This window comes from Streptomyces albus subsp. albus, from assembly GCF_000725885.1.
Lineage (GTDB): Bacteria > Actinomycetota > Actinomycetes > Streptomycetales > Streptomycetaceae > Streptomyces > Streptomyces albus.
In genome coordinates this window covers 1-115,343 of the sequence record NZ_JODR01000016.1, presented here as the reverse complement: position 1 = coordinate 115,343, position 115,343 = coordinate 1, and the positions used below count along the sequence as shown (strand labels likewise).

Sequence of the window (115,343 nt, the reverse complement as noted above, 5' to 3'; positions counted from 1 at the left end):
GCGTTGCTTCATACCCAGCGAGTAGGTGCGCGCCTTCCGCCCGGCCGCCGCCGACAGGCCCACGCGCTCCAGGGCCCGGCCGACCCGTGCGCCGCGGGTGCCCGGGTCCGCGGTCGGGTCGGCCGCGTCGTAGCGCAGCAGGTTGTCGCGGCCGGAGAGGAAGCCGTAGAGGGCGGGCCCCTCGATGAGGGCGCCGATGCGGGGCAGCACCTGCCGTACCGAGCCGGGCATGGGTGCGCCCAGCACGTGCGCGGTGCCGCCGGTGGGTTCGATGAGGCCGAGCAGCATGCGGATGGTCGTCGTCTTGCCCGAGCCGTTGGGCCCGAGGAAGCCGAAGACGCTGCCGCGGGGCACGGTCAGGTCGAGGGCGTCGACGGCGAGCTGGCCGCCGCGGTAGCGCTTGGTGAGACCCCGGGTGGAGATCACCGCGCTGTCGTCGTCGCGTGCGGCGGTCGGCTCGCTCATGTGCCCCTCTCGCTACGAAGCTCCTCGTCCGGCCGGCGGACCGGCGCGGCTGTCTTTCGCCGGCCCCGGGGACCGGCGCGGCTGTCCTTCCCCGCCCCGCAGACCGGCGCGGCTGTCCTTCCCCGCCCCGCAGACCGGCGCGGCTGTCCTTCCCCGGCCCGGGGCCGGCGCGGCTGTCCGCCCCGGACGGCGGACCGGAAACGCCGTTCCCGTCCGGCGCGGCCTCCGTCGGCCGGCGGCCGGGTGCCGCCCGTCGCGACGGCTGCTCGTTCCGCCGCCGCGACGGGCGTCCGCCTCCCGGTTACCTGCGTGCGTCCCGGTCGGCGGCCTTGACCAGACCGTCCTTCGTGACGGCGCCGACGTAGACCTCGCCGTCGTCGGTGATCAGCGCGTTCACCAGGCGGGTGGTGAAGACGCGGCCGGTGCCGAAGTCGCCCTCGGCCTTGTCGGTGAAGCGGTCCAGCAGCTGCCCGGCCTCGCCGCCGGTCTTCCCGTCGCCGAGACCGCCCTGCATACCGGTGTCGAACTTGGCGACCTTGTTCCAGTCCCCGGCGGACTTGTTGACGACCTCCAGCCCGGACAGGTCCGGCAGCCCGGCCGGGCTCCGGTGCGCCCGGGCCTCGCCCGCCTGCGGCTTCCCCTCGGTGACCTTGGTGCCCTTCGGCGGGGTGAAGTCGAAGCCTCCGGCGTCCGGCCTGCCGAAGTCGATCTTCGTGTAGGCGACGTCGACGACGGGCTTGCCGCCCTGCTTCGGCTCCAGGGTGAACCGCAGCGGAACGCCCTTGTCCGCGTCCACCGCTATGCGGATCGCCCCGACGGTGGTGTCCGGCGCGTCCTTGGGCCGCAGTACGAGCTGGTAGGCGTCCCGCCCGGCGATCTTCGCGGTGCCGTCCACGCTGACGGAGGCCGACTTGCCGACCGCGTCGAGGGCCCGCTTCGCGGCCTCCTGCGGGGTCGGTGCGGCCGGCGCCCTGCCCTCGCCGCCGCTCTTCTTCCCGTGGCCGCGCGCCCCCTCGGGTGCGGTGCTGTGCCAGGCGGCGTCCGCGGCGCTGTCGTACGCCCACAGGTCGCGGCCGTTGTGGATGACGCTGTACTCGGCGGCGTCCTCCAGCACGGAGACCCGCTGCTTGTCGGGGCCGTCCGCGGCGAACCGGAGGGTGTGCTCGCCGGAGGCCAGCTCGGCCAGCTTGTTCGCGGGCGAGGCGTCCGGTGCGGCCGAGGAGCCGTCCTCGCCCTGGGCCCCGGGGCCGTGCACGCCGCCGCCGGAGCCGCCGGGCAGAGACGGCAGGCCCAGGTCGGTGCTGATCCGCACGGTGCCGGACAGGTGGTCCACGTCTGCCTTGGCCATCTTGGTGACCAGCTCCTCGGCGCTGATCTTCGGCAGGTCCGGATCACCCGAGCTGGCGAGTGCGGGTACCAGGCCGACGGTCGCCGCGGCGACTCCGGCGACGGCGACCGGTACGCCGTACCGCACCGCTTTGCGCCGGGAGTTGTTCGGTCGGATCTGTGCCATGTGTCTGTCCTACCTCCGTGCTCGGCGGCGGCTGGAAAGGTCGCACTCGTCCACCCCTCGCCGCCATTCTCACCCGAATCGGTGCCGGGGTGGTGCTCCCATGGCAACAAATCCGTCGCTTCACCGCGTCAGCCGCCGGGGCAATTCGCGCTACTCCCCCGGGATGACGGCCCTCCGCCTTTCGGTTGGCGTCCGGGTGTGTCATCTGTGGCAGGAGCGGCCCCAGTTCGGGCCGCGACCCGGTGGACGTCCCGGGGCGCGGGGCCGCGGGGCGGCCCGCCGGCAGGGGCTCAGCCCGCCCGGTCCACGACCGCCGTGCACAGCGCGGAGAGGGCTTCCTTGGCCGCGTTGTCGGGGAGCGGCGCCAGCATCTCGCGGGCCTCGTCGGCGTACCGGACGGTGGCGCGGCGGGCCTGTTCGAGTGCGGGGTGGACACGCAGCCGGGCGAGCGCGTCGGCGAGCCGGGCGTCGTCGGTGAGGTCGCCGTCGAGCAGTGCGCACAGTTCCCGGTCCTCGCGGGTGGCGTCCGGTTCGGCGGCGCGGGCGCGCAGGTAGAGCACCGGCAGGGTGGCGATGCCCTCGCGCAGGTCGGTGCCGGGGGTCTTGCCCGACTCGTGTTCGTCGCTGGCGATGTCGAGGACGTCGTCGGCGAGCTGGAAGGCGACCCCGATGCGTTCGCCGTACTGGGTGAGTACCGAGACGGTCCGCTCGTCGGCGCCGGACATCATGGCGCCGTACCGGCCGGCGACGGCGATGAGGGAGCCCGTCTTGCCCGCGATCACTTCGAGGTAGTGGTCGATGGCGTCGTTGCCCTCGCTGGGGCCGGCCGTCTCCATGATCTGGCCGGTGACCAGCCGCTCGAACGCCTGCGCCTGGATGCGGACGGCCTCCGGGCCGAGGTCGGCCAGTATGTGGGAGGCCCGGGAGAAGAGGAAGTCACCGGTGAGGACGGCGACCGAGTTGCCCCAGTTGGCGTTGGCGCTGGGCACCCCGCGCCGGACGTCGGCCTCGTCCATGACGTCGTCGTGGTAGAGCGTCGCGAGGTGGGTCAGCTCCACGACCACCGCCGAGGGCACGATGCCCGGCGCGTGCGGGTCGCCGAACTGCGCCCCCAGCATGACCAGCAGCGGCCGGAACCTCTTCCCCCCGGCGCGCACCAGGTGCTGTGCCGCCTCCGTTATGAAGGGCACGTCGCTCTTGGTGGCCTCGATGAGGCCCTCCTCGACGGCCGCCAACCCGGCCAGGACATCGGCTTCGAGAGCCTGGTCCCGCACGCTCAGCCCGAAGGGCCCGACGACGGTCACGAGGGGTACTCCTGTCTGCGTACGTGGAACGAACGGGTACGGGTTGTCCGGCACCGGCGGCGGCACCGGCGGGTGCGGTTCGGTCCTTCTTCTCGGCTCTCCTGTCGGACGGCGTACCCGCGCTCGGGCCGCCCTCTCCTGGCAGCGTAACCGGTCACATAACGATCACGGTCGGCGCCCGCCCAGCAGAACGCTCTTGGCGCGCCATGAGGGGATTTACGGGATATGTTGCACGTCACCCGCAGAGTGAGGTTTGCGAAGAAGCATTCGGGACAGCAGCAGCACTCGAATCGCCGAACGTGTCAGGAGCCACACCGTGCCCCCCAGATCCCGCCCCCACCCCGCACCGGACGGAAGGGACCGAGGCGCAAACCCTACGCGGTCCGCCGGACCGCAGGAGACCGGCCCGGAAGGGGGCCGCGACCTGCTGGGACAGCCGCGCGGCCTGCTGACGCTCTCCGGGCTGGAGGTGTGGGAGCGGTTCTCCTTCCTGGGGATGCAGGCCATCCTGGTGCTGTTCTTCTCGGCCACCACCGCCGACGGCGGCCTGGACATGGAGCCGGGGGCCGCGGCCTCCGTCGCGGCCGGCTACAGCACGCTCGTCTACCTGCTCTCGGTGGCGGGCGGCTGGATCGCCGACCGGATGCTCGGCTCGTACCGTTCGGTGCTCTACGGCGGGTTCCTCATCGCCTGCGGCCACTACGCGATGGCCGTACCGGTGCCGGCCTTCACCTGGATCGGGCTCGGCCTCATCAGCGCCGGCACCGGCATGCTGAAGCCGAACGTGGCCGCCATGGTCGGCAAGCTGTACTCGGCCACCGACGAGCGCCGGGACGCCGGTTTCTCGCTGTACTACATGAGCATCAACGTCGGCGCCTTCCTCGGCCCCATCATCACCGGGCTGCTGGGTGAGGACATCGACTGGCACTGGGGCTTCTCCGCGGCGGCCGTGGGCATGACACTGGGCATCATCCAGTACATCGCCGGGCGCCGGAACCTGGCCGGGCGCAAGGAGGGCGCGGAGTTCCCGCTGCCGCCCGCCGCCATGCGGCGCGCCGTATGGCTGATCGTGGGCGGCGTACTGGCGGTCGCCGCCGTCTGTGTCGCCCTCTCACTGGCCGGCGCGCTGACCCTGTCCGGTTTCGTGGACGCGCTGACGTACGTGTCGATGGCCGCGCCCATCGTCTACTTCACCGTGCTGTGGCGCAGCCCCCGGGTGACCCGCGAGGAACGCGGCAGGCTGCGGCCCTTCCTGGTGCTGTGGCTGGCCTCCGTGGCGTTCAACTTCGTGCTCTTCCAGTCGTACACCGTGCTGGTGCTGCTGACCGACCAGCACGTCAACACCAGTGTGTTCGGCTACCACGTGCCCTCCAGCTGGATCAGCTCCGCGCTGGGCGCCGTCTCCGTGCTGTCGGCGCCGTTCATCGCCGGCGCCTGGCAGCGGATGGGCCCGCGACAGCCGCACGCCTCGAACAAGCTGGCGCTGGGAGTGCTGCTGGGCGGCCTCGGGTTCCTGGTGCTGGTGCCCACGCTGCTGGGCACCTCGGGCACCGGCTGGGAGATCTCCCTGGTGTGGATCGTGCTGGCGGTGCTCTTCATCGGTGTCGGCGACGTGCTGCTGGAGTCGACGGGGCTCTCGGCGACGAGCAAGCTGGCGCCGGCCGCGTTCAGCAGCCAGGCGCTTGCCCTGTGGTTCCTCTCGCTGGCCCTGGCCACCGGTATCCAGGCGCAGACGGTGAAGTTCTACGGGCAGATCTCCGACAGCCTCTACTTCACGCTCAACGGAGCCGTGGCCGTCGTCGTCGCCCTGGCCGTCTTCGCCGTGGCGCCCTGGCTGCGCCGCACCATGCACCCGGTCCACTGACGGTTCCGCCCGGCCGACCCCGGTTACCGGGATCTTTCGGCACATGTTCGAGGATTTACGTTTATGAACATCCGCACCCCCGACCAGTTCCCCCATCGCGTCGTCCGCGAAGACGTGTGGATCCCCATGCCGAGCGGCGAACGGCTCTACGCGCGCATGTGGCGGCCCGTCACCGACGAGCCGGTACCCGTCCTCCTGGAATACCTGCCCTACCGGCTGAGCGACTGGACCGCCCCCCGCGACGCCCAGCGCCACCCCTGGTACGCGGGCCACGGCTACGCCTCCGTCCGCGTCGACGTCCGCGGCCACGGCAACTCCGAGGGCATGCCCGGGGACGAGTACGACGAGCAGGAACTGGCCGACGGCGAGGCCGTCATCGCCTGGCTGGCCGCACAGCCGTGGTCCAACGGCAAGGTCGGCATGTTCGGCATCTCCTGGGGCGGCTTCAACAGCCTCCAGCTCGCCGCGCGTGCCCCCGAAGCGCTCAAGGCCATCGTCACCGTCTGCTCCACCGACGACCGCTACGACAACGACGTCCACTACATGGGCGGCTCCGTCCTCGCCGTGGACATGCACGCCTGGGCCTCGACCATGCTCGCCTTCGTCTCCCGGCCGCCGGACCCGGCACAGGTCGGCGACGCCTGGCGGGACATGTGGCTGCGCCGCATGGAGAAGGTCGAGCCGTTCATCCACACCTGGCTGGACCACCAGACGCGCGACGCCTACTGGCGGCACGGCAGCGCCTGCGAGGACTACCCGTCGATCAAGGCCGCCGTCCTGGCGGTCGGCGGCTGGCACGACCCCTACCGCGACACCGTGCTGCGGCTGGTCGAGAACCTGCCCGAGGCCGGCGACGCCCCGGTGCGCGGTCTGATCGGCCCCTGGTCCCACCAGTACCCGGACCGCGGACTGCCGCCCGGGCCGGCCATCGGGTTCCTCCAGGAGACGCTGCGCTGGTGGGACCACTGGCTCAAGGACCAGGACACCGGCGTCATGGACGAACCGCTGCTGCGCTCCTGGATCAGCGAGTCGCACCCGCCCGCCACGGTCTACGACCGGTTGCCCGGCCGCTGGGTGGGCGACACGGCCTGGCCCTCCCCCGCCGTCACCATGACCTCCTACGAACTGCCCGGCAGCGGCCCGTTCCTGGTGCGCTCCCCGCAGCACACCGGGGTGGACGCCGGCCGCTTCTTCCCGTTCGGCAACGACGCCGACCTGCCGCCCGACCAGCGCGAGGAGGACGGCCGGTCGGTCTGCTTCGACTCCGCCGTACTGGACGGACGCGTCGAGGTGCTGGGGAGGCCGCGCGTGCGGCTGCGCGTCACCTCGCGGGTGCCGCGCGGACAGATCATCGCCCGCGTGTGCGACGTGGCGCCCGACGGCTCCTCCACCCTGGTGACCCGCGGCGTCCTCAACCTGACCGCCCGGCACGGTCGCGACAAGGTCGTCCCCTGGGAGCCGGGCGCCACCGAGGACGTGACCTTCGAACTCAACGGGATCGGACACGCGTTCCCCGCCGGGCACCGCATCCGGCTCGCGCTCTCCTCCGCGTACTGGCCCTGGATCTGGCCCCAGGCCGACAGCGCCGCCGGCTGGGAACTCGACCCCGCCGCCAGCGCGCTGGAGCTGCCCGTCCGCGACCCGGCGGCCGACGAGGGCGCCCCCGCCATCCGGTTCGCCGAGCCCGAACAGGCCGAACCGCTCGGCGTCCGCTACCCCGAAGCCGGCGATGCGCGCCCCGAACGCCTCCTGGTACGGGACGTGGCCGCCGGCGAATGGCGGCTGGAGGTCGACCCCCGCTACGGCGGCACCCGCGTCTACCCCGACGGCCTCGAATTCACCGAGAACGCCCTGGAGACCTACACCGTCAAGGAGGACGACCCGCTCAGCGCACGGGCCGTCTCCCGCTGGGAGGTCGGACTGCGGCGCCCCGAGACGGGCTGGAGCACCCGCGTCGAGACCCGCTCCGAACTCGGCGCCGACCGCGACGACTTCATCGCGCACAACGAAGTCGTCTGCTGGGAAGGCGAGACGGAGATCTTCCGGCGCAGCTGGGAGCGCCGCATCCCGCGCACGGCCGGATGATCCCGTGAGGGTCTGGGCCGAAGAGACCACTTCTCATAACGTGACCCGCATGAGTGACACTCTCTTCGGCCCGGACAACCTCCCGTACGGCCTCTTCAGCACCCCGGACCGGCCCGGCCACCGCCGGCTCGGCGTCCGGTACGGCGATGACGTGCTCGACCTGGGCGCCGCCGCCGACGCCTTCGGCTCGGCGCACGCGGAGGTGCTGCGCGCCCCCTCGCTCAACCCCCTGCTGGCCGCCGGCCGCCCGGTCTGGCAGGCCGTGCGGTCCCAGGTGCGCTCCTGGCTGACCGAGGAAGCGCACCGCGAGACCGCGGCCCGCCACCTGCTGCCGCTCAGCGGCGTACAGCTCCATCTGCCCTTCGAGGTCGCCGACTACGTCGACTTCTACGCCAGCGAGCACCACGCCACGAACGTCGGCCGCATCTTCCGCCCCGACAGCGACGCGCTCACGCCCAACTGGAAGCACCTGCCGATCGGTTACCACGGCCGCGCCGGCACCGTCGTCGTCTCCGGCACCCCCGTCGTCCGCCCCCAGGGGCAGCGCAAGCCCCCGCAGGAGACGGCGCCCGTCTTCGGACCCTCGCAGCGGCTCGACATCGAGGCGGAGGTCGGCTTCGTCGTCGGCACCCCCAGCCAGCAGGGCCGCCCGGTGGCGCTGGCGGACTTCCGCGAGCACGTCTTCGGCGTGACGCTGGTCAACGACTGGTCGGCGCGGGACATCCAGGCGTGGGAGTACGTGCCGCTCGGGCCCTTCCTGGGCAAGTCCTTCGCCACCTCCGTCTCGCCGTGGATCACCCCCCTGGACGCCCTGGACGCCGCCCGCGTCGCGCCGCCCAGCCGCGACTTCCCCCTGCTGCCGTACCTGGACGACGCGGCCGACGGCATCGAACCCGGCGGCTACGACCTGCGGATCACGGTCGAACTGAACGGGCACGTGATCGCCGAGCCGCCGTTCTCGGGGATGTACTGGACGGCGGCCCAGCAACTCGCCCACCTCACCGTCAACGGCGCCTCGCTGCGCACCGGTGACCTGTACGCGTCCGGCACCGTCAGCGGCCCCGAGAAGGGACAGCGCGGCTGTCTGCTGGAGCTGACCTGGGGCGGGAACGAGCCACTCGAACTCCCCGACGGCGAGCGGACGTTCCTGGAGGACGGCGACGAAGTGACCCTCCGCGCCTGGGCGCCCGGCCCCGACGGCACCCGCATCGGCCTCGGCGAGGTCACCGGCCGCGTCCTGCCGAACGCCTGAGCACCCCTGGGGGCCCGGACCGGGCGAACGTCCGGGCCCCCGGCCCGGGGAACGGCCAGGGTCTGAAACCCTCGGAGCCCGGGCCCGGACGACCCTGCGAGCACCGCAGGGCCCCGGCCCCTGGCGGACGGACGCCCCCTTCCGGCCCGCCCGCCACCGCAGGGCCCCGGCCCCGGGCCGGCGACCGACCACCCCCGGCCGGAGGGCGACCGACCTTCCGAACCCCCGAGCCCGGGCCCGGGCAACCTCGCGAGCACCACAGGGCCCCGGACCCGGGCGAACGTCCGAGCGCCCCGGGCCCGGGTGGTGGGCAAGTGTCCGAGGACCACCCGCCCCCGGGCCGGGCGGACGTCCGTCTCCCCAGCCCCGGGGCCAGCTGTGCACCACCCCGGGCCCCGGACCAAGCAAGCGTCCGAGCTCCCCGGCCCAGGGGGCGGCCGAGCTGCTGAGCGCTCCCTCCAGGCCGCCAAGGTGCGCCGCGCCGCGGCCCCCGCTCTCCCCGTGGCTCGGCGAACCGGGGCCCGAGGGAACGCCTTCAGCCGGCGCGGCCCGCCGGCCCTCCCGGCGGGCCGCGATGCCGTCGGATACGGGTCCTGGGCGGGCGTCGGGGGAGCGCTACCGTTGTCGCCCACAACGGCGAGGGGGAGCGAACGGTGGGACGCGGGGAGACGGCGGTGCGGGTGCTGCGGCGGCTGGGAACCGGCGCCGGAAGTGTCGTACTGCTCGCGGGAGGGCTGGCGGGCGGGCTGTGGGCCGCCTCCGCGGTGCGGACCGTACCGGAGGACACCAGCCCGCCCCCGCCGCCCGCCACCCCGGCCGAACCCGCGCCCGCGGCCGGCAAGCCGCCCGCCGAACCCCTCAGCCCCGCGCAGCGTTCGGCGCGGCGGGAGGCCGACAAGCGGCACATCACCGGCATCCACCAGCGGGGCGGCACGGCCGGCGTGGTGATCTCCACCGATCTTCCGCACACCGCCGGCGCCCAGCAGGTGGCCCGGCGGATCGCGGCCGGCTATCTCGGCGAGGAGTACCAGCGCTGCCGGGGACCGGAGGAGGTCGGCTCCGTATTGGTCGAGGGCCGGGACGGCCGCCCGCTGGGCGGGCCGCCCCAGGGCATCGCCCTCGTCCGAGTCGGACCGTGCCCTGGGCCCTCGGCTCCCTCGGACCCGCGCGTGGGCGTGCCCTCGCCCGTGCTCACGCCGGAGTGGAAGGAACCGTGACCGCCTCCGCCCAGGAGCCGTCCTCGGCGGGTGCCGTCTAAGCGGGCTCCGCGCCGGCAGGCTCCGCGTCCACCGGCTCCGCGCCGGGGTCCTGCTGTGCGCCCTCGGCCAGGGCGGCCAGCAAGCTCTCTCCGTAGGTGGCCAGTTTCTTCTCCCCCACACCGGTGATGCCGCCCAGTTCGCCGAGGGTGGCGGGGCGCCGGACCGCGACCTCGCGGAGCGTCGCGTCGTGGAAGACGACATAGGCCGGAACACCCTGCTCGCGGGCCTGCTGGGCCCGCCATGCCCGCAGTGTCTCGAACAGCGGCCGGGCCTCCTCGGGCAGATCCGCCGGGACGGAGCCCTTCCGCTGCCGGGACCCGCCGGCCGCCTCGGACCGCACGGCCGCCGGACGGGGGTCCTTGCGCATCCGCACCTGCCGCTCGCCGCGCAGCACCGTCGCGCTGGCGTCGGTGAGCACGAGCGTGCCGTGTTCGCCCTCGACCTCCAGCAGCCCCTGGGCGATCAGCTGGCGGACGACGCCGCGCCACTCGGCCTCGCCCAGCTCGGTGCCGATGCCGAAGACGGACAGCGTGTCGTGGTCGAACTGGATGACCTTGGCCGTACGGCGGCCCAGCAGGATGTCCACGATCTGCCCCGCGCCGAACTTCTGGCCCCGCTCCCGCTTGAGCCGCACCACGGTGGAGAGCACCATCTGCGCCGGAACGGTGCCGTCCCACGACTCGGGCGGGGACAGACACGTGTCGCAGTTGCCGCACGAGACCTGGGCCGCACCCTCCTCGGGTGCCTGCCCGAAGTAGGCGAGCAGCTGTCCGCGCCGGCAGCTGACCGTCTCGCAGAGCGAGAGCATGGCGTCCAGATGGCTGCGGGCCCGGCGCTGGAAGGCCGGGTCACCCTCGCCGTTCTCGATCATTTTGCGCTGCTGGACGACGTCCTGGAGCCCGTAGGCGAGCCAGGCGGTGGAGGGCTGGCCGTCCCGTCCGGCGCGTCCGGTCTCCTGGTAGTAGCCCTCGACGGACTTGGGCAGGTCCAGATGGGCCACGAAGCGGACGTCGGGTTTGTCGATGCCCATGCCGAAGGCGATGGTGGCCACCACCACCAGGCCGTCCTCGCGCAGGAACCGCGCCTGGTGGGCGGCGCGGGTGCCCGCGTCGAGGCCCGCGTGGTAGGGCACCGCCTCGATGCCGTTGCGGCACAGGAACTCGGCGGTGCGCTCGACGGCGTTGCGGGACAGGCAGTAGACGATGCCCGCGTCGCCCGGGTGCTCCTCCTTGAGGAAGCGCAGGAGCTGTTTCTTCGGGTCGTTCTTGGGGACGATGCGGTACTGGATGTTGGGCCGGTCGAAGCTGGCGACGAAGTCGCGTGCACCGGACAGCCCCAGCCGCTGGACGATCTCCTGGTGGGTGGCGCGGGTGGCGGTGGCCGTCAGTGCGACCCGCGGCACGTCGGGCCAGCGCTCGCCGAGCATGGAGAGGGACAGGTAGTCGGGCCGGAAATCGTGCCCCCATTGGGCGACGCAGTGGGCCTCGTCGATCGCGAACAGTGAGACCTTGGCGCGGTCCAGCAGGGCCGTCGTCGCCTCCAGGCGCAGCCGCTCGGGCGCCAGGTAGAGCAGGTCGAGTTCGCCCGCCAGGAACTCGGCCTCCACCACACGCCGCTGGTCGAAGTCGAGTGTGGAGTTGATGAACCCGGCGCGGACGCCCAGGGCGCGCAGCGCGTCCACCTGGTCCTGCATGAGGGCGATCAGGGGGGAGACGACCACGCCCGTACCGGGTCTGACCAGTGCCGGGATCTGGTAGCAGAGCGACTTGCCGCCGCCGGTCGGCATCAGCACCACCGCGTCACCGCCGTCGACGACGTGCTCGATGACGGCCTCCTGCTGCCCCCGGAACGCGTCGTAGCCGAAGACTCGGCGCAGCACACGCAGCGCTGCGGTCTCGGGCGTTCCGCCGGTTCCCTCGGCACTCTCCACAAGCATGCCGCCACGATAGGCGGCTGTGGTGACATGTGCGGCGCCCCCTGTGGAAAACCCGCCGCCGGCCTTTCTGCGGGCTCGCCGCCGGCCTGCCCGGGCCCGCCGCCGTACCACCGTGCCGGGCCCTGCCGCCCCCTGCTGAGCTGCTAGGTTGTCGTGACCCTGCGGAAGGCCAGGGAGACGAACGACCGAGGAGGGCACGTGCGCACCTCAGCGCGGATATCGGGGGCGGTGGCCGCGGCGGCGGCCATCGCGCTGCTGGTGGGCGGCTGCGGAAGCGGCGACGACGGCGACGGCAAGAACGCCAAGGACAAGCCGGCGGCCGGCGGCGAGAAGCCCGCCGAGTCCTCCCCCGACAAGGGCGGGAAGGCCGGGGGCGCCGAGGGCAAGGCCGGGCTGCCGGGCGTCTGGTCGACGAAGGCGGACGGCCAGACCCTCACCCTGACGGTGGTGGGCGACGCCGCCTCGCTGCTGCGGAGCACCGAGAAGAAGGTCTGCACGGGCCGGGTGATGACGGCGGGCGCCGACAGTTCGCTGGTGCTCAAGTGCCCGGCCGGCATCGGCGAGGAGCGCGCCACCGGCAAGGTGGCCGAGGTGACGGCTTCCTCGCTGAAGGTCACCTGGAACGGGGGCGAGAGCGACACCTACTCCAAGGTCGCCGAGGCCCCGGCGAAGCTGCCGAAGGACCCCGGCGCGCTGCGCGACCTTCCGGGCCTTTCCGACAAGCTCGACAAGCTGGACAAGTCCGGCGTCCTGGACAAGGGGGCCGGTAAGCCGCACGACACGGTGGAGGACACCGACAAGGGCCGCAAGGTGCGGGAATACCCCGGCAACTGAGGGCGGCCGTTCCGCTCCCGGCCCCGGGGTCCTGCATCCACGCTCACCGTGCTCCGGGACCGTCAGGGGTCACGCGGCGACAGCAGGTGCACCGACTCCTGTTCGCGGGGGTCGGTGCGGGCCACCACCACGGTGACCGGCTCCTCGCCCGTGACCGGCATGTGCGGCATGTTCGCCGGCACGTACACCATGTCACCCGGGTACAGCGTGTCGTGGTTCTCCAGGTCCTCTCCGTGCCAGATCTCGTGCACGCCGTTGACCACGTAGATGGCCGATTCGTGCCCCGCGTGCAGATGCGGTGCTCCTTTGGAGTTCGCGGGGATGTGCAGCACGTGCAGGCACAGCCCCTTGGCCCCCACCGACTCGGCGGACACCCCCTCCGTGAAGATACCGCCCTGTTTTCCTTGATATCCGCCTTCTTGCTTGCGGAGAATCACACAACTCATGCCTTGAGTTCCTACCGTTTCCGCGCGCTCGTTGTCACCGGTGCAACATAAAGCGCCGCCAGACGCGCTCAGTTGAGGTAATCCGGCGGCGCTTCGTACACAGTGTCGTACGGGGGAACGGTGATTGACGAGCGATCAGCGCATCACCGCACGAACACCCCCGCATGACCCGCCAGATCGAGGAAGTACTGCGGCGCCACACCGAGCACCACCGTCACCACCACGCCGACCGCGATGGCCGAGGTCGTCATGACGCTCGGCACCGCGACGCTGGGCCCGTCCGCCTGCGGTTCGCTGAAGAACATCAGCACGATGACCCGCAGGTAGAAGAACGCCGCGATGGCGGAGGCGATCACACCGACGACGACCAGCGCGCCCGCGCCGCCCTCGGCCGCCGCCTTGAACACCGCGAACTTCCCCGCGAACCCGGAGGTCAGGGGGATGCCCGCGAAGGCCAGCAGGAAGATTGCGAACACGGCGGCCAGCAGCGGCGACCGCCTGCCCAGCCCCGCCCACTTCGACAGGTGCGTGGCCTCGCCGCCCGCGTCCCGCACCAGCGTCACCACCGCGAAGGCGCCCAACGTCACGAAGGAGTAGGCGGCCAGGTAGAACAGCACCGAGGAGACGCCGCTCTTCGAGGTGGCGATCACACCGGCGAGCAGGAAGCCCGCATGTGCGATCGAGGAGTAGGCCAGCAGCCGTTTGACGTCCGTCTGGGTGATGGCCACCACTGCGCCGGCCAGCATCGTCAGGATCGCCACGCCCCACATCACCGGGCGCCAGTCCCAGCTGAGTCCCGGCAGCACCACGTACAGCAGCCGCAGCAGCGCGCCGAAAGCCGCCACCTTGGTGGCCGCCGCCATGAAACCGGTCACCGGCGTGGGCGCGCCCTGGTAGACGTCGGGGGTCCACATGTGGAAGGGGACGGCGCCGACCTTGAACAGCAGCCCCATCACCACCAGGGCGCCGCCGATCAGCAGCAGCGCGTCGTTGCCCGCGGTCTGCGCCAGCACCGGGTCGCTGACGGCGTCGGAACCGGAGACGACGCGGGCGATGCCCGAGTAGCCGACCGTCCCGGCGTAGCCGTACAGCAGCGCGGTGCCGAACAGCAGGAACGCCGAGGAGAACGCGCCCAGCAGGAAGTACTTGACCGCCGCCTCCTGGGACAGCAGCCGCCGGCGGCGGGCCAGCGCGCACAGCAGGTACAGCGGGAGGGAGAAGACCTCCAGCGCCACGAAGAGCAGCAGCAGGTCGTTCGCGGCCGGGAAGAGCAGCATGCCGCCGATGGCGAACATCAGCAGCGGGAAGACCTCGGTGGTCGTCCAGCCCGCCTTGACGGCCTGCCGCTCGCCCTCGCCGCCGGGCACCGAGGCCGGCTGCGCGGCGAACGCGTCCACCCGGGACCCTGCCGCGGACGGCTCCAGCCGCCGCTCCGCGAAGGTGACGACGCCGACGATGCCCACCAGCAGCAGCGTGCCCTGGAGGAAGAGCGCGGGCCCGTCCACGGCGAGCGCCCCCATGCCGGCGATCTGCGCACGGGTGGTGCCCGCTCCGGAGGCGGCCAGGCCGATGACGGCGGCGAACGCGGCGGCCAGACCCAGCAGCGAGACGGACAGCTGTGCGCCGTAGCGGGATTTGCGGGGTGCGAACGCCTCGATGAGCACACCGAGCGCCGCGACGCCCAGCACGATCAGCGTCGGCGAGAGCTTCCCGTACTCGATGCTGGGCGCCTGGAGCTTGTCGCCGGCCGCCAGCACCGTCCACAGGCCGCCGACATCGGGGACGCCGCCCGCCGACGCCACATTGGTCACAGTCACTCGTGGTCACCTCCGCCGTGCCCGGCCGGCTTGTAGTCGAACCACCCCGCGGGTTCGGCGACGGGATGCTGCGGCTTGGGGTCCTTCTTCTGTACGTCCGAGAGGGTGTGCTCCACCGCCGGGTTCACGATCTCGGTGAGCGGCCTGGGGAAGACGCCGAGCAGGAGCAGCAGCGCCACCAGCGGCGCCACCACCGCCACCTCGCGCACCTTCAGGTCCGGCATGCCCTCGATCTCCGGCTTGCGCACCGGGCCGGTCATCGTGCGCTGGTAGAGCACCAGCACGTACAGCGCGGCCAGGATGATGCCCGCGGTGGCGATGATCCCGGCGACCGGGTAGCGGCTGAAGGTGCCGACCAGGACGAGGAACTCACTGACGAACGGCGCCAGCCCCGGCAGCGACAGCGTCGCAAGGCCGCCCACCAGGAACGCGCCCGCCAGTACGGGGGCGACCTTCTGCACCCCGCCGTAGTCCGCGATCAGACGCGAGCCGCGGCGCGAGATGAGGAAGCCGGCGACCAGCATCAGCGCGGCCGTGGAGATCCCGTGGAACACCATGTAGAGCGTCGCCCCGCCCTGGCCCTGGCTGGTCATCGCGAAGACACCCAGGATGATGAAGCCGAAGTGCGAGATGGACGCGTAGGCCACCAGCCGTTTGATGTCCCGCTGCCCCACCGCCAGCAGCGCCCCGTACAGGACGCTGACCAGCGCCAGGCCCAGTACCACCGGGGTCGCCCAGTCGCTGGCGTTCGGGAACAGGCCCAGGCAGAAGCGGAGCATCGCGAAGGTGCCCACCTTGTCCACCACGGCCGTGATGAGCACCGCGACCGGCGCGGTCGCCTCCCCCATCGCGTTGGGCAGCCAGGTGTGCAGCGGCCACAGCGGCGCCTTGATGGCGAAGGCGACGAAGAAGCCGCAGAACAGCAGCCGTTCGGTGGTCGCCGACATCGTCAGATCGCCGCTCGCGCGTGCTTTCAGCAGCTCGGGCAGCGAGAAGGTGCCCTCGCCCAGGCTGTCCGCGCTGACCACGTACAGCCCGATCACGGCGGCCAGCATGACCAGCCCGCCGGCCAGGTTGTAGAGCAGGAACTTGACCGCCGCGTACGAGCGCTGCTTGGCGCCCTCCTCCTCACCGGCCGCGTGCGCCCGGTCCCCGAAGCCGCCGATGAGGAAGTACATCGGGATGAGCATGGCCTCGAAGAAGACGTAGAAGAGGAAGACGTCGGTGGCGGCGAAGGAGATCAGCACCATCGCCTCGACGGCGAGGATCAGCGCGAAGAAGCCCTGGGTGGGCCGCCAGCGGCTGTGGGGCCGCTCCCCCTCCACCGCGTCGGCGTCGTGCCAGCCGGCGCCGATGACGAACGGGACCAGCAGCGCGGTGAGCGCCATCAGCGCGGCACCGATACCGTCCACGCCCAGCTCGTAGCGGACCCCGAAGTCGGAGATCCAGGCGTGTGACTCGGTGAGCTGGTAGCGGGCACCGCCGGGGTCGAAACGCAGCAGCACCACGGCGGCCAGCACCAGGGTGGCCAGCGAGACGAGAAGCGCCAGCCACTTGGCGGCGGTGCGCCGGGCCGCCGGGACGGCGGCCGTGGCGATGGCCCCGACGGCGGGCAGCGCCGCCGTGGCCGTCAGCAAAGGAAATGACATGACTCAGACCGCCCTCATCAGCAGGGTCGCGGCGATCAGCACCGCCGCGCCGCCGAACATCGAGACCGCGTAGGAGCGGGCGAACCCGTTCTGGAGCCGCCGCAGCCGCCCGGACAGCCCGCCGAAGGCGGCGGCCGTGCCGTTGACGGCGCCGTCGACCAGTTTGTTGTCGACGTAGACCAGGCTGCGCGTCAGATGTGTACCGCCGCTGACCAGCACCACGTGGTTGAAGTCGTCCTGGAGCAGATCGCGGCGGGCCGCACGGGTGAGCAGACCGCCGCGCGGCGCGAGCGCCGGCACCGGCTTGCGCCCGTACTGGAGGTAGGCCGCCCCCACCCCGAGGAGCAGGGCGACGATGGTGGCCGTCGTCACCGCGGTGGCGGAGACCGGGGAGTGCCCGTGCTCGAACCGGGTGACCGGCTCCAGCCAGTTCACGAAGGAGTCGCCCGCCTTGAAGATGCCACCCGCGAACACCGAGCCGAAGGCCAGCACGATCATGGGGATCGTCATGATCTTCGGGGACTCGTGGGGGTCCGGCACCGCGTGCTCGCCCCGCGTCTCGGCCGCGGGCTCCACATCGGGCTGCGCCGGCGAGGGCGTGGGGGCCCGGCGCCAGCGCTCCTCGCCGAAGAAGGTCATCAGCATCACGCGGGTCATGTAGTACGCGGTGATGGCCGCGCCCAGCAGGGTGACCGCGCCCAGGATCCAGCCCTGGGTGCCGCCCTTGGCGAAGGCGGCCTCGATGATCTGGTCCTTGGAGAAGAACCCGGACAGTCCGGGGAAGCCGATGATGGCGAGGTAGCCGAGGCCGAAGGTGACGAAGGTGACCGGCATGTACTTGCGCAGGCCGCCGTAGCGCCGCATGTCGACCTCGTCGTTCATGCCGTGCATCACCGAGCCGGCGCCGAGGAAGAGACCGGCCTTGAAGAAGCCGTGGGTGACCAGGTGCATGATGGCGAACGCGTAGCCGATCGGCCCGAGCCCGGCCGCCAGCACCATGTAGCCGATCTGCGACATGGTCGAGCCGGCCAGTGCCTTCTTGATGTCGTCCTTGGCGCAACCGACGATCGCACCGAACAGCAGCGTGACGGCGCCGACGGTCACCACCACCAGCTGCGCGTCGGGCGCCCCGTCGAAGATCGCGCCGGAGCGGGTGATCAGATAGACACCCGCCGTCACCATCGTCGCCGCGTGGATGAGCGCCGAGACGGGCGTGGGACCCTCCATGGCGTCCCCGAGCCAGGACTGGAGCGGCACCTGGGCCGACTTGCCGCAGGCGGCCAGCAGCAGCATCAGCCCGATCGCGGTCAGCTTGCCCTCGCTCGCCTCGCCCGCGGAGGAGAGCACCGGGGCGAAGGCGAAGCTGCCGAACGTGGTGAACATCAGGAAGACGGCGATGGCCAGTCCCGCGTCACCGACGCGGTTGACCAGGAACGCCTTCTTGGCCGCGGTGGCCGCGCTGGGCTTGTGCTGCCAGAACCCGATCAGCAGGTAGGAGGCCAGGCCGACGCCCTCCCAGCCGACGTACAGCAGCAGATAGTTGTCGGCGAGGACGAGCAGCAGCATCGCCGCCAGGAAGAGGTTCAGATAGGCGAAGAAGCGCCGCCGCCTGGGGTCGTGCTCCATGTAGCCGACCGAGTAGAGGTGGATGAGCGTGCCCACGCCGGTGATCAGCAGGACGAACGTCATCGACAACTGGTCGAGCTGGAAGGCCACGTCCGCCTGGAAGCCCTCGACCGGCACCCAGGAGAACCACTTCGAGTGCATCGCCCGCGCATCGGCGTCCTCGCCCAGCATGGAGGCGAACAGCACGGCACCGATCACGAACGAGACGGCGGCCAGCAAGGTCGCCAGCCAGTGCCCTCCGCGGTCCAGCCGCCGCCCGCCCACCAGGAGCACGGCGGCGCCGAACAGGGGCACCCCCACGAGCAGTCCGATCATTGACTCCACTGGTTCGTACCCCTTACAGCTTCATCAGGCTGGCGTCGTCGACCGAGGCCGAGTGGCGGGAGCGGTAGAGCATGACGATGATCGCGAGCCCGACCACGACCTCCGCGGCGGCGACGACCATGACGAAGAACGCCATGATCTGTCCGTCGAGGTTGCCGTGCATCCGGGAGAAGGCGACCAGCGTCAGGTTGGCGGCGTTGAGCATCAGCTCGATGCACATGAACACCACGATGGCGTTCCGCCTGATGAGGACCCCCGTGGCGCCGATGGTGAACAGCAGCGCCGCCAGATAGACGTAGTTGACCGGGCTCATTTGGCGGCCTCCTCGCGTGCGGTCCGCCGGTCGGCGCTCTGTTCCACCGGCCGGTCGGCGGGCTCGTCCTGTGCCTGCCGTACGCGTTCGACGGCCCGCTCACCCGGGTCCTTGGGCCCCGCGTGGCCGGGGCGTCCGTGGTACTCGGTGGTGCGCTGTTCGATCGCGGCGAGCTGGGCCATCTGCTCCACGCTGACCTCGCGGATCTGGCCGCGGTTGCGCAGGGTGCGGCTGACGCTCAGCTCGGACGGGGTGCCGTCGGGCAGCAGCGCGGGACGGTCGTTCGCGTTGTGGCGGGCGTAGACACCGGGGGCGGGCAGCGGGGTGAGCTGCTTGCCGCTGCGCACCCGCTCCTCGGCCTGCTCGCGCTGCGACTTGTTCTTCTCGACGCGCTCGCGGTGGGTGAGCAGCGTGGCGCCGACCGCGGCGACGGTCAGCAGCGCGCCGATCACCTCGAAGGCGACCACGTACTTGGTGAACAGCAGCGAGGCCAGTGCCGGGACGTTGCCGGGCGCGTTGGCGGCGCCCAGTCCGTTGAAGTCGCCCACCGTCACCTGGCCGATCCCGGCGATCAGCAGGATGCCGAGTCCCAGTGCGCAGCAGGCGGCCAGCCAGCGCTGTCCCTTCAGCGTCTCCTTGAGGGAGTCGGCCGTGCTGACGCCGACGAGCATCAGCACGAACAGGAACAGCATCATGACCGCGCCGGTGTAGACGACGATCTGGACGACGCCGAGGAAGTAGGCCCCGTTGGCGAGGTAGAACAGCGCCAGGATGATCATGGTGCCGGCCAGGCAGAGGGCGCTGTGCACGGCGCGGCGCAGCAGCACGGTGCCCAGGCCGCCCAGCACGGCGACGGTGCCCAGCACCCAGAACTGGACGGCCTCGCCCGTGGAGGTGGCGGTGGCGGCGAGCGCGGTCATCGGTCGCCCTCCCCACCGGCCGTCACCGTGCCGTGCGTCATGGCACCGCGGCCTGCGGCGGCCCCCGTCTCCGCGTCGGCAGCGGCGGGTTCGCCGGCCCCGTAGGTGGCGGCGGACTCCTGCGGCTCGGCGGTGTCGCGGGGCGTCTGCCGTACGGTGCCCGGCGCCGCCTCGGTGACCAGGCCCCGGTAGTAGTCCTTCTCCGTCATGCCCGGATAGATGGCGTGCGGCGAATCGACCATGCCGTCCTCCAGGCCCGCCAGCAGCTCCTCCTTGGTGTAGATGAGCGATTCGCGGGAGGAGTCGGCCAGTTCGTACTCGTTGGTCATGGTCAGCGCCCGGGTGGGGCACGCCTCGATGCACAGGCCGCACAGGATGCAGCGCAGATAGTTGATCTGGTAGACGCGGCCGTACCGCTCGCCGGGCGAGTAGCGCTCCTCGTCGGTGTTGTCCGCGCCCTCGACGTAGATGGCGTCGGCCGGGCAGGCCCAGGCGCACAGTTCGCAGCCGACGCACTTCTCCAGCCCGTCCGGGTGCCGGTTGAGCTGGTGGCGGCCGTGGAAGCGGGGTGCCGTGGGCTTCTTGTGCTCGGGGTACTGCTCGGTCAGCCGCTTCTTGAACATGTCCTTGAAGGTCACGCCGAAGCCGGCCACGGGGTTCTCAGGCACCGTCAGCCCCCTTGCTCTCGGTGGTTGCGTCGGTAACGGTCGTCGTCCCGCCGGAGTGGACGGTGCCCGCGCCGACCGGCTCCCGCTGCCGGTCGGGCCCGGCCCGCGAGGGCCGCCGCGGCACCGGTGGCAGCGTCTGGCCGGGCAGCGGCGGCACCGGGAAGCCGCCCGCCATCGGATCGAACGGCGCCTGGCCGGCGGGCGTGGACCCGGTTTCCTCCTCGTCCTCGCGCGGCGAACGCCGGAAGAAGTCCACGACGAAGGAGATCAGCAGCAGCACCAGCGCCGTCCCGGCGACCCAGTAGACGACCTCGCTGTAGTCCCAGCCCTCGTTGCGCATCGCCCGGACGGTGGCGACCAGCATCAGCCACACCAGCGCGACGGGGATGAGCACCTTCCAGCCCAGCTTCATGAACTGGTCGTAGCGCACCCGGGGCAGGGTGCCGCGCAGCCAGATGAAGACGAAGATCAGCACGGCCAGCTTGGCGGTGAACCACAGGATCGGCCACCAGCCGTGGTTGGCGCCCTCCCACCAGGTGGAGATCGGCGCCGGGGCCCGCCAGCCGCCCAGGAAGAGGGTGACCGCCAGCGCGGAGACCGTCACCACGTGGATGTACTCGGTCAGCATGAACATCGCGAACTTGATGGAGCTGTACTCCGTCTGGAAGCCCGCGACCAGGTCGCCCTCGGACTCCGGCATGTCGAACGGGGCGCGGTGCGCCTCGCCGACCATCGAGACGAGGTAGATCAGGAAGGAGACCGGCAGCAGATAGGCGAACCAGCCGTCCGCCTGCGCCCCCACGATCGCCGAGGTGGACATCGAACCGGAGTAGAGGAAGACCGCGGCGAAGCTGAGGCCCATCGCGATCTCGTAGCTGATGATCTGCGCCGTGGCCCGCACCCCGCCCAGCAGCGGGTAGGTGGAGCCGGACGACCAGCCCGCCAGCACCACGCCGTAGGAGGCGATGGAGGCGGTGGCCAGGATGTAGAGCACCGCGACGGGCATGTCCGTCAGCTGCATCGCGGTGCGGTGGCCGAAGACCGAGATCTCGTTGCCGGCCGGCCCGAACGGGATGACCGCGATGGCCATGAAGGCGGGGACCGCGCCGATGATCGGGGCCAGCAGATAGACGATCTTGTCGCTGCCCTTGACGACGATGTCTTCCTTGAACATCAGCTTCACGCCGTCGGCCAGCGACTGGAGCATGCCCCAGGGGCCGTGCCGGTTGGGCCCGATGCGCAGCTGCATCCAGCCCACGATCTTCCGCTCGAAGACGATGGAGAGCAGCACGGTCAGCATCAGGAACGCGAAGCAGAAGACCGCCTTCAGCACGACCAGCCAGAACGGGTCGGTGCCGAACATCGACAGATCCTCCGCGGCCAGGACACTCCGCGGGGCCCCGGCGGCCAGGGCGTACGCACTCATGCGGCGCCTCCCTCCTCGTGGTCGGGGTGGTGGGCCGGCCCGGTGTGTGCGGCGGCGCCCGCCGAGGCGGGCGCGATCCGCACGAGATGGCCGGGGACGGCGCCGGTGTCGGCCGCGACGCCGCCGCCGACGCTGTTGAGGGGCAGCCACACCACCCGGTCGGGCATCTCGGTGATCCGCAGCGGCAGCCGCACCTCGCCGCGCGGGCCCGCCACCGCGAGCTGCTCGCCGTCCCGGACACCGATCTCCGCGGCGGTGGCGGCCGACAGCCGGGCCGGGGCGGCGTGCCGGGTACCGGCCAGCGCCTCGTCGCCCTCCTGGAGCCGCCCCCGGTCCAGGAGCATGCGGTGGCCCGCCAGCACGGCCTCGCCCACGCCGGGCTGCGGCACGGAGCGCGGCCCCGGTACGGGCGCGGCCAGCCGTGCGCCGCGCGGGCCGGTGCCGAGCCGGTCCAGTTCGCCACGCGCGGTACGCACGTCGGGCAGGCCCAGGTGGACGTCGAGGGCGTCGGCGAGCATGGTCAGCACCCGTGCGTCGGGCTGCACATGCCGGCGCGTCATCTGGTCGGGCTTGAGCGCGGCCTCGAACATGCGCGCCCGGCCCTCCCAGTTGAGGAAGGTGCCGGCCTTCTCGGCGACGGCGGAGACCGGCAGCACCACATCGGCCAGCTCGGTGACGTCGGTGGGCCGCAGCTCCAGGCTGACGAGGAAGTCCACGTCGGCGAACGCCTGCCGGGCGCGAGCCGGGTCGGGCAGGTCCTCGACGCCGACACCGCCGACCACCAGCGCCGACAGCTCGCCCGTCGCGGCGGCCTCGATGATCTGCGCGGTGTCCCGGCCGCGCTCTGCGGGGAGTTCGGCCACGCCCCACAGCCGGGCCACCTCGGCACGGGCCTCGGAGTCGTGCACCGACCGGGCGCCGGGCAGCAGCCCCGGCAGACAGCCGGCCTCGACGGCGCCGCGCTCACCGGCCCGGCGCGGCACCCACATGAGGGTGGCGCCGGTGGCCACCGCGGTGCGCAGCGCGGCGGTGAGCGCGCCGGGCACGGTGGCCAGCCGCTCGCCGACCAGGATCACCGCGCCGTCACCGCGCAGCGCCTCGGCCGCCTCGGTGCCCCGCTCGTCCAGTCCGACCCCGCCGGCCAGCGCGTCCAGCCACTCCGTCTCGGTGCCGGGCGCGGCCGGCAGCAGGGTGCCGCCGGCCTTCTCCAGACCGCGGGTGGCGTGGGTGGCCAGCGACCAGGTGCGCTGGCCCCGGGTACGCCACGCCTTGCGCAGCCGCAGGAAGACGCCGGGCGCCTCCTCCTCGGCCTCCAGCCCGGCCAGCAGCACGGCGGGCGCCGCCTCCAGCGCGGAGTAGGTGACCCCGGACCCGTCCAGGTCCCGGCCGTGTCCGGCGACGTGGGAGGCGAGGAAGTCGGCCTCCTCGGCGGAGTGCGGCCGGGCGCGGAAGTCGATGTCGTTGGTGCGCAGCGCCACCCGGGCGAACTTGGACCAGGCGTAGGCGTCCTCGACGGTCAGCCGGCCGCCGGTCAGCACGCCGGCCCGCTTCCCGGCCAGTCCGCGGGCGGCGGCTGCCAGCGCCTCCGGCCAGCTCGCGGGCGCCAGCACACCGTCGACGCCGCGCACCAGCGGCGTCTCCAGCCGGTCGGGCCGCTGCGCGTAGCGGAACGCGAAGCGGCCCTTGTCGCACACCCACTCCTCGTTGACCTCCGGGTCGGCGGCGGCCAGGCGGCGCATCACCTTGCCGCGCCGGTGGTCGGTGCGGACGGCGCAGCCGCCGGCGCAGTGCTCGCACACGCCGGGCGAGGAGGTCAGGTCGAAGGGGCGGGAGCGGAAGCGGTAGGCGGCCGAGGTGAGCGCGCCGACCGGGCAGATCTGGATGGTGTTGCCGGAGAAGTACGACTCGAACGGCGCGTCCTCGCCGGTCCCCACCTGCTGGAGGGCGCCCCGCTCGATCAGCTCGATCATCGGGTCGCCCGCGATCTGGTTGGAGAAGCGGGTGCAGCGCGCGCACAGCACGCACCGCTCGCGGTCCAGCAGCACCTGGGTGGAGATGGCGACGGGCTTCTCGTAGGTGCGCTTGCGGCCCTCGAAGCGGGATTCGGCGTCACCGTGGGACATCGCCTGGTTCTGGAGCGGGCACTCACCGCCCTTGTCGCAGACGGGGCAGTCCAGCGGGTGGTTGATGAGCAGCAGCTCCATCACGCCGCGCTGCGCCTTGCCCGCCACGTCGCTGGTCAGCTGAGTCTTGACGACCATGCCGTCGGTGCACTGGATGGTGCAGGAGGCCATCGGCTTGCGCTGGCCCTCCACTTCCACGATGCACTGCCGGCAGGCGCCCGCCGGGTCCAGGAGCGGGTGGTCGCAGAAGCGCGGGATCTCGATGCCGAGCTGCTCGGCGGCGCGGATCACCAACGTGCCCTTGGGAACGGTGATCTGTGCGCCGTCGATGGTCAGCGACACCGTCTCCTCGGGCGGCGGGGCGGCCTCCCCTCCCCCTGTGGAGGCAGGAGTGGTGACGGTCACGCGTTCACCTCCAGGTGAGCGGAGTTGGGGCGGTCGCCCCACGCGGTGGACTTGGCGGGGTCGAACGGACAGCCACGGCCGCCCAGGTGGGCCTCGTACTCCTCGCGGAAGTACTTGAGGGAGGAGAAGATCGGGGACGCGGCGCCGTCGCCGAGGGCGCAGAAGGACTTGCCGTTGATGTTGTCGGCGATGTCGGCGATCTTCTCCAGGTCGGCCGCCTGAGCCTTGCCGGCCTCGATGTCGCGCAGCAGCTGGACGAGCCAGTAGGTGCCCTCGCGGCAGGGGGTGCACTTGCCGCAGGACTCGTGGGCGTAGAACTCGGTCCAGCGGGTGACGGCCCGCACCACGCAGGTGGTCTCGTCGAAGCACTGGAGCGCCTTGGTGCCCAGCATCGAGCCGGCGCTGCCGACGCCCTCGTAGTCGAGGGGGACGTCCAGGTGCTCGTCGGTCAGCAGCGGGGTGGAGGAGCCGCCGGGCGTCCAGAACTTCAGCCGGTGGCCGGGCCGCATGCCGCCGCTCAGGTCGAGGAGCTGGCGCAGGGTGATGCCCAGCGGTGCCTCGTACTGGCCGGGACGGGCGACGTGGCCGCTGAGGGAGTAGAGGGTGAAGCCGGGCGACTTCTCCGACCCCATGGAGCGGAACCAGTCCTTGCCCCGGTCGATGAGGGCGGGAACCGAGGCGATGGACTCGACGTTGTTCACCACAGTGGGGCACGCGTACAGGCCGGCGACGGCCGGGAAGGGGGGACGCAGCCTGGGCTGGCCGCGGCGGCCTTCGAGCGAGTCGAGCAGCGCCGTCTCCTCGCCGCAGATGTAGGCGCCCGCGCCCGCGTGGACGGTCAGCGTCAGGTCCTTGCCGGGGCCGAGCGCACCGGGGCCGAGGTAGCCGGCCTCGTACGCCTCGCGCACCGCCAGGTGGAGCCGGCGCAGCACGGGGACGACCTCTCCGCGCAGATAGATGAAGGCATGGTGGGAGCGGATCGCATGGCAGGCGATGGCGATGCCCTCGATGAGGGAGTGCGGGTTGGCGAACAGCAGCGGGATGTCCTTGCAGGTGCCCGGCTCCGACTCGTCGGCGTTGACGACGAGATAGTGCGGCTTGCCGTCGCCCTGCGGGATGAACTGCCACTTCATCCCGGTGGGGAAGCCGGCGCCGCCGCGTCCGCGCAGACCCGCGTCCTTGACGTAGGCGATCAGGTCGTCGGGATCCATGGCGAGCGCCTTGGTCAGGGCCCGGTAGCCGCCGTTGCGCCGGTAGCCGGCCAGCGTGTAGGAGTCGGGCTCGTCCCAGTGCGCGGACAGGACGGGTGCGAGGAGCTTCTGCGCCTCGGCCACGTCGTGCCCGGGCTGGGAGATGTCGTCCTGGCCGCCGCCGTGTGCTGCCACCGTCATCACTTCCCCTCCTCTTCCGCCGCCGCGCCGCGCGGCGCCACCACACCGGGGCCGCCGTCGCCCTTGGCCAGCCGCAGTCCGGCGAGCGAGGCGGGGCCCGCGCTGCCGGACGCGTCGGCCGCGCCGGGCCGTTCGTCGGGGAAGCCCGCCAGGATGCGCGCGGTCTGTTTGAAGGTGCACAGCGGGGCGCCGCGGGTGGGGGCGACCTCCCGGCCGGCGCGCAGGTCGTCGACGAGGGCGCGGGCCGTCTCGGGGGTCTGGTTGTCGAAGAACTCCCAGTTGACCATCACCACGGGGGCGAAGTCGCAGGCCGCGTTGCACTCGATGTGTTCGAGCGTGACCTTGCCGTCGTCGGTGGTCTCGCCGTCGCCCACGCCCAGATGCTCGCGCAGCGCCGCGTAGATGGCGTCGCCGCCCATGACGGCGCACAGCGTGTTGGTGCACACGCCGACCTGGTAGTCGCCCGAGGGCTTGCGGCGGTACATGGTGTAGAAGGTCGCCACCGCGTTGACCTCGGCCGTGGTCAGGTCCAGCATCTCGGCGCAGAACCGCTGCCCGGTGCGGGTGACGTGGCCGTCCTCGGACTGCACCAGGTGCAGCAGCGGCAGCAGGGCCGAGCGGCTGTCCGGATAGCGGGAGATGATCTCCTTCGCGTCCGTCTCCAGCCGCCGGCGCACCTCGGCCGGGTAGTCGGGCGCGGGCATCTCGGGGATGCCCATTTCGACACTGCTCACCGGTCGACGCCTCCCATCACGGGGTCGATGGACGCGACGGCGACGATGACGTCCGCGACCTGGCCGCCCTCGCACATCGCCGCCATGGACTGGAGATTGGTGAAGGAGGGGTCGCGGAAGTGGACCCGGTAGGGGCGGGTGCCGCCGTCGCTGACGACGTGCACGCCCAGCTCCCCCTTGGGCGACTCCACCGCCGTGTACGCCTCGCCCGGCGGTACCCGGAAGCCCTCGGTCACCAGCTTGAAGTGGTGGATCAGGGCCTCCATGGAGGTGCCCATGATGTTCTTGATGTGGTCCAGCGAGTTGCCGAGCCCGTCGGGGCCGAGGGCGAGCTGCGCGGGCCAGGCGATCTTCTTGTCGGCCACCATGACCGGGCCGGGCTCCAGCCGGTCCACGCACTGCTCGATGATCCGCAGCGACTGGCGCATCTCCTCCAGCCGCAGCAGGAACCGCCCGTAGGAGTCGCAGGTGTCGACGGTGGGCACCTCGAAGTCGTACGTCTCGTAACCGCAGTACGGCTGGGCCTTGCGCAGATCGTGCGGCAGCCCGGCGGAGCGGAGGATGGGGCCGGTGGCGCCCAGGGCCATGCAGCCGGCCAGGTCGAGATAGCCGATGTCCTTGAGCCGGGCCTTGAAGACGGGGCTGCCGGTGCACAGCGCGTCGTACTCCGGCAGGTTCTTGCGCATCTTCTTGATGAACTCGCGCAGCGCGTCGACGGCACCGGGCGGGATGTCCTGGGCGAGGCCGCCGGGACGGATGAAGGCGTGGTTCATCCGCAGGCCGGTGATCAGCTCGTAGAGGTCCAGCACCAGTTCGCGGTCGCGGAAACCGAAGATCATCACCGTGGTGGCGCCCAGTTCCATGCCGCCGGTGGCGATGGCGACCAGGTGCGAGGAGATCCGGTTCAGCTCCATCAGCAGGACGCGGATCACATTGGCCCGCTCGGGCACCTGGTCCTCGATGCCCAGCAGCCGCTCGACGCCCAGGCAGTACGCCGCCTCGTTGAAGAACGGCGTCAGATAGTCCATGCGGGTGACGAACGTGGTGCCCTGGGTCCAGGTGCGGAATTCGAGGTTCTTCTCGATGCCGGTGTGCAGATAGCCGATGCCGGCCCGGGCCTCGGTGACCGTCTCACCGTCGATCTCCAGGATGAGCCGCAGCACGCCGTGGGTGGAGGGGTGCTGCGGCCCCATGTTGACGATGATGCGTTCGTCGTCGCTCTTGGCGGCGTGCGCGGCCAGCTCGTCCCAGTCGCCTCCGGTGACGTCGTAGACGGTGCCCTCGGTGGTTTCCCGGACGCCGGCGGGTGCGTGTGTACTGGTGGACATCAGCTGTAGGACCTCCGCTGGTCGGGAGCGGGAATCTGGGCGCCCTTGTACTCGACGGGGATGCCGCCGAGCGGGTAGTCCTTGCGCTGGGGAAAGCCCTGCCAGTCGTCCGGCATGATGATCCGCGTCAGCGCGGGGTGGCCGTCGAAGACGAGCCCGAAGAAGTCGTAGGTCTCACGCTCGTGCCAGTCGTTGGTCGGGTAGACGTCCACGATCGAGGGCACGTGCGGATCGGCGTCGGGCGCGCTGACCTCCAGCCGGATCAGCCGGTTGTGGGTGATCGACCGCAGGTGGTAGACGGCGTGCAGTTCCCGTCCCTTGTCCTGCGGGTAGTGGACACCGCTCACGCCCGTGCACAGTTCGAAGCGGAGCGCGGGGTCGTCGCGCAGCGTGCGGGCCACCACCGGCAGGTGCTCGCGGACGATGTGGAACGTCAGCTCGCCCCGGTCCACGACCGTCCGCTCGATGGCGTTCTCCGGGACGATGCCCTGCTCCTCCAGCGCCCCTTCGAGCTCGTCGGCGACCTCGTCGAACCAGCCGCCGTACGGGCGGGCACTGGCTCCGGGCATCCGCACGGTGCGGACGAGGCCGCCGTAGCCGGAGGTGTCACCGCCGTTGCGGGCGCCGAACATGCCGCGGCGTACGTCGATGACCTCGCCCCGGTCGCCCTGCCGCGCGGGGACGCCGCTCTCCCGGCCGCCGTGCGGCCCGCTCCCGTTGACGCCGCTTCCGTTGGCGCCGTTCCCGTTGGCGCCGCTCCCGTTGGCCGCACTCATCGCAGCAGCCCCTTCATCTCGATCGTCGGCAGCGCCTTCATCGCGGCCTCCTCCGCCTCGCGGGCCGCTTCCTGCTGGTTGACGCCGAGTTTGGAATTCTTGATCTTCTCGTGCAGCTTGAGAATCGCGTCGAGCAGCATTTCCGGCCGGGGCGGACAGCCCGGCAGGTAAATGTCCACGGGGACGATGTGGTCGACGCCCTGCACGATGGCGTAGTTGTTGAACATGCCGCCCGACGAGGCGCACACCCCCATGGAGATCACCCATTTGGGGTTGGGCATCTGGTCGTAGACCTGCCGCAGCACCGGCGCCATCTTCTGGCTGACCCGGCCCGCCACGATCATCAGGTCGGCCTGGCGGGGCGAGCCGCGGAAGACCTCCATGCCGAACCGGGCGAGGTCGTACCGGCCGGCACCGGTCGTCATCATCTCGATGGCGCAACAGGCGAGCCCGAACGTCGCAGGGAAGACGGAGGACTTCCGCGCCAGGCCGGCCGCCTTCTCCACCGTGGTGAGCAGAAAACCACTCGGCAGTTTCTCTTCAAGTCCCATTGCTTATCCTGCCCCTAGTCCCATTCCAGGCCGCCGCGCCGCCAGTCGTAGGCGTACGCGATACCGATGAGGGCGACGAAGACCAGCATTTCGACGAGCCCGAACATCCCGAGGGAGTCGAAATGGACGGCCCACGGGTAGAGGAAGACGATTTCGATGTCGAAAATGATGAAGAGCATCGCCGTCAGGTAATACTTCACCGGGAAGCGCCCGCCGCCGGCCGGCTGCGGCGTGGGCTCGATGCCGCACTCGTACGCCTCCAGCTTCGCCCGGTTGTAGCGCTTGGGGCCGACGATCGAGGCAAGGACCACGGAGAAGACCGTGAACGCCGCCGCGATGGCTCCCAGTACGAGGATTGGTGTGTAGACGTTCACCGCTCCCGTCTCCTTCCAGGCGTCGACTCTGACTGCCGGCAGACCGCTGGGCCGCTGCGCATCCCCACGAAGATCGCTCCTATGTGAGGCAGTTCACAAGCCCTGTTCGCAGGCATCTTAAGCCCGCCCCTCTGTGATCTGCGACACGGGGTGCGCCAACCGCTTTGTGATCTCTGCCACCTGACGGCCGGTCATCCCGTCAGATGAGCGCCGATCTTCATACGCAAAGCCTCTGAATGATCACCTGTGGTCACAACTGACCGTGCTCAGCCCAGTTAAGAGCGGGTCGCTGTATCAGGCACGGGGCTGCACAGGCAAATTCGCGCTGGACGGTTCCGGGTGATATAGGACGGGGACCCGACTTCGTGCGTTCGTGAAGGGCGGCACAAGCCGCCACGCCCGGCGGAACACCCGCCACGCCTCCGGAACCGGACGGTCCCCCTCCGAGAGCACCCCCGCAGCCGCGTTGCACCCCCCACCCGGACCCCGCCGAAACCGGGCCGCGACCCCGCCGAGTCCGGGCCGTGACCGAAGGAATGGGTGATAGGGGCTCAATGCGCGTTTCGCACGAAGAGTTGAGTTCGAGAATGTGAACTGCGCCACTCGGAATCCCGTCCGCCGCCGACGACTTTGCATTCGGCGTCGCCGAAGTGATATACGCGCCCGAGTGATTCCGGCAATGCGGACAACTACATGGTCACAGCCGCGTAGTTGGGCATTGATCACAACGGAGGGCGGGCTCGCGGGACCGCCGTTGAGGGCTCAACAGGCCGTGTACGCGTCGACTGTGGCGCATCGCACGATTGTTGAGCGAAGCGTTTCGCGCCTGCTAGGCATTCCCTCATGTCCCCGAAAGCTCAGATACCCAGCCACCGGAAGCCGCGCTCCAGCAAGATGAATACGGCGCTGCGTGCGGGCATGACGGGCGGCGTCATGGGCACCATCGCGCTCACCGCGGCAGCGGCGCCGGCCTTCGCGGCCGACAAGAACGCCCCCGCGGAAACCGTGGAGATGCCCACCCTCTCCACGGCCGACTCCAGCGCCCTCGCCGCCGAGTCGCTCCAGGACTCCGCACAGCAGTTCCAGCTCCAGCAGGCCCAGCGCGCCGCCGCCGAGGAGGCCAAGGAGCAGGCCAAGGAGAACAAGGAGAAGGCCAAGGCGAAGGCCGAGGCCGAGCGCAAGGCCGAGGCGGCACGCAAGGCCGCCCTCCGCACCAAGGCCGCCGAGAGCAAGAGCGCCGAGCACGCCTCCCGCTCGACCGAGCGCGCCTCCCTGTCCGCGTCCGCCTCCGCTCCCCAGGGCGGCAACGTGGCCACTCTCCTCAACTTCCTGCGGGCGCAGGTCGGCAAGTCCTACGTCATGGGCGCCACCGGGCCCTCCGCGTACGACTGCTCGGGCCTGACCCAGGCCGCGTTCAAGCAGGTCGGCATCAACCTGCCGCGCACCTCCCAGCCGCAGTCCACTGCGGGCACCCCCGTTTCCCTGGACAACCTCCAGCCCGGCGACATCCTCTACTGGGGCAGCGCCGGCAGCGCCTACCACGTGGCCGTCTACGTAGGCGGCGGCAAGTTCATCGGCGCCCAGAACTCCTCCACGGGCGTCGTGGAGCGCCCCATGAGCTACGACCAGCCCACGGGTGCCGTCCGCGTCCTGTGAGCTTCCCGCTCCACCACGAAGGGGCCCGCCGCGCCGATGCGCGACGGGCCCCTTCGGTTGTTCGGTGAGGGCTCGGGCCCGGAGGGCACCGTGGCCCTTGCGGCCTGGCCGTCGACGGCTCCCACCACTCGGTTGCCCACTACGGCAGTGCCAGCTCCGCGCAGTGGTGACGCTCGGCCGACTGGCGGGCGAACGCCGTCAACGCTTCAGTGCGGAAGCCTGGGTCGTCCTTCTTGACCGGTACCCCGCTCGTGCCTTCCGCGTCGCTGCCCACGACACCGCTGAGAACGTAGAGCGCTCGGGTTTCCGTACCGGGGCACTTGGCGGTGGCCCAGACCCTCCAGCCGTCCTTCTGCACCCCCTGCTTCCCAGCCACGCGCGGCGTGACCTGCTCGCTGTACCCCTCGGCGAAGGGCCCGTAATAGGCGGACAACGAAAACGCCGGCAGTTGCGGATCAGCTTCCGTCGTCAGGACACAGTCCTCCACCGGTGCCGTCCCACTCGCCCGGGCCTCCCAGACGTGTCCCAGGCCCAGTCGCCGCGCCGACGACTCCGTCGGGCGCAAGGCGGCACACGTCCCCCGTGCCTCAGCCAGTGTCACAGGCTTCTTGCGCGGGCTGCCGCCGAGCCCGGCGAACGAGCCGCCTCGCACCTGGTCGCAGCCGAACGAACCAGCAGCCTTCTCGGCCGTCGCGACAGCCACGGCGGCGAACTTCTCACGCTGAGCGGGGGCCGGTGCGGTGACCGCGCCCGGTCCCCCCTCGATACGGGTCTCGACGATCAGGCTCCTGTGGCCCTTGCGGTCGCACCGCAGCCAGAGGGACGCACTCGTGGCCCCCGCTTCTTCCCTCAGTACCCCCGGCCAGGAGCCGAGCGGGGAGAGAGGAGAGTTGTAACCGGACGGATGCGTACGGCCGAGAAACTTCATCGTCCGCTCGTCCCCCGGGCCCCAGCGAAGGCGGAACGTCAGGGTCTTGCCGCCGTTCCTGGTCGTCGCCTCACACGACGCCAGGGCACCGTCCTCCTTTGTGTCCGATGCGCCCACACGCTCGCTGCCGAGCGCGGTACGGATCCGGGAAGGGGCCAGATTCCCCCCACAGGCGCGGTCGAGTTGCCGATGCTCACGCCATGTCTGAATGGTGCCGGTCGCATACAGCACGCCGCCCAGGAGGAGCAGACAACCCACGACACCACCGAGGACGAACCGAGTCCGCCCGCGGCGACCGCCACCCCCTGTGGGTCCCTCTCGCATGCGTGCCCTTACTGTCGGTGAGCGACCTTACAGTGCATTGCCTTGCGTGGCACGCCAGTTCGGTTCTTTCGGCATCTGCTCAGGTGCACGGGGAGCGCGGGGCGTCAGGCTCGGGGGGTCACCTTGGTGAGGCCGTTGATGATGCGGTCCATGGCGTCGCCGCCGGTGGGGTCGGTGAGGTTGGCGAGCATCTTGAGGGTGAAGCGCATCAGGACCGGGTGGGAGAGGCCGCGTTCGGTGGCCAGCTTCATGATCTTGGGATTGCCGATGAGCTTCACGAAGGCGCGGCCCATCGTGTAGTAGCCGCCGTACGTGTCCTTGAGGACCTTCGGGTAGTGCTGGAGAGCCCTCTCGCGCTGGGCGGGGGTCGCCCGCGCGTGCGCCTGCACGATGGTCTCGGCGGCGACGGCGCCGGACTCCATGGCGTAGGCGATGCCCTCCCCGTTGAACGGGTTGACCAGCCCGCCGGCGTCGCCGACCAGCAGCAGCCCGCGGGTGTAGTGCGGCTGCCGGTTGAAGGCCATGGGGAGTGCGGCACCGCGGATCGGGCCGGTCATGTTCTCCGGCACGTACCCCCAGTCGGCGGGCATGGAGGCGCACCATGCCTTGAGGACCTCGCGCCAGTCCAGGTCCTTGAAGGAGGCGGAGGTGTTGAGCACGCCCAGCCCCACGTTGGAGGTGCCGTCGCCCATGCCGAAGATCCAGCCGTAGCCGGGCAGCAGCCGGTCCTGCGGGCCGCGCCGGTCCCACAGCTCCAGCCAGGACTCCAGGTAGTCGTCGTCGTGCCGGGGCGAGGTGAAGTACGTGCGGACGGCCACGCCCATGGGGCGGTCCTCGCGGCGGTGGAGGCCCATCTTGAGGGACAGCCGCGTCGAGTTGCCGTCGGCGGCGACGACCACCGGCGCGTGGAAGGTGACGGGCGTCTTCTCCTCGCCCAGCTTGGCGTGCACCCCGGTGATGCGGCCGGTGCGCGCGTCGACGACCGGCTCGCTCACGTTGCAGCGCTCGTACAGCCGCGCGCCGGCCTTCTCCGCCTGGCGGGCCAGCTGCTCGTCGAAGTCGTCGCGCTTGCGGACCAGTCCGTAGTCGGGGAAGCTCGCCAGCTCCGGCCACTCCAGCTGGAGCCGCTGGCCGCCGCCGATGATGCGCAGGCCCTTGTTGCGCAGCCAGCCGGCCTCCTCGGAGATGTCGATGCCCATGGCGACGAGCTGCTTGACGGCGCGGGGGGTCAGTCCGTCGCCGCACACCTTCTCGCGGGGGAAGGCCGTCTTCTCCAGCAGCAGCACGTCGAGTCCGCTGCGGGCCAGGTGGTAGGCGGTGGCGGAGCCCGCGGGCCCGGCGCCCACGACGATCACGTCGGCGGACCGCTCGGAGGCTGTTGTCGGCTGGGGATCGGCCACGAGGACTCCCGCGTACTGGCTGGGTCGGCTGACCCGCCAAGTCTATGCGGGCCTCCCCGGCCCCTCTCGGACGGTCCCCGCCGATGTCCGCTCCGCTACCGGCCGTCCTCGTCCCAGGTCCGCAGTGCGGTGCTGAACACCTGGTCCGCTGCCGGGTCCCACTCGTCGTAGCGGCACTCGAAGTAGAGGCTGTACTCGGTGCCGTCCTCGGCGACGTACGCCTGGTCGACGGCGTGGATGGTGCGGCCCGACTCGTCGGAGGTGTAGACGAACTCCCAGCGGGCGCCGGGCCGTCCCCGGAAGGTGTTCTCCGTCAGCTCCAGCCGTCGGTAGCCGTCGCGTTTCCGCGCGCCCTTCTCCAGGGTGCGGAAGTTGTCGAGCGAGGACTGGCCCGCGTTCTCGATGACGCCGATGCGCAGGTAGTCGCCGCCGGTCGGGGCGGCGTAGTCGGTCTGGCTGCCCTTCGGCTCCCGCTGCCAGCCCTCCATCACGCCGACGGAGAAGCCCTTGGGGTCGTCGGCCATGGTGAAGCCGTCCGGCAGGTCCGTGCTGAGGGGTGCGGTGGGTGAACCGCCGGGGCCCTCTTCGCCGTCCGCGCCGGCGGAGGGGGCGGGGCGCGGGCCGGCGGGCTCCTGGTCCGAGGGGCGGTCGGTGGCTGGGCCGTCCACGCGTTCCTTCGCCCGTACGGACTCCCCGGCGGCCGGCTTCCCCTTGTCCCGGCCGTCCCGGCCGTCGCCGCCCGCCAGGTACACGGCACCGCCGACCGCGGCGCCGCCGACGAGGAAGGCGGCCAGGACCAGTCCGGCCCACATCAGCCCGCGCCGGCGCTGCGGCGGCGGCACGGGACCGCCACCACCGGGCGTGCCGGGGGCGTCGGGCGTGCCGGGAGTGCTGTCGTGCGGGGTGCCGGGGCCGGCCGTACCGGCGTCCGTCACCGTCGCATCGGGGGCGTCGCCGGTGGGGCCCGCGGCGGGCGGGGGCGGCCCGAAGGCGCCCTGGCCATGGACGCCGGGGACGGTCCCGGGGCCCGCGGAGGGGTGTGCGCCGCCCGGCCCGTGCGGGGGCTGCCCGTACGCGGCGGGCGTGTACCCGGACGGGCCGTACGGTGCCTGACCGTACGCGGCGTGCCCGTACGCCCAGGTGCCGGCTGCGCCGCCCGCGCCCCACGCGGCCGGGCCGAGGCCGCCGGGCCCGCCCTTCCCGAAGGAGGCCCGCAGCAGCGGCACCAGCAGGGCGCCGCCGAAGGACCACAGCAGGGCGAACAGCAGCAGTTCGGCGGCGCCCGCCGCGATCCGGGCACTGGAGGCGAAGCTGTCGGAGGTCGTGACGTCGCCGAGCCCGTCGGAGTAGTCCCCCGGGTAGTCGCCGAGGCCGCCGCCGTCCGGTCCGCCGGACACACCGTGGAAGGCGGCCTCGAAGCCCAGCCCGGCCAGGGCGACCAGCACCAGGACACCCACGGCGAAGAAGGCGGCGGCCAGCAGTTGTTCGGCGCGGGTCGGGCTGCGCCGGGCCACCAGCCAGCCGAGCAGCAGCGCGCAGGCCAGTCCGCCCAGCAGCGTGCCGGTCACGGCCCAGGCACCGGACGCGTCGGCCAGGTCGGAGTAGCCGAGGGATTCGCGCCCGCTGCTCCACTCGCTGACGTTCCACTCGGCGTCCAGCGGTGCGCCCCACGCGAAGGCGAGGCCGAACGCGCCGAGGTTGGGCAGCATGGCCAGCAGCACCCACACGTCGGACGCCTTCACATCATCCCCCGCCAGCAGCACGGCGGTGAACGTGACGAACGAGGCGAGGGTGACCACGGCGACCAGGGCGAGCGCGGCGGTGCGCAGTGCCCCGGCCACAATGCGCGGCCCGTTCCCGGGGCGGGCGGCCAGCCAGGCGTCGGTCTCCGCGCGGGCCAGGACGAGCGCCGCGACGAGGGTGGCGCTCAGGAACGCCCACAGCAGGGTCAGTCCGGGCGCGGAGTCCAACTCCAGTCCCTCGTAGGAGGGTGCGGCGTACAGGCCGAGCACCAGTCCGCCCAGTCCGCACACGAGACCGATCCGCAAGGCGGCCTCGAACCCGGCGGACCGGGTGGCCCGCACGGACCGGCGCCGCTCCGCACGGGCGGCGAGGACCAGCGCGCCGAGCCACACGGCGGTGGCCAGCAGCGGCAGTCCGGAGAACTCCGCCTCGCCCACCACTCGTTCGCCGCCGACGGAGGAGGTGCCGTCGGACGAGACCCCGAATCCGCCGCCGACGCCCTGGAGCAGCGCGGCCAGCGCGACCCGCATCCGGGTGCCCCAGCCGATGTCGAGGTCGTCGATGTCGTCGTTGGACCAGATGCCCAGGGCGCAGGCGGCGACGAACAGCAGCCACAGCGGCCAGACGGCGACCCGCAGTGCGCCGAGCCAGTCGCCCTTGAAGGTGCGGGCGAGGAACAGGCCGACCGGCGTGGGCCGGGCCGGCGGCTGCGCGGGCGGGACGGGGTGCACAGCGGGTGCGGGCCCGTATCCCGGCGCCCCGGGTGGTACGGCGGGTGCGGGTGGTCCCGGAGGGGCGGGCGGGGCCGTCGGCGCGGCCGGTGGCGCCGCGGGGGCCGCAGGCGCCGCCGGGGCTCCGCAGGACATGCAGAACCGTGCTTCAGCGGGAGAAGCGGCCCCGCACTGCGGGCAACGCGACGACGGCGGCGGCGACGACGGCGACATGGCGCTCCGGGGAGGTGGAGGGGACGGAGGAGGAACCCGTGGCGGCCACCCCGTGTGGGGGTGGCGGCACGGACCGTTCACCCATCGTTCCGCCGAACGGGCCCGCAGGGAAGCGCGTTTATGCAAGCGAGACCGACCGCCGGGCGCACCCCGGGCGGCTCGCGCCGGGCCGCCCGGTGCGGCCGGTCGAGGCGGGGCGTCAGTCCTGGGGGCGGAATCCGCGGTGCAGGGCGACGACGCCGCCCGTCAGGTTGCGCCACGCGACGCGCTCCCAGCCCGCGTCCTGGAGGCGGCCGGCCAGCGCGGGCTGGTCGGGCCAGGCACGGATGGACTCGGCGAGGTAGACGTAGGCGTCGGGGCTGCTGCTGACGGCGCGCGCCAGCGGGGGCAGGGCCCGCATCAGATATTCGGTGTAGACGGTGCGGAACGGCGCCCACGTGGGGTGGCTGAACTCGCACACCAGCACGCGCCCGCCCGGCTTGGTGACGCGGCGCAGCTCGGCGAGCGCCGCGTCCACGTCGCTGACGTTGCGCAACCCGAAGGAGATGGTGACCGCGTCGAACACCCCGTCGGCGAACGGCAGCCGGGTGGCGTCACCCGCGGTCAGCGGCATCCACGGGTGCCGCCGCTTGCCCTCGCGCAGCATGCCGAGGGAGAAGTCGCAGGGCACCGTGAAGGCGCCCGCCTCCACGAACGGCAGCGACGAGGTGGCCGTACCCGCCGCCAGGTCCAGCACCCGCTCGCCGGGCCGCGCGGCCACCGCGTCGGCGACGGCGCGGCGCCACAGCCGCGCCTGGCCGAGCGAGAGCACGTCGTTGGTGAGGTCGTACTTGGCCGCCACGTCGTCGAACATGGCGGCGACCTCGTACGGCTTCTTCTCCAGGGATGCGCGGGTCACGTCTCGTCTCTCGTCCGTCCGGCGGGCGCCCGGCCCGCCGTCAGTTGGCGTCGATGAGGGTCAGCTCGGGGTGGGCGGTGCCGCCCTCGATGGCGGTGGAGGACAGGTGCGAGACGACCTTGTCGTCCACCGGGTCGTTCGCCGGGTCGTCGTGCACCACCAGGTGCTCGTAGGTGGTGGCGCGCTGCGCCGGGACACGGCCGGCCTTGCGGATCAGGTCGATCAGCTCCATACGGTTGGAGCGGTGCCGGGCGCCGGCCGAGGAGACGACGTTCTCCTCCAGCATGACCGAGCCCAGGTCGTCGGCGCCGTAGTGCAGCGACAGCTGGCCGACGTCCTTGCCGGTGGTCAGCCACGAGCCCTGGATGTGCGCGACGTTGTCGAGGAAGATCCGCGCGATGGCGATCATCCGCAGGTACTCGAAGATCGTCGCCTGCGTCCGGCCCTTCAGGTGGTTGTTCTCGGGCTGGTACGTGTACGGGATGAAGGCGCGGAAACCGCCGGTGCGGTCCTGCACGTCCCGGATCATCCGCAGGTGCTCGATGCGCTCCGCGTTGGTCTCGCCCGTGCCCATCAGCATCGTGGAGGTCGACTCCACGCCCAGGTTGTGGGCGATCTCCATGATCTCCAGCCAGCGCTCGCCCGACTCCTTCAACGGCGCGATGGCCTTGCGGGGACGCTCCGGCAGCAGTTCGGCGCCCGCGCCCGCGAAGGAGTCCAGCCCGGCGGCGTGGATGCGCTCGATCGCCTCCTTCGGCGTCACCCCGGAGATCCGCGCCATGTGCTCCACCTCGCTGGCGCCCAGCGAGTGGATGACCAGCTGCGGGAACTCCTTCTTGATGGCCGCGAAGTGCTTCTCGTAGTACTCCACGCCGAAGTCCGGGTGGTGGCCGCCCTGGAACATGATCTGGGTGCCGCCCAGCTCCACCGTCTCGGCGCAGCGGCGCAGGATGTCGTCCAGATCGCGGATCCACACCTTGTCGCTCTTGGGCGCGGCGTAGAAGGCGCAGAACTTGCACGCCGTCACGCAGGCGTTGGTGTAGTTGATGTTCCGCTCGATGATGTACGTCGCGATGTGCTCGGTGCCCGCGTAGCGGAGGCGGCGCGCCTTGTCGGCGGCGGCGCCCAGCGCGTGCAGGGGCGCGTAGCGGTAGAGGTCGAGCGCCTCCTCGGGGGTGACACGCCCGCCGGCGGCGGCGCGGTCGAGGGCGGAGAGCAGGTCGGCTTCCGACACGTGCGCTGGCACCGTGGCGTCCCTCCAAAGGTCGCACTTCGACACATCTCGCCGCTTACCACAGCACAGCGGCGCCCGACCAGCGTACGCCAGGGGTTCTCACCCGATTCTGCGGAGTGTCCCCGCCGCGTTCCCACCGCCTTCCACGTGCGACTCGTAGCGCAGCCGCTCGTCCTGCCGCAGCCGGAACTCCTCCTTGGTGCCGCCCGGCGCGCACAGCTCGGAACCGGGCTCGGAGCCGGAGGCGTCCGCCACCAGGCGGGTGCCGGTGGCCGACACCAGCCGCCACCGGGCCGCGCAGGCGGCCCCGCCCAGCTTCGCGGCGCCCTTCGCGACGATCTCGCCCTTGCCGCCCTCGCCGATGGTGACGGTCAGCGTGCCCACCGGGATGCCCCGCTCGGAGTACAGATCGCCGCGCCATTTCCCGACGAACTCCTCGGGCACCCGGCCCCCGGCCCCCGGCGTTCCGCTCGGCCGCCCGTCCCCGGGACGGTCCGGCGCGGACGGGCTCGTGCCCGGCGGCGGTTCGGCCGCGCTGTCCCGGCCGGAACCGCCGATACCGGGTATCAGGTCGAACGCGTACGACGTGCCCAGCAGCGCCGCCACCACGCAGGCGATCGAGAGCACCAGCGTGCAGCTGACCCGCCGACGGCGGCCCTTCCCGGCACCGTCCCCCGCGCCCCGCTCGACGACGATGCCGGCCCGGCCGCGCCCGTACGCCGGATCGGGCGGCCCGAACCCCGCGCCGGGCCCCTCCCCCACGCTCTGCGCGCCGCCGGCCGGTCGCACGGAGGAACCACCGGCAGGGCGTGCGGCCTCGGCCCGGGCCGCGGGACCGAGTGCGGCACCCGGGGGCGGCGGGGGCGGGACGGCGTCCGGGCCGGAGGCGGGAGTGGTGAAGGGGACCGGACCGGAGCCGGACGGCGCCTCCGGCTCCAGCTCCAGCAGTTCGACGGCGCGCCTGCTCACCTGCTCCACCAAGGGCGCCGGCAGCCAGCCGCCGCGCACCAGTCCGGCGACGCCCTCCTCCCCCGCCAGCCCGCCGACCAGCTCGTCCGGCGCGGGCCGCTGCCCGGGGTCCTTGGCCAGAGCGCGGGTGACCAGCTCCCGCAGCCCGTCCGGGAGCCCGTCCAGGCGGGGCTCGCCGTGCACCACGTGGTACAGCAACGCGGCCGAACTGTCGCCCGGGAAGGGGGCCCGCCCGGTCGCCGCGTACGCCAGGACGGCACCCAGCGCGAAGACGTCCGCCGCCCCGGTGACGCGCTCCCCCAGGATCTGTTCGGGCGCCATGTAGCCGGGCGAGCCGACCGAGACCCCCGTCGAGGTGAGGGAGGCGGTGCCCTCCATGGCCCGGGCGATACCGAAGTCGATCAGGCGGGGCCCGTCCAGGGTCAGCAGCACGTTGGACGGCTTCACATCCCGGTGCACCAGGCCCAGCCCGTGCACATGGCGCAGCGCCTCGCCCAGCCCGGCGCCGAGAACCCGGACGGCCGCCTCCGGCAGCGCCCCGTGCCCGGCCACGGCCTGGGTCAGCGAGGGGCCCGCCACATAGCCGGTGGCCACCCACGGCACCGGCCCGTCGGTGTCGGCGTCCAGCACGGGCGCCGTCCAGGCCCCGCCGACGCGGCGGGCCGCCGCCACCTCGCGCCGGAACCTGACGCGGAACTCCTCGTCCACGGCGTGCTGCGGGTGGACGACCTTCACCGCGACGGTCCTGCCGCCGGCCGAACGGGCCAGATACACCCTGCCCATCCCGCCCGCGCCCAGTCTGCGCAGCAGACGGTAGTCGCCCAGCGTCCGCGGGTCCTCCGGCTCCAGCGGCTGCATGCCCGCCCCCCTGTCACATCGCTGCCCGAGCTCCCCTCGCCCGCCCTCGGGCGGCACCAGCCTAGGCAGCGCGGAGGCGTGCGGTCAGGGGCGCAGCATCTCCACCCGCACGTCCGGCGGGAAACCCGTGGTGGCACCGGTACGGCGGGCGAACTCGGCCACACCCTCCAGCTGCCGTTCGCCGAACCGGAAGTCGAGGGTCGTGAAGTACTTCTCCAGCACCTTCGGGTCGAACACCTCGTACCGTGCGGCGTGCTCCGCCACCTGGTCGACCTGCTCCATGGCCAGGTCCCGGGAGTCGAGGAAGGCCCGGTGGGTCTCCCGCACCGTCTGCGGGGAGCGCTCCAGGAAGTCGCGGCGCACCGCCCAGACGGCGAAGACGAACGGCAGGCCGGTCCACTCCTTCCACAGCCGTCCCAGGTCGTGCACCTGGAGGCCCTCCTCCGGCAGCCGGCGCAGATACGCGCGCAGCCCCACGTCGCCGATGACGACGGCGGCGTCGGCCTCCTTCATCATCCGCTCCAGATCGGGCGGGCAGGTGTAGTACTCCGGCTGCACCCCGTAGCGCTCGGACAGCAGCAGCTGGGCGAGCCGTACGGAGGTGCGGGAGGTCGAGCCGAGTGCCACCCTCGCGCCGTCGAGCTGGTCGAGCGGCACCCGGGAGACGATCTCGCACGACATGACGTCACCGTCGCAGCCCACCGCGATGTCGGGGAGCGCGACCAGGTCGTCGGCGTTGCGGAGGAACTCCACGAGGGTGACGGGTCCCATGTCGAGCCGCCCGTCGATGATCATTTCGCTGAGCTTCTCGGGGGTGTCCCGAGTCAGGTCCAGATCCAGCAGGGTGTGCGTGTGGACCAGGCCCCAGTACAGCGGGAGACAGTTGAGGAACTGGATGTGCGCGACGCGGGGGCGGGTGCGCACATCACTCGGTTCGGCCGGTGTAGCAGTCACCCTCCGGAGAGTACGCCCCGGCCTGTTCCCCGCCGTGCCGGGTCCCCGGCGGACGGCAACGTCCCCCACTTGGCGGTGATCTTCAACCCTTCCACCGTCCGCCCCTGCGTGCTAGGCTCAGACCTAAGTTGCAGTTTGGTTTCCCTTGCAGTACAGAGCCTGCGGAGCATGTGACCGCGGGCTCTCGTCGTTTTCAGGCTTCTTAGTGGGTTCTGGGAGCGCAGGGACACCCTTTTAGGCCCAAGGAGGGCTTATGGCTACCGGAACCGTGAAGTGGTTCAACGCCGAAAAGGGCTATGGCTTCATCGCCCAGGACGGCGACGGTCCCGATGTCTTCGTCCACTACTCCGCCATCAACGCCTCCGGCTTCCGCTCCCTCGAGGAGAACCAGCTGGTGTCGTTCGACGTGACCCAGGGTCCCAAGGGGCCGCAGGCGGAGAACGTCACCGCGCAGTAGTCCCTGTCGCACGCAGTACCCAAGGGGCCCCCGCCACCGGCGGGGGCCCCTGCCTTTTGCCCCGGGCCGGGCCCGGGGAGGGGACCCGGTCTGTTTCCGGGGGCCACCGGGGTGCCCCGGTGCGGCCCGGGTACGCGCAGGCGGCCGGGGCGGGGCGCTTCGCCCGGATGCCCGGGCTGCCGTCTCTCCCGGACGTCCGGCTGCTTCCCAGGGCGAGGGGGCGCCCCGGTTCGGGGCACCCAGCCTGTTTCCGAGGCCCTGGGCGCCTCCGCTTGCGCCCAGCTGGCCTCGGGGCCCGGCGCCCTCGGGGCCGGGCACCCTCGGGGCCCGCGCCTCGTGTGCGGGTCGGTCCCGGGGAGGAGGCGGGGGCAGCTTCCGGGAGCCGCCGGGGGCACCGGGTGCCGGGCAGGCCCGTGTTTTCCTCGGGGTGCCCGGGTGCTTCCGGAAGCTGCCGAGCGCCCCCGTGCCGGGCAGGGTCCGTGCTTCCCCTCGGGAGCCCGGCCGCCTCCGGGGAGCCCCGGGCCGTGCCGGGAGGGTGTCCGGAGCCCTTCGGCTACCGGGCGCCAGGCTGCCCATCAGGGCCCTTGGCGGGGTGTTCGGGTGCTGGCCGCCCCGCTCGGACGCCTGGCCGGCCGGGGGCCGGGCCGAGCGGCTGAACGCCTCACCGACTCCGGGGGCCGGCTCTGTCCTGTGTCCGGCCGTGCCCAGGCCGCATGCCTGTGCCGGACCGGCCGGATTGGGCCATGCCCCGGCTCCCCACTGACCTCGGGCCACCAGGCTGCCTGGGGAGCCGTGGTGCCCGGCTGCCCTCGTGGCCGGGCCGCAGCCCGATGTCCGGCCCGGACCGGGCGGGGCGGGACGCCGGCGGGGATCGGGGGGCCGCCTCCCGCACGTCGGGGTGTGAGGGGGTGCCCCGGCGTGCGGGAGGGGGGTCAGCAGCCGCGTTCGTAGCCGGTGATCGCGGCGACCTTCTCCGCCGAGGCGGACGCCTCGTCGAAGTGGCAGTCCAGCCACTCGTCCACGAGGGTGCGGGCCAGCTCCAGGCCGATGACCCGCTGCCCGAAGCAGAGCACCTGGGCGTTGTTGCTGAGCACGGACCGCCGTACGGAGTAGCTGTCGTGCGCGGTCACCGCCCGGATGCCGGGCACCTTGTTGGCGCTGATCGCGACGCCCAGTCCGGTGCCGCACACCAGCAGCGCCCGGTCGGCCTGGCCGTCGGCGACACGGCGGGCCGCCTCCACCGCGACGTGCGGGTAGGCGGTGTGCTCACCGCTGCCGACGCCCACGTCGGTGACCTCGGCGACACGGGCGTCGCCCGCCAGGTCCTTCTTCAGGGCTTCCTTGTAGTCGAGCCCCGCGTCGTCGCAGCCCACGACGATGCGGAACGGGCGGGGCGCGGCCGGGGTGGTGCTCATGGCGGTCTCCTCCAAAGTGGGTGCGGCGGGCATCAGCGGGCGGCCGGGACGGTCTCGGCGACCGCGCCCAGGACCATCGCCAGCGACGTGGCGCCGGGGTCGGGGGTGCCGACGCTGCGTTCGGCCAGCGGCCGGGCGCGGCCGAGCCTGGGGCGCATCGCCGCCGTGGCCTCGGCCGCCTCGCGGGCCTCGGCAGCGGCGGCGGCGCACGCCTCGGCGGGTGCGGTGTCCGCCTCGATCCGTCCGGCGAAGCCCGTCACGAACGGGGCGAGCGCGTCCACCAGCGTCTTGTCGCCGGGCGCGGCCTTGCCCAGCGCGGTGACCGCCTCCAGTGCGGCGCGGGCACCGGCGGCCAGTTCGGCGGGCTCGGGGGCGCGGTCGGCGGGCAGTGCGGAGCCGAACGCGCGCAGCCCGGCGCCCCACAGCGCACCGGAGGTGCCGCCCGCCTCGGCGGCCCACGCGTCACCGGCGGCGCCGAGCAGTGCGGCGGGTGCGGCGCTGTCGGCGTGGGCCTTCTCCGCGGCGGCGAGGGCCGCGTCCACGCCCTTGCACATGCCGCGCCCGTGGTCACCGTCCCCGGCCACCGCGTCGAGCCGGCCGAGAGTCTCCTCCTGTTCGTGCAGCAGGGCGTGCGCCGCGCGGAAGGCCCGTACTGCGGTGGCGGAGGTGGCGGTGGCGGCACCGGTCGCGGTGGCCTGTTCGGCGGCGGGCGCCGCAGACCGGGTGGCCGTGCGGGCGGCGGGCGCCGCCGTGGGGCGGCCGGTGCGGCTGCCGGCGCCGTGCGGGGTGCCGCGCCGGAAGGCGGGGGTGTCGGCGGGGGCGAGCCAGAGCCGTTCGAGTTCGTCGTCCAGCCAGGTGACGGTCAGCGAGCAGCCCGCCATGTCGAGGGAGGTGACCAGTTCGCCGACCTCGGGGCGGACGGGCTCCAGCCCGGCCTCGGCCAGCAGCCGGGCCACTGAAGCCCACAGGACGTACAGCTCCTCGTACTTGGTGGCTCCCAGGCCGTTGAGGAGGACGGCCACCCGGTTGTCGCCGGCGGCCTCGGCGGGGCGTTCGGCCAGCAGGCCCTCCACCAGGGTGCGGGCCAGGTCGTCGGCGGTGGTCACCTCGCTCTCGCTGACGCCGGGTTCGCCGTGGATGCCCAGGCCCAGGCCGAGCTTGCCGTCGGGCACGGTGAACAGCGGCTCGCGCTGGCCGGGGAGGGTGCAGCCGGCGAACGCGACGCCCAGCGAGCGGGTGCGCGCGTTGGTGTGCTCCGCGACGCGCACCACCTCGTCGAGGGAGGCGCCCTCCTCGGCGGCGGCCGAGGCGGTCTTGTAGACGGTGAACCCGCCCGCGATGCCGCGGCGTTCCGCCTCGCGGCCGGCGGGGGCGCTGGCGACGTCGTCGGTGACGGCGAAGCAGCGGGCGGGGATGCCCTCGGCGGTCAGCCGCTGGGCGGCCTGGCCGAAGTTCATGACGTCGCCCGCGTAGTTGCCGAACATGAACAGCACGCCGGCTCCGGTCTCCGCCTCCCGCGCCACGGAGTACGCCTGCGCGGCGGAGGGGGAGGTGAAGACGTTGCCGATGACGGAGCCGTCGGCGAAGCCGTCGCCGACGACGCCGCAGAAGGCCGGGTAGTGGCCGGAGCCGCCGCCGGTGAGCACGGCGACCTTCGCGGTGTCCGGGCGGCCGGCCCGTACGACGCCGCCGTGGACGGCCCGCACGTGCTCGGGGTGGGCGGCGGCGAAGCCGGCCACCATGTCGTCGGTGAAGTGGGAGGGGTCGTTGAATATCCGCGTCATTGTGGCTGCTCCAGCTGTCGTGTCCTGCCCCGGCCCCGTCCCGTCACCGCTCGCGGGGCGCCGGGCCGCCCGGGGCGCGCCCGCCGCGGGTGGGGGGGCGCGCCCTGCGGGGTGGGTGGGGGCTCACCAGGTCTCGCGGGCTCTTTCCAGCGTTTCGAGGTAGCGGCGGTAGCCCTCTTCGTAGAAGGCGACCGCGTCGGTGTCGGCGCGGGCGACGCGGGGTGCGGCGTCCTGCACGTCCGCGGCCCGGCCCAGCGCGTCCCAGGCGACCTTGGCGGCGCCGCGGATGCCGACGGCGTCCTCCCGCACGTGCACGTCGCGGCCCAGCACTCCGGCGAAGATGCGGCCCCATTCGCCGGAGCGGGCCCCGCCTCCGCAGGCGGTGACGTCGCCGTCGACGCCGAGGGTCTCCAGGCAGTGCCGGGCGGAGTAGGCGACCGCCTCGCACAGGGCGCGCACCAGGTCGGCGCGGCCGGTCAGCGGGGACAGCCCGTCGAGCCGGCCGCGGGCGCGGGCGTCCACGAAGGGTGCGCGCTCCCCGCTGGTGGACAGGAAGGGCAGGGCGGTGACGCCGCCGGCGCCGTAGGGGGACTGGGCCAGCAGGGCGTCGAGTTCCTCGATGCGGACGCCGAGCATGCCGAGCAGCCAGTCGAGTCCGGCCGTGCCGATCATGGCGGGCATGACCCGCAGATAGCGGTCGGCGTAGGGGGTGGCGAGCACCATGCCGGCGGGCTCTTCGCGGCTCGCGGGCCCGGGGTCGTCGGAGAGGACCTGGCAGGCCAGGGTGGTGCCGATGATCAGGTGTCCCTGCCCGGCCCGGGTGAGGCCGGAGCCGAAGCCGCAGGCGGGGATGTCGAAGGGGCCGGCGCTCACCGGCAGCCCGGCAGGAAGTCCGAGTTCGGCGGCGACCTTCGGCAGCAGTCCGTACAGGGTGCCGGGCGGGGCGGGGTCGGCCAGCAGGTGACGCCAGCGGCCGAGCCCGCACGCCTCCAGCGCTTCCTCGTCGTAGCTGCGCGAGGCGACGTCGAGGAAGGGCACGGAGGCGTCCGAGGCGTCGACCGTGCGTTCGCCGGTGAAGCGCTGGGCGATGGTGTCCACGCAGTACCCGGCGGTGTGGGCGGCGGCCAGCCGGTCGGGCTCGTGCTCGGCCAGGTGGGCGAGCAGCGGCCCGGCGGCGCCGGGGAACATGCCGGCGCCGGTGCGGCGGTGGACCGCGCGTACCGTGCCGTCCGCCGTCCAGCGGTCCAGTACGGGGGCGGCGCGGCCGTCCATCCACGACAGGGCGCGGCCCACCGGCCTGCCGTCCGCGTCCCGCAGCCACAGTCCGTCGCCCTGTCCGGTGAGGGCGAGTGCTTCGATCGGCTCGTCGCTGCCGAGCAGTGCGGCGTCGGCGACGGCGGCCCGCACGACGGTGACGACCGTGCCGATGACCTCGTCCATGTCCTGCTCGACGCGGTTGCCCGGCAGCGTGTAGAGGGTGCTGCGGGCCTCGTGCGCGGGCGTGGTGCGCCCGTCACGCGCGATGAGCTGGGCCTTGGTGACCGAGGTGCCGACGTCGACGCCGACGATCATGACTGCTGCCCTCCGCGGAAGGCCTCGGGGTTGACGACGAACTCGGGGCGCTCGCCGCGCAGATAGGCGGCGGCCTGCGCCGCGGTGACGGCGGCGGCCCGGTCGGCCGTCTGCCGGGTGGCGCCCGCCAGGTGCGGGGTGGTGATGACGTTGGGCGCCTTGTGCAGCGGCCAGTCGGCGGGCGGCGGCTCGACGTCGTAGACATCCAGGGCCAGCGCGCCCAGGTGGCCGGATTCCAGCATGGCGGGCAGCGGGCCGTAGTCCATGAGTTCGCCGCGTGCGGAGTTGACGAGCACGGCGCCCCGTGGCAGCAGCTTGAGGTTGTCGGCGTTGAGCATGTGCCGGGTCTCGGGGGTGACGCGGGCGTGCAGGCTGACCACCGAGCTGCGGCGCAGCAGGTCGTCCAGTTCCACCAGTTCCACCCCGTCGGCGGCGGCCTTGGCCTTGTCGGCGTAGGGGTCGTGGACCAGGACGCGGGAGCCGAAGGCGCGCAGCACGCGGGCGACGATGCCGCCGATGGCACCGTATCCGACGAGGCCGACGGTGGTGCCGTCGAGCTCGATGCCGGCGTTCTCGATGGCGTAGTAGTCGCCGCGCCAGGTGCCCTTCTTCAGCTCCGCGTCGGAGGCGGGGATGCGGCGCATGGCGGCCAGCATCAGCCCGAGGGCGAACTCGGCCGCGGCGGCGGCGTTACGGCCCGGGGTGAAGGTGACGGGGATGCCGGCCTTCGTGGCGGCCTGGACATCGACGTTGACGGGGCCGCCCCGGGCGACCGCGATCAGCTTGAGGTTCGGGGCCTCGCGGATGACGCGGTCGGTGAAGGGCGCCATCTGGACGAGGGCGATCTCGGCGTCGCCGAGGGCTTCGAGGAGTTCGTCCTCGGTGCCGCTGGCCTCCTTGACGTTGCCGACGGGGCCGAAGGGGGTGTGCGGCCAGGGGGTGGTCTGGGTGCGGAACTCCAGGGCGGTGCCGGGCGCCGCCTCCTTGAGCGCGTCCACGAACAGCTGGGGGGCGATGAAGTGGTCGCCCGAGGCCAGGACCTTGATCGGGTCCGTCATGCCCGGTCACCTTCCTTGTGCTGGGATGCCTTGAGCTGGGAGAGCAGGTAGCGGCGCACGGCGTCGTGGTCGCTCGCGCGGTAGGCGGCGCGTTCCAGGGCGTCGGGGGCCGGCGGGTAGGAGGGGTTGGGGATGGCCACGACGGTCATCCCGGCCGCGGCGGCTGCGCGCAGCCCGTTGCTGGAGTCCTCGACCGCCAGGCAGTCGGGGGCGGGTACGCCGAGCTTGTCGGCAGCCGCCAGATAGACGTCCGGGCTGGGCTTGCCGCGCGGGACCTCGGCGCTGGAGACGGTCGCCTTGAAGTGGTGGTCGACCTCGTGGTGCGTCAGTACGGCGTCGATGACGCGGCGCGGCGCGGACGAGGCGAGGGCGATGGGGCCGAGCGCGGCGGCGTCGACGACCATCTCGCGGGCGCCGGGCAGCAGCTCGATCTCGCCGTCCTCCAATGCCTTGATCATGCCGTCCACGACGGTGCGCTCGGTGTCGGCCGCACTGTCGCCGGCGCCGGCGAAGTCGGTGAGGAAGGCGGCCCACTCGGGGGCGCTCATGCCCTGGCAGCTCTTGGTCTGCTCAGGGCCCCACTGCTTGCCCCGTTCGGCCGCGAACGCGGTCCACAGCCGTTCCCAGAGATGCTCGCTCTCGACGAGCACTCCGTCCATGTCAAACACCACTGCATCGGCCACGGCCGGAACTCCTCACATTCGGCTCCCTGCAAATTAACACTGGTCTTGTTATCTGTCACTTGTGACCTGATACGCGTCTCAGCCGTTCTGTGAGACCCGGGGCGGTCCGGGGCCCCTTCCACCGGTCACTGGGTGCAGGATGGTCCGTATGACCGCCCAGCAAACAGCACGCGCCTCGCGCCAGAAACGTCAACAGCAGATCGTCGACCACGTGCTGGCCAAGGGTGACGCGTCGGTGGCAGAGCTGACCGAACTGACCGGGGTCAGCGTGATGACCGTCCACCGGGACATCGCCGAACTGGCCGACCGCGGCATCCTGCGCAAGTACCACGGCGGCGTGACCGCCCAGCCTTCCACCGTCTTCGAGTCCTCCTCGGACTTCCGGCTGCACGCGCACACCGACGAGAAGGACGCGCTGGCCAGGGCCGCGCTCGACTTCGTGACGCCGGGGATGTCGCTGATGCTGGACGACTCGACCACGGCCCTGGCGCTGGCCAAGCTGCTGCCGCAGGTCGGCCCGCTCACCGTCGTCACCAACTACCGGCTGATCACCGAGGAGCTGCGGGCCGTGGAGGACGTACGGCTCATCGGGATCGGCGGCGAGTACTCGCGCACCCACGACTCGTGGATCGGGCTGTCCGCGCTGGAGATGATCAAGAGCTTCTCGGTGGATCTCACCCTGGTCTCCACCTCGGCCATGACCGGCACCATGACCTACCACCAGGAGCAGGAGATCGTCGCCCTCAAGCGGGCGATGCGCGAGGCCGGCTCGCTCAGCGTGCTGCTGATGGACCACAGCAAGGTCGGCCGCAGCGCGCTGCACCGGCTCGACCCGGTGGGCGCCTTCGACCACGTGGTGCTGACCGGCCCGGTGGACGACGAACTGGTCGAGGGGCTGCGCAAGCAGACCGACGTGCGGGTGGTCACCGCGTAGTCGCGCTGTGACGCTCTAACAAAAATCGCTGTCTTTTTTAACACGGCTCTTGATATTTCTCGCAGCCGGGCTGAGGATCTGCGGTGCACCAACGGTTACCTCAGAGCGGAGGCCCCCTGATGACGGATGCAGCGACGCGTGTGCCCGACAGAGGGCTGCTCGATCGGATAGGGCTGCCGAAACCCCTGGTCCTCGGTTACATCGGCGTACTGCTGTTCATGATCGGCGACGGAGTCGAGAGCGGCTTCATCTCGCCGTACATGGCCGACCACGGCGCGGGCACCGATGTGAAGGCCGGCTACGTCATCACCGTCTACGGCGTCGCCGTGATGCTGGCGTCCTGGTTCTCCGGCGCCCTCTCCCAGGTGTGGGGGCCACGCCGCGTGATGTGGACGGGCCTGGCCATCTGGGCCGTCTTCGACGCGCTCTACCTGCTCTTCGCGCTCGGCACCGAGAACTACCCGCTGATGCTCGTCTTCTACGGCATCCGAGGCTTCGGCTACCCGCTCTTCGCCTTCGGGTTCCTCGTCTGGATCACCGGCAGCGCCCCCAAGGCCCGGCTGGGCACCGCCGTCGGCTGGTTCTACTTCGCCTTCACCGGCGGCCTGCCCACCCTCGGCTCCCTGTGGTCCAGCTTCACCATCCCGCAGATCGGTGAGATGGGCACCCTGTGGACCGCCCTCGGCCTCATCCTGATCGGCGGCGCCGTCGCCCTGGTCGGCGCCAGGAAGCGGGAGGGCGGCGACCGGCTGGCCGAGCCCGGGGTGACCACCGGGGAGTCCCTCTACAACAGCATCTCCATCGTCTGGACCCACCCGCGCGTCCTGGTCGGCTGCCTGGTGCGCGTCATCAACACGGCGCCCGAGTTCGGCATGCTCGTCTACCTGCCGCGGATCTTCTCCGACGACGTCGGCTTCGGCACCGACAAGTGGCTCCAGCTCCTGGCGATCATCTACGGCACCAACATCTTCTTCAACCTGATCTTCGGTGCCGTCTCCGACAAGATCGGCTGGCGGACGACCATCGCCACCTTCGGCGCCCTCGGCTGCGCGATCAGCGTCACGGTGCTCTACTTCGTGCCGACCTGGCTGGGCCCCGACTACTACTGGGTCGCCGTCCTGGCCGGCATGCTCTACGGCGCCACCCTGGCGGGCTTCGTGCCGATCTCCGCGCTGATCCCGAACATGGCGCCCGAGAACAAGGGCGGCGCCATGGCGCTGCTCAACCTGGGAGCGGGCGGGGCCACCTTCGTCGGCCCCGCCATCGCCTCCCTCTTCCTGCCCCTCGTCGGCGCCGGCGGCGTCACCATCGTCTTCCTGGCGCTGTACCTGGTGGCGATGGTGCTGACCTTCTTCCTCAAGATGCCGGAGGAGCAGGGCTCCTCCGGGAAGGCCGCCCCCACCGCGACGGACACCAGCACGGCACCCACCCCCGCCTAGCCGCCGCGGCCGGGCACCGGGGCGGCGGGTCACAGCCGGTAGGCGAAGGACACCGGCACCTCCCGCTGCCCCGGGCGGGCCTCGTACTCCCCCGAACCCGCCAGCCTGGCCAGGGCACCGGTGCCCGAGCCCGGCACCACCTCGACGGTGCAGCGGACGACGCCCTCCTCGTCGAAGGTGCCGCTCTGCCGGACGACGAAGGAGCCCTCGCGCCCGTCCACGGCACCCGTCAGCCGCTCCATGCCGGAGAACACCCCGACCGTCCCGTTCACGTAGGTGAGCGTGTACTCGCAGGAAGTCCCCTTCGCCTCGATGCCCCCGGCGTAGTCGTTCACGACGGACGCCCGCGCCAGGCGGGGCCCGGGCACGGACCCGGAGACCTCCTTCTCCTCCCAGGAGACGCCGGTGAACGTGGCGGTGGTGGTACGCGCGGTCATGGAAACGCCCTTTCGGTGTGCGGTGATCGAACCGGGCACGAGCATCCCGGCGGTACCTGACACCTCCTGTCAGGTACCGCCGACAATTGCGTCATGCGCGCCGACCGGCTCCTCTCCCTCCTCCTGCTGCTCCAGAACCGCGGCCGGATGACCGCCCCGCAACTCGCCGCCGAACTGGGCGTCTCCGTCCGCACCGTCTACCGCGACATCGACGCCCTCGGCGCCTCCGGCGTCCCCGTGTACGCCGACCGTGGCCCCGCCGGCGGCTACCGGCTCATGGCCGGATACCGCACCCGGCTGACCGGACTCACCGGCTCGGAAGCCGACTCCCTCTTCCTGTCCGGACTCCCCGGCCCCGCCCAGGACCTGGGCATCGGCGCCGTCCTGACCACCGCCCAGCTCAAGGTCCGCGCCGCCCTGCCGCCCGCCCTCGCCGAACGCACCCGCCGCGTCCAGGAACGCTTCCACCTGGACGCCACCGGCTGGTTCCGGGAGGCCGACGACGTACCGCACCTGCCGCGCATCGCCGACGCCGTATGGGAGCAACGCACCCTGCTGGTGCGCTACCAGCGGTGGCAGGGCACCGTCCGGCGCGAACTGCGGCCCCTGGGCATCGTCCTCAAAAGCGGCATCTGGTACGCGGTCGCCCAGAGCGAGGAGACCATCCGCACCTACCGCATCTCCCGCTTCCTGGAAGTGACCGACGGGGAGGAGACCTTCACCCGCCCCACCGGCTTCGACCTGCCCGCCTACTGGGCCGCCTCCGCCCGCCGGCTCGAATCGCAGCTCCGCCAGGACGTCGCACACCTCCGCCTCTCCCCGCAGGGCAGACGGCTGCTCCCCGCCAAGTTCGGCGCCCCGGGCATCCGCGCCCTGGAGAGTGCCGGGCCACCGGACGCGGACGGCTGGGTGGAGGTCCGCCTCGACGTCGAGGCCCAGCCGGTTGCCGTCGGCGACCTGCTGAGCCTCGGCGCCGAGGCCGTGGTGCTGGGCCCGCCCTCGCTGCGTGCCGCGATGACGGAAGCCGTCGGCGCGCTCGCCGCCCGCTACCCCGGCTGACCCGCCTCCTCAGCCGGCCGTCCCGGCCCGCACCGCCTCGGCCGGGTCCCAGCCCGGGCGGGGCACGGCCGCCAGCAGCGCCCGGGTGTACGGCTCGCGGGGTGCGGCCAGGACCCGCGCGGTGGGGCCCTGCTCGACGGCGACGCCCCGGCGCATCACCAGCGTCTCGTCCGTGACGTGCCGAACGACGGCCAGATCGTGGCTGACGAACACCAGGGCCACCCCCGTCTCCCGCCGAATCTCGTCCAGGAGCTGGAGGATCTGCGCCTGGACGGACACATCGAGGGCCGCGACCGCCTCGTCCAGCACCAGCACCGCCGGATCGACGGCCAGCGCCCTGGCGATGGCCAGCCGTTGCCGCTGGCCGCCGGACAGGCCCTGCGGTCTCGCCCCGGCCTCGCGGGCGCCGAGACCGACCCGCTCCAGCAGGTGAGCCGCCCTGGCGTCGGCTTCGGCCGCCGGAGTGCCGTGCAGCCGCAGCGCCGTCGTCAGGCACTGGCGCCCCGTCAGCCGCGGGTCCAGGGAGACGTACGGGTCCTGGAAGACCATCTGGATCTCCCGGGCCCGCGCCAGCCGCCGCGCCCTGCCGCGCGGGGGCCGCGCCTCGCGCTCCCGGCCCGCGACCAGCACCCGGCCGGCGTCGGGGCGCACCAGCCCCACCAGGATGCGGGCCACCGTCGTCTTGCCGGAGCCGGACTCCCCCACGACGCCGACCGAGCCGCCGCGCGGCACGCGGAAACCGATGCCGTCCACGGCCGTCAGCCGGCCGCCGCCGGGCAGCGGGTAGCTCTTGCGCAGCCCCTCGACCACGAGCGCCGGCGGCGGGTCCTTCCGCTGTGCTCCGGTGGCGTGCCCGTCGGACACGGGTGCGTGCCCGGCCGTCTCGCGCGGCCCGGCCTGTCTGCTGTCGCCGCTGGTCAACGGTGGCTCCTTCGCGGGGGAACGGACTCGGTGGCCCCGGACTCCAGGAGGCGGGCCTCTGCCAGGCCGTCCTCCGGGATGCGGGTCTTGACCGTGCCGCCCTCCCGAAGGCCGGTCTCCGTCGTGCGGGCCTCGGGGAGGCGGCGGCAGCTTGCCTGGGCTCCGGGTTCGGCCTCCAGCGGCACCGGCCGGGGTGTCCACTCCTCGCACGCCGGCTCGGCCGCGGCGCAGCGCGGCGCGAACGGGCAGCCGCGCAGCGCGTCCGCCAGCGACGGGGGCCGCCCCGGGATGGGGCGGATGCCCGCCGATGTGCCCTCCAGCGAGGGGGAGCACTCCAGCAGGCCCCGGGTGTAGGGGTGGCGGGGGTCGGCGAACAGCCGCTCGGCCGAGCGGTGTTCGACGATGCGGCCCGCGTACATCACCAGCACCCGGTCGCAGTAGGCGGCGGCCAGGTGGAGATCGTGGGTGATGAACAGCAGCCCCGTGTCTCCCTCCGCGCGCAGCCGCCGCAGCAGGTCGAGGATCTCGGCCTGGGTGGTGACGTCCAGGGCGCTGGTCGCCTCGTCCGCGAGCAGCAGCCGGGGATCCAGGGCCAGCGCACCGGCGATGACGACGCGCTGGAGCATGCCGCCCGACAGTTCGTGGGGGCGCTGCCGTACCCGGCGTTCGGGGGCGGACAGGCCCACGGCCGCGAGGAGTTCCACGGCGCGCTCCCGTGCGGCACCGCGGTCGGTGAGCCCGGCCAGGGCGAGCCGTTCGGTGAGGAAGTCCCCCACGCGGCGCACCGGGTTGAGCGCGGCGCGGGGGTCCTGGTGGATCATCGCGACGGTCCTGGCCCGGTGGTGGCGCAGTTCCTCGCCCCGCAGCTCCAGCACCTCCGTGCCGTCCACCCGCACACTGCCGGTGGCCCGCGCTTCGTCGGGCAGCAGGCCGAGGGCGGCCTTGGCAGTGGTGGACTTGCCCGAGCCCGACTCGCCCACGAGCCCCACCACCTCGCCCGGACCGACGCTCAGCGTGACGTCCGCCAGCAGCGGGCGTGCCGCGCCGGGCACCTCCAGGGTGAGGCCGTCGATCTCCAGCAGGGGACGTTCCGTGTACCCGCCCGCCGGGGAGGCCGTCGTCCCGATCGTCTCTGTCATCCCGTCACCTCCTGCTGCCCAGTCGGTCGGCGGCCCAGACGCCGACGATGTTGAACGCCACCACGACGGCGGCGATGGCCGTGCCCGGCACGAGGGCCGGCAGCATCGCGCCCTGCACGACCGCCGCCTGCCCCTCCTGCACCATCAGTCCCCAGTCGGAGCTGGGCGGCTGGGCGCCGAACCCCAGATAGCTGAGGGTGGCCAGGCTCATCAGGGCCTCGCCGAAGAGCACGACGAGGTAGCCGACCACGGAGCGGCCCAGGTTGGGCACCAGATGGCGGGCGCATATCCGCGCTCCGCCCATGCCCTGTACCCGGTAGGCGTCGATGTAGGGCTTCGCGCGCTCCGCGAGGGCGACGCTGCGCGTGTACTTGGCGATGGTGGGGGTGTAGGCCAGCGCGAGCGCCAGCACCGAGGTCGTCATCCCGGCCCCGAACACGGCGATGATCAGCACCACGAACAGCAGCCCGGGGAAGGCGTACATGACGTCGGTGACGCGGGAGACGAGGGTGTCCACCCAGCCGCCCCGCCACGCCGCGAGGGTGCCGAGGGTGACGCCGAGCAGCGCGGCCAGCGCGAGCAGCAACAGCGGCGCGACAAGGCTGGTGCGGGCCCCGTACAGCGCCCGGGACAGCAGGTCCTGCCCGGAGGCGTCGGTGCCCAGCAGATGCTCGCGGCCGGTGCCCACGAGGGAGGCGGCGAGGTCGATGGCGTCCGGTTCGTAGGGGGCCAGCAGTGGGGCCAGTGCCGCCGCGAGCACCACCAGGACGAGGAACCCGCCGGCGACCAGCACCCCGAGGGGGCGCTCGGCGGGCAGCCGCAGCGGTTTGAGGGGCCGGGTCCGCCCGGCGGTCAGTACCGTCATGCCGCGCTCCTCACCGCGCGCACCCGGGGGTCGAGCAGCGGGTGCACGACGTCCACCAGGTTGGTGACCACGATGTATCCGGCGACCATCAGCAGCAGCACCGCCTGTGCGACCGGGAAGTCATGGGTGTTGATGGCGTTGACGAGCAGCGAGCCGATGCCGCTCAGCCCGAAGGCGGTCTCGACGACGACGGTGCCGGCCAGCATGCCCGCGGTGACCAGTCCGCACATCGTCACGATCGGCCCGAGCGCGTTGCGCAGGACGTGGCGGCGGATCACCTCGCGTTCGGGTACCCCGGAGGCGCGGGCCGTCTCCACGTGATCGGCGGCTGCCGCGTCGAGCATGGACTGGCGGGTGACGCGGCTGATGACGGCCAGCGCGCCCAGTGCCATGGACAGTGCGGGCAGCGTCAGATGGTGCACCGTGCCGCCGAAGCCGTTGCCGTCGCCGGTGACGGGGAACCAGCCGAGCCGCACCCCGAAGAGGGAGACCAGGCCGATCGCGGCGACGAAGTGGGGCACGGAGGCCGCCAGGGTGGTGACGCCGACGACAGTGCGGTCGGCCCAGCCGCCGCGGACGGCGGCGAGGATGCCCGCGCCCACACCCAGCACCACGAACAGCACCGTCGCGTACGCGACCAGGCCGAGGGTGGTGGGCAGCCGGGACAGGAGCAGATCGGCCACCTGGTCGGTGTACTTGAACGAGCGGCCCAGGTCGCCGTGGAGGCAGTCCCACAGCCAGCGGCCGTACTGCACCACCAGCGGTTCGTCCAGGTGGTACTGCTCCCGGACGGCGGCCAGCTTCTCGGGCGTCAGCTTGTCGCGTCCGCCCGCGAGGAAGGCGGCCGGGTCTCCGGGGGCCGCGTAGACGGCGGCGAAGATGACGAAGGACGCGGCGAACAGGGTGGCGGCCAGACCGGTCACCTGCCGCAGGAGTCTTCTGAGCATGCGCGCCTCAGTCCTTTCCGCCGCGGGCACCGGTGGCGCCCAGATCGGCCGCCCACGGGTAGTAGAGGTAGGCCATGGAGGCGGGCGGCCCCGTCAGGCCCTTGCGCAGCACCAGTACGGACGGCACCTGCGCGACGGGTATCCACACGGCGGCGTCGGCGAACTCCCGCTGCGCGCCGGCCGTCAGCCGGGCGCGCTCGGCGTCGTCGAGGGTGCGCAGCGCCTTGTGCACGGCGCGGTCGTAGCTCTTGTCGCGGAAGCCGACCCAGTTGTTGGAGCTGGTGGACAGTCCGTTGTCGTAGAAGCCGAGGGGGTCGCTCTTGGAGATGTACCAGTCCCCCACGAGCACGTCGATGTCGGCGCGGGCCTCCTTCGAGCTGTAGAACTCCTCGAACTGGGAGGTGGGCACCGTCTTGATCCGTCCGGTGATGCCGATGCGCTGGAGTGCGGCGCGGACGGCGTTGGCCACGACGGTGCGGCCCTGGCTGGCGTCGGTGCCGATCACCACCGGCCCGTCCGGTTTCCCGGCGGCCTCCTTGACCAGGCGCCGGGCGCGGGCGAGGTCGTCGGCGTCGGGGGAGGCCGGGGCCAGCGCGTCGAGCTTCCGCTGTGCGGCGGCGAAGGTCTTTCTGCCGTACCCCCACGCGCCCGAGCCGACGTTGGCCGCCCAGGGCTCGACCATGCCGCCGTAGCCGGAGCGGGCGATGCCCTTGCGGTCCAGGGACAGGGAGAGGGCCCGGCGCACCTTGGGGTCGGCGAGGCCGCCGCGTTCGGTGGGGATGAGGGTGAGCACGGAGGTGCTGGGCCCGTAGTGCTGGGTCAGGCCCTTCTTTCCGTAGAGGGCCGCGGCGGTGTTGGGCGTCTCGGCGTAGACGCCGTCGGCGGCTCCCGTGGTCAGGGCGTTGACCAGGGCGCTGTCGGAGGCCCAGCGGAACTGGACACGGCGGGTGAGCGGTTTGCGGCCCCAATAGCCGTCGTAGCGCTCCAGGGTGAGCGAATCGCCGGACTTCCAGCGGGCCAGCCGGTAGGGGCCCGAGCAGGCGTCCGGGTGACCGGGGGTGCCGAAGTCCTTGCCCGCCTCGACGACCTGTTCCCGGTGGTAGACCAGGCCCGCGTCGCCGGCCAGCGCCTTGGTGAACAGGGCGTCCGGCTGTTTGAAGGAGACGGTGATCTCGTGGGGGCCGGTGGTGGCCATCTTGGCGACGTTCTCGAACTCGTCACCCTGTTCCATGTCCGGGTCGGCGTGCCGCTTGAGGCTCCACAGCACGTCGTCGGCGGTCATCGGGGAGCCGTCGTGGAAGGTGACGCCCTTGCGCAGCCGCAGCACCAGCGTCCGGTCGTCGGGCCGGGTCTCCTTGGTGACCAGCCAGGGCCGCACGGACATGTCGGGGCGCAGTTGGTAGAGCCGTTCGCAGACGTTGGTGAGCACCACCCGGCCGGCACTTGAGCCCTGGGTGTCCAGGTCGAGGGAGGCGGGTTCGTCCTCCAGCAGCCAGTCGGCCTTCGCCACCGGCCGCCCGGCGGGTGCGGTGGTGGGTTTCAGCGGCAGGTCACCCGCGGAACGGCCCGTTCCCACGGCCTGGTTGACGGGGGCCCCGGCGCACCCGGCGAGCGCCAGCGCGAGCGCGCCGGCCGTCCCCGCGAGCAGGGCACGCCGGGTGCGGGGGCGGGGTGAGGGTCTCGCACGGATGAGCCTGGGATGCATGGCGGTGCTCCTTGCGTGGATACAGGGATCAGGCGGTGGGGGCGGGGCCGGTCAGGGCTGGGGGCGGGGCCGCTCGTCGCCGTGCGGGCCGTCGTAGAGGTTCCAGGGGGCGTGCTGGTACTCGTGGTCGCAGGGGGTGCCGGGCGTGGCGTAGTAGTCGCCGGTGGTCAGGTCGGCCAGGGAGGAGATGAGCGTCGTCCAGTGGGTCAGCTCGGGCTTGCGCGGATCGGGGTGGGTGCACAGGCCCTCGGGGTGGCCGAGGTGGTCGGACATGGCGGCGCGGATCAGCTTGCGGGACTCGGCCGGACCGGTGGAGCCGCGCAGTGCCTTGAGCCCCTGTTCGGCACGCGGCACCCGGACGAGGGAGTCGGGTGACAGCGGCCGGTACCCGGCGGCGGCCAGCGGGGCGGGCACGCCCGCCTGGTAGTGGTTGCCGTGCACGAGGAGGCCGTCGGTGGGATAGAGCCAGCCGTGCCCGGCGGGGGTGGTCTCCAGGTCGATGGCGAAGCCCTCGCGGCACGTCAGCAGGGCGTTGCTGGCGATGTGCGCGCGGGTGCGGCACAGCACGTCGAGGGCGTCGGTGACGGACGGCTGGTCGAGCACCGTGCGGCGCACGACGGTCTGGGGCAGGCCGACGGCGTCGTCGAACCGCCCGCCCAGACCGTTGGCGTTCAGCGCGAGGCCTGCGCTGTTGGCGCCCTGCCGGCCGATCTGTCCGGCCTCGACCTGCATGATCAGCGTGGGCTTGGGGGGCTGGACGATACGCAGGAGCAGCAGGGTGCCGGCCACTCCGGCCCGCCAGTCCCAGTTCTGCCCCGCGTAGACGTGGCCGTCGCCGCTGGCCTCGCCGTACAGCGCGAAGGAGGTGCAGCCGTCGGGTGCCTCCTCCTCGGCGCCCGGACCGGCCGGCGCGGGGGCGGGCGCGGACGGCGGGGCCGAAGTGGACGGGTTGGACGCCGCCATCGACGAGAAGGACTTGTCGTACAGCACCTCGCCGCGGGCGTTGAGCGCGAGCACGTCGAGCAGGTCCACGCCGGCGCCCTCGGCGATGCCCCGCATCTCCTCCGCCAGGCCGGGCGCGAAGCCGCGCACCGGCTCCAGCCAGCGGGCGGCGCGGGTGGTCACCTGTGACCAGGTCAGCCCGGAGGAGGCGCCGAACGCCGCCTCGTAGTAGGCCATGGCGGCGTGCAGGCGGTCCCGCGCGGCCTCGCCGTACTGCCGGCCCCGCTCCCGGGATGTCCCGGAGATCTCGATCACCGGAAGCTCCGCCCGGTCCTGCGACTGCGTGGTGCTGGTGGCCATGTCACTCCTCGCGGCGCCCCAGGTGCTGTAACGTGTGTTTCAGCGAACGGAACTCTTGGAACGCATTGCCCAGGATCGTAATGCGCGTCACACAGAAGTCAATGGGTGTAATGACTGATTCACAGGATGGGGTGGCGGACGACGCCACGGGCGTCGGCCGGCTGCGCGCGAACGTACGGAACAACTGGGACGAACTGTCCGCCTCCGAGCGCGCGGTCGCGCAGTACCTGGCGAGCACCCAGGCCGAGGGGCTGCTGTTCGCCAGCACCCAGGAGCTGGGCTCGGCCACGGGCACCAGCAACGCCACGGTGGTCCGCGCCCTGCAACGCCTCGGCTACACCGGCCTGCCCGCCCTCAAGCGGGAGCTGGCGGCGGACTTCACCAACACGGTGGCGCCCGAGGTGCGCCTCCAGCAGCGGATCGCCCACGTGGGCAAGAACCTGGAGAACATCTGGGAGGACGTCTTCGACGAGGCGCGGGAGCGGGTGGAGCACTGCCGCCGGCTGGGCGACCAGGAGGCGTTCGGGCGGGCGGTCGCCGCACTGGCGCCGGCCGAGGAGGTGTTCACCTACGGTGTGGCCGCCTCCGAGACGGCGGCGCGGCATCTGGCCCTGGCGCTGCGCCGGATCGGCAGGCGCTCCCGCTGTCTGGGGGCGACGGGCTTCGCCTTCGCGGACGAGCTGCTGGCCATCGGGCGGGGCGACGCCGTGGTGGTCTTCCAGCCGGGCCGCCCGCTGGCGGAGTTCACGGTGCTGGTGGAGCGCGCCCGGGCCGTGGGCGCGAAGGTCGTCTTCGTCACCGACGAACTGGGGGACACCTTCGCCGACCGCGTCGAGGCGGTGCTCACCGCTCCCCACACCCCCACCGGCATCACGGCCGAGGCACTGACCGGGCTGGTGGTCGCCGACGCGCTGCTGCTGGCGCTCACCACCTTGGACGAGCGCCGCGCCGTGGAGTCCTCGCACCAGCTCACCGCCCTGCGCGAACAGCTCCTCTCCTCACGCGGGCCAGCGGCGCCGCCACGCGGAGGAAAGGCGCGCAAGAGCTGAGCGCCGGGCCGGGGCCGGTGAGCCCGCATGGGACCGGGGCCGGGGCCGCGAAGCCCCGCACCGGGTCCAGGGCGGGGGCCGCGCACCTCCACCAGACCCAGGGCCGGGGCCGGGGCCCCCACCGGCCCCAGGGCGGGGACGCGCCCCCAGCACCGGACCCAGCACCGGACCCAGCACCGAACCCGGGACCGGGGCCGCAGATTATCCGCCGGGCCCAGGGCCAGGGCCGCGAAGCCCGCACCGGATCCAGACAGGCCGGGGCCACGAAGCCCGCACCGGGGCCAGGGCGGGGGCCGCGCACCCCAAGCGGACCCGGGGCCGGGGGCCGCACACCCCCACCGCACCCAGGGCCAGGGCCGAGCCCGCACCCGACCCAGGGCCGGGGGCCCATGCCCCCGCACCCGGCCCAGGGCCGGGGGCCCATGCCCCCGTACCGGACCCAGGACCGGGGGGCACGCGCCCCCGTACCAGCCCTAGCCGTGCCCTGGCCGCACCCCGGCCGCAACCCCGTTGCGGTACTGACTAACGGATAAGTCAGTTACCGCAACAGCACGAAAGAGCGCTGACATACGCCCGCATACCGGGCGGATTGAGTCAGCAGCATTGCGGTTATCTCAACGCGCTCGTACGGTGGCCGTCATGCGTCAGACAGCGGGCGAGAGGGTCGAGGACAGCGCGGGCGAGGTCGCCGAGCGGGTCCGCAAGGTCGTCGAGGCTTCCGGGTGCACCCAGCGGGAGTTCGCCCGGCGGATCGTGATGGACCCCTCCAAACTGTCGCGCTCGCTCAGCGGCACCCGCCGCTTCACCGTGGCCGAGCTGGCCCGTATCGCGGACGCGGGCGAGGTGGACGCCGGCTGGCTGCTCGGCTCGCGCCCCGCCGCGCGGGCCGCCGGCGCCGGCGCCCGTACGCCGGGCGGCGCCGGCGAGGCCGCGGCCCCCTCCCCCGCCGCCGCGCCCCGGGAGCCCGCGCTGCCGTCGGCGGGGCGCCCGTTGCAGATCGTGCGGGAGACGGTGCGGCTGATCGCGGAGCACGGTTTCCACGCCGTCCGGGTCGCCGACATCGCCGCCGCCTGCGACACCAGCACCGCCGCCATCCACTACCACTTCCCCGGCCGCGCCGAGCTGCTGGAGGCGGCCGTGCGGTGGTGCATGGACGAGGACACGGCCAGCCGTGCGGACCGGATCGCCGAGGCGGGGGCGAAGGACGCCGCGGCCGAACTGCGCGAGCTGCTCGCCCTCCAGACACCGCGCACCGAGCAGCAGCGGCGCCAGTGGCTGGTGTGGCTCGACATGTGGGCCGAGGCGGCGCGGTCCACCGCCATCGGCCGGCTCCACGTCGACTACTACCGCCAGTGGCGCACCACCGTCGCCGACGTCATCCGGCGGGGCATCGCGCAGGGCGTCTTCCGCGAGGTGGACGCGGAGTTCTGCGCGCTGCGGCTGACCGCCCTCATCGACGGGCTGGCCTCCCAGGTGCTGGCCAGCGCCGCCGACGGGGAGGGCGGCACCAGTCCGGACGACATGTACACCGCGCTGCTCGCCTACGTCCGCACCGAACTGCTGGCCGGCGCACCCACCGCGGACTGACCCGCCCGGCGGTACCGCACTCCCCCTGGCCTTCCGACCCGTCCCGGGCCAACTGCCGCCCCCGCCCCGGCCCCTCACGCCTTTTCCCGATCTCTTTCCATCCCTACCGATCCCTGCCGTCCCCACGGAGGTTCTGTCATGCCCGTCAACGAGAACGTGATCATCACCTGCGCCCTCACCGGGGCCGGGGACACCGTCGGGCGCAGCCCGCACGTGCCCGTCACCCCCGAACAGATCGCCGCCTCCGCCGTGGAGGCCGCAGAAGCCGGCGCCGCGGTGGTCCACATCCATGTGCGCGACCCCGAGACCGGCAAGCCCTCGCGTGAGCGGCGGCTCTACCGCGAGGTGGTCGAGCGGATCAAGGAGACCGGCACCGACGTCGTCATCAATCTGACGGCCGGCATGGGCGGCGATCTCGTCCTGGACGCCGACCAGCCGCTGGAGAAGGGCGCCCTGGACGGTACCGACCTGGTGGGCGGCCTCGACCGGCTGCCCCACGTCGAGGATCTGCTGCCGGACATCTGCACGCTGGACTGCGGCTCCCTCAACTTCGGCGACCAGCTGTACATCTCCACCACGGAGATGCTCCGCAAGGGCGCCAAGCGCATCCAGGAGCTGGGCGTGCGGCCCGAACTGGAGATCTTCGACACCGGGCAGCTGTGGTTCGCCAAGCAGTTGCTGGACGAGGGGCTGCTGGACCAGCCGACGCTCTTCCAGCTGTGCATGGGCATCCCGTGGGGTGCCCCGGCCGACCCGGGTGTGCTCCAGTCGATGGTCAACTTCCTGCCGCCCGGCGCCCAGTGGGCGTCCTTCGCGCTGGGCCGTATGCAGATGCCGTGGGTGGCGCAGTCGATGCTGCTCGGCGGCAACGTGCGGGTCGGTCTGGAGGACAACCTGTATCTGTCGCGGGGTGTGAAGGCGACCAACGGCCAGCTCGTGGAGCGCGCCGTGCGGATCGTCGAGTCCCTCGGCGCCTCGGTGGCCTCCCCCGACGAGGCCCGCGCCCGTCTCGGCCTCAAGCCCCGCGCCTGAAGCGGCGCCCCCTCCCGTTCCTTTCGTGCCCCCGTTCCAAGGAGTTCTCCATGAGCACGACACCCCCTCCCGACCCGGCTCGGGTGACCCGTGTGACCTGCGTCGGCGCGGGCGTCATCGGCGGCGGCTGGGTCGCCCATTTCCTGGCGCGCGGCTATGACGTCACCGCCTGGGACCCGGCCCCCGATGCCGCCGGCAAGCTGCGCCGCCTGGTGGACGCGGCCTGGCCGGCCCTGACCCAGCTGGGGCTGGCACCGGGCGCGTCCCGCGACCGGCTCACCGTCGCCGAGACCCTCGAAGAGGCCTGTGCCGACGCCCAGTTCGTGCAGGAGAGCGCGCCGGAGAAGCTGGAGCTGAAGCGGGAACTGCTGGCCCAGCTCGACGCGGCGACCCCGGCCGGTGTCGTCATCGCCTCGTCCACGTCGGGCTACCCGATGACGGACATGCAGACCGAGGCGGCCGACCCGAGCCGGCTGCTGGTGGGGCACCCGTTCAACCCGCCCTATCTGATCCCGCTGGTCGAGGTGGTCGGCGGTGAGCGCACGGACCGTTCGGCCGTCGAGTGGGCCTCGCGGTTCTACGAGGTGGCCGGCAAGTCGGTGATCACGATGGAGCGGGAACTGCCGGGCTTCATCGCCAACCGGCTCCAGGAGGCGCTGTGGCGGGAGGCCCTGCACATGGTCGCCAACGGCGAGGCCACCGTGAAGGAGATCGACGACTCGATCACCGAGGGCCCGGGGCTGCGCTGGGCGTTCATGGGCCCGTGCCTGACGTTCGCGCTCGCGGGCGGCGAAGGCGGCATGGGGCACATGCTCGACCACTTCGGGCCGTCGCTGAAGTCGCCGTGGACACGGCTGGAGGCGCCGGAGCTGGATACGGCGCTGCGGGACGCGATGGTGGCGGGCTGCGAGGAGGCGGCGGCCGGCCGCAGCATCGCCGATCTGGTCGCCGAACGTGACCAGGGCGTCATCGACGTGCTGCGGGCCACGGGCCGGCTGCCGAAGGGGGCCGCGGAGTGACGGACGCGGCGACACAGACGCCGGGGCCGGTGCGGGACCCGGAGCCGGGTACCGGACCGCTGCCGCTCTTCGAGCAGACGGTCCGCCCGGAGTGGATCGACTACAACGGCCACATGAGCGAGGCGTTCTACGTCCTCGTCTTCGGGCACGCGACGGACGAGATGATGAACGCGGTCGGCCTGGGCCCCGCCTACCGTGAGCGGTCCGGCTGCTCCCTCTACACCGTCGAGGCGCATGTGCGGTACCTGGACGAGGTGGCGGAGGGCACCCCGCTCACCGTGCGCACCCGTGTGCTGGGGGTGGACGGCAAGAAGCTCCGCTTCGCGCACGAGATGTCCGCCGAGGACCGTACGGTCGCCACCAGCGAACTGTTCGCGCTGCACGTGGGTGCGGCGGGCAGCACACCGTTCCCGCCCGAGGTCCGAGACCGGCTCGCCGGGCTCGTCGAGGAGCCGCCCGCCTGGGCGGGGCGCGCCATCGCACCGGTGCCCGCCCCGGCCTGAGCAAGGCCCTGCACATCGCCCCGCACACCCCGGAAGGGTGACATGCGGGGCGATGTTGACGTCCCGGAAAGTGGCTTCCACAATGTGCTCCATGGTCGCGCACTCCACATTCCCGCTCGGACGCCACGGCGTCCCGTGGCGGCGTGGGTGCGAGCGATCCGGTCTCTAGCGACGTGTCCCCGGCTCCGCTGACGAGTCACGGCACCACGCACACACGCCACAAGGCGACATGTCGACCGGATCCTTCTGGAGGACCTGTTCCATGAGCATCACCACCCCCGCCACGAGCACGTCCACGCCCGCCGTCCCCGCACTGCGCGAAGCCCGCGTCCCGGAAGGCGGCCTCTACGAGGGCGTGCGGACGCTGAACCCCTTCCCCGAGGGCTGGGAGGAGCGGCCGTACGAGCTGATCGAGGTCGTGCCCCAGACGCGGGTGATCGGCGCCGAGGTACGGGGCGCCGATCTGTCCCGGCCGCTGAGCCCCGCACTGCGCGAGGAGCTGAACCGCGCACTGCTGGAGTGGAAGGTCCTCTTCTTCCGGGGTGCGAACCTGACGCCGGAGCAGCAGGCGGCCTTCGCCCGCCACTGGGGCGAGCTGGAGACCAACCCGCTGCTGGCGCGCGGCTCCAGTGACGAGATCGTCCGGTTCGAGAAGGACGCGCACACCCGTCCCACCTACGAGAACGTCTGGCACACGGACGTCACCTTCCGCGAGCGTCCCGCGATGGGCGCGGTGCTCCAGCTGCGGGAGGTGCCGCCGCTCGGCGGGCACACCATGTGGGCGGACATGGCCGCCGCCTACGACAATCTGCCGCCGCGGGTCCGGGAGCGGATCGACGGCGCGGTGGCCGTGCACGACTTCATCCCCGGGTTCGCCCGCTTCACCCCGGCCGAGCAGCTGGCCGAGCTCCAGGAGGAGTTCCCGCCCGTCGAGCACCCGGTGGTGCGCACGCACCCAGAGACGGGCCGCAAGATGCTGTTCGTGAACACCTCGTTCACCACCCACATCGTGGGCATGGACCGGGCGGAGAGCGACCGTCTGCTGGCGGAGCTGGTGCGCCAGGCGCACGTGCCCGAGTACCAGGTGCGGTTCGCCTGGCAGCCGGGCGACATCGCGTTCTGGGACAACCGCGCCACCCAGCACTACGCCCTCTTCGACTACATGGGCCACCGCCGGGTCGCCGAGCGTGTCGCCATCGTCGGCGACCGCCCGTTCTGATCCGCGCCACCGACCGGACTGCCCGCCCCTTTTCCCCCGGAGGGGCGGGCAGTCCCGTTCATCCGGCCGCCGGCAGGGTCTTGCCGGCACCTCGCGCGCCTCGATCGCCGTATGGGCGCGGGCGGGCTCGGACAGCGGAAAGGTCTGGCCCACGACCGGCCGCAGCCGCCCCGCCGCGGCCTCGAACAGGGCCCGGTCCAGCAGCGGTTCGGCCTCGGCCGCGGAGAACCGGACCTGCTCGATTCCGGCCCGCGTCGCCCGGCGTGCCGCCACGGCGGCCGGTTCCTCACGTCGCCGGGGTGCGCACCTCGTCGCGGATCGCGTCGACCCGCTCCGCCCACGCCTCCAGGTCCACGTCCTCGGGGTCGACCGAGTAGGTGTCGAGGCTGTCGTTGGCCACGTAGGCGGCCGTGCCCGGATCGCTCCAGGCGCACACCGGGATCGTCAGCCTGCGGCCCTGCTGCTTCTTGACCAGCACCTCGCAGGTGAGCGGGTCCTCGGCACCGGCCGGTGTGATGTCCCGGCGCTTGACGGCCACGTCCATGGCCGCGCCCGACTCCATGCCGTTCATCATCTGGTTCTTGGAGAACTCGGGGTTGCCGTAGTCCTCGCCGGTCGCCGAGCCGTACAGCAGACGGGAGGTGTCGGCCGCGTTCGAGTACGAGCCGAGATGGGCCTCCTCCCCCGTCTTGCCCGTGTCGACGGAGTCGCTCAGGTCGTCCCGCAGCCGGTACTTGCCGCCCTCCAGCGTCTTGGGGAACGCCAGCTCGTAGCGGGTCCGGGTCGGCGTCGGGGTCGGCTCGTCGGCGGTGTCGGACGGCTGCGGATCGTCGGCCGGCTGCTGGGACTTCTTCGCCTCGGCCTTGTCGTCGCCGCTGTCATCGCCGCCGACGAACAGCAGGGTGCCGCCGACCGCGAGCGCCACGACGAGGACGGCGCCCAGCACGAGGGCGACCACCTTGTTGCTCTTGTTCGGCGGCGGCGCCGGCGGCCCTCCGTACGGGCCGGGCGCCCCTGGCTGCCCGAACCCCGCGGGACCGTTCGCCGGCGGGCCGAATCCCGCGGGCGGCTGACCATAGCCGGCGGGCGGCTGGCCGTAACCCGCCGGCGGCTGACCGTAACCGGCGGGCGGCTGGCCGAAACCACCCGCGGCGGGCGGACCGAATCCGCCACCGCCCGCGGGCTGCTGCGGCTGGCTGGGCGGCTGTGGCGGCGGCTGCGGGGGTGTCGTCATCCCGTTCCCTCCCGGCGCGAGGGCGGAGCACCCGTCCCCCGGCTCTTGCTTCACCTGGTGCTGAGGGCACGGTACCGCCGTCTGGCCAAAGGCTGGGCGGAGGGTGACGGCTCGGGCCCGCGCTCACCTCGCGTACAGCTGGTCGATCTCCTCCGCGAAGTCCCGCACGATCGCCGCCCGGCGCAGCTTGAACGACGGTGTCAGATGCCCGCGCTCCTCGGTGAAGTCGGTGGGCAGCACCAGGAAGCGGCGGATCGACTCGGCCCGCGACACCTGCGAGTTGGCCTCGTCCACCGCCTGCTGGAGGTTGCGCAGCAGATCCTCGTCCCGCACCACCTCGGCCCGGCTCAGATGCTCCTTCTTGTGCATCCGCTGCCAGTGCGCCAGCCCGTCCGCCTCCAGCGTCACCAGCGCGGCCACGTACGGGCGGTTGTCACCGACCACCACACACTGGCTGACCAGGGGGTGCGCCCGCAGCCAGTCCTCCAGCGGACCCGGGGCCAGGTTCTTGCCGGCGGAGGTGATGATCAGGTCCCTCTTCCGGCCGGTGATGCTCAGATACCCCTCCGAGTCCAGTGCGCCCAGGTCCCCGGTGGGCAACCAGCCGTCCACCACCGGCGCCGGCCGTACCGTCCCACTCCGGGCGTCCCAGTAACCGCTGAAGATGTGCTCGCCCTTGACCAGCACCTCCCCGTCGTCGGCGATCCGCAGCGCTGTGCCCGGCACCGGCCAGCCGACCGTGCCCAGCCGCGGTCTGAGCGGCGGTGTGGCGGTGGTCGCCGCGGTGGTCTCGGTCAGCCCGTACCCCTCGTACACGGTGACCCCCGCCCCCTCGAAGAACGCGGCGAGCCGGTGCCCGAGCGGCGAGCCGCCGCAGACGACGTACCGGCAGCGACCGCCCAGCGCCGCCCGGATACGCCGGTAGACCAGTGCGTCGTACAGTCCGCGCGCGGCACGCAGCCCCAGTCCCGGACCGCCGCCGAAACCGTGCTCGGCCGCCTCCACCGCCTCCCCGTAGCGCTGGGCCACCCGCGCGCCCCGGTCGAAGGACGCCGCCCGGCCGATCCGTTCGGCCGTCGCCCGGCCGGTGTTGTAGATCTTCTCCAGCACGTACGGAATGCCCAGCAGGAACGTCGGGCGGAAGGCGGCCAGATCGGCCAGCAGGTCGTCCGTCCTGACGCTCGGCGCGTGCCCCAGCCGCACCCGGGCCCGCAGACAGCCGATCGCCACCATCCGCCCGAACACGTGGGACAGCGGCAGGAACAGCAGCGTGGACGGCTCCTCGGCCGCCTGGGCACGGAAGACCGGGTGCAGCAGTTCGATCGCGTTGTCCACCTCGGCGAAGAAGTTCCCGTGCGTGAGCGCACAGCCCTTGGGCGGACCCGTCGTCCCCGAGGTGTAGACGAGCGTCGCCACCGAAGCGGGCGACAGCAGCCCGCGGCGCTCGGCCACCAGCGCGTCCGGCAACCGGCGCCCCGCGTCCACCACGTGCCCCACGGCGCCCGCGCTGAACTGCCACAGGTGCTCCAGGTCCGGCAGGTTGCCCCGCTCCGCGCTGAGCAGCCGCGTCTGCTCGACGTCCTCCACGAAGCAGGCGCGGGCCCGCGAGTCCCGCAGGATGTGGCGGGCCTGCGAGGCGGAGGACGTCGGGTACACCGGCACCGTCACCAGACCCGCCGCCCAGGCCGCGAAGTCCGTGAGCGTCCACTCGTACGTCGTACGGGCCATGATGGCGATCCGGTCGCCCGGGTGCAGGCCCAGCGCGATCAGCCCCTTCGCCATGGCCAGGACCTCCGCGGCGAACACGCGGGCCGGCACCTCGCGCCAGCCCCCGTCGGCGGTACGACGGCTGAGGACCGCCGCGTCGGGGGCCTCTTCCGCGTTGGTGAACGGGATGTCCGCGAGGGACCCGTCGGTCACCCTGGGGGCCAGCGGCGGCACCGAGACCTCACGGACCCGGCCCGCCTCCACGGTGATGCGCGGCGGGGTGAAAGTGGGCTGCTCAGCCGGCATGGGTGCGGCTCCTCCTGGACGCTGGGGGCGAGCGCGCCCCCGGGAAACGGGAAGGGCGGGGTCGGGTGTGGCGTGGGGGTGCGGGTGGGACGGGCCGGTACGGGCCATGAACGGTTTCCTGTGCGAGGTCCGGGGCGAGGTCCCGGAGAGATCCGGGACGAGTTCCCGGGCGGCGTCCGGCTGACGGTGCGGCCGGTTGCGGGGGTCCCGGACCGACATCCGGTCACGGCGGCCCGGGGCGCTCGCGGGCCGGAACGGCGACGCGGCGGGGGACCTCGGCGGGAGACCTCGGCAGGGTGCCTCGGCAGGGTCCGCGGCGCAGTTGGACGCGGCGGGCTGCGGGGCCGGCGCGGCGGACTGCGGGGGCCGGTGGGGCTCATCCTCGACCGAACTCCTGACCAGGAAGTAACCTTACTCGTAAGTAAAAGCTACGCGAGCCGGACGAGTTGGGGAATGGCCGATCGCCGCCTTCGTCGGCCCCGCAGCCCGATCCGCCTCCGCCCCCACCGCTCGTGCGTGCGACCTCCCGCACACCGTCACGCACGGCATGTGGACCTTCGCGTGCTGTCCGGCGGAGTACGCCAGGCGAGCGGGGCGCTCACACGGCGGCGGAGTTCACGGTGCCCCCGTCCTGCTCCCGTCCGAGGTCGTCCACGCGAGCGACCCGGCGACCGGCGCCTTCACCGTGCGTGACGTCGGCGGCACAGGAAAACCGCACGTCACCGGGGCGGTCGCCGAGGCCCCGCCGACAGGCGGCTGACACCCGTTCGGCCCAATCGGAGCGGCGGGCGGGTGCCGGGGGTGGTTGCGTTGCTGGAGTAGCGATCCCTCTACGACAGGAGCTGTGGCATGGTCGTCCAGAAACTGCACGAGGCCGGCCTGCGGAGTGAGCACGCCTACTGCGCGGCTGTGGCCTCGATCGGCATCTCTTTCCTGAGCTGGGCCGTCTCCGTCAAGGGCGAGAAGGCCGGCATGGACCGGGCCGACCGGTGGGGCATCTTCGTCGGGGAATGGGCGCCCACGTTCTTCGGCCTGGGGCTGGCACTGGCCCAGTACGAGAACACGGGCAAGAAGTAGCGGGACTCGACGAGGGCGCCGCGGGCTCACCGGCCGGGTCCGGGCACCCACCGGGCGCCCTTGGTCAGGTTCTCCAGTCCCGCCCAGCAGAAGTTCATCAGCGTCGCCGCCGTCTCCTTGGCCGAGGGGGCGGCGTCGCCGTCGGCCGCGGCCCGCGCGTTGGCCCACTCGGCCAGCGACTCGGCGGCGCCGACCAGCGCGTGGGCGAGCCCGGACACCTCCCGTTCGGCCAGTGCGCCGTCGCAGCCGGTGTCCCGGGCCGCCTGGGCGAGGAGGCCGGTCACCAGGGCGGTGATCTCCACGCGCATGGCGGTGACCTCCTGGACGAACGGTTCGCCCTGGGTGCGGGCCCGGTGGAGCACGGCGATGCCGTGCGGGCGGGCCGCGGTGTGCGCGAAGAACGCGGTGAGGCCGTTCCACAACTGCTGGTCGGCGGCGCCGCGTTCCCTGGTGCCCTGCCGTACGGCGGCGACCAGGGCGCGGATCTCCCGCCGCACACAGGCCATGAACAGGTCTTCCTTGGACTTCAGGTAGAGGTAGACCAGGGGCTTGGAGACCCCGGCCGCCTCGGCGATGTCGTCCATGGAAGCGGCCTGGTACCCGTGGCGCGCGAAAGCGGCGACAGCGGCGTCCAGCATCTGCCGCTCCCGCACCTCGCGCGGCATCCGCTTCTGCCCCACGCGTGTCAACCCCTCTTCCCCGTACGCCGGTTGTGTGCCCCGCCTGCCGTGCCGGCGCGGTACGCCCCCGGCCTTCCGCAAGCGTACGCGCCCCCGGCCGGACGGCCGGGGGCGCGGGAGACGTACGGGGGGCCGGGGGTCAGCCGACGGCCGCCGGCTGAGGGGCGTTCGTACGGGACTCACCGGCCGAGCCGGTCGAGTCGGCCTCCTCGATGCTGAAGCTCCGGGCGCGGGAGAACGCCTCCCGGTCCAGGATCTTCTCCTTGGCGGACACCACGACCGGCACCACGACCTGGCCCGCGACGTTCGTCGCCGTACGCATCATGTCGAGGATCGGATCGATGGCCAGCAGCAGGCCGACGCCCTCCAGGGGCAGGCCCAGGGTGGAGAGGGTCAGGGTGAGCATCACCGTCGCGCCGGTCAGACCGGCCGTGGCGGCGGAGCCGATGACCGACACGAAGACGATCAGCAGGTACTCCTTGATGCCCATGTCCACGTGGAAGAACTCGCCCACGAAGATGGCCGCGATGGCCGGGTAGATGGAGGCGCAGCCGTCCATCTTGGTGGTGGAGCCGAACGGCACCGCGAAGGACGCGTACTCCTTGGGCACGCCCAGCCGCTCGGTGACCTTCTGGGTCAGCGGCATGGTGCCGACCGAGGAGCGGGAGACGAACGCCAGCTGGATCGCGGGCCAGGCGCCCTTGAAGAACTGGAGCGGGTTGACCTTGGCGACGGTGCCCAGCAGCAGCGGGTAGATGCCGAAGAGGACCAGGGCGCAGCCGATGTAGATGTCGGCCGTGAAGGTCGCGTAGCTGCCGATCAGATCCCAGCCGTAGTCCTTGATGGCGGTGCCGATCAGACCGATCGTGCCGATCGGGGCCAGCCGGATGATCCACCACAGCGCCTTCTGGAGCAGCGTCAGCACCGAGTCGCCCAGCTTCAGGATGGGTTCGGCCTTCTCGCCCAGCTTCAGCGCGGCGATACCGACGACGACCGCCATGAAGACGATCTGGAGGACCTTCAGTTCGGTGAAGGGCGTGATGATGTCCGTCGGGATGATCCCGGTGAGGAAGTCCAGCCAGGAGCCCTGCGTCTCCGGCTTGGCGGCGTCCTTCGCGGACAGCCCGGTGCCGGAGCCGGGGTGAGTGACCAGGCCGATGACCAGGCCGATCGCCACGGCGATCAGCGAGGTGACCATGAACCACAGCAGGGTGCGGGTGGCGAGCCGCGCCGCGTTGTGGACGTTGCGCAGGTTGGTGATCGAGATCGTGATCGCGAAGAAGACCAGCGGGGCGACGGCCAGCTTCAGCAGCTGGACGAAGATCTCACCGATCTTGGTGAGGGTGGTGCCCAGCCAGGCGACGTCCCAGTTGCGGGCGGCCCAGCCGAGGACCACGCCGAGGACGAGACCGGCCAGGATCTGCACCCAGAACGGGATCTTGGGTATCCGGAAGCCCTTGCTGGGCCCGGTGCCGCCGGACGTGGCTACGGCCGACGCGGACGACGTGGACGGTGAGGACGACGAGGACGACGAAGACGACGAGGACACGGACAGACTCCGGAGACGTGTCGAGGAGAGCGGACTCGGGGAAGAGGCGTCGCGAGCAGGGATCGCAGGCGGGTGCGGTCGTCGCGCCGGAGGGTAGTCCGGCCGCGCTGTCAGCGACAGGTCGCCGACATACAGCGGCACAGGTCGACGTGCAGCCTGGCCACGAGCGCCAGACCGGGCCGTCCCCGGTGCGCGTCGGAAGTGGTGGCTGCATTCGTCATGGCCGTCACGCTAACACTCCGTCTTTGGCTTACCCAAAGCATTCCTTTGGGAGACAGTTACGGAAAAGCTCAACGCCCCGACGGGAGAAGGGCATTCCCGACGGGGCGCTGTTGGCGGTGTGACGAGGGTTACACCGAGGCGGCGGGGCCTCGCTCAGACCGAACCGGTCCTCGGTTCACGGCTCACGGCATGCGGCTGGACGTCGTCCTCCTGGGCCTGGTTGGCGGCCAGCCGCTCCTTGGCCCGGGAGACGCCCTCCGTGATCTGCTCGGACATGGCGTCGCGCTGCTTGCGCAGCAGGACGTAGCTGAGCGGCGCGGAGAGCACCAGCGCGAGGAGCACCAGCCAGACGGGGTTCGACTTGCCGATACCGGAGGGGATCACGCCGAACTGCGCCAGCAGCCCGACGACGACGAGGCAGCCGACGAAGATGCCAAGCCGCATGGTGGTGTAGCGGAGCGTCGCGTGCGACCTGCTGCTGCCCACGGTGTCCTCCATGCTTTCGGGCGTTTCACGGATCAATCCTCACCAGTCAAACACAGGCCGTCGCACGATCTTCGGCGACCCCTCCCCGGGACCTTCGCACACCGCTCACTCCAGCAGCCGCGCCACCACCCGCAGATCCGAGAGGAAACCCTCGTACGCCTCCCGGCGCTCCTTGTCGCCGCCCGCCCGCAGGATCGCCGAGGGATGGATCGTGGGCACCACCCGCTCGGTACGCCCGTGCAGCTCACGCTCCGTGCAGGTGCCCCGCTCCCTGGTGACGCGGAACGACGAACCGAACAGCGCCTTGCCCGCCGTCGCACCCAGCACCACCAGCACCTCCGGCTCGGTCAGTGCCAGCTCCGCCGCCAGCCACGGCCCGCAGGCCGCCCTCTCGCGCAGCGTCGGGGGCTTGTGGATGCGCCGTTTGCCGCGGCCCTCCTCGTGCGCCCACTTGAAGTGCTTGACGGCGTTGGTCACATACGTCTGCGCCGGATCGATGCCCGCCTCCTCCAGCGCCCGGTCCAGCATCCGCCCGGCCGGGCCGACGAACGGTTCGCCCTGCCGGTCCTCCTGGTCGCCGGGCTGCTCCCCCACGAGGAACACCCGCGCGTGCGCGTCACCGCTGCCGAACACCGTCCGGGTGGCATCCCGGTGCAGCGGGCAGCCCCGGCACCCGGCCGCCGATTCCCGCAGCCGGCGCAGTCCCGCGTTGCCGCTCCCCGGTCGGGCGGGCAGGAACGGCGTCGCGTCGTACGCCTCCTCGGGCGCCGCCCCCTCGGCCTGCCCGGACTCCTTCGTCCGCTTGCCGCTGGTGGCCTTCTTCGCTGCCATACGGCTCGCGGTACCCCCTCACACGGGGGTCCTCACCGCACGGGTGGGGCTTACACCCGCATGGGCTGGGGCGACTCGCGCCGGTCGGGGTCCGGGCCCTCGTAGGTGCGCAGCGCGCCGTAGCGGGCGTCCCGCTCGACAGGACGGAAACCGGCGTCCCTGATGAGGTCCACCAGGTCCTCGCGGAAGAGCGCGTCCGCGTCCCGCTCCTCGTCGCCCTCCACGACACGGCCGGCCATCTCGTCCGCGCCGTGCTGGAGCGCCAGCTGCGCCGTCTGCGCGCCGTGCAGCGCCCAGTCGACGGCCACGTGCGGCACGTTGTCCAGCATCAGCCGCGCGACGGCGAACGTCTTGAGGATCTCGGCACCGGTCGCCCCGCGCGGGCCGGGGTGGCGCAGCGGGAGGAGGACGCGGAACCCGCCGGTCTCGTCCTGGAGTTCCCGCAGCCGCAGCAGGTGGTCCACCAGGTCTGCGGGCTCCTCGGTGTGCCCGTAGGGCAGCGTGCACGGCGTGGTGAGGCCCCTGCGGTGCGCCAGCCGCTGCACCCGCGCCCACTCCTCCCACGAGGGCCCGGGGCCGGCGGCGGGACGGGCGGTGAGGGACGCGGGACCGGCGGCGGTCAGCGCGTCCAGCACGGTCTCGGCCGACGTGCCCTGCTCGGCGATGCGGAGGACGTCGGCGACGGTGAACGCGTGCAGCGCCACCGTGTCGGGCACCTGACGGCGCAGCGCGCCCAGCACCTGTGCGTGGTGCTCCCAGGGCAGCTCGGCTGCGGCCGGCAGCTCCAGTTCGACGGCACCGGCGGCCACGGCCTCGGTCGCGTCGCGCACCGCGCCGTCGGGGTCCGTCACGTCCACCGTGCGGCGGACGGCGAAGCAGGCGGTGTCGCCGCTCTTGAGGGTGCGCACGTGGTGGGCCAGACCGCCCAGCCCGGCCAGGTCGTCGGACGCGAGGAGGGCGAGACCGTCCTCGCGGTCCAGCCGCTCGCCGGAGCGCACCTTCTTCTCGACGTTCTCCATGCCTCGCGCCACCTGTCCCATTCGTCCGTTCCGCTCACTGCCGCGCGCTGCCGACGAGACTACGCCAGCCCTGGTCGCGGCCTACTCCTCGGGCAGCTGCCCCACCCGGTTCTCCCACTTCGTGGAGAGCACGATCGTCGTACGCGTCCGGGAGACGCCCTTGGTGCCGGACAGCCGGCGGATGGTGCGCTCCAGCCCGTCCACGTCGCCCGCCCGGACCTTGAGCATGTAGGAGTCGTCACCGGCGATGAACCAGCAGTCCTCGATCTCGTGCAGATCCCGCAGCCGGCCGGCGACCTCCTCGTGGTCGGTGGCGTCCGACAGCTGGATGCCGATGAGCGCCGTCACCCCGAGACCGAGCGAGGTGGCATCGACGGTGGCGCGGTACCCGGTGATGACCCCGGCGGCCTCCAGCCGGTTGATCCGGTCGGTGACGCTGGGGCCCGACAGCCCCACCAGCCGCCCCAGTTCGGCGTAGGAGGCTCTTCCGTTCTCCCGCAGCGCCTGGATGAGCTGCCTGTCCACCGCGTCCATGGATGCCGCTGCCTCCCTCGTAGAAGTCCGGACAACGAATCTGCGTCCGGACAACGAATCTAAGGCATGGGCCCGACAGGACCCCGCCCAAGTTCCCCCTCCCAGCGGCGGTAGAGCCCATGTGGTACGCCCACCGCGTCCAGCGCCCGGCCGGCCACGAAGTCGACCAGGTCCTGGATGTGCCGGGCCCCGGCGTAGAAGGCGGGCGACGCGGGCAGCACCACCGCGCCCGCCTCGTCCAGCGCGACCAGGTGGCGCAGCGTCTGCCCGCTGAGCGGGGTCTCGCGCACCGCGACGACCAGGGGGCGGCGCTCCTTGAGCGTCACGGCGGCGGCCCGCTGCAACAGGTCCTTCGACAGCCCCAGCGCCACCCCGGCGACGCACGCGGTGCTCGCCGGGACCACCAGCATCCCCTTGACCGGGTACGAGCCGGAGGAGGGGCCTGCCGCCAGATCGCCCGACGGCCAGTGCCGGACGCGGGCCGGATCGACGTCGAACGCGTCGGGGGTGCCGTCCGCGCCACGGGCCAGCCAGCGGCGCAGATCGGTCTCCGCGTGGGCGTCGCGGAAGGGGTGCCCGGTCTCGTCGAGGATCGTCAGCCGGGAGGCGCGACTCACGATCAGATCGACGTCCTCACCGGCGGCGAGCAGACCGCGGATGACCGAGGCCGCATACGGTGTGCCCGACGCCCCGGAGACCCCCACGACCCACGGTGTGCGTGTCATGTCACTCACGTTCCCGACCCTACGCCCCGGGCGTACGGGCCCGGGGCGGGCCACGGGGCCCGCCGGCCCACGTACCCTCGATCCATGCGTGTCACCCGAGTCCGGGCCCGACTGACGGCCACAGCAACGTGCGGAACCCTGCTCGTCGCCGCCCTGACCGGGTGCTCGGCGACGGAGAGGCTGACCACCGGCCTCAAGGTCAAGCACGCCTTCGAGAAGCTCGGCGAGCAGCCCACCGCCTCGGTGCTGATGTCCGTCGACGGCAACACCCGCGACGCCGAGAAGTGGCTGCGCGCCGCCGGCGCCTCCGACAGCGCCGCCACCCACCACGCCGCCCGGCTGCTCAGCCGCGGCGAACTCACCTTCGCCGTCGGCTCCGACCGCGAGGAGACCCCCCTCAAAGAGCTGGACCGCTCCGAGCGGCTGCGCTTCGCCGCGGGCGTCAACTTCGGCGGACGGGACGTGGTGAACGTCAAATCGGTGGAGGAGAAGCTCTACGTACGCCTCAACCTGCGCTCCCTGGCCGCCCAGTCGGACGGCACCCTGCTGAAGCGCAAGCGGGCCCGCAAGATCGTCTCCCTCGCCGACGACCTGCCCACCACGCTGCGCTCGGCCAAGGACGCCCTCAAGGGCGAGTGGGTCGAGATCGACCCCGAGTCCTTCGACGACTTCGCACGCGCCGCGCAGCGGATCGCCGAGGACGAGAGGACCGGCCGCCTCAAGGAGCACGGCACCGCCGCCACCGCCCAGAGCGACGAGACCAGCAAACGGCTCAGCCGGGCCACGGAGGCCGGCCGCGCACTCAACGGGGAGTCCGAGCGGGAGTTCCTGGAGGGCCTGGAGAAGACCCTCGGCAGGCACGCCGAGTTCCACAAGGCCGGCGAGTGGGGCGGTGCCGAGCACGTGACGGTCACCATGCCCGCCCGCAAGGCGGCGCCCGACCTGTCCCGCGCCCTGGCGGCGCTCGGTGCGCGGCTGGATCCCGAACGGGTCCCCGACAAGACCGTCAGCGCCGATCTCCAGATCCGGCGCGGCCAGCTGACGGGGCTGACCGTGAACCTGGAGGAGTTCCTCACCGGCAAGCAGGCGAAGAAGGCCCACCTGCCGCTGCGCATGGACTTCGGCGGCGGCGACGCCGTCTCCGTCCGCGCGCCGGACGGGGCCCGCGAACTGGAACCGCAGGACCTGCTGGCCGCCGTCGTCTACGGCGCCCTGGGCACCGGCGACCTGTGACGCCATCCTGGTAGCCGCGGACGGCCCGCCCGGGGCCGGCCGGGCGCGCGCCGCGGCGGCCCCGGGGAACCGGGCCGGTGCCGTCCGCCGTTGTAGAGGGAACGGGACACGTCCCGGTGCTGGGGGGAGAGGCTCCTCATGAGGGAGGCGGGCATGACGAACGGCGCGGAGGGCTCGGGCGCCAAGGCGATGGCGGCCGGGAAGCTGATCTTCGGCTGGGTGGCGCTGCTGTGGGTGCTGGAAGCCGTCGACCAGGCCACGGGCAACGCGCTGGACACCTTCGGCATCGAGCCCCGCCGCGCCGGTGAACTGGTGGACGTCGTCCCGAGCGCCTTCATGCACTTCGGGTTCGAGCACCTGATCGCCAACACGCTGCCGCTGCTGATCCTCGGCTTCCTGGCCGCCCTGCGCGGCGTGGCCAGATTCCTGGCCGTGGCCGCCACCATCATCGTCGTCAGCGGGCTCGGCGTCTGGCTGATAGCCCCCACGGGCAGCAACACCGCCGGCGCCTCGGGGCTGATCTTCGGCCTCTTCGGCTATCTGGTGGTGCGCGGCTTCGTGGACCGCCGCATCACCGATGTCGCGCTGGGCACCGTCGTCGCCTTCTTCTACGGCTCGATCCTCTGGGGCGTCCTGCCCACCGACTCCGGCATCTCCTGGCAGGGCCACCTCTTCGGCCTGCTCGGCGGCATCCTCGCCGCCCGCCTCACCGCGGACCGCCGCACCGCGGGCGAGGGCAGACCGGCCTGGCACTGAACCCGCGGGGCCAAGCCGTCACGGCCGCCCGTCACACGCCCAGGCCGCGCACCGCGAGGTCGAGCAGCGCACACACGAACAGTGCGATGCCGATGAAGCTGTTGACCTGGAAGAACGCCCGGTTGAGCCGGGTGAGGTCGTGCGGACGCACGATGGTGTGCTCGTAGACGAAGGCAGCCGCCACTATCACCATGCCGAGCCAGTAGAAGGCCCCCGCATGGGTGAGCAGACCGAACGCGACCAGCAGCACCGTGGTGACCAGATGCGCCGCCCGGGTGGCGTGGATGGCGGCTGCGGTGCCGAACCGGGCGGGCACGGACTTGACGCCGTTGGCACGGTCCGCCGTCACGTCCTGGCAGGCGTAGATCAGATCGAAACCGCCGATCCAGATCCCCACCGCCAGGCCGAGCAGCACGGCGTGCCAGGACCAGGCACCCGTGACGGCCAGCCACGCACCCGTGGGGCCGATCGCCTGGGCGAGCCCCAGGATGGCGTGCGGGAAATTCGTGAACCGCTTGCCGTACGGATAGACCACCATCGGCACCACGGCGACCGGCGCCAGCGCCAGGCACAGCGGGTTGAGCAGGGCAGCCGCGCCCAGGAAGACGACGAGGGCCACGGCGGCGCCCGTCCACGCAGTACGGACCGACACCGCCCCGGTGACCAGCTCCCGGTTGGCCGTGCGCGGGTTACGGGCGTCGATCTCCCGGTCGATGATCCGGTTCGCCGCCATCGCGAACGTCCGCATCCCCACCATGGCGACCGTCACCAGGAAGAGCTGCCACCAGTGGACGCTGCGGTTCTCGCGGAACATCGCGGTGAGCGCCGCCATGTAGGCGAACGGCAGCGCGAAGACGGAGTGCTCGATGACGACCAGCCGCAGGAAGGCCCGGGTACGCCCCACCTCGGCACCAGGCCCCGGCCCCGGCCCGGAACCGACGACCCCTTCAGCCGCGCTCACAGCATCTCTCCGTTCTCCGTTCGCTTCTCCGCCCCCGCGGCACCCTGCGGGCCTCACTCCACACAGCAGCCCGGCAGCCGCGCGTGCGACGCTCACAGCATCTCTCCGTTCGCTTCTCCGCCCCCGCGGCACCCTGCGGGCCTCACAGTCCGTACTCCTTCCACCGGCGGGTCACCAGCTGGGCCACGCGTGGGTCCGACTCGATCATCTCCGGCCAGCCGCCATCGCGCGTGTACCCCTCCTCGGGGAGTTTGCGCGTGGCGTCGATACCGGCCTTGCCGCCCCAGAACTGCTGGTAGGAGGCGTGGTCGAGGTGGTCGACGGGGCCCTCGACCACCGTCAGGTCGCGGGCGTAGTCGACGTTGCCCAGCGCCCGCCAGGCCACCTCGTGCAGATTGCGCACGTCGCAGTCCTTGTCGACGACGACGATGAGCTTGGTCAGCGACATCATGTGCGCGCCCCAGATGGCGTGCATGACCTTCTGCGCGTGCTTCGGGTACTTCTTGTCGATGGCGACGATCGCGCAGTTGTGGAAGCCGCCGGACTCGGGCAGGTGGTAGTCCACGATGTCCGGCACGACGATCTTCAGCAGGGGCAGGAAGAACCGCTCCGTGGCCCGGCCCAGCGGCCCGTCCTCCGTCGGCGGGCGGCCCACCACGATGGACTGGAGCAGCGGCCGGCGCCGCGTCGTGACGCAGTCGATCCGCAGCGCCGGGAAGGGCTCCTGCGGGGTGTAGAAGCCGGTGTGGTCGCCGAAGGGCCCCTCCGGGAGGGTCTCGCCGGGCTCCAGCCAGCCCTCCAGGACGACCTCGGCGTTGGCCGGCACCTGGAGCGGGACGGTCTTGCAGTCCACCATCTCGACGCGCTTGCCCTGGAGGAAGCCGGCCAAAAGGTACTCGTCGATGTCGCCGGGCAGCGGCGCCGTGGACGCGTAGGTGACGGCGGGCGGGCAGCCGAAGGCGATGGCGACGGGCAGCTTCTCGCCACGGCGGGCGGCCACCTGGTAGTGGTTGCGGCTGTCCTTGTGGATCTGCCAGTGCATCCCGATGGTGCGGCGGTCGTGCCGCTGGAGGCGGTAGAGGCCCAGGTTCCGCACGCCCGTCTCGGGGTCCTTGGTGTGGGTGAGGCCCAGGTTGAAGAAGGAGCCTCCGTCGCCCGGCCAGGTGAACAGTGCGGGCAGCCGCTCCAGGTCCACCTCGTCGCCCTGCTGGACGACCTGCTGGACGGGGGCCTCCTTCACCTTCTTGGGCGGTACGTGCGCCATGGCGCCGAGCTTGCCGAAGGCTTCCCGGAAGCCGACGAAGCCCTGCGGCAGCTCCGGCTTGAGCAGCCCGCCGATCTTCTCGCTGATCTCGTCGTAGGAGGTCAGCCCGAGCGCCTTGAGGAGGCGGCGGTCGGTGCCGTAGACGTTCATCGCCAGCGGCAGATCGGAACCCTTGACGTTCTCGAACAGCAGTGCGGGACCGCCGGCCTTGTTGACCCGGTCGACGAGCTCCCCGACCTCCAGGTGCGGGTCCACCTCGGCCTTGACCCGTACGAGGTCGCGGTCACGCTCCAGGGCCCGCAGGAGCGAGCGGAGATCGTCGTATGCCATACCCCTCAGTATCCTCTCCGCCGCCCGCGCCCTGAGCGCCGGGGGCTGTGCGCGGCCCATTACGCTGGCCTTGTGGGGACCCGCGAGCCGGGCCCCCGCACGGCATCCGTTAAGCGGCATCTCGCACCCAGGGGGGCGTTCCGCGTGATCATCAGGCTCCTGCCCTTCCTTCTGATCCTCGCCCTGTGGATCTACGCGTTCATCGACTGCCTGAACACGCCCGAGAACGAGGTGCGCAAACTGCCCAAGGTGATGTGGGTGATCATCATCCTGCTGTTCGGGCAGGTGCTGCTGGGGCCCATCGCCTGGTTCGCGGTCGGCCGGCCCCGCCGCAACGCCCCGTACGGCGCGACCCGCCCCGACGAGCGCCGCTGGGTCGCTCCCGACGACAACCCCGAGTTCCTCAAGTCCCTGGACGAGCAGCACCCGAAGGACCCCGAGCGGGACGAGTGACGCTCAGCCGCGTCCTCCCCGTCCGGTCCCGCTGACCGGTCCCTCGCGTCCGGGCCGCTGACCGCCGCCGGTCGCCGACGGGCGCGGCGCGGGCCCCCGTCTCAGACCCGGGCCGCGTACTGGGCCCGCAGCTCGGCGAAGCGCTCCGGTGTCCAGGCCGCCCAGTCCACCGGGCGGCCGTACAGTTCCTCGCTCAGCAGCTCGAAGTGCTGGTGCCAGTCGGCGAGGGCGTCCAGCAGGTGTTCCGCGTCGCCGGTGAAGTCGTTGCGGAAGCGGACCCGGGTGCGGTCGTCGTCCAGTGCGCCGCGCAGGGTGAAGCCGAAGGACCCGCGCGCGTCCACGGTGTACTCGGCGAGCCGCCGCCGCGACCAGGCGGTGATCCGACCGGGGGCGGGGGCCGGGTCGCCATCGGGTGCCCCGTCCCGCCAGCGCAGGGTGACCGCGCCGCCGGGACCGGGCTCGAAGCGGTCGGCGGCGGCCAGCCAGCCCCGCAGCCCGGCGGGGGTGGCGACAGCGGCCCACACGCTCTCCAACGGGTGCGGGAACGTCAGCTCGAAACCGACGGTGTGCGCGGCCCCGTCGGCGCTGCTGCGCGCTGTCCCGTACGGCACCCCGCCGGGTACCGGTGCCTGGCTGTCGGTGTTCATCGTTCCACCTTCGTCCCGCGACCGGACCGTGTGCACAACCTCTGGAGCAGGGACCGGCGCCTCAGACACCCGCGTAGGAGTGCATGCCGTTGAAGAGGATGTTCACGCCGTAGTAGTTGAACAGATAGCAGGCGAACGCCAGGAGGGCCAGGCACGCCGCCTTGCGGCCCTTCCAGCCCGCCGTGGCCCGCGCGTGCAGGTAGGCAGCGTAGGCGACCCAGGTGATGAAGGACCAGACCTCCTTGGGGTCCCAGCCCCAGTAGCGGCCCCACGCCTCGCCCGCCCAGATGGCGCCCGCGACGATGGTGAAGGTCCAGAAGGGGAAGACCGCGGCGTTGATGCGGTAGGCGAACTTGTCCAGCGAACTGGCGGAGGGCAGCCGCTCCATGATCGAGGTGCGCACCTTGCCGGGCTTGCCGCCGGCCAGCAGCTTGGTCTCGTAGAAGTCCCGGAACAGGTAGAGCAGCGTCGCGACGAAGCCGACGTAGAGCAGCGCGCCGCAGATGATGGCGAGCGAGACGTGGATCCACAGCCAGTACGAGTGCAGCGCCGGCACGAGCTGGTCGCTGTCGGTGTACAGGACGGTGACGGCCAGGCCGAGGTCCAGCAGCACGGTGGTGACCAGCGGCAGCCCGATCCAGCGGATGTTCTTCTTGGCGATCAGGAAGCCCAGGTACGCGGCGACGGCGACCATGGAGAAGGCCGTGGAGAACTCGTACATGTTGCCCCAGGGGGCGCGCTGCACCGACAGCGACCGGGTCAGCACCCCGCCGAAGTGCAGCAGGAAGGCCAGCACCGTCAGCGAGATGGCGATACGGCCGTACATGTCGCCCTGCGCGTCGCCGCCCGCGGCACCCGGCCCGTCGGGCAGGTCACCGCGCCGGCCGCTCGCCGAGCGGGTGACGATCTTGGGCGGCGCCGGCTTCTCCAGCACGGCCGTGCCGCCGTCCGCCGACGCGGAGCGCACGGAGACGGCGGGGCCCTGCGCGGGCACGCTCTCCTCGGCGGGCTTGCTGGTCAGCGCGGCTGCCGTGCGCGCCACCTTGCTGCGTGAGCCGAACGTCCACTCGGCGCAGTGCGCGAAGAAGGCCAGCGTGTAGACGGCCATCGCCGAATAGACCAGATAGTTGCTGATGTGCGCCAACTGTTCGTTGGTCTGGGCTGCGAGGAGGTTCACTTACCTGCTCCTTCGGGGGCTTCAGCAGGATCGACAAAGTCCGCAGGCGCGGTGGGTGCCGCGTCCTGCATGGCGGTCGCGAGGGAGGCGAGTTCTTCGGGCAGGCGTGCCGACTCGCTGCGGCCCAGGCCGGCCAGCTCGACGACGGTACGCCCGTCGTCGCCGGTGACGGCCCGCACCCACACCCGGCGGCGCTGGATGAACAGCGAGCCCGCGAGCCCCGCGATGGCCGCTAGCGCGCCGCCGAGGGCCCAGCCGTTGCCGACCTGGTGCGAGACCTGGAAGTTCGCCCACTTCTTGACGCCCTCGAAGGTGAGGGAACCCGCGCCGTTCGGCAGGCTCATGGTGTCGCCGGGGGTGAGCTTCTTGGCGAAGGGGCTGCCGTCCTTCTTCTTGAACTTCGTCATGTTGGCGGTGTCGAGCTGGTACACGTTCTGCGCCTGGCCGCCGTTGAGACCGAGGTCGCCGTGGTAGGCGGTCAGGAACATCGCCGGGTTCCTCAGCTCGGGCGACTGGGAGAACATCGTGCCGCTGTCCGGCCGGAAGTCCGGGACGAAGAAGCCCTGGAAGCCGAGCTGGTCCTTGCGGCCCTTGGCGTCGCGGTAGTCGGTGACCTTGACGACGCCGCTGGACGTCTGGTTGTTGTCCTGCTGGAGGAACGGCACCGGGCCGCGGTAGGCGATGTTGCCCTTGCCGTCCTTGACGGAGACGACGGGCGCGAACCCGTTGGCGATCAGGTAGACCTTGGAGGAGCCGATCTCCAGCGGGTGGTTCACCTTGATCGTGGCGTCGGTCTCCTTGCCGTCCGCGCCCTTGCTGTAGGCGATGTCCGCCCGGTAGTCGCGGGCGGTGCCCTTGTTGGGGCCGCTGCGGGCGTAGGAGGCGTGGAAGTTCTTGAGCCGGAAGGAGAAGGGGTCGAGCATGTCCGCGGTGAACAGCGACCCGGACCGGAAGTCGTCGTACTGGGTGAGCACGTTGGAGAAGCCGTCGCCCTGCACCATCAGCTTGCGGCCCTCGGACTTGAACAGCTGTCCGGACGCGAACGCCAGCAGCAGCACGACCAGCGCGATGTGGAACATCAGGTTTCCCGCCTCGCGCAGATAGCCCTTCTCCGAGGCGACCGCGTTCCCCTCCTGGTGGGTGCGGAAGCGCCTGCGGGCCAGCAGCGAACGGGCGGCCCGGAGCACCTTCTCCGGCTCCGCCTCGGTCTGCCAGGTCGCGTAGACCGGCATCCGGTTCAGCCGGCGCGGGGCCCGCGGCGGGCGGGAGCGCAGCTGGCCGATGAACTGCCAGGTCCGCGGGAGGATGCAGCCGATCAGCGAGATGAACAGCAGGATGTAGATCGCCGAGAACCACACCGACGTGTAGACGTCGAACAGCTGGAGCTTGTCGTAGATCGGCGCCAGCGTCGTGTGCTCCTCGTGGAAGCGCTCCACCTTCAGCGCGTCCACCGGGGTCTGCGGGATGACGGAGCCGGGGATCGCGGCCAGCGACAGCAGGAAGAGCAGGATCAGGGCCACCCGCATCGAGGTGAGCTGGCGCCAGAACCAGCGGGCCCAGCCCAGCGGCCCGAGCGAGGGAACGTTCAGCTTCTCCTCGCTGGGTGCCGTCGACAGCTGGGCGGCGGCCTCCCGCTCCCCGCCGTCACCGGCGCCCTTCCCGGCCGCGGGCTCGGTCCCGCCGCCGACGTCCTTGCCGGTATCGGTCGTGCTCATGGCTCAGATCCCCACGGTGAAGTCGGACGACCAGACCGTGATCTCGTAGACGATCCGGTCCCAGATGCCGGTGACGAGCAGGACACCGACCGCGACGAGCATCCCGCCGCCCAGCCGCATGACCCACGCGTAGTGCCGCTTCACCCAGCCGAAGGCGCCCAGCGCCCGGCGGAAGGCGAGCGCGGCGAGGACGAACGGGACGCCCAGCCCCAGACAGTAGGCCACCGTCAGCAGCGCGCCCCGGCCCGCGCTCCCCTGGTCCGAGGAGAGGGTGAGCACGGCGGCGAGGGTCGGGCCGATGCACGGCGTCCACCCGATGCCGAAGAGCACCCCCAGCATCGGCGCCCCGGCCAGCCCTATCGCGGGACGCTTGTGGATGCGCAGCTCGCGCTGGGTGAAGCGGGCCAGCGGGCCCAGCGCGCCCATGAAGGCGAGCCCCAGCACGATCGTGAGCACGCCCAGCACCTTGGAGATGACGGCGCGGTGTTCCTGGAGCGTGGCGCCGAAACCGCCGAAGAGGGCGCCGCCGGAGACGAAGACGGCGGTGAAGCCGAGGACGAACAGGCCCGCGCCCAGGAACATCCGGCCGCGCCGCGCCTCGGCCAGGTCGGTGCCGCTGACGCCGGTCACATAGGAGAGGTAGCCGGGCACCAGCGGCAGCACGCACGGCGAGAAGAAGGAGACCAGCCCGCCCAGCAGTGCGATGGGCAGTGCCAGCAGCAGCGCACCGTTGAGGACGGTGTCGTTCATGCCCGTGGCCGCGAGCTGGGTCACGGGGCCGGCCGCGTACGTGGTCATGGTGCGGTCACTTCGCGTCGATCAGGGGGTCGAGCGCCGAGCGCAGCTCCTTCTCGCTCAGTTCCTTCAGCGCCCGCACCGCGACCTTCCCGTCCTTGTCGAGGATCAACGTGGAGGGGATGGCCTGCGGGGAGAGGGTGTTCTTGGGGAACTTGAGGATGAGCTTGCCGCTGGGGTCGTAGAAGCTCGGGTAGTCGATGTCGTAGTTGCGCTCGAACGCCTGCGCGTTGGCCTTGTCCAGGTCGCGGGTGTTGAGCCCGACGAACTGGACGCCCTTGTCCTCGGTGTCGCGGGCGACCTTGGCCAGGTTGGGCGCCTCGGCGCGGCAGGGGCTGCACCACGAGCCCCACACGTTGAGGACGACGACCTTGCCCTTGTAGTCGGAGAGCTTCAGCTTCTTCCCGTCCACCGAGTCGCCCGCCAGGTCCGGTGCCGCCTTGCGCTTGCCCTCGGCCACCTTGGTGATCTCGCCCGTGCCCTTGACGAACTTCGTGTCGCCGGAGGACGAGCCGGTCTTCTCACCGCCGCAGCCGGTCAGCACCAGTGCGCCGGCTGCGACGCCGGCGGCCAGCAGCGGGATGCGGCGGCGGGAGGCGCGGGTCTGGCTCATGTGAAAAGTTTCGCATGGGCCCCCACACGATCTTCCGCACCCCCCTTCCCGCACGGACCCGCCCCGGCACAGGCGCTTTTCCCCGGCCCGAGCACCCACACCGCACCCGGCTCGGCACTTCTTCGGGCCGCACCCCGAGGACCGCGTCCCGAGACCGCCGCGAGAGCGGCGAAGAGCTGCGGCCCGGCGCGGGGCACGCCCCTCCGCAGGGGGCGTGCCGTCCCGCCGCCGGGGCCTGGCTCAGGCGCCGGCACCCCGCTGCTGGGCGCCCTTGCCGCCCCGCTGCTTGGCCCCCGCCCGCAGATGCGGCGGCACCAGGTCGAGTGCGGGCTCGGAGTAGCCGACGGAGACGATCCGGTCGCCGAGGAAGGTGAAGCTCGTCAGCGAGGCGAGGGTGCACTGGCGCCGTCGCGGGTCGTGCCAGAGCCTGCGGTGCTCGACGAAGCTGCGCAGCACCCAGATGGGGAGCTGGTGGCTGACGCACACGGCCTCGTGCCCGCGCGCCGCGTCCTTGGCGGACTCGATCGCGGTGCGCATCCGCACGACCTGCTCCAGGTACGGCTCGCCCCAGGAGGGCCGGAAGGGGTTGCGCAGGTGCCGCCAGTTCTCCGGCCGGCGCAGGGCGCCGTCGCCGACGCCGAAGGTCTTGCCCTCGAAGACGTTCCCGGCCTCGATCAGCCGGGCGTCGGTGCCCACGTCGAGACCGTGCGCCTTGGCGATGGGCGTGGCGGTCTCCTGTGCGCGCTCCAGCGGCGAGGCGACCACGTGGGTGATGTCACGCGACTCCAGGTGCTCGGCGACGCGGTCGGCCATCCGCCGGCCCAAATCGGACAGGTGGTAGCCGGGCAGCCGCCCGTAGAGCAGCCCGGTGGGGTTGTGCACCTCGCCGTGCCGCATCACGTGCACGACGGTGACCGTCTTCTCGTCCTTGGCGGCGCCGTGCGCCGCGCCGCTGTCGAGGGCCTGGGTGCCGGCGTCCCGGCCGATGTCCTCGCCCTGGCTCATGCCGGCACCGCCTCGGCGGCGGCGCGGGCAGCGGCGGGCAGCGCGTCGGCGATGCGCTCGATCGCCCGCTCGTCGTGCGCGGCGGAGACGAACCACACCTCGAAGCCGGAGGGCGGCAGGTAGACGCCCTGGGAGAGCATCGAGTGGAAGAACGCGGTGAAGCGGTGGGACTCCTGCCGCTTGGCGGCGTCGTAGTCGGTGACGCCGTCCTCGCCCCAGTCGCCGAAGAAGACGGAGAACATGGAGCCGGCCGTCTGCACCGTGTGCGCCACACCCGCCTTGGTCAGCGCCTCGCCGACCAGTTCACGCACCTGGCGGGCGGCGGCGTCCACCACGGCGTGCGCGGCGAAGCCGTCGCGGCCCAGTACCCGCAGCTGGGCCAGGCCCGCGGCGGCGGCGACAGGGTTGCCCGAGAGCGTGCCCGCCTGGTAGACGGGGCCGGCCGGGGCCAGGTGCTCCATGACGTCCTTGCGCCCGCCGAACGCGGCGGCGGGGAAGCCGCCGCCCATCACCTTGCCGAAGGTCATCAGGTCGGGGGCCACCCCGTCGATGCCGTACCAGCCGTGCGCGCTCGCCCGGAAGCCGGTCATGACCTCGTCGGAGATGAAGAGGGCGCCGTCGGCGTGGCACAGGTCCTTCAGCGCCTGGTTGAAGCCGGGCCGCGGCGGGACGATGCCCATGTTGCCCGGCGACGCCTCGGTGATCACACAGGCGATCTGGCGGGGGTGTGCGGCGAACGCCTCGCGGACCGCGTCCAGATCGTTATACGGCAGCACGATCGTGTCGCCGGCCTGCGCCCCGGTGACGCCGGGGGTGTCGGGCAGACCCAGCGTGGCGACGCCGGAGCCGGCCGAGGCGAGCAGCGCGTCGACGTGCCCGTGGTAGCAGCCGGCGAACTTGATCACCTTCGCGCGGCCGGTGAAACCGCGCGCCAGCCGGATCGCCGACATGGTCGCCTCGGTGCCCGAGGAGACGAGTCGTACCTGCTCAACGGGGTCGATCCGGTTCACGATCTCCTCGGCGAGGGCGACCTCCGCCTCGACCGGGGTGCCGAAGGAGGTGCCCCGCTCGACGGCCTGCCGCACGGCCTCGGTCACCTCGGGGTGCGCGTGGCCCAGGATCATGGGCCCCCAGGAACAGACGAGGTCCACGTACTCCCTGCCGTCGGCGTCCGTCAGGTACGGACCGGAACCGGACACCATGAAACGGGGCGTACCGCCCACCCCGCGGAAGGCGCGGACCGGCGAGTTCACCCCTCCCGGCGTCACGACGGCGGCGCGGTCGAAGAGCGACTGCGATACTGGTGCGCTGTACGAGTAAGTCACGAAAGCCATGGTGTCAGAGGCCCGCGTACGGGGCTTCGGGGGCGTTTCACACTCCGTGGGACGGGGAGGTCTCTGACACGATGATCGGGCCGCACCGGGACGGCAGTGCGGCTCGGATGAGCAGTCGGGTGGTGACATGCATCGCGGTGGCGGACTGGGAGAGGGGCACGGCCCCTCGGAGACTGGCCCGGAGCGTGCGCAGGGGCGCCACAGGCGCGCCGCGGCCGAGACCGGGAGCGGAACCACGGCGGGCAGCACGGGGAACACCGGGAGCACTCCGGGCGTTACGGGGCATGACGGCACGGGGGCACGGAGCGGGACCCCGGGCGGCGGCATCGGACGGGGCGGCGGCCTCGTCGCGGGCGGCGGCCCGGCGGGAATCGGCAGCACGGCGAAGACCAGGAGCGGCAGGGGTGGCGGCCGAATGGGGGTGACCTACAAGTATTTCGGGGCGCCGGACGGCGCCACAGCCGCGCGTGTGCCCATCTCGATGCGCCCGGAGGAACTGGGCGGGGACGAGCTGGGCCAGGGCATGTTCACCAAGATCAAGCCCGAGACGATGGCGGCGATGGTGCTGACGGGGATCGAGGGCATACCGCTGCACCGGGTGCCGCCGCTCGAACTCGTCGTGCTCCACCCCGACTACGCGGTGGTGAAGCTGCCGATGACGGTGGTCGACCCGCTGCGCGGCGTCGGCGAGGAGACGGTGGGCGCCGCGGCCTTCATCTGGTCCACGGTCCCCGACCGCGCCGGCCCGCAGGACGCCTTCAACGTCTACCAACTGCTCCACCGCTGGCAGGACTTCTCCGACCGCCTCCACGAGGCCGGCCACCAGGCGTACTGCCTGGTGTGGCCCTGAGCGCGCATTACCTGACACACGGGCGGGGTCTTCGGACCCCGCCTTCGTCGTGCGCCCCCCGGCAAGGGCGGCCCGCCGACAGGCAACCGTCAGGAAACCCGCACGGGAAGCGGGCGGTGGCCCGGCTGCGGCTAGGCTGCCGCCTCATGCTGCATCTGCGGATCATCGCGCCCGCCGACCGCACGCAGGAGGTCACCACCCTCCTGCGGGGGACGGTGGGCACCACCCATCTCGTGGTGCTGGAGGGGGCGGCCCGGGACCCGGCAGGGGATGTCGTGATGTGCGACGTCGCCCGTGAGGCGGGCGACGATCTTCTGGCCGGGCTCAGGGAGATGGGGCTCCCCGAACACGGTGCCGTCGCCGTCGAGGACATCGACCTGTCCCTCTCCACCCGTGCCGAACAGGCCGAGGCCCAGGCGCCGGGCGAGGGCGTGGACGCCGTGCTGTGGGAGTCGCTGACCGAGGCCACCCACGAGGAATCCCGGCTGACCCTCACCTATCTCACGTTCCTGACCGTCGCGACGATGCTGGCGGCCTGCGGTGTCATCTCGGACAGCGCGGTGCTGATCGTCGGCGCGATGGTGGTGGGGCCCGAGTTCGGCCCGCTGGCGGGGGTGTGCACCGGCATCGTGCGACGGGCGCCGCGGCTGCTGTGGCGCTCGGCCGTCGCGGTGCTGGTCGGCTTCCCGGTGGCGATGCTGCTGACCGGCGCGTTCTGTGTGCTGATGGACGCGCTCGGCCTGTTCGAGTACGCCGACTTCGTCAAACCGCACCCCATGACGGACTTCATCTGGAAGCCCGACCCGCTCTCCTTCGTGGTCGCCCTGCTGGCCGGGGTGGCTGGCATCGTCTCGCTCACCTCGGCGAAGTCGGGGGCGCTGGTGGGGGTCGCCATCTCGGTGACGACCGTGCCGGCCGCGGCCAACGCGGCGCTCGCCCTCAGCTACGGCAACCTCGCCGAGACGGGCGGCTCGTTCCTCCAACTGCTGGTCAACCTGGCCGGGATCGTGCTGGCGGGCACCCTGACGCTGCTGGGGCAGAAGCTGTTCTGGGCGTACAAGCGCCGCCCGCTCACCGTCCGCTCATGACGAACGGGCGTCCCGCCGCCGCGCTGTGCGGCGACGGAACGCCCGTTGTCGTGCGTACGGCTACGGATCGCCCGCTGTCCTGTGTACGGCTATGGACCGCTCCTCACCGGAGGGGCGCCCGCCACCCGGCAAAGGCGTTCATCCCTTGCTCCGGCCGTCGCCGTTCTCCGGCCGCGACGCGGCGTCGGTGTCGTTGTCCTCGGCGGCCCTCGCCGCGTCCTGGACGGCCTGTGCGACCTCCGCGTCCAGCACCTCGGCGTCGAGCTTCGGCGCGTTCGGGTCGACCGGGCCGATACGGAACTCGAAGTCGCCGCCGTACTGTTCGTGCCCGGCGACCACCGCGCTGCCGACGGCCTCCTCGCCCAGTTCGGTACGGATGATCAGCGGGTCGCGGCGCAGGTCCTTGGTGAGCGCCAGACACAATCCGATCATCACCACGGTGAAGGGCACCGCCACCAGGATGGTGAGGTTCTTCAGCCCTTCCAGCGCCTCGTCACCACCGCCGCCGATCATCAGCATGATGGCGCCCACCGCACCGGTGAGGACACCCCAGACGATGACGACCGCCCGGCTGGGCTCCAGCGTGCCCTTCTGCGAGAGGGTGCCCATCACGATGGAGGCGGCGTCCGCCCCGGAGACGAAGAAGATGCCGACCAGGATCATCACGATCAGCCCGGTGACGCTGGCGATCGGGTACTCGCGCAGCACGTTGAACAGCTGCGACTCCTGGGTGTCGCCCAGCTTGACGCCGTCGCTCTGGAGCTTCATCGCCGTACCGCCGAAGATCGCGAACCAGATGAGGCTCACGACGCTCGGCACCAGGATCACGCCGCCGACGAACTGGCGGATGGTGCGGCCCCGGCTGATACGGGCGATGAACATGCCCACGAACGGCGTCCAGGAGATCCACCAGGCCCAGTAGAAGACGGTCCAGCCGGAGAGCCATTCCGCGACGCCCTTGCCGCTGCTGGAGTCGGTGCGCCCGATCATCTGTGGCAGGTCACCGAGGTAGCTGCCGATGGACGTCGGCACCATGTTGAGCATCAGGATCGTCGGGCCGACGATGAAGAGGAAGAGCACCAGCAGGCCGGCCAGCACCATGTTGATGTTGGACAGCCACTGCACGCCCTTCTCCACGCCGGAGACGGCGGAGAAGACGAACCCGGCGGTCAGCACGGCGATGATGACGACCAGCACGCTGGTGCTGACCTTGCTCGCCCAGCCCGCCTCCTCTATGCCGCTGCCGATCTGGAGCGCGCCCAGCCCCAGGGAGGCGGCCGAGCCGAACAGCGTCGCGAAGATCGCCAGGATGTCGATGACCCTGCCGACGCCGCCGTTGGCGGCCTTCTCGCCGATCAGCGGGGTGAAGACCGCACTGATCGTCTGCCGGCGGCCCCGGCGGAAGCAGCTGTAGGCGATGGCCAGGCCGACCACCGCGTAGATCGCCCACGGGTGGAGCGTCCAGTGGAAGAGCGTGGTGGCCAGGGACGTCTGCATCCGCTCCGCGTCGTTGGCCGGGTCGGTCCCGGGCGGCGGAGCGCCGAAGTGGCTCAGCGGCTCGCTCACCCCGTAGAACATCAGACCGATGCCCATGCCCGCGCTGAACATCATCGCGATCCAGGACACGGTCCGGAACTCGGGCTTCTCGCCCTCCTTGCCGAGCGTGATCTTGCCGTAGCGGCTGAACGCCAGCCACAGCGAGAAGATGACGAAGCCCGTTGCGGCCAGGACGAAGGCCCAGCCGCCGTTGTGCATCGTCCAGTCCAGCATCGTGGCCGAGACGTCGCCCAGCGAGTCCGTGGCGACGGCGCCCCAGACGACGAAGGCGAGTGTGAGCAGCGCCGTGATGCCGAACACCAGGCGGTCGGTCTGCGGGCCCCTGGTCAGTCCCCCGCTGGAGGCATGAGCCTCCTCTGTCTCAGGTTTCACGTTCGTCTATTGCCCTTCCTCCGGAGGACGAGCGGTCCTCTTACGCGCGCGATTCCGACATGGATTCGGAGCACGCCTGCCCGGCTTCCGGGAAGTTAATCCGGCCATATGACGCTCCCCTGAGCTCGAATTTTTCGCCCAACTCCCCCTATGTCGACGCAACCTGACCGCCCGTCAGCGAATGCGACGGCGCCTCGGCGCGGGGGCCCGGCTGACCCGGGCCGGGCTCGCCGGGCGACGGAGGACCGCCGCCGAAGCCACCGGGCACAGCACGGGGACGGCACCGGCCGGAACGCTGCGGGACCACGAAGGGCACAGGGCGGAGGAACCACGGCGAAGAGGTGACAAAAGGGAAAAAGCGGACTTCGGACACCATAGCCGCCAGCCGACCGGACGCCTCGGCGGCACGTGCGGTAGACATGGTGCCGTCGCCCGTCGGCAGCACGCTTTTCCGGGCGTACGCCACCGGCGAGACCCCCATGACATCCCGGAACGAGGAGGCCAGCCGTGCCGCGGAGGGCAAAGAGGTACGTCGTGTGCGCGACGTACGCGACCAACGCCGCACTGGCCCTCGTACTCGCCGGCGCGCTCACCGGCTGCACCGGCTCCTCCGGCTCCGACGGCGACGACGACGGCAAGCCCGGCGGCTCCTCCGCCTCCCCGACGGCGGCCGAGCCCGGCAAATACCGCACGCTCCCCAAGCCGTGCGACGTGGTGCCCGTCAGCACTCTGCGCCAGATGCTCCCGGGCGCCGCCGCGGCCGAGAAGGACGGCAGCGCCTCCCCGGATGCGGACCGCGGCCCCTTCGAGGGCGAGCCGAGCGCGACCTACGACACCGACCGGCGGGTCGGCTGCCGCTGGAAGGACGCCACCACGCTCAGCACCCGCCATCTGAACGTCGACTTCGAACGGGTCGTCTCCTACGATCCGGCCGTCAGCGACGACGAGCAGGCCGAGCAGCTGTTCGCCAAGAAGGCCCGCAAGGCCGGCATCCCCCTCTCCCCGGACGACGCCGACAAGGAGTCGGACGACGCGACCGAGTCCCCCGAGGCCAACACGGAGGACGGCAAGACGCACGAAAAGGGGGAAAAGGGAGACGGGGGCGAAGAGGGAGACGGGGCCACCAAGGGGGCCAAGGGTGACAAGGAGGGCAAGTCCGGCGGGGTGACCCCCGAAGGCAAGTCCACCCCCACGGACGAGGCGGACGAGAGCGCGACCCCGCAGGAGAGCGGTGACCCGTCCTCCCCCGCACAGAACGAGGATCTGGCGCCGCGCGCCCTGGAGGACATCGGGGACTCCGCCTACATCGACGACGAGCTGCACACCGCGGACTCCGGGCTGCACCGGGACATCACCCTGGTGTTCCGTACGGCGAATGTGATCGCCACCGTCGAGTACGACCAGTGGGTGACCGACAAGAACCGCATTCCGGGCAGCGAGGACCTCCAGGAAAGAGCGCGTGAGCTGGCCGTACAGCTCGCGGAGCAGTTCGAGGACTGACACCTTCACCCGGTATGCCCGCTTGGCCCGGCTCGTCCGGCCGTGTCCGCTTCCCCCTCTGTGGTCGACCCCACGTTGTGGGCAGTCCCACGCCGCGGAAGGGCCCCGGAAGTGGCCACACCACACCCCGGGTTGCGTACCGTTCCGTCACAGCACCGCTGCCACCCCCCGGCTCGGCACAACAGGTGAAGAACCCGGAAGCGAAGGAACCATGTACCGAAACGCCCCGCGCAACGCCCCTCGACGGAGCAGGACCGTCAGGAACACGCTCGCCTGTGCGGCAGTGGCGTTCCCCGTCCTGCTGATCGCCGGCTGCTCCTCGGACTCCGACAAGCCCGCCGAGTCCGACAAGCCCTCGGCCTCGGCGAGCAAGTCACCGACCGTGGCGCCCGCGAAGTACAAGGAGCTGCCCGACTCCTGCAAGAGCATCGCCAAGGGCGCCGTCAAGGACCTCACGCCCGGCACGGACAACGCCTCGGGCAAGCGCGTCGGATCCGGGGACACCAACGACTCCAACAGCTGCCTGTGGAGCGGACTGGACAAGTACGACTACCGGCAGCTGACCCTCTCCCTCAAGCGCTTCGACTCCGAGCCGGCCATCGGCTCCGGCGACAAGCGCGCCGCCGAGTACCTCAAGCAGCAGCTGGGCGAGAAGAGCAGCGACAAGGACAACCGCAAGCTCAAGCAGTCCCCCGTCTCCGACATCGGCGACGAGGCGGCGGCCGTCGCCTTCGAGACGAAGAAGCAGGACGCCAAGGGCAAGTCCGAGGAGTACCAGGCTGCCGAGGAGGAAAAAAAGAACGGGGAGAAGGCGGCAAAGGAAGCGATAAAGCACAACAAGTCCCCCCGGGCCCCCCCGCCCCCGCCCCACCGAGGCCGCCCCGCCCCACCGGCCCCACCGGGGCCCGCCCGGCCCACCATGGCCGCCCCGGGGCCCGCCTGGGCACCAGCCCCGACGAGGCCGGCCCGGGGCGCCGGGGCGGCCCGCGCAACGCACTCCCCCGAGCCCGGCCCGCCCCCAGGGCCGGGCTCCGCGTGTCCCTGACACGGCGGTGTGCCAGGCTGGGGCCGCAAGTTTCCAAGGGTGGGGGACAACTCCAGTGCAGGGCGTACAACTGACCCGAATACACCGCATACTCATCGCCGTCGTCGTCGCCGGCGCCATCGTCATCGCGGCCATCGGCTTCGCCGGCTCCTACGCGGCCGTCCGCGTACTCGCCGAACGCAAGGGCTTCGGCGCCTTCTCCCCCTTCTTCCCGATCGGGGTGGACGCCGGCATCGTCGTCCTGCTCGCCCTCGACCTGCTGCTGACCTGGATCCGCATCCCCTTCCCCCTGCTCCGGCAGACCGCCTGGCTCCTGACGGCCGCGACCATCGCCTTCAACGGCGCCGCCGCCTGGCCCGACCCGCTGGGCGTGGGCATGCACGCGGTCATCCCGGTGCTCTTCGTCGTCACCGTCGAGGCCGCCCGGCACGCCACCGGCCGGGTCGCGGCCATCACCGCCGACAAGCACATGGAGGGCGTCCGCCTCTCCCGCTGGCTGCTGGCCTTCCCCTCCACCTTCCGGCTGTGGCGGCGGATGAAGCTGTGGGAGCTGCGCAGTTACGAGGAGGTCATCCGGATGGAACAGGACCGGCTGATCTACGAGACCCGGCTGCGCGCGCGGTACGGCAGGTCATGGCGTCGCCGGGCGCCCGTCGAGGCGCTGATGCCGCTCAAGCTGGCGCGCTACGGGGTGCCCCTGCGGGAGACGGCGCCGCAGGCCACCAAACTGACCGAGCCGCCGGAGCTGACGAAGCCGGCGCCCGGGCAGCAGGCCGGGGAGGCGGAGGGCACCCTGGCCGCCGGGCCTCAGCACGCGCTGGCCACCGCCGCCGTACCCGAGGGGCCGGAGCAGGCGCTGGCCCACGAGTTCGCGCACCAGGCCGCACCCGGCCCGCAGGACCTGGCCGGTCACGAAACCGTCCCCGGCCACGAGGTCGCTCCGGAGGCGGGGGACGACGCGGCCGTGCCCGTCATGGTGGCGGAGCACGGGCCCCAGGAGGCGTCCCGGCAGCTGCCCGAGGCCGACGCCGGGGCGCAGCCGGAGGGTCCCGCACCACGCCGGGTGCTCGCCGCGCCGGCACGGCCGGAGGAGCTGTTCATCGAGCCCCGCCCGCCGGAGCCCGTACCGGTCCACGAGGACGAGTACGCCCCCGACGGCTACGGCGGGTACGGCCGGTACGACGAGTACGGCCAGTACGACGGCAACGCCGAACACGGGGGCTACCGAGGCCGCGAGGACGCCGAGGAGCACAGCGGCCAGGAGGACCACGAGGACTACGAGACCGACGCGTCCGGCACGACCGCCGCAACCGGCACGACCGCCACGGCCGGCCCCGGCGCCGACGGCTCCGCAGACGGCCCCCACGGGTACGAAGACGATCCGTGGGACGGCGGCCAGCCGGTCGGCATCCCGGACGGGGTACCGCGCGAGGAGGTCTACTTCGAGGCGTACCGCCAGTACGTCGCCACGCACGGGGAGTTCCCCAACGCCGCCGAACTCGCCCTCGCCCTGCGGGAGACCATGGGCGTGAGCACCGCGGACGGCAACCCGCTGAACGTGGCGTACCTCGACACCTACATGCGGGAGTTCAAGGACCGCTACAACATCGAGATGGGCCTCACCGGCTGAGCGGAGAGGCCGGGCCCGGCCGGTGCGAAGACCGCTCCGGCCGGGCCGGGAGGGCTACGCCCCCAGCAGCTTGCGGACCCGGTCGGCGCCGACGGCCAGCAGGAGGGTGGGCAGACGGGGGCCCGTCTCCCGGCTGACGAGCAGGCGGTACAGGAGAGCGAAGAAGCCGCGCTGGGCGACCTTCAGCTCGGGGGTCGGCTTGGCGTCCGGGTCCAGCCCGGCCTGCACCTTCGGCACGCCGTACACCAGTGCCGTCAGCCCCTCCAGGGACCAGTTCTCCTCCAGTCCGTCCAGCAGCAGCCGGAGGGACTCGCGCTGTGCGTCGTCGAGCGAGGCCAGCAGTCCGGTGTCGGGCTCGTCCCGCACGCGGGTGCGCTGGTCGGCCGGCACCTGCGTGGTGATCCAGCGGTGGGCCCGGTCCAGCCGGGGCCGGACCTCGTCCAGGGAGTGCACCGGGTGCTCGGGGTCGAGTTCGCTGAGGATGCGCAGCGTCTGCTCCTCGTGGCCGCCGGTGATGTCGGTGACCGAGGCGAGGGTGCGGTACGGCAGCGGGCGCGGGGTGATCGGCAGCGGGCCGCGCGCGGTGGACGAGGCGCGGGTGTGCGCGGCGATGTCCGCCGGCTGGGCGCTGCCGTCGGAGATCTTGCGGGTGAGCGCGTCCCACTCGTCGTAGGTGCGCTGGATCTCCTGGTCGAAGGCGACCTTGAAGGACTGGTTGGGCTTGCGCCGCGCGTACAGCCAGCGCAGCAGCGGGGCCTCCATGATCTGGAGGGCGTCGGCCGGGGTGGGCACGCCGCCCTTGGAGGAGGACATCTTGGCCATGCCGCTGATGCCGACGAAGGCGTACATGGGGCCGATGGGCTGCTCGCCGCCGAAGATCTCCTTGACGAGCTGCCCGCCGACCACGAACGAGGAGCCCGGCGACTGGTGGTCCACGCCGGAGGGCTCGAAGACGACGCCCTCGTACGCCCAGCGCATCGGCCAGTCGACCTTCCACACCAGCTTGCCGTGGTGGAAGGAGCGCAGCTCGACCGTCTCGCCGTGGCCGCACTGGCAGCTGTAGGTCAGCTCGGTGGTCTCGTCGTCGTAGGCGGTGACCGTCGTCAGGTCCCGGCCGCAGGCGGTGCAGTAAGGCTTGTACGGGTAGTACGCGGAGCCCGCGCCGGCGCCCGAGCCGTCGTCCTCGGCGGCGGCACCGGAACCCTCGGCGGCCCGCACCTCCGCCTCGTCGGCCGGCTTTTGCTGCTTGGCCTGCTTCTGGGCGTTCTTGGCGCCCTTCTCCAGCGTCCGGTAGCGGTCGAGGACGGCGTCGATGCGCTCCCGCTCCCGCATCGCGAAGAGGATCTGCTCGGTGTAGGCGCCCGAGGTGTACTGCGCGGTCTGGCTGATGCCGCGGTACTGCACGCCCAGCTCCAGCAAGGACGCCTCCATGGCGGCCTTGAAGTGCTCGGCCCAGTTGGCGTACGGGCTGCCGGCCGGGGCGGGCACGGAGGTGAGGGGGCGTCCGATGTGCTCGTTCCAGGACTCGTCCACGCCCTCGACACCGGCCGGTACCTTGCGGAACCGGTCGTAGTCGTCCCAGGACAGGATGTGTTCGCAGTCCACACCGCGCCGCTTGATCTCGTCGGCGACCAGGTGCGGGACCATCACCTCGCGCAGGTTGCCCAGGTGGATCGGGCCCGAGGGGCTCAGCCCGGAGGCGCAGACGAGTGTTTTCCCCGGTGCGCGGCGCTCCGCTTCGGCGATGACCTCATCGGCGATACGGGAGACCCAGTCGGCCTCGTGGGTGGTCTGAGCCACGTCCGGCACTTCCTTCTCGTCGCGCTCTTCAAGCCTGCGCCGCCCATTGTCCCACCCCGGAATGCGACGGCGCTCCCCCGTCGGCACGTGGGATACTGGGCCCTGAATCCAGCCACCCCGACGGAACGGTCAGCACTCCATGGCTACGGTCCCCTCTCTTGCCGCCACGGTCCGCCAGCGCGTCTCGGACGCCCTCTCGGCTGCTCTGCCGGAGGCCGCCTCCGCCGACCCGCTGCTGCGACGTAGCGACAGGGCGGACTTCCAGGCCAACGGCATGCTGGCGCTGGCCAAGCAGCTCAAGGGCAACCCGCGGGAGCTGGCCGGCAAGGTCACCGAGGCGCTGCCCGAGAGCCCGGAGATCGCCGGCATCGAGGTGTCGGGCCCCGGCTTCCTCAACATCACGGTCGCCGACGGGGCGATCGTGGAGAACCTCGCCGCGCGGTGGCAGGACGAGCGGCTGGGCGTCCCGTACAAGGACGAGCCCGGCGTCACGGTGATCGACTACTCGCAGCCGAACGTCGCCAAGGAGATGCACGTCGGGCACCTGCGCTCGACCGTCATCGGCGACGCCATCGTGCAGCTGCTCGAACACCGTGGCGAGAAGGTGATCCGCCGCCACCACATCGGCGACTGGGGCACCAACTTCGGCATGCTCATCCAGTACCTGATCGAGCACCCGCACGAGCTGGACCACGAGTCGGACACGGCGGGCGCCAAGGACGCGGGCGAGGCGGCGATGGCCCGGCTCAACCGGCTCTACAAGGCGTCGCGTGCCGTCTTCGACTCCGACGAGGACTTCAAGGCCCGCGCCCGCGACCGGGTGCCCGCCCTGCAGAGCGGCGACCCGGAGACGCTCGCCCTCTGGCACAAGATCGTCGACGAGTCGAAGACGTACTTCCAGGCCGTCTACGAGGAGCTGGACGTCGAGATCCGCGACGAGGACATCGTCGGCGAGAGCGCCTACAACGACGATCTCCAGCAGGTGGTCAAGGACCTGGAGGAGTCCGGTGTCGCGGTCCGCTCGGAGGGCGCGCTGTGCGTGTTCTTCGAGGACGTCAAGGGCCCGGACGGTACGCCGACCCCGCTGATCGTCCAGAAGTCCAACGGCGGCTTCGGCTACGCGGCCACCGACCTGGCCGCCATCCGCAACCGGATCGGCGAGCTGAAGGCCGACACGCTGCTGTACGTGGTGGACGCCCGGCAGGCGCTGCACTTCCGGATGGTGTTCGAGACCGCGCAGCGGGCCGGCTGGCTCCCGGAGGGCGCCGCCAGGCAGCTCCCGTTCGGCACCGTACTGGGCAAGGACGGCAAGCCGTTCAAGACCCGTGAGGGCGAGACGGTGCGGCTGGTGGACCTGCTGGACGAGGCCGTGGAGCGGGCGGCGGCGGTCGTCCGCGAGAAGGCCGGCGAAGGGGTCGGCGAGGAGGAGATCCAGCGGCGTGCCCAGCAGGTGGGCATCGGCGCGGTCAAGTACGCGGACCTGTCCAACTCGATGACGCGGGACTACGTCTTCGACCTGGACCGCATGGTCTCCCTCCAGGGCGACACCAGCGTCTACCTCCAGTACGCCTACGCGCGGGTGCGCTCGATCTTCCGGCGGGCGGGCGAGCTGAAGCCGGTGCCGCACCCCGAGCTGGCGCTGGAGCCGGCCGAGCGCGCGCTGGCCCTGCACCTGGACGGCTTCGCGGACACGCTGGTGACGGCGGCCGACGAGTACGCGCCGCACAAGCTGACGGCGTACCTGTACGAACTGGCCACGCTCTACAGCCGGTTCTTCGAGAACTGCCTGGTCCTCAACCCCGAGGCCCCGCAGCAGTCCGAGAACCGCCTGTTCCTGTGCGACATGACCGCCAAGGTCCTCCGCCAGGGTCTGGACCTGCTCGGCATCCGGACGCCCGAGCGGCTGTAGGTGCCGCAGGCCCCGCCCCGGGGTCCTGCGGGCCCTCCGGAACACAGGTAAGGGGCGCCCTCCCAGGGAGGGCGCCCCTTACACATGCCGGGAGAGGGCTCAGCGGCGCTCGCGCAGCAGCCGTGCGGCCTCCGTCGCCCAGTAGGTGAGGATCATGTTGGCGCCGGCCCGCGTGAAGCTGGTCAGCGTCTCCAGGATGGCCGCCTCACGGTCGATCCAGCCCTTCTCGGCCGCCGCCTCGACCATCGCGTACTCGCCGGAGATCTGGTAGACGCCGACCGGCACCTCGGCCCGCTCGGCGAAGTCCCGCAGGATGTCCAGGTACGGCAGACCCGGCTTCACCATCACCATGTCGGCGCCCTCGGCCAGGTCCAGCGACAGCTCCCGCATCGCCTCGCGGGCGTTGGCCGGGTCCTGCTGGTAGGTCTTGCGGTCCCCCTGGAGGGAGGAGCCGACCGCCTCGCGGAACGGCCCGTAGAACGCGGAGGTGTACTTCGCGGTGTAGGCGAAGACGGCCACGTCCTGGTGCCCGGACTCCTCCAGCGCGGCGCGGATGTGCGCGATCTGGCCGTCCATCATGCCGCTGGGGCCCAGCACATGGGCGCCGGCGTCGGCCTGGACGCGGGCCATCTCGGCGTACCGCTCCAGGGTCACGTCGTTGTCCACCCGCCCGTCGGCGGTCAGCACCCCGCAGTGGCCGTGGTCGGTGTACTCGTCCAGGCACAGGTCCGACATGAGCACCAGCTCGTCGCCGACCTCCGCCCGCACGTCCCGCAGCGCCACCTGGAGGATGCCGTCGGGGTCGGTGCCGGCCGTGCCCCGGGCGTCCTTCTTCGCGTCCTCGGGCACGCCGAAGAGCATCAGCCCGCCCACGCCCGCCTCGACCGCCTCCACGGCGGCCTTGCGCAGGGTGTCCCGGGTGTGCTGGACGACGCCGGGCATGGAGTCCACCGGCACCGGGTCGTCGATCCCCTCCCGCACGAAGGCGGGGAGGATCAGATCGGCCGGCCGGGTACGGTGCTCGGCGACCAGGCGGCGCATGGCCGCCGTGGTCCGCAGCCGCCGGGGCCGCGCCGCCGGGAAGCTGCCGTACGTGCTCATGATGTGCGTGCCCTCCTCCTGGCCGGGCGCTTCTCGCTCGGCCGCTTCACCGGTTCACCGGCCTCGACGGCGGCTGCCCGGCGCTGGGCGCCGAAGTCGGCCAGCGCCTCGGCCAGCTTGTGCACGGACGGCTCGGGCGCCATCACGTCCACCCGCAGCCCGTGCTCCTCGGCCGTCTTGGCGGTGGCCGGGCCGATACAGGCGATGACGGTGACGTTGTGCGGCTTGCCCGCGATGCCGACCAGATTCCGCACGGTGGACGACGAGGTGAACAGCACCGCGTCGAACCCACCGCCCTTGATGGCCTCCCGGGTCTCGGCGGGCGGCGGCGAGGCGCGCACCGTGCGGTACGCCGTCACGTCGTCCACCTCCCAGCCCAGCTCGATCAAGCCGGCCACCAGCGTCTCGGTGGCGATGTCGGCGCGCGGCAGGAACACCCGGTCGATCGGGTCGAAGACCGGGTCGTAGGGCGGCCAGTCCTCCAGCAGCCCGGCGGCCGACTGCTCGCCGCTGGGCACCAGGTCGGGCTTCACACCGAACTCGATCAGCGACTTGGCCGTCTGCTCGCCCACCGCCGCGACCTTGATCCCGGCGAACGCGCGGGCGTCCAGCCCGTACTCCTCGAACTTCTCCCGCACCGCCTTGACGGCGTTGACGGAGGTGAAGGCGATCCACTCGTAGCGGCCCGTGACCAGGCCCTTGACCGCACGTTCCATCTGCTGCGGGGTGCGCGGCGGCTCCACGGCGATGGTCGGCACCTCGGCCGGCACGGCACCGTAGGAGCGGAGCTGGTCGGAGAGGGAGGCGGCCTGTTCCTTGGTGCGCGGCACCAGGACCTGCCAGCCGAACAGCGGCTTGGACTCGAACCAGGCGAGCTGATCGCGCTGGGCGGCGGCGCTGCGCTCGCCGACCACGGCTATGACGGACTGCCCGCCATCGGGCGAGGGCAGCACCTTGGCCTGCTTGAGGGTCTGCGCGATCCCGCCGAGCGTGGAGGTGAAGGTGCGCTGCCGGGTCGTGGTGCCGGCCAGCGTCACCGTCATCGGGGTGTCCGGCTTGCGGCCCGCGGCCACCAGTTCACCGGCCGTGGCGCCCACCGTCTCCAGCGTGGTGGAGACGACGACGGTCGCATCGGAGACGCCCAGTTCGGTCCAGCAGCGGTCGTCGGCCGTGGCCGCGTCCACGAACCGCACGTCGGTGCCCTGCCCGTCCCGCAGCGGCACCCCGGCGTAGGCCGGCACGCCCACGGCCGCGGCGATACCCGGTACGACCTCGAAGGGGATGCCCGCGGCGGCCAGCGCCAACATCTCCCGGGCCGCGTCCGAGTCCAGGCCCGGGTCGCCCGCGACGGCACGCACGACCCGCTTGCCGGCGCGTGCGGCGGCTATGGCAGACTCGCCGGGGTCGAGGGCTGCATCGCCCGCCGGAGCGGAGGTAGTTGACGCGCCGTCAGCCACCGGCTGGAGCGGTGTGTCCACGCCCGGGCGGGTGTGCGCGCGCACGACCTCGTGCACGCGGGGGTCGGCGACCAGAACGTCGGCCTGCCCCAGCGCCTCGACGGCGCGCAACGTCAGCAGCCCCGGGTCTCCCGGCCCGGCACCCAGGAAGGTCACGTGTCCCTGTGCACCGTGCAGGTGCTGTCTGTTCACGACTGCTGCCGTCGTGTTGTGTGCGGTGCTCGACTTGTCGGCGGCGGTGGGGCTCAAAGTGCTCGCTCCCCCATCAGACCGGCCGCACCCTTGGCGAGCATCTCGTCGGCGAGTTCCTGACCCATGCGGGCAAAGGCCGTCATGTCGCCGTCGGACGCCGGTACGGGACCGGTGGTGGACAACTGCACCAGCGTGCGCCCGTCGGTGGTGCCGACGACGCCGCGCAGGCGCATTTCGGTGACAACCTGCCCCTCGACAAGCAGGTCGGCAAGCGCGCCCACAGGTGCGCTGCAGCCGGCCTCCAAGGCGGCGAGCAGGGTTCGCTCAGCGGTGACGGCGGCCCGCGTGTGCAGGTCGTCCAGCTCCGCGAGCTGTGCGGCCAGGTGCGCGTTCGACGCCGCGCACTCGACAGCCAGTGCCCCCTGTCCGGGGGCGGGAAGTACCTGGTCCGGGCTGATCAGCTCGGTGGCCTCCGCCTCGAGGCGGCCGATCCGGTGGAGCCCGGCGGCGGCGAGCACGACGGCGTCGAGCTCACCGGAGCGCACGTACCCGATCCGGGTGTCGATATTCCCCCGGATCGGTACGGTCTCGATCTCCAGCCCGAGCGACCGTGCCCAGGCGTGCAGCTGCGCCATCCGGCGCGGCGAACCGGTGCCGATGCGGGCCTTGCCCGGCGCGGCGGCACGGACCAGCTCGGTGAAGCCCAGCCCGTCCCGGCCGACCAGCACATCCCTGGCGTCGGCCCGCGCGGGCACGGCCGCCAGCGTGAAGCCCTCCGGCTGGGTGGTCGGCAGGTCCTTGAGCGAGTGCACGGCGAAGTCGATCTCGCCGCTCGCCAGGGAGTCGCGCAGCGCGTTGACGAACACACCGGTGCCGCCGATCTGCGCCAGGTGCTCCCTGCTGATGTCCCCGTAGGTGGTGATCTCCACCAGCTCGACGGGCCGGCCGGTCACCCTGCGGACTTCCTCGGCGACCAGCCCGGACTGCGCCATCGCGAGTTTGCTGCGGCGTGTGCCCAGCCGAAGTGGGGTGGTGGCTGTGGCGTCGGACTTCATTGCCGCTCCTGTTCGGGATTGCTGACAGCGGCGACCGCCTGCGGGTCGAGGTCGAAGAGTTCACGCAGCGCGTCGGCGTACCCGGCACCGCCGGGCTCGCCCGCGAGCTGCTTCACCCGCACCGTGGGCGCGTGCAGCAGCTTGTCGACGACACGGCGCACGGTCTGCGTGACCTCCGCGCGCAGTTTGTCGTCCATTCCGTGCAGCCTGCCCTCCAGGCGGGCCAGTTCACTGGAGACGACGTCGGCGGCCATGGTGCGCAGCGCCACCACGGTCGGTGTGATGGTCGCGGCCCGCTGCGCCGCGCCGAACGCGGCGACCTCCTCGGTGACGATGCCGCGGACGGCCTCCACGTCACCGGCCATGGGCGCGTCGGCCTCGGCGTCGGCGAGCGATTCGATGTCCACCAGCCGCACCCCGGCCAGGCGGTGCACGGCGGCGTCGACGTCGCGGGGCATGGCCAGGTCGAGGAGGGACAGGGCCGGGCTGGCGGTGCCCGCCGCGGCGTCCGCCCGGCGGCCGGCGACGGCCGCCTCGATGTCGGCGGCGGTCAGCACGAGCCCCGTCGCACCGGTGCAGGAGACCACGATGTCCGCGCTCCCCAGCGCGGAGCTCACCGTGTCCATGGGCTGCGCCGTCGCACCGAGGCTCTCGGCGAGCCGCTCGGCCCTCTCCAGCGTCCGGTTGACGATCACCAGTTCGCCCACACCGGCGCGGGACAGCGTCACCGCGGCCAGCGAGGACATGGAACCGGCACCGATCACCAGGGCGCGGCGTCCGCGCACCCACTCCTCGACGGGCCGGTCCCCGGCGAGCTGTTCCAGCCCGAAGGTCACCAGCGACTGCCCGGCCTTGTCGATGCCGGTCTCCGAGTGGGCCCGCTTGCCGACCCGCAGGGCCTGCTGGAACAGGTCGTTCAGCAGGCGCCCGGCGGTGTGCTGCTCCTGGGCGACGGCCAGCGCGTCCTTGATCTGCCCGAGGATCTGCCCCTCGCCGACGACCATCGAGTCCAGTCCGCACGCCACCGAGAACAGGTGGTGGACGGCGCGGTCCTCGTAGTGCACGTACAGGTAGGGGGTCAGCTCGTCCAGGGTGACGCCGCTGTGCTGTGCCAGCAGGGTGGACAGCTCGGCGACGCCCGCGTGGAACTTGTCGACGTCCGCATACAGTTCGATGCGGTTGCAGGTCGAGAGCACGGCGGCCTCGGCGGCGGGCTCGGCGCCCACGGCGTCCTGCAGCAGCTTTCCCCGGGTACCGGGCGGCAAGGCGGCACGTTCCAGCACGCTGACCGGCGCGCTGCGGTGGCTCAGGCCGACGACGAGCAGGCTCATGCCGGCATCACGGCGGGCAGATCCCCGTCAGGTCCGGACTCGGGAGGCCGCTTGGTGACGGCGACGGCGGGCGGTGCCGCGGGCGGCGCCGTGTCCACCTCGGCGGGTGCCGTGGCCGGCTCCTCCCCCGCCTTGCGCTGCTCGTGGAAGGCGAGGATCTGGAGCTCTATGGAGAGGTCCACCTTGCGCACGTCCACCCCTTCGGGGACGGACAGCACGGTCGGTGCGAAGTTGAGGATGGAGGTGATCCCGGCGGCGACGAGCCGGTCGCACACCTGCTGGGCGGCGCCCGCGGGGGTGGCGATAACCCCGATCGAGACGCCGTTCTCCGCGACGATCTTCTCCAGTTCGTCGGTGTGCTGGACGGGGATGCCGGCGACGGGCTTCCCGGCGAGCTGCGGGTCGGCGTCGATCAGCGCGGCGACGCGGAAGCCGCGGGAGGCGAAGCCGCCGTAGTTCGCGAGGGCGGCGCCGAGGTTGCCGATACCGACGATGACGACGGGCCAGTCCTGGGTGAGCCCGAGTTCGCGGGAGATCTGGTAGACGAGGTACTCGACGTCGTAGCCGACCCCGCGGGTGCCGTAACTGCCGAGGTAGGAGAAGTCCTTGCGGAGCTTGGCCGAATTGACCCCGGCGGCCGAGGCCAGTTCCTCCGAGGAGACTGTCGGCACCGAGCGCTCGGAGAGCGCGGTCAGTGCCCGCAGATACAGCGGAAGACGGGCGACGGTCGCCTCGGGGATTCCTCGGCTCCGACTCGTCGCCGGACGGTGGTTTCGGCCAGTTGCCACGGTGCTCCTGCCGGTTGCGCGAAGCGATGAGCGGTCGAACGTGAGGCACCCTCCCGGACCGCTCCGTCGCGCCCAGGCTATGCCTTTGTGAACGTGTGCACAAAGATAGTGTCCGCTTTGTCCGGCCAACGTGACCGGCGCCACAGGTACCAACGGGGACACGCGGCCACACTCCTCACGTATACGCCCGCGGACGGCAAAACGCCCTCGATATTAATCGAAACCAACTCGAACCTTGACCACATTCCCGCTCGACAACCACGCCTGAGGCATGCTCCGAGCGGACACCGAGGACATTCGGGACACCGGACGGGCGGCCGGGCGCGGCGCGGGGACGGCCGTTCACGACCGGGACACGGCCCGCACAGCCGTTCGCGGACGGGGAGCGGGGGAGACGGCCCGCGCCCGGCCGGGCCGTCGGGACGGTGCCGGTCTCAGGCGGTGAGCGCCCCGCGCAGCCTGTCCGGATCCACCCGCCAGAAGTCGTGCTGCTCACCGTCGACGAGGACCACCGGGATCTGCTCCCAGTACTTGCGGTACAGCTCCTGGTCCTGGTTGATGTCCTTCTCCTCCCAGGCGGCGCCCACTTCGTCGCACACGCGCACGATCACGTCCCGTGCCACGTCGCACAGATGACACCCGGGCTTCCCGATGAGGGTCACAGTCTTCATGCCCCATTCTCCGCACGTAAGGGACCCACCGAACAAACTGGCTATGCTCGCGGCATGGCCCTTCCCGCATGGCTCACCTCCCGCAAGCGCTCCGCCACCGCGCGGAGCGTGCTCGCCGGCGAAGCCGCCGCGGAGGCGGCGCGCAAGCAGGAGCTGGAGCTGGCGGCCGAACGCGAGGAGGGCGCGGGCGCGGAGGAACCCGAGTTCCCCGTCGTCGGGGACGTGCGCGCCGCCGCCTTCTTCGACCTGGACAACACGGTGATGCAGGGCGCGGCCCTCTTCCACTTCGGACGGGGCCTGTACAAGCGCAAGTTCTTCCGCAAGCGCGAGTTGGCCCGCTTCGCCTGGCAGCAGACCTACTTCCGGCTGGCGGGCTCCGAGAACGCCGACCACATGCAGGACGCCCGCGAGAGCGCGCTGTCCATCGTCAAGGGCCACCGGGTCGCGGAGCTCATGGCGATCGGCGAGGAGATCTACGACGAGTACATGGCGGGCCGCATCTGGCCGGGCACCCGCGCCCTGGCACAGGCCCACCTGGACGCGGGCCAGAAGGTGTGGCTGGTGACGGCGGCACCGGTGGAGACGGCCACGATCATCGCCCGCCGTCTGGGGCTGACCGGGGCGCTGGGCACGGTCGCCGAGTCGGTGGGCGGCGTCTACACCGGGCGGCTGGTGGGCGAGCCGCTGCACGGCCCGGCGAAGGCGGAGGCGGTGCGGGCGCTGGCTGCGGCGGAGGGGCTGGATCTCGACAGGTGCGCTGCGTACAGCGATTCGGCGAACGACATTCCGATGCTGTCGCTTGTCGGTTATCCGTATGCGATCAATCCTGACAGCCGCCTTCGGGCGCACGCCCGCGAAATGGGCTGGCGGCTGCGCGACTACCGCACGGGACGGAAAGCGGCCAAGGTGGGCATTCCGGCGGCGGCCGGTGTCGGCGCACTGGCGGGCGGCGCGGCTGCCGCGGTCGCGGTCCAGCGCCGCCGCCGTTGAGCCCCTCACGAGCGATACACACCGGTTGGGCGCAGGCGCGCGGCAGCGCGCGGCGCCGTCCGTACGCCCCCGGGGCGGGCCAATCCAGCAGTGTTACCCGGCCTTGTCGCACGGCAGTCGCCGGCATCCGGCTCGGACAAAAGTGATCACGAAGGCGACAGTTCCAGCCAGCCAAGCCGTAAGAAAACGATCGTCATTCGCACCTGAATGCGACCCCAATCCATAACAGAGCGAACCGAATCGACGATTTTGGCAACTACGCGTAGTGCCGCCTGTACGAAGCGTTATTCTCCTCAGACGCAATTCGGTACCCATCCGTCCCTACGCCGGGTGAATGGTCCCGCACTGCACGTGATGGAAGCTCTGCCTCTGGGAGTCCCGTGTACCCACACGTCGGGGTTGACGCCTCGGGCCTGGCTACGCTGCGCACGACAGTCATCGACCAGCTGCGTGCGTTCGTCCCCACCGCGTACGCCGTCCCTGCCCTCGCCGCAACAGCCGCAACTGTCCCCGCAGGAGCCGCACCTGTCCCCACCGGCCCCTGCCACGCCCTCGCGCACCGCGCCGCCGGCGCCACGACCCGCACCTCCACCACGAGCGGCAGGCGCACCCGCGGCGCGGGCGCCACCGCCCGGCGCCCCGCCGCCTCGGACACCGACAGCCGCCGGATGATGGACCTGGTCGAACAGGCCCAGGCCGGCGAGGCCGAGGCGTTCGGCCGGCTCTACGACCACTACAGCGACACCGTCTACCGCTACATCTACTACCGCGTCGGCGGCCGGGCGACCGCCGAGGACCTGACCAGCGAGACCTTCCTGCGCGCCCTCCGCCGTATCGGAACCTTCACCTGGCAGGGCCGCGACTTCGGCGCCTGGCTGGTGACCATCGCCCGGAACCTCGTCGCCGACCACTTCAAGTCCAGCCGCTTCCGCCTCGAAGTGACCACCGGCGAGATGCTCGACGCCAACGAGGTCGAGCGTTCCCCCGAGGAATCGGTGCTGGAGTCCCTGTCCAACGCCGCCCTGCTGGAGGCCGTACGTAAGCTCAACCCCCAACAGCAGGAGTGCGTAACGCTCCGATTTCTCCAGGGGCTCTCCGTGGCCGAAACCGCCCGGGTCATGGGCAAGAACGAAGGCGCCATCAAGACCCTCCAGTACCGCGCCGTGCGGACGCTGGCCAGACTCCTGCCCGACGACGCGCGCTGAGGTCCGGGACGGGCTCGCCGGCCGGTCACATCATCGTGACATCCGACTCCGTAACCCGAGTGGCTTGCGCTCGTTGTCGGGGTTGCAGACTCCCCCCAGCCGTGGCTGCCCGGGGCTCACTCACCCCTGAGTGAACGCGGTCGGCCACGTCTTTTCCTGTGCGACGGGGAGTCGACCGTGCTGACGAGAGGAGGTGCCGCCGGTGATCGGATCCGTGCCGACGAGCCGACGGGCCATCGCCTTCGCCCAGGCCCTGGACGAGCAGGAGCGCGACGGGGGCGCGGCGGCCGACACAGGGCCCGGGGGCTCCGCGGACTCCGGGAGAAACCGAGGGACGCCGGCTGGTCCGGCCCCGCGCACACGGGCACGGCACGCGCCGTCCCGGTCACCGGCTTCTCCCCCCGCGCCCCCCGAGACCCCCGCCGGTCCCGGCACGTCGCTTCCGGCGTCGGTCCCACCGCACCGGCACCGGGCCGAAGGGCCGGACCAGGGCCTGCTCGCCCTGGCCGGTGAGCTCGCCGCCCTGCCCCGTCCCGCCCTCGACCCCGAGGTCAAGACGGTGCAGCGCGCCCAGCTCGTCGCCGCCATGGAAACCGCCTTCGCCGACGGTGAGACGGCCGCCCCGGACACCCTCGTTCCGGAGCAGCGGGACGGCCGCGCCGCCTCCCGCTCCGGACGCGGCGCCCACCGCGCCCCCGGCCTGAGTTCCCTGGGCAAGCTGCGCCCCAGGACCCGGCTGGGCAAGGGACTGGCGGCCGGCGGGCTGAGCGTCGGCGTGGCGGCCGGCGCGCTCGGCGGCGCCGCGGCGGCCAGCACCGACGCCCTCCCCGGCGACTCCCTCTACGGCCTCAAGCGCGGGATGGAGGACATCCAGCTCGACCTGGCCGGGGACGACGCCGACCGGGGCAGCGTGCTGCTGGACCACGCCTCCACCCGCATGCAGGAGGCCCGCCGCCTCATGGAACGCGACCGGGCCGGCGACCTCGACCACGAGTCCCTGACCGAGGTCCGCAGGGCACTGTCCGGAATGCGGCAGGACGCCTCCGAAGGGCACCGTCTGCTGACCGCGGCCTACCGGCAGGACGGCGACCTCGCGCCCATGCGCTCCCTCTCCCGGTTCACCAAGAAGCACCGCGACGGCTGGACCCAGCTGCGTGACCGCCTCCCGGCGCAACTGCGGGACGTGGGCGACGAGGTGACGTCGGTCCTCGACGCCATGGACCAGGAGGTCGGGCCGCTGCGCTCGCTCCTGCCGCCCGCACCCCGGGAAGGCGCACACGGCGAGCGCGAACGGGGCACGAGCGACCGCACGGGCGAGGAGTCGCCCTCCACGGAGCCGAGCAGCCCGACACCCGACGGCACCCGCGGTGAGAGCGAACGGCGGTCCGAGAAGCCGGAGCCGTCCGACTCGCAGCACCACGGCGAGGGCCTGCTCGGCGGTGATCTGCTGGCACCACCGGACGACCACGGCGGGCAGGAGAAGCCCTCCCAGTCCGGCTCGGGTTCCCGGCCCGGCAGCCCCTCCGGCTCCGGCGGCGAGAAGCCCGAGATCACACTGCCCCCGATCGTCCCGGAGGTGCTCCCCGGCCTCGGCCTGGGCGGGGACGACAAATAGCGCGGCTCCCACGGGCGACTGCCGGGTGCGGCGTCGTACGGTCCTCAGAAGAAGACCGAACGGCGCCGCACCAGCAGTTTGTAGAGGGTGTGCTGGATCGTCTCGCGGACCTGGTCGGTCAGGTTGAACATCAGCATCGGGTCGTCGGCCGCCTCGGGCGGATAGTCGTCCGTGGGCAACGGCTCGCCGAACTGGATCGTCCACTTCGTCGGCAACGGCACCGCGCCCAGCGGGCCGAGCCACGGGAACGTCGGCGTCAGCGGGAAGTACGGGAAGCCGAACAGCCGCGCCAGCGTCCGCGAGTTGCCGATCATCGGGTAGATCTCCTCGGCCCCCACGATCGAGCACGGCACGATCGGCGCCCCCGTGCGCAGCGCCGTCGAGACGAAGCCGCCGCGGCCGAACCGCTGGAGCTTGTAGCGGTCCGCGAACGGTTTGCCGAGCCCCTTGAACCCCTCCGGCATCACGCCGACGACCTCGCCGCGGCCCAGCAGCGTCTGCGCGTCCTCGGCACAGGCCAGGGTGTGCCCCGCCTTGCGCGCCAGCTCGTTGACGAGCGGCAGCACGAACACCAGATCCGCACCCAGCAGCCGCAGCCGCCGGTCCGCGGGGTGGTGGTCGTGCACGGCGACCTGGAGCATCAGCCCGTCCAGCGGGAGGGTCCCGGAGTGATTCGCGACCACCAGCGCCGCCCCGTCGGCCGGTATGTTCTCGATCCCGCGCACCTCCACCCGGAAGTACTTCTCGAACACCGGCCGCAGCAGCGACATCAGCACCTGGTCGGTCAGTTCCCGGTCGTAGCCGAAGTCGTCGACCTCGTACTCGCCGGTGACCCGCCGCCGCAGGAACGCCAGCCCGCGAGCCGCGCGGTCCTCCCAGTCGTCGCCCAGCAGCCGGGCGACCAGCCCACCGAGCGCGCCCTCCGCGGCAGCGTCCTCCCCGCCGCTCGCGGGCCCCTCCCCACGGGACCCGGCGCCGTCCGCGTCCCCGAACCTCTGCTCCGCCCCATGACGGTCCTCCGCGGCCTCTGAGGGCCCCGCTCCGCCCTTTCCGGGGCCGTCACCCTCCCCCGGACCCCCCGGACCCTGCTGCCCGGGCACGGTCGTCAGCGGGGCGCTCTGTCCGGTGCGCGCGCCGCGCCGACGGGCCCGCTGCCCGGTACGGGACTGGCCGGCCGGTGCGGCGCCCCGCGACCGGTCCCTGTCGTCGTCGAAGGGTATGACCTTCGCGTCACCCATCCTGGCGCACCTCCGCCCGCTCCCGCCGCGTCGCGGCTCCCTCCCCGGCCGGCCGCCCGGGTTTCCCCGGCAGCAGCGCCGCGAACCGGTCGACGGCGTGCGCCACCTTGCCCGGCGGCAGCAGCCCGCTCCCGCGGGACCGGGCGAACGCGTCGAGAGTCTGCGCCGTCGTCCGGCGCGGTGTGAACCCCAGCACGTCGCGGGCGTGCTCGGTCCGCACGACCCGCCCGTGGGTCAGCAGCCGCAGCTGCTCGGCGGAGAAGTCCGTGACACCCACCGACCGCAGCACCCCGCTGCCCCAGCGGATGGCCGGCATCAGCATGGGCACCGTCGGCCGGCCCAGCCGCCGCGCGCACTGGGAGAGCAGCAGCACGCCGTCCCCGGCGATGTTGAACGTCCCCGCCGTCAGCGTGCCGGCCCTCGGCTCCCCCGCGGCCAGCCGGAGCACCTCGATCACGTCGTCGTCGTGCACGAACTGCAACCGCGGGTCGTAGCCCAGCACGGTCGGCAGCACGGGCAGTGAGAAGTACTCCGCCAGCGGCGACTCGGCGGCCGGCCCGAGGATGTGCGCGAAACGCAGCACGGTGACGGCCACATCGGGCCGCCGCCGCGCGAAGCCCCGTACGTAGCCCTCGATCTCCACCGCGTCCTTGGCGAAGCCGCCACCGGGCAGGGACCGTACGGGCGTCGTCTCGTCGAAGACGGCCGGGTCACGCGGCGCGGAACCGTACACGCTCGTCGTCGACTTGATCACCAGCCGGCTGACGGACGGCGCCTTCTGGCAGGCACCCAGCAGCTGCATGGTGCCGATGACGTTGGTCTCCTTCACCGCACCGCGCCCACCGCCGCCGGGCGTCAGCGGGGTGCCGTGCAGATCCATGTGGACCACCGTGTCCACCGCGTGCTCGGCCAGCACCTTGCCGATGGCCGGCTGCCGGATGTCCGTCTGCACGAACCGGGCCCCGTCCAGCCGGTGAGCGGGAGGGCGGGTGTCCACACCGACCACACCGCTCACCCCCGGCTCACGCAGGAGACGGCGTACGAAACGGCCACCGAGCGGTCTGGCCACCCCGGTGACGAGCACCACCTTGCCCACTTCGTCCCTCCCTGACCCCGGATGCGGCGCGAGCCGGCAACGCGTCCCCATAGCAGAACCGCCGCCTTCTCCCCAGCCGGGGAGAAGGCGGCGGTCAGTGGCGTGCGGTGTGCTCGCTCACTTCTTGTTGCGACGCTGCACACGCGTCCGCTTCAGCAGCTTGCGGTGCTTCTTCTTCGCCATCCGCTTACGCCGCTTCTTGATGACAGAGCCCACGACTACCCTCGCTCACGGATCATCCCCGCACGCGGCGGGGGCGAACTCACTTCGATACTCGGTGCGGGGCGTCCGAGCCCACACGACCTACATGGGGCCACCCTACCGGGCACCGGTAGGTGGACGTGAATCGAGGGGGGCCGAGGACCGCGGTCCGGCGGCGGCGAGGCGTCCGGGGGCGCCGGCCTACGCGCTCTCCACCCCCACGTACGACTCCTCCAAGTACTCGTGGACGGCCTTCTCCGGGACCCGGAAGGACCTGCCCACCCGGATCGCCGGCAGATGACCGCTGTGCACCAGGCGGTACACGGTCATCTTGGAGACTCGCATCACCGCGGCGACCTCCGCCACGGTCAGGAACACGACCTCATTCAACGGCCGTTCGTCAGCAGCCATGTCACACCTGAACCTTCCGCACATGTCGGGCACCGGCTTCCCCTCCGGTGCCTCCTGCTCGCATGTGCGCTCTACCCCGATTCAGGGGCGCGTGATGCAAGTGATGAAGAGGAGTACCGTTCGTCCGCCTACCGTGACAGACACGCCCGATTGAGTACATAGCCAGTAAGCGCGCGGTAGTAATCGGACTGCGCACCGTGATCGCCAACACCCGTCGCGGGCCCCGCGTTCCACTCCGCGCCCCCGTCCCCGACCCTGTCGGCACCACACCGCCCGGCAGACCCGCCCCGCTTCCGCGCCCCGTCGTGACCAGCGCACATGCGCCAACTGACGTCCGGCACCCAGGCGTCGGCACCCTTCTGCGGCCCTTCCCGGCCCGCCCCACCACCGGACGACGAGCGAGCGGGGCGCACGAGCACGCGCCCCGCGCACGGTGCCTCGCCCACGCGCTCATTCCCCGGAGCGCCGAGACTCCCCGTACGTAGGAGAGGCCGCACTGACGTACCCCGAATCGCATCGCTATGTCGATACGTCTCCCCTGCACCGGTGCTAGGCCGAGACGTCCACCCGCCGACATGGATGGGGCGCATGTGACGTAGGGGCCCAGGAGTCCGCCAGGGGGCCGCCACGGGGCGCAGGAGCCCACGAACCCACCGGGTGACCAGGACCGGCACGCGCGGCGCCCCCGAAACGCTCCGGAACAGGCGATACCCCGCAACCGACGGACCTCAACCGACCCCGTCGGCCAAGCGAATCGACGCCACTCACTCAGCTTCGGACGACTTCGGACAACCGCCACGCGGTACGGTACGGCACCGCCCTACGGCAGCAGGCCGTGTGCCGGAAAAACCGCGTTGCGCGTCGCTCGGATCGCCTGGTCCAGCCGGTCGGCCGGGTCGTACCCCGAAGCCTCCCAGTCGCTCCAGCGCGGCTCCAGACCGTCCGTCATCCGCTGCGGAGCACCCCCGCCCTGGGTACGGGCGTACACCTCCTGCCGCCACTCGGCCGGCACTTCCGTCTCCCGCGGCACCGGGACACCCGCCGCGATCGCCACCAGATGCGTCCACGCCCGCGGCACCACGTCGACGACGGCGTAACCACCGCCCCCCAACGCCAGCCACCGCCCCTCCGCCCATGTGTGGGCCCACCCGTGCACGGCCTCGGCGGCCACCCGCTGGGCGTCGACACTCACCGCCAGGTGCGCCAACGGGTCCTCGATGTGGGTGTCGGCGCCGTGCTGCGAGACAAGCACCTGGGGCCCGAACGCCTCCAGCAACTGCGGCACCACCGCGTGCACGGCCCGCAGCCATCCGCTGTCCGCCGTCCCGGGCGGCAACGCCACGTTCACCGCGCTTCCTTCGGCGCCGGGACCACCGCACTCCTCCGGCCACCCGGTACCGGGAAAGAGAGTGCCCGGGTGCTCGTGCACGGAGACGGTCAGCACTCGGGGGTCGTCCCAGAACGCCGCCTGGACGCCGTCACCGTGGTGCACGTCGAGGTCGACGTACGCCACCCGCTCGGCGCCCAGCTCCAGCAGCCGGGCAATCGCCAGCGCGGCATCGTTGTAGACGCAGAAGCCGGACGCGGCCTGTGGCATCGCATGGTGCAGGCCGCCGGCGAAGTTCACCGCGTGCAGGGCCTTCCCCCGCCACACCGCCTCGGCCCCGCCCACGGACTGCCCCGCGATCAGCGCCGACACCTCGTGCATGCCGGCGAACGCCGGATCGTCGGCCGTTCCCAGCCCGAAACGCTGCTCGGCGGAGGCGGGATCGGACGACGCCCGCCGTACGGCATCGATGTATTCGCGCCGGTGCACCAGCCGGAGGGTGGACTCACCCGCCGGCCGCGCCGCGACCACACTCAGCTCGGGGCTGCGCTCGACGCCGAGCGTCTCGATCAGACGCTTCGTCAGCGTGAGCCGCACCGGGTCCATCGGATGGCCGGGACCGAAGTCGTAGCCGGTGACGCCTTCGTCCCACATCAGCTGTGTGCGGCCAGTCATGGCGACACCGTATCGGTCGCAGCCGAAACACGAAAAAGGGGCTTTGTCGGCGTCGGCCGACAAAGCCCCTTTTCCCTCAAGAATAGTCCGGCGGCGTCCTACTCTCCCACACGCTCCCGCATGCAGTACCATCGGCGCTGTAAGGCTTAGCTTCCGGGTTCGGAATGTA

The 115,343-nt window shown here is 72.1% G+C and carries 99 protein-coding genes and 1 rRNA gene (1 of these 100 running past the window's edge); 29 read left to right on the top strand and 71 right to left on the bottom strand.

The window, feature by feature from the left end:
* From IO40_RS0118750 to IO40_RS0118740, 3 genes are all read right to left on the bottom strand, one after another.
* On the bottom strand, positions 1–465 hold the 5' end (the start) of the coding sequence (locus IO40_RS0118750; RefSeq protein WP_031175781.1) for an ABC transporter ATP-binding protein. It extends 498 nt beyond the left edge of the window; 465 of the gene's 963 nt are visible here — the first part of the coding sequence; it begins with the start codon at positions 463–465; its stop codon lies off the left edge, out of view.
* A gap of 301 nt (positions 466–766) precedes the next feature.
* The gene (locus IO40_RS0118745; RefSeq protein WP_016472776.1) at positions 767–1,978 is read right to left on the bottom strand and encodes a LolA family protein; all 1,212 of its coding nucleotides are present in this window, start codon (positions 1,976–1,978) and stop codon (positions 767–769) included.
* Between the two features lie 290 nt (positions 1,979–2,268).
* Positions 2,269–3,282: a polyprenyl synthetase family protein gene (locus IO40_RS0118740; protein WP_016472777.1), complete on the bottom strand. Its 1,014-nt coding sequence runs from the start codon at positions 3,280–3,282 to the stop codon at positions 2,269–2,271.
* 316 nt (positions 3,283–3,598) lie between these two features.
* Between IO40_RS0118740 and IO40_RS0118735 the strand changes: the two genes are divergently transcribed.
* The 4 genes from IO40_RS0118735 to IO40_RS0118720 all read left to right on the top strand — a co-directional run bounded on the left by IO40_RS0118735 (position 3,599) and on the right by IO40_RS0118720 (position 9,700).
* Positions 3,599–5,146: a peptide MFS transporter gene (locus IO40_RS0118735; RefSeq protein ID WP_016472778.1), complete on the top strand. Its 1,548-nt coding sequence runs from the start codon at positions 3,599–3,601 to the stop codon at positions 5,144–5,146.
* Positions 5,147–5,209: 63 nt separating this feature from the next.
* Positions 5,210–7,231 carry a CocE/NonD family hydrolase gene (locus IO40_RS0118730; protein ID WP_016472779.1) on the top strand — a complete coding sequence of 674 codons (2,022 nt, stop codon included), beginning with the start codon at positions 5,210–5,212 and terminating at the stop codon, positions 7,229–7,231.
* Between the two features lie 49 nt (positions 7,232–7,280).
* Positions 7,281–8,483: a fumarylacetoacetase gene (gene fahA, locus IO40_RS0118725; protein WP_031175779.1), complete on the top strand. Its 1,203-nt coding sequence runs from the start codon at positions 7,281–7,283 to the stop codon at positions 8,481–8,483.
* 653 nt (positions 8,484–9,136) lie between these two features.
* Positions 9,137–9,700 (top strand): hypothetical protein, encoded by a 564-nt coding sequence (locus IO40_RS0118720; protein ID WP_016472781.1) that lies wholly within the window; start codon positions 9,137–9,139, stop codon positions 9,698–9,700.
* A 37-nt stretch (positions 9,701–9,737) separates the two neighbouring features.
* Here IO40_RS0118720 and recQ read toward each other — a convergent pair whose 3' ends face one another.
* A complete protein-coding gene (recQ, locus tag IO40_RS0118715; protein ID WP_041968519.1) occupies positions 9,738–11,678 on the bottom strand; it encodes a DNA helicase RecQ in 1,941 nt (646 codons plus the stop codon).
* Positions 11,679–11,876: 198 nt separating this feature from the next.
* Here recQ and IO40_RS0118710 point away from each other — a divergent pair, with 198 nt between their 5' ends.
* Positions 11,877–12,512 carry a hypothetical protein gene (locus IO40_RS0118710; protein WP_016472783.1) on the top strand — a complete coding sequence of 212 codons (636 nt, stop codon included), beginning with the start codon at positions 11,877–11,879 and terminating at the stop codon, positions 12,510–12,512.
* A gap of 62 nt (positions 12,513–12,574) precedes the next feature.
* Here IO40_RS0118710 and IO40_RS0118705 read toward each other — a convergent pair whose 3' ends face one another.
* The 15 genes from IO40_RS0118705 to IO40_RS0118635 form a co-directional block, all read right to left on the bottom strand.
* Positions 12,575–12,958 carry a cupin domain-containing protein gene (locus tag IO40_RS0118705; RefSeq protein ID WP_016472784.1) on the bottom strand — a complete coding sequence of 128 codons (384 nt, stop codon included), beginning with the start codon at positions 12,956–12,958 and terminating at the stop codon, positions 12,575–12,577.
* 143 nt (positions 12,959–13,101) lie between these two features.
* Positions 13,102–14,775 (bottom strand): NADH-quinone oxidoreductase subunit NuoN, encoded by a 1,674-nt coding sequence (nuoN, locus tag IO40_RS0118700; protein ID WP_031027044.1) that lies wholly within the window; start codon positions 14,773–14,775, stop codon positions 13,102–13,104.
* A complete protein-coding gene (locus IO40_RS0118695) occupies positions 14,772–16,424 on the bottom strand; it encodes an NADH-quinone oxidoreductase subunit M (protein WP_016472786.1) in 1,653 nt (550 codons plus the stop codon). Before IO40_RS0118695 ends, nuoN begins: the two co-directional genes overlap by 4 nt.
* A 3-nt stretch (positions 16,425–16,427) precedes the next feature.
* Positions 16,428–18,374, bottom strand: coding sequence for an NADH-quinone oxidoreductase subunit L (gene nuoL / locus IO40_RS0118690; protein ID WP_031027042.1), 1,947 nt, complete (start codon positions 18,372–18,374; stop codon positions 16,428–16,430).
* Between the two features lie 13 nt (positions 18,375–18,387).
* Positions 18,388–18,687: an NADH-quinone oxidoreductase subunit NuoK gene (gene nuoK, locus IO40_RS0118685; protein WP_016472788.1), complete on the bottom strand. Its 300-nt coding sequence runs from the start codon at positions 18,685–18,687 to the stop codon at positions 18,388–18,390.
* A complete protein-coding gene (locus IO40_RS0118680; RefSeq protein WP_016472789.1) occupies positions 18,684–19,607 on the bottom strand; it encodes an NADH-quinone oxidoreductase subunit J in 924 nt (307 codons plus the stop codon). The genes nuoK and IO40_RS0118680 overlap by 4 nt, the downstream gene beginning before the upstream one ends.
* Positions 19,604–20,230 (bottom strand): NADH-quinone oxidoreductase subunit NuoI, encoded by a 627-nt coding sequence (gene nuoI, locus IO40_RS33755; RefSeq protein WP_374117502.1) that lies wholly within the window; start codon positions 20,228–20,230, stop codon positions 19,604–19,606. Before nuoI ends, IO40_RS0118680 begins: the two co-directional genes overlap by 4 nt.
* A gap of 37 nt (positions 20,231–20,267) precedes the next feature.
* Positions 20,268–21,701 carry an NADH-quinone oxidoreductase subunit NuoH gene (gene nuoH / locus IO40_RS0118670; protein ID WP_031175774.1) on the bottom strand — a complete coding sequence of 478 codons (1,434 nt, stop codon included), beginning with the start codon at positions 21,699–21,701 and terminating at the stop codon, positions 20,268–20,270.
* The gene (locus IO40_RS0118665) at positions 21,698–24,229 is read right to left on the bottom strand and encodes an NADH-quinone oxidoreductase subunit G (protein ID WP_016472792.1); all 2,532 of its coding nucleotides are present in this window, start codon (positions 24,227–24,229) and stop codon (positions 21,698–21,700) included. The genes nuoH and IO40_RS0118665 overlap by 4 nt, the downstream gene beginning before the upstream one ends.
* Positions 24,226–25,623, bottom strand: coding sequence for an NADH-quinone oxidoreductase subunit NuoF (gene nuoF / locus IO40_RS0118660; RefSeq protein ID WP_374117467.1), 1,398 nt, complete (start codon positions 25,621–25,623; stop codon positions 24,226–24,228). Before nuoF ends, IO40_RS0118665 begins: the two co-directional genes overlap by 4 nt.
* Positions 25,620–26,339 (bottom strand): NADH-quinone oxidoreductase subunit NuoE, encoded by a 720-nt coding sequence (gene nuoE / locus IO40_RS0118655; RefSeq protein ID WP_078566047.1) that lies wholly within the window; start codon positions 26,337–26,339, stop codon positions 25,620–25,622. Before nuoE ends, nuoF begins: the two co-directional genes overlap by 4 nt.
* Positions 26,340–26,350: 11 nt before the next feature.
* The gene (locus IO40_RS0118650; RefSeq protein ID WP_016472795.1) at positions 26,351–27,682 is read right to left on the bottom strand and encodes an NADH-quinone oxidoreductase subunit D; all 1,332 of its coding nucleotides are present in this window, start codon (positions 27,680–27,682) and stop codon (positions 26,351–26,353) included.
* Positions 27,682–28,458, bottom strand: a complete 777-nt coding sequence (locus tag IO40_RS0118645) for an NADH-quinone oxidoreductase subunit C (RefSeq protein ID WP_031175772.1) — start codon at positions 28,456–28,458, stop codon at positions 27,682–27,684. The genes IO40_RS0118650 and IO40_RS0118645 overlap by 1 nt, the downstream gene beginning before the upstream one ends.
* Positions 28,455–29,009 carry a NuoB/complex I 20 kDa subunit family protein gene (locus tag IO40_RS0118640; RefSeq protein ID WP_016472797.1) on the bottom strand — a complete coding sequence of 185 codons (555 nt, stop codon included), beginning with the start codon at positions 29,007–29,009 and terminating at the stop codon, positions 28,455–28,457. Before IO40_RS0118640 ends, IO40_RS0118645 begins: the two co-directional genes overlap by 4 nt.
* Positions 29,010–29,023: 14 nt before the next feature.
* Positions 29,024–29,383, bottom strand: coding sequence for an NADH-quinone oxidoreductase subunit A (locus tag IO40_RS0118635; protein WP_016472798.1), 360 nt, complete (start codon positions 29,381–29,383; stop codon positions 29,024–29,026).
* 843 nt (positions 29,384–30,226) lie between these two features.
* On the opposite strand from IO40_RS0118635, the gene IO40_RS0118630 reads away from it, so the two are divergent.
* The gene (locus IO40_RS0118630; RefSeq protein WP_016472799.1) at positions 30,227–31,039 is read left to right on the top strand and encodes a C40 family peptidase; all 813 of its coding nucleotides are present in this window, start codon (positions 30,227–30,229) and stop codon (positions 31,037–31,039) included.
* Positions 31,040–31,178: 139 nt separating this feature from the next.
* Here the strand turns inward: IO40_RS0118630 and IO40_RS0118625 are convergent, their stop codons facing one another.
* The 8 genes from IO40_RS0118625 to IO40_RS0118590 all read right to left on the bottom strand — a co-directional run bounded on the left by IO40_RS0118625 (position 31,179) and on the right by IO40_RS0118590 (position 41,261).
* A complete protein-coding gene (locus IO40_RS0118625; protein ID WP_033229184.1) occupies positions 31,179–32,225 on the bottom strand; it encodes a hypothetical protein in 1,047 nt (348 codons plus the stop codon).
* A gap of 170 nt (positions 32,226–32,395) precedes the next feature.
* Entirely contained in the window at positions 32,396–33,691 is a 1,296-nt protein-coding gene (locus tag IO40_RS0118620; RefSeq protein WP_016472801.1) for a geranylgeranyl reductase family protein, read from the bottom strand.
* 95 nt (positions 33,692–33,786) lie between these two features.
* On the bottom strand, positions 33,787–36,165 hold the full coding sequence (locus IO40_RS0118615; protein WP_031175770.1) for a hypothetical protein: 2,379 nt from the start codon (positions 36,163–36,165) through the stop codon (positions 33,787–33,789).
* A gap of 148 nt (positions 36,166–36,313) precedes the next feature.
* Positions 36,314–36,448, bottom strand: a complete 135-nt coding sequence (locus tag IO40_RS39455) for a hypothetical protein (protein WP_258775444.1) — start codon at positions 36,446–36,448, stop codon at positions 36,314–36,316.
* Positions 36,449–36,577: 129 nt separating this feature from the next.
* Positions 36,578–37,276, bottom strand: coding sequence for a demethylmenaquinone methyltransferase (locus tag IO40_RS0118605; RefSeq protein ID WP_016472803.1), 699 nt, complete (start codon positions 37,274–37,276; stop codon positions 36,578–36,580).
* Between the two features lie 40 nt (positions 37,277–37,316).
* Positions 37,317–38,510, bottom strand: a complete 1,194-nt coding sequence (gene mqnC, locus IO40_RS0118600) for a cyclic dehypoxanthinyl futalosine synthase (RefSeq protein WP_030409474.1) — start codon at positions 38,508–38,510, stop codon at positions 37,317–37,319.
* Positions 38,511–38,609: 99 nt separating this feature from the next.
* Positions 38,610–40,337 (bottom strand): serine/threonine-protein kinase, encoded by a 1,728-nt coding sequence (locus IO40_RS0118595; protein ID WP_016472805.1) that lies wholly within the window; start codon positions 40,335–40,337, stop codon positions 38,610–38,612.
* Between the two features lie 84 nt (positions 40,338–40,421).
* A complete protein-coding gene (locus IO40_RS0118590; RefSeq protein ID WP_016472806.1) occupies positions 40,422–41,261 on the bottom strand; it encodes a menaquinone biosynthetic enzyme MqnA/MqnD family protein in 840 nt (279 codons plus the stop codon).
* A 283-nt stretch (positions 41,262–41,544) separates the two neighbouring features.
* Between IO40_RS0118590 and IO40_RS0118585 the strand changes: the two genes are divergently transcribed.
* Positions 41,545–41,748 (top strand): cold-shock protein, encoded by a 204-nt coding sequence (locus IO40_RS0118585; RefSeq protein WP_016472807.1) that lies wholly within the window; start codon positions 41,545–41,547, stop codon positions 41,746–41,748.
* Positions 41,749–42,680: 932 nt separating this feature from the next.
* Here IO40_RS0118585 and IO40_RS0118580 read toward each other — a convergent pair.
* The 5 genes from IO40_RS0118580 to IO40_RS0118560 form a co-directional block, all read right to left on the bottom strand.
* Positions 42,681–43,163 (bottom strand): ribose-5-phosphate isomerase, encoded by a 483-nt coding sequence (locus IO40_RS0118580; RefSeq protein WP_016472808.1) that lies wholly within the window; start codon positions 43,161–43,163, stop codon positions 42,681–42,683.
* Between the two features lie 32 nt (positions 43,164–43,195).
* On the bottom strand, positions 43,196–44,947 hold the full coding sequence (locus IO40_RS0118575) for a dihydroxyacetone kinase family protein (protein WP_031175769.1): 1,752 nt from the start codon (positions 44,945–44,947) through the stop codon (positions 43,196–43,198).
* A gap of 123 nt (positions 44,948–45,070) precedes the next feature.
* The gene (locus IO40_RS0118570) at positions 45,071–46,519 is read right to left on the bottom strand and encodes an FGGY-family carbohydrate kinase (protein ID WP_016472810.1); all 1,449 of its coding nucleotides are present in this window, start codon (positions 46,517–46,519) and stop codon (positions 45,071–45,073) included.
* Positions 46,516–47,577: a 2-hydroxyacid dehydrogenase gene (locus IO40_RS0118565; protein WP_016472811.1), complete on the bottom strand. Its 1,062-nt coding sequence runs from the start codon at positions 47,575–47,577 to the stop codon at positions 46,516–46,518. The genes IO40_RS0118570 and IO40_RS0118565 overlap by 4 nt, the downstream gene beginning before the upstream one ends.
* Positions 47,574–48,260 carry an HAD family hydrolase gene (locus IO40_RS0118560; RefSeq protein WP_016472812.1) on the bottom strand — a complete coding sequence of 229 codons (687 nt, stop codon included), beginning with the start codon at positions 48,258–48,260 and terminating at the stop codon, positions 47,574–47,576. The genes IO40_RS0118565 and IO40_RS0118560 overlap by 4 nt, the downstream gene beginning before the upstream one ends.
* A gap of 148 nt (positions 48,261–48,408) precedes the next feature.
* Between IO40_RS0118560 and IO40_RS0118555 the strand changes: the two genes are divergently transcribed.
* Complete coding sequence (locus tag IO40_RS0118555) at positions 48,409–49,194, top strand: DeoR/GlpR family DNA-binding transcription regulator (RefSeq protein WP_016472813.1); 786 nt, start codon at positions 48,409–48,411, stop codon at positions 49,192–49,194.
* A 119-nt stretch (positions 49,195–49,313) separates the two neighbouring features.
* The gene (locus IO40_RS0118550; RefSeq protein WP_016472814.1) at positions 49,314–50,633 is read left to right on the top strand and encodes an MFS transporter; all 1,320 of its coding nucleotides are present in this window, start codon (positions 49,314–49,316) and stop codon (positions 50,631–50,633) included.
* Positions 50,634–50,662: 29 nt separating this feature from the next.
* Here IO40_RS0118550 and IO40_RS0118545 read toward each other — a convergent pair whose 3' ends face one another.
* Positions 50,663–51,070, bottom strand: coding sequence for a DUF3224 domain-containing protein (locus tag IO40_RS0118545; RefSeq protein WP_031175768.1), 408 nt, complete (start codon positions 51,068–51,070; stop codon positions 50,663–50,665).
* A gap of 93 nt (positions 51,071–51,163) precedes the next feature.
* On the opposite strand from IO40_RS0118545, the gene IO40_RS0118540 reads away from it, so the two are divergent.
* Complete coding sequence (locus IO40_RS0118540) at positions 51,164–52,129, top strand: helix-turn-helix transcriptional regulator (RefSeq protein WP_031175767.1); 966 nt, start codon at positions 51,164–51,166, stop codon at positions 52,127–52,129.
* 9 nt (positions 52,130–52,138) lie between these two features.
* Here IO40_RS0118540 and IO40_RS0118535 read toward each other — a convergent pair whose 3' ends face one another.
* The 6 genes from IO40_RS0118535 to IO40_RS0118510 are packed head-to-tail and all read right to left on the bottom strand — an operon-like array spanning position 52,139 to position 59,008.
* Positions 52,139–52,993: an ABC transporter ATP-binding protein gene (locus IO40_RS0118535; protein WP_031175766.1), complete on the bottom strand. Its 855-nt coding sequence runs from the start codon at positions 52,991–52,993 to the stop codon at positions 52,139–52,141.
* Between the two features lie 53 nt (positions 52,994–53,046).
* Positions 53,047–54,189 (bottom strand): ABC transporter ATP-binding protein, encoded by a 1,143-nt coding sequence (locus IO40_RS0118530; protein ID WP_016472818.1) that lies wholly within the window; start codon positions 54,187–54,189, stop codon positions 53,047–53,049.
* Positions 54,190–54,193: 4 nt separating this feature from the next.
* Entirely contained in the window at positions 54,194–55,054 is an 861-nt protein-coding gene (locus IO40_RS0118525; protein WP_016472819.1) for an ABC transporter permease, read from the bottom strand.
* Entirely contained in the window at positions 55,051–56,001 is a 951-nt protein-coding gene (locus IO40_RS0118520; protein ID WP_030409462.1) for an ABC transporter permease, read from the bottom strand. The genes IO40_RS0118525 and IO40_RS0118520 overlap by 4 nt, the downstream gene beginning before the upstream one ends.
* A 7-nt stretch (positions 56,002–56,008) precedes the next feature.
* Complete coding sequence (locus IO40_RS0118515; protein WP_031175765.1) at positions 56,009–57,706, bottom strand: ABC transporter substrate-binding protein; 1,698 nt, start codon at positions 57,704–57,706, stop codon at positions 56,009–56,011.
* 51 nt (positions 57,707–57,757) lie between these two features.
* Positions 57,758–59,008: a C45 family autoproteolytic acyltransferase/hydrolase gene (locus IO40_RS0118510; RefSeq protein ID WP_031175764.1), complete on the bottom strand. Its 1,251-nt coding sequence runs from the start codon at positions 59,006–59,008 to the stop codon at positions 57,758–57,760.
* 110 nt (positions 59,009–59,118) lie between these two features.
* Here IO40_RS0118510 and IO40_RS0118505 point away from each other — a divergent pair, with 110 nt between their 5' ends.
* From IO40_RS0118505 to IO40_RS0118480, 6 genes are all read left to right on the top strand, one after another.
* The gene (locus IO40_RS0118505) at positions 59,119–60,057 is read left to right on the top strand and encodes a MurR/RpiR family transcriptional regulator (RefSeq protein WP_033229187.1); all 939 of its coding nucleotides are present in this window, start codon (positions 59,119–59,121) and stop codon (positions 60,055–60,057) included.
* A 639-nt stretch (positions 60,058–60,696) separates the two neighbouring features.
* Positions 60,697–61,644, top strand: coding sequence for a TetR/AcrR family transcriptional regulator (locus IO40_RS0118500; protein ID WP_030409458.1), 948 nt, complete (start codon positions 60,697–60,699; stop codon positions 61,642–61,644).
* 138 nt (positions 61,645–61,782) lie between these two features.
* On the top strand, positions 61,783–62,676 hold the full coding sequence (locus tag IO40_RS0118495) for a beta-keto acid cleavage family enzyme (protein WP_016472825.1): 894 nt from the start codon (positions 61,783–61,785) through the stop codon (positions 62,674–62,676).
* 50 nt (positions 62,677–62,726) lie between these two features.
* On the top strand, positions 62,727–63,695 hold the full coding sequence (locus IO40_RS0118490) for a 3-hydroxyacyl-CoA dehydrogenase NAD-binding domain-containing protein (RefSeq protein ID WP_030409457.1): 969 nt from the start codon (positions 62,727–62,729) through the stop codon (positions 63,693–63,695).
* Between the two features lie 29 nt (positions 63,696–63,724).
* Complete coding sequence (locus tag IO40_RS0118485; protein WP_030409456.1) at positions 63,725–64,198, top strand: thioesterase family protein; 474 nt, start codon at positions 63,725–63,727, stop codon at positions 64,196–64,198.
* A gap of 262 nt (positions 64,199–64,460) precedes the next feature.
* Complete coding sequence (locus IO40_RS0118480) at positions 64,461–65,417, top strand: TauD/TfdA dioxygenase family protein (RefSeq protein ID WP_016472828.1); 957 nt, start codon at positions 64,461–64,463, stop codon at positions 65,415–65,417.
* Positions 65,418–65,703: 286 nt separating this feature from the next.
* On the opposite strand, the gene IO40_RS0118475 is transcribed toward IO40_RS0118480, so the two are convergent.
* Positions 65,704–66,651 (bottom strand): hypothetical protein, encoded by a 948-nt coding sequence (locus IO40_RS0118475; RefSeq protein ID WP_031175762.1) that lies wholly within the window; start codon positions 66,649–66,651, stop codon positions 65,704–65,706.
* Between the two features lie 123 nt (positions 66,652–66,774).
* The gene (locus tag IO40_RS0118470; protein ID WP_016472830.1) at positions 66,775–68,664 is read right to left on the bottom strand and encodes an AMP-dependent synthetase/ligase; all 1,890 of its coding nucleotides are present in this window, start codon (positions 68,662–68,664) and stop codon (positions 66,775–66,777) included.
* 849 nt (positions 68,665–69,513) lie between these two features.
* Between IO40_RS0118470 and IO40_RS0118465 the strand changes: the two genes are divergently transcribed.
* On the top strand, positions 69,514–69,741 hold the full coding sequence (locus IO40_RS0118465) for a hypothetical protein (protein ID WP_016472831.1): 228 nt from the start codon (positions 69,514–69,516) through the stop codon (positions 69,739–69,741).
* Positions 69,742–69,767: 26 nt separating this feature from the next.
* On the opposite strand, the gene IO40_RS0118460 is transcribed toward IO40_RS0118465, so the two are convergent.
* The 7 genes from IO40_RS0118460 to IO40_RS0118430 form a co-directional block, all read right to left on the bottom strand.
* Positions 69,768–70,406, bottom strand: a complete 639-nt coding sequence (locus IO40_RS0118460; RefSeq protein WP_031175761.1) for a TetR/AcrR family transcriptional regulator — start codon at positions 70,404–70,406, stop codon at positions 69,768–69,770.
* Positions 70,407–70,560: 154 nt separating this feature from the next.
* Positions 70,561–71,970: a dicarboxylate/amino acid:cation symporter gene (locus tag IO40_RS0118455; protein ID WP_033229190.1), complete on the bottom strand. Its 1,410-nt coding sequence runs from the start codon at positions 71,968–71,970 to the stop codon at positions 70,561–70,563.
* Between the two features lie 375 nt (positions 71,971–72,345).
* On the bottom strand, positions 72,346–72,678 hold the full coding sequence (locus IO40_RS0118450) for a DUF4229 domain-containing protein (protein ID WP_016472834.1): 333 nt from the start codon (positions 72,676–72,678) through the stop codon (positions 72,346–72,348).
* Between the two features lie 105 nt (positions 72,679–72,783).
* Entirely contained in the window at positions 72,784–73,509 is a 726-nt protein-coding gene (locus IO40_RS0118445) for a UdgX family uracil-DNA binding protein (RefSeq protein ID WP_030409450.1), read from the bottom strand.
* A gap of 50 nt (positions 73,510–73,559) precedes the next feature.
* Positions 73,560–74,528: a hypothetical protein gene (locus tag IO40_RS0118440; RefSeq protein WP_051719277.1), complete on the bottom strand. Its 969-nt coding sequence runs from the start codon at positions 74,526–74,528 to the stop codon at positions 73,560–73,562.
* An 81-nt stretch (positions 74,529–74,609) separates the two neighbouring features.
* Positions 74,610–75,062 carry an Lrp/AsnC family transcriptional regulator gene (locus tag IO40_RS0118435; protein ID WP_016472837.1) on the bottom strand — a complete coding sequence of 151 codons (453 nt, stop codon included), beginning with the start codon at positions 75,060–75,062 and terminating at the stop codon, positions 74,610–74,612.
* 59 nt (positions 75,063–75,121) lie between these two features.
* Positions 75,122–75,787, bottom strand: coding sequence for a UbiX family flavin prenyltransferase (locus IO40_RS0118430; protein WP_016472838.1), 666 nt, complete (start codon positions 75,785–75,787; stop codon positions 75,122–75,124).
* Positions 75,788–75,871: 84 nt separating this feature from the next.
* Here IO40_RS0118430 and IO40_RS0118425 point away from each other — a divergent pair, with 84 nt between their 5' ends.
* Together IO40_RS0118425 and IO40_RS0118420 are read left to right on the top strand one after the other, a co-directional pair.
* Positions 75,872–77,020 (top strand): hypothetical protein, encoded by a 1,149-nt coding sequence (locus IO40_RS0118425; RefSeq protein ID WP_016472839.1) that lies wholly within the window; start codon positions 75,872–75,874, stop codon positions 77,018–77,020.
* Between the two features lie 153 nt (positions 77,021–77,173).
* Entirely contained in the window at positions 77,174–77,776 is a 603-nt protein-coding gene (locus IO40_RS0118420) for a rhomboid family intramembrane serine protease (RefSeq protein ID WP_016472840.1), read from the top strand.
* Positions 77,777–77,807: 31 nt separating this feature from the next.
* Here IO40_RS0118420 and mqnP read toward each other — a convergent pair whose 3' ends face one another.
* Both mqnP and IO40_RS0118410 read right to left on the bottom strand, forming a co-directional pair.
* Positions 77,808–78,737 (bottom strand): menaquinone biosynthesis prenyltransferase MqnP, encoded by a 930-nt coding sequence (gene mqnP, locus IO40_RS0118415; protein ID WP_016472841.1) that lies wholly within the window; start codon positions 78,735–78,737, stop codon positions 77,808–77,810.
* A gap of 142 nt (positions 78,738–78,879) precedes the next feature.
* Positions 78,880–80,331: a menaquinone biosynthesis decarboxylase gene (locus IO40_RS0118410; RefSeq protein WP_030409447.1), complete on the bottom strand. Its 1,452-nt coding sequence runs from the start codon at positions 80,329–80,331 to the stop codon at positions 78,880–78,882.
* 144 nt (positions 80,332–80,475) lie between these two features.
* Here IO40_RS0118410 and IO40_RS0118405 point away from each other — a divergent pair, with 144 nt between their 5' ends.
* Positions 80,476–80,784: a PLD nuclease N-terminal domain-containing protein gene (locus IO40_RS0118405; protein WP_016472843.1), complete on the top strand. Its 309-nt coding sequence runs from the start codon at positions 80,476–80,478 to the stop codon at positions 80,782–80,784.
* Between the two features lie 101 nt (positions 80,785–80,885).
* On the opposite strand, the gene IO40_RS0118400 is transcribed toward IO40_RS0118405, so the two are convergent.
* The 7 genes from IO40_RS0118400 to hemL all read right to left on the bottom strand — a co-directional run bounded on the left by IO40_RS0118400 (position 80,886) and on the right by hemL (position 88,061).
* Positions 80,886–81,431 carry an SRPBCC domain-containing protein gene (locus IO40_RS0118400; RefSeq protein ID WP_016472844.1) on the bottom strand — a complete coding sequence of 182 codons (546 nt, stop codon included), beginning with the start codon at positions 81,429–81,431 and terminating at the stop codon, positions 80,886–80,888.
* 61 nt (positions 81,432–81,492) lie between these two features.
* On the bottom strand, positions 81,493–82,608 hold the full coding sequence (ccsB, locus tag IO40_RS0118395) for a c-type cytochrome biogenesis protein CcsB (protein WP_016472845.1): 1,116 nt from the start codon (positions 82,606–82,608) through the stop codon (positions 81,493–81,495).
* On the bottom strand, positions 82,605–84,323 hold the full coding sequence (gene resB / locus IO40_RS0118390; RefSeq protein WP_031175758.1) for a cytochrome c biogenesis protein ResB: 1,719 nt from the start codon (positions 84,321–84,323) through the stop codon (positions 82,605–82,607). Before resB ends, ccsB begins: the two co-directional genes overlap by 4 nt.
* A 3-nt stretch (positions 84,324–84,326) precedes the next feature.
* Positions 84,327–85,121 carry a cytochrome c biogenesis CcdA family protein gene (locus tag IO40_RS0118385; protein WP_016472847.1) on the bottom strand — a complete coding sequence of 265 codons (795 nt, stop codon included), beginning with the start codon at positions 85,119–85,121 and terminating at the stop codon, positions 84,327–84,329.
* Between the two features lie 7 nt (positions 85,122–85,128).
* Positions 85,129–85,731, bottom strand: coding sequence for a TlpA family protein disulfide reductase (locus IO40_RS0118380; RefSeq protein ID WP_016472848.1), 603 nt, complete (start codon positions 85,729–85,731; stop codon positions 85,129–85,131).
* 240 nt (positions 85,732–85,971) lie between these two features.
* Complete coding sequence (locus IO40_RS0118375) at positions 85,972–86,628, bottom strand: histidine phosphatase family protein (RefSeq protein ID WP_041968524.1); 657 nt, start codon at positions 86,626–86,628, stop codon at positions 85,972–85,974.
* 104 nt (positions 86,629–86,732) lie between these two features.
* On the bottom strand, positions 86,733–88,061 hold the full coding sequence (hemL, locus tag IO40_RS0118370) for a glutamate-1-semialdehyde 2,1-aminomutase (protein WP_078616266.1): 1,329 nt from the start codon (positions 88,059–88,061) through the stop codon (positions 86,733–86,735).
* Between the two features lie 136 nt (positions 88,062–88,197).
* Here hemL and IO40_RS38855 point away from each other — a divergent pair, with 136 nt between their 5' ends.
* Positions 88,198–88,920 (top strand): hypothetical protein, encoded by a 723-nt coding sequence (locus IO40_RS38855; protein WP_234324621.1) that lies wholly within the window; start codon positions 88,198–88,200, stop codon positions 88,918–88,920.
* A gap of 146 nt (positions 88,921–89,066) precedes the next feature.
* On the top strand, positions 89,067–90,008 hold the full coding sequence (locus tag IO40_RS0118360; RefSeq protein WP_016472852.1) for a DUF389 domain-containing protein: 942 nt from the start codon (positions 89,067–89,069) through the stop codon (positions 90,006–90,008).
* A 138-nt stretch (positions 90,009–90,146) separates the two neighbouring features.
* Here IO40_RS0118360 and IO40_RS0118355 read toward each other — a convergent pair whose 3' ends face one another.
* Entirely contained in the window at positions 90,147–91,937 is a 1,791-nt protein-coding gene (locus IO40_RS0118355; protein ID WP_016472853.1) for a BCCT family transporter, read from the bottom strand.
* Between the two features lie 534 nt (positions 91,938–92,471).
* Here IO40_RS0118355 and IO40_RS0118350 point away from each other — a divergent pair.
* The 3 genes from IO40_RS0118350 to IO40_RS0118340 all read left to right on the top strand — a co-directional run bounded on the left by IO40_RS0118350 (position 92,472) and on the right by IO40_RS0118340 (position 96,112).
* The gene (locus IO40_RS0118350; RefSeq protein WP_234336552.1) at positions 92,472–93,437 is read left to right on the top strand and encodes a hypothetical protein; all 966 of its coding nucleotides are present in this window, start codon (positions 92,472–92,474) and stop codon (positions 93,435–93,437) included.
* A gap of 211 nt (positions 93,438–93,648) precedes the next feature.
* Complete coding sequence (locus tag IO40_RS0118345; protein ID WP_244190323.1) at positions 93,649–94,482, top strand: DUF3558 domain-containing protein; 834 nt, start codon at positions 93,649–93,651, stop codon at positions 94,480–94,482.
* 55 nt (positions 94,483–94,537) lie between these two features.
* Positions 94,538–96,112 (top strand): DUF2637 domain-containing protein, encoded by a 1,575-nt coding sequence (locus tag IO40_RS0118340; RefSeq protein ID WP_016472856.1) that lies wholly within the window; start codon positions 94,538–94,540, stop codon positions 96,110–96,112.
* A 54-nt stretch (positions 96,113–96,166) separates the two neighbouring features.
* On the opposite strand, the gene lysS is transcribed toward IO40_RS0118340, so the two are convergent.
* Entirely contained in the window at positions 96,167–97,912 is a 1,746-nt protein-coding gene (lysS, locus tag IO40_RS0118335) for a lysine--tRNA ligase (protein WP_016472857.1), read from the bottom strand.
* Between the two features lie 139 nt (positions 97,913–98,051).
* On the opposite strand from lysS, the gene argS reads away from it, so the two are divergent.
* Entirely contained in the window at positions 98,052–99,821 is a 1,770-nt protein-coding gene (gene argS / locus IO40_RS0118330) for an arginine--tRNA ligase (protein WP_016472858.1), read from the top strand.
* Between the two features lie 99 nt (positions 99,822–99,920).
* On the opposite strand, the gene hemB is transcribed toward argS, so the two are convergent.
* The 6 genes from hemB to IO40_RS0118300 all read right to left on the bottom strand — a co-directional run bounded on the left by hemB (position 99,921) and on the right by IO40_RS0118300 (position 106,416).
* On the bottom strand, positions 99,921–100,922 hold the full coding sequence (gene hemB, locus IO40_RS0118325) for a porphobilinogen synthase (protein ID WP_016472859.1): 1,002 nt from the start codon (positions 100,920–100,922) through the stop codon (positions 99,921–99,923).
* Positions 100,919–102,571, bottom strand: coding sequence for a bifunctional uroporphyrinogen-III C-methyltransferase/uroporphyrinogen-III synthase (locus tag IO40_RS0118320; protein WP_030409665.1), 1,653 nt, complete (start codon positions 102,569–102,571; stop codon positions 100,919–100,921). The genes hemB and IO40_RS0118320 overlap by 4 nt, the downstream gene beginning before the upstream one ends.
* Positions 102,572–102,624: 53 nt before the next feature.
* On the bottom strand, positions 102,625–103,626 hold the full coding sequence (hemC, locus tag IO40_RS0118315; protein ID WP_016472861.1) for a hydroxymethylbilane synthase: 1,002 nt from the start codon (positions 103,624–103,626) through the stop codon (positions 102,625–102,627).
* Entirely contained in the window at positions 103,623–104,957 is a 1,335-nt protein-coding gene (locus IO40_RS0118310) for a glutamyl-tRNA reductase (RefSeq protein WP_016472862.1), read from the bottom strand. Before IO40_RS0118310 ends, hemC begins: the two co-directional genes overlap by 4 nt.
* Positions 104,954–105,745, bottom strand: a complete 792-nt coding sequence (locus IO40_RS0118305) for a redox-sensing transcriptional repressor Rex (protein WP_016472863.1) — start codon at positions 105,743–105,745, stop codon at positions 104,954–104,956. The genes IO40_RS0118310 and IO40_RS0118305 overlap by 4 nt, the downstream gene beginning before the upstream one ends.
* Positions 105,746–106,179: 434 nt before the next feature.
* The gene (locus tag IO40_RS0118300; RefSeq protein ID WP_016472864.1) at positions 106,180–106,416 is read right to left on the bottom strand and encodes a glutaredoxin family protein; all 237 of its coding nucleotides are present in this window, start codon (positions 106,414–106,416) and stop codon (positions 106,180–106,182) included.
* Positions 106,417–106,470: 54 nt separating this feature from the next.
* Here IO40_RS0118300 and IO40_RS0118295 point away from each other — a divergent pair, with 54 nt between their 5' ends.
* From IO40_RS0118295 to IO40_RS0118285, 3 genes are all read left to right on the top strand, one after another.
* A complete protein-coding gene (locus IO40_RS0118295; protein ID WP_016472865.1) occupies positions 106,471–107,406 on the top strand; it encodes an HAD family hydrolase in 936 nt (311 codons plus the stop codon).
* Between the two features lie 380 nt (positions 107,407–107,786).
* Positions 107,787–108,611, top strand: coding sequence for an ECF subfamily RNA polymerase sigma factor, BldN family (locus IO40_RS0118290; RefSeq protein WP_016472866.1), 825 nt, complete (start codon positions 107,787–107,789; stop codon positions 108,609–108,611).
* Positions 108,612–108,813: 202 nt separating this feature from the next.
* Positions 108,814–110,226: a DUF5667 domain-containing protein gene (locus IO40_RS0118285; RefSeq protein WP_031175754.1), complete on the top strand. Its 1,413-nt coding sequence runs from the start codon at positions 108,814–108,816 to the stop codon at positions 110,224–110,226.
* A 44-nt stretch (positions 110,227–110,270) separates the two neighbouring features.
* Here the strand turns inward: IO40_RS0118285 and IO40_RS0118280 are convergent, their stop codons facing one another.
* The 6 genes from IO40_RS0118280 to rrf form a co-directional block, all read right to left on the bottom strand.
* Positions 110,271–111,464, bottom strand: coding sequence for a lysophospholipid acyltransferase family protein (locus IO40_RS0118280; protein WP_016472868.1), 1,194 nt, complete (start codon positions 111,462–111,464; stop codon positions 110,271–110,273).
* Entirely contained in the window at positions 111,457–112,560 is a 1,104-nt protein-coding gene (locus IO40_RS0118275; RefSeq protein ID WP_033230342.1) for an NAD-dependent epimerase/dehydratase family protein, read from the bottom strand. Before IO40_RS0118275 ends, IO40_RS0118280 begins: the two co-directional genes overlap by 8 nt.
* Before the next feature lie 117 nt (positions 112,561–112,677).
* Positions 112,678–112,776 carry a 30S ribosomal protein bS22 gene (locus IO40_RS35965; RefSeq protein ID WP_003948845.1) on the bottom strand — a complete coding sequence of 33 codons (99 nt, stop codon included), beginning with the start codon at positions 112,774–112,776 and terminating at the stop codon, positions 112,678–112,680.
* 186 nt (positions 112,777–112,962) lie between these two features.
* A complete protein-coding gene (locus tag IO40_RS0118265) occupies positions 112,963–113,172 on the bottom strand; it encodes a helix-turn-helix domain-containing protein (RefSeq protein WP_157846443.1) in 210 nt (69 codons plus the stop codon).
* A gap of 820 nt (positions 113,173–113,992) precedes the next feature.
* Entirely contained in the window at positions 113,993–115,174 is a 1,182-nt protein-coding gene (locus IO40_RS0118260; protein WP_016472871.1) for an acetoin utilization protein AcuC, read from the bottom strand.
* An 85-nt stretch (positions 115,175–115,259) separates the two neighbouring features.
* Positions 115,260–115,343, bottom strand: a 5S ribosomal RNA gene (gene rrf, locus IO40_RS34890); the annotation flags it as partial.

Excerpts from the sequence above, each read along its gene's own strand:
- IO40_RS0118745 (WP_016472776.1), bottom strand. The coding sequence starts at position 1,978 with ATGGCACAGATCCGACCGAACAACTCCCGGCGCAAAGCGGTGCGGTAC.
- IO40_RS0118730 (WP_016472779.1), top strand. The coding sequence starts at position 5,210 with ATGAACATCCGCACCCCCGACCAGTTCCCCCATCGCGTCGTCCGCGAA.
- fahA (WP_031175779.1), top strand. The coding sequence starts at position 7,281 with ATGAGTGACACTCTCTTCGGCCCGGACAACCTCCCGTACGGCCTCTTC.
- recQ (WP_041968519.1), bottom strand. The coding sequence starts at position 11,678 with ATGCTTGTGGAGAGTGCCGAGGGAACCGGCGGAACGCCCGAGACCGCA.
- IO40_RS0118705 (WP_016472784.1), bottom strand. The coding sequence starts at position 12,958 with ATGAGTTGTGTGATTCTCCGCAAGCAAGAAGGCGGATATCAAGGAAAA.
- IO40_RS0118695 (WP_016472786.1), bottom strand. The coding sequence starts at position 16,424 with ATGTCATTTCCTTTGCTGACGGCCACGGCGGCGCTGCCCGCCGTCGGG.
- nuoK (WP_016472788.1), bottom strand. The coding sequence starts at position 18,687 with ATGAGCCCGGTCAACTACGTCTATCTGGCGGCGCTGCTGTTCACCATC.
- IO40_RS0118680 (WP_016472789.1), bottom strand. The coding sequence starts at position 19,607 with ATGACCGCGCTCGCCGCCACCGCCACCTCCACGGGCGAGGCCGTCCAG.
- nuoI (WP_374117502.1), bottom strand. The coding sequence starts at position 20,230 with ATGTTCAAGAAGCGGCTGACCGAGCAGTACCCCGAGCACAAGAAGCCC.
- nuoH (WP_031175774.1), bottom strand. The coding sequence starts at position 21,701 with ATGAGTGCGTACGCCCTGGCCGCCGGGGCCCCGCGGAGTGTCCTGGCC.
- nuoE (WP_078566047.1), bottom strand. The coding sequence starts at position 26,339 with ATGGGCATCCCCGAGATGCCCGCGCCCGACTACCCGGCCGAGGTGCGC.
- IO40_RS0118650 (WP_016472795.1), bottom strand. The coding sequence starts at position 27,682 with ATGTCCACCAGTACACACGCACCCGCCGGCGTCCGGGAAACCACCGAG.
- IO40_RS0118645 (WP_031175772.1), bottom strand. The coding sequence starts at position 28,458 with ATGAGTGCGGCCAACGGGAGCGGCGCCAACGGGAACGGCGCCAACGGA.
- IO40_RS0118640 (WP_016472797.1), bottom strand. The coding sequence starts at position 29,009 with ATGGGACTTGAAGAGAAACTGCCGAGTGGTTTTCTGCTCACCACGGTG.
- IO40_RS0118630 (WP_016472799.1), top strand. The coding sequence starts at position 30,227 with ATGTCCCCGAAAGCTCAGATACCCAGCCACCGGAAGCCGCGCTCCAGC.
- IO40_RS0118595 (WP_016472805.1), bottom strand. The coding sequence starts at position 40,337 with ATGCAGCCGCTGGAGCCGGAGGACCCGCGGACGCTGGGCGACTACCGT.
- IO40_RS0118585 (WP_016472807.1), top strand. The coding sequence starts at position 41,545 with ATGGCTACCGGAACCGTGAAGTGGTTCAACGCCGAAAAGGGCTATGGC.
- IO40_RS0118580 (WP_016472808.1), bottom strand. The coding sequence starts at position 43,163 with ATGAGCACCACCCCGGCCGCGCCCCGCCCGTTCCGCATCGTCGTGGGC.
- IO40_RS0118575 (WP_031175769.1), bottom strand. The coding sequence starts at position 44,947 with ATGACGCGGATATTCAACGACCCCTCCCACTTCACCGACGACATGGTG.
- IO40_RS0118570 (WP_016472810.1), bottom strand. The coding sequence starts at position 46,519 with ATGATCGTCGGCGTCGACGTCGGCACCTCGGTCACCAAGGCCCAGCTC.
- IO40_RS0118565 (WP_016472811.1), bottom strand. The coding sequence starts at position 47,577 with ATGACGGACCCGATCAAGGTCCTGGCCTCGGGCGACCACTTCATCGCC.
- IO40_RS0118555 (WP_016472813.1), top strand. The coding sequence starts at position 48,409 with ATGACCGCCCAGCAAACAGCACGCGCCTCGCGCCAGAAACGTCAACAG.
- IO40_RS0118550 (WP_016472814.1), top strand. The coding sequence starts at position 49,314 with ATGACGGATGCAGCGACGCGTGTGCCCGACAGAGGGCTGCTCGATCGG.
- IO40_RS0118545 (WP_031175768.1), bottom strand. The coding sequence starts at position 51,070 with ATGACCGCGCGTACCACCACCGCCACGTTCACCGGCGTCTCCTGGGAG.
- IO40_RS0118540 (WP_031175767.1), top strand. The coding sequence starts at position 51,164 with ATGCGCGCCGACCGGCTCCTCTCCCTCCTCCTGCTGCTCCAGAACCGC.
- IO40_RS0118530 (WP_016472818.1), bottom strand. The coding sequence starts at position 54,189 with ATGACAGAGACGATCGGGACGACGGCCTCCCCGGCGGGCGGGTACACG.
- IO40_RS0118525 (WP_016472819.1), bottom strand. The coding sequence starts at position 55,054 with ATGACGGTACTGACCGCCGGGCGGACCCGGCCCCTCAAACCGCTGCGG.
- IO40_RS0118520 (WP_030409462.1), bottom strand. The coding sequence starts at position 56,001 with ATGCTCAGAAGACTCCTGCGGCAGGTGACCGGTCTGGCCGCCACCCTG.
- IO40_RS0118515 (WP_031175765.1), bottom strand. The coding sequence starts at position 57,706 with ATGCATCCCAGGCTCATCCGTGCGAGACCCTCACCCCGCCCCCGCACC.
- IO40_RS0118510 (WP_031175764.1), bottom strand. The coding sequence starts at position 59,008 with ATGGCCACCAGCACCACGCAGTCGCAGGACCGGGCGGAGCTTCCGGTG.
- IO40_RS0118505 (WP_033229187.1), top strand. The coding sequence starts at position 59,119 with ATGACTGATTCACAGGATGGGGTGGCGGACGACGCCACGGGCGTCGGC.
- IO40_RS0118500 (WP_030409458.1), top strand. The coding sequence starts at position 60,697 with ATGCGTCAGACAGCGGGCGAGAGGGTCGAGGACAGCGCGGGCGAGGTC.
- IO40_RS0118495 (WP_016472825.1), top strand. The coding sequence starts at position 61,783 with ATGCCCGTCAACGAGAACGTGATCATCACCTGCGCCCTCACCGGGGCC.
- IO40_RS0118490 (WP_030409457.1), top strand. The coding sequence starts at position 62,727 with ATGAGCACGACACCCCCTCCCGACCCGGCTCGGGTGACCCGTGTGACC.
- IO40_RS0118480 (WP_016472828.1), top strand. The coding sequence starts at position 64,461 with ATGAGCATCACCACCCCCGCCACGAGCACGTCCACGCCCGCCGTCCCC.
- IO40_RS0118475 (WP_031175762.1), bottom strand. The coding sequence starts at position 66,651 with ATGACGACACCCCCGCAGCCGCCGCCACAGCCGCCCAGCCAGCCGCAG.
- IO40_RS0118470 (WP_016472830.1), bottom strand. The coding sequence starts at position 68,664 with ATGCCGGCTGAGCAGCCCACTTTCACCCCGCCGCGCATCACCGTGGAG.
- IO40_RS0118465 (WP_016472831.1), top strand. The coding sequence starts at position 69,514 with ATGGTCGTCCAGAAACTGCACGAGGCCGGCCTGCGGAGTGAGCACGCC.
- IO40_RS0118460 (WP_031175761.1), bottom strand. The coding sequence starts at position 70,406 with ATGCCGCGCGAGGTGCGGGAGCGGCAGATGCTGGACGCCGCTGTCGCC.
- IO40_RS0118445 (WP_030409450.1), bottom strand. The coding sequence starts at position 73,509 with ATGGCAGCGAAGAAGGCCACCAGCGGCAAGCGGACGAAGGAGTCCGGG.
- IO40_RS0118440 (WP_051719277.1), bottom strand. The coding sequence starts at position 74,528 with ATGGAGAACGTCGAGAAGAAGGTGCGCTCCGGCGAGCGGCTGGACCGC.
- IO40_RS0118435 (WP_016472837.1), bottom strand. The coding sequence starts at position 75,062 with ATGGACGCGGTGGACAGGCAGCTCATCCAGGCGCTGCGGGAGAACGGA.
- IO40_RS0118430 (WP_016472838.1), bottom strand. The coding sequence starts at position 75,787 with ATGACACGCACACCGTGGGTCGTGGGGGTCTCCGGGGCGTCGGGCACA.
- IO40_RS0118425 (WP_016472839.1), top strand. The coding sequence starts at position 75,872 with ATGCGTGTCACCCGAGTCCGGGCCCGACTGACGGCCACAGCAACGTGC.
- IO40_RS0118420 (WP_016472840.1), top strand. The coding sequence starts at position 77,174 with ATGACGAACGGCGCGGAGGGCTCGGGCGCCAAGGCGATGGCGGCCGGG.
- IO40_RS0118410 (WP_030409447.1), bottom strand. The coding sequence starts at position 80,331 with ATGGCATACGACGATCTCCGCTCGCTCCTGCGGGCCCTGGAGCGTGAC.
- IO40_RS0118400 (WP_016472844.1), bottom strand. The coding sequence starts at position 81,431 with ATGAACACCGACAGCCAGGCACCGGTACCCGGCGGGGTGCCGTACGGG.
- resB (WP_031175758.1), bottom strand. The coding sequence starts at position 84,323 with ATGAGCACGACCGATACCGGCAAGGACGTCGGCGGCGGGACCGAGCCC.
- IO40_RS0118385 (WP_016472847.1), bottom strand. The coding sequence starts at position 85,121 with ATGACCACGTACGCGGCCGGCCCCGTGACCCAGCTCGCGGCCACGGGC.
- IO40_RS0118380 (WP_016472848.1), bottom strand. The coding sequence starts at position 85,731 with ATGAGCCAGACCCGCGCCTCCCGCCGCCGCATCCCGCTGCTGGCCGCC.
- IO40_RS0118375 (WP_041968524.1), bottom strand. The coding sequence starts at position 86,628 with ATGCGGCACGGCGAGGTGCACAACCCCACCGGGCTGCTCTACGGGCGG.
- IO40_RS38855 (WP_234324621.1), top strand. The coding sequence starts at position 88,198 with ATGCATCGCGGTGGCGGACTGGGAGAGGGGCACGGCCCCTCGGAGACT.
- IO40_RS0118360 (WP_016472852.1), top strand. The coding sequence starts at position 89,067 with ATGCTGCATCTGCGGATCATCGCGCCCGCCGACCGCACGCAGGAGGTC.
- IO40_RS0118345 (WP_244190323.1), top strand. The coding sequence starts at position 93,649 with ATGTACCGAAACGCCCCGCGCAACGCCCCTCGACGGAGCAGGACCGTC.
- argS (WP_016472858.1), top strand. The coding sequence starts at position 98,052 with ATGGCTACGGTCCCCTCTCTTGCCGCCACGGTCCGCCAGCGCGTCTCG.
- hemB (WP_016472859.1), bottom strand. The coding sequence starts at position 100,922 with ATGAGCACGTACGGCAGCTTCCCGGCGGCGCGGCCCCGGCGGCTGCGG.
- hemC (WP_016472861.1), bottom strand. The coding sequence starts at position 103,626 with ATGAAGTCCGACGCCACAGCCACCACCCCACTTCGGCTGGGCACACGC.
- IO40_RS0118310 (WP_016472862.1), bottom strand. The coding sequence starts at position 104,957 with ATGAGCCTGCTCGTCGTCGGCCTGAGCCACCGCAGCGCGCCGGTCAGC.
- IO40_RS0118300 (WP_016472864.1), bottom strand. The coding sequence starts at position 106,416 with ATGAAGACTGTGACCCTCATCGGGAAGCCCGGGTGTCATCTGTGCGAC.
- IO40_RS0118295 (WP_016472865.1), top strand. The coding sequence starts at position 106,471 with ATGGCCCTTCCCGCATGGCTCACCTCCCGCAAGCGCTCCGCCACCGCG.
- IO40_RS0118280 (WP_016472868.1), bottom strand. The coding sequence starts at position 111,464 with ATGGGTGACGCGAAGGTCATACCCTTCGACGACGACAGGGACCGGTCG.
- IO40_RS0118265 (WP_157846443.1), bottom strand. The coding sequence starts at position 113,172 with ATGGCTGCTGACGAACGGCCGTTGAATGAGGTCGTGTTCCTGACCGTG.
- IO40_RS0118260 (WP_016472871.1), bottom strand. The coding sequence starts at position 115,174 with ATGACTGGCCGCACACAGCTGATGTGGGACGAAGGCGTCACCGGCTAC.